116 protein-coding genes, 3 tRNA genes, 2 rRNA genes and 2 other annotated features (1 of these 123 running past the window's edge) are annotated in these 115,343 nt (G+C 30.6%); of the genes, 6 read left to right on the top strand and 115 right to left on the bottom strand.

Annotated features, from left to right (window positions below; translation table 11 throughout):
* Positions 1-26 precede the first annotated feature (26 nt).
* The 11 genes from ilvC to psyc5s11_RS01320 form a co-directional block, all read right to left on the bottom strand.
* Entirely contained in the window at positions 27-1,031 is a 1,005-nt protein-coding gene (gene ilvC, locus psyc5s11_RS01370; RefSeq protein ID WP_224035882.1) for a ketol-acid reductoisomerase, read from the bottom strand.
* A 13-nt stretch (positions 1,032-1,044) separates the two neighbouring features.
* Positions 1,045-2,718, bottom strand: a complete 1,674-nt coding sequence (gene ilvB, locus psyc5s11_RS01365; protein ID WP_224035881.1) for a biosynthetic-type acetolactate synthase large subunit — start codon at positions 2,716-2,718, stop codon at positions 1,045-1,047.
* Between the two features lie 173 nt (positions 2,719-2,891).
* Entirely contained in the window at positions 2,892-3,974 is a 1,083-nt protein-coding gene (gene leuB, locus psyc5s11_RS01360) for a 3-isopropylmalate dehydrogenase (RefSeq protein WP_224035880.1), read from the bottom strand.
* Positions 3,975-4,108: 134 nt separating this feature from the next.
* Positions 4,109-4,597 (bottom strand): 3-isopropylmalate dehydratase small subunit, encoded by a 489-nt coding sequence (gene leuD, locus psyc5s11_RS01355; RefSeq protein WP_224035879.1) that lies wholly within the window; start codon positions 4,595-4,597, stop codon positions 4,109-4,111.
* A 12-nt stretch (positions 4,598-4,609) separates the two neighbouring features.
* Positions 4,610-5,869, bottom strand: coding sequence for a 3-isopropylmalate dehydratase large subunit (leuC, locus tag psyc5s11_RS01350; RefSeq protein ID WP_224035878.1), 1,260 nt, complete (start codon positions 5,867-5,869; stop codon positions 4,610-4,612).
* Between the two features lie 15 nt (positions 5,870-5,884).
* Positions 5,885-7,480 (bottom strand): citramalate synthase, encoded by a 1,596-nt coding sequence (gene cimA / locus psyc5s11_RS01345; RefSeq protein ID WP_224035877.1) that lies wholly within the window; start codon positions 7,478-7,480, stop codon positions 5,885-5,887.
* A 58-nt stretch (positions 7,481-7,538) separates the two neighbouring features.
* A complete protein-coding gene (ilvN, locus tag psyc5s11_RS01340) occupies positions 7,539-8,048 on the bottom strand; it encodes an acetolactate synthase small subunit (protein WP_224035876.1) in 510 nt (169 codons plus the stop codon).
* A 560-nt stretch (positions 8,049-8,608) separates the two neighbouring features.
* Positions 8,609-9,022 (bottom strand): hypothetical protein, encoded by a 414-nt coding sequence (locus psyc5s11_RS01335; protein ID WP_224035875.1) that lies wholly within the window; start codon positions 9,020-9,022, stop codon positions 8,609-8,611.
* 167 nt (positions 9,023-9,189) lie between these two features.
* On the bottom strand, positions 9,190-10,512 hold the full coding sequence (locus psyc5s11_RS01330) for a hemolysin family protein (protein ID WP_224035874.1): 1,323 nt from the start codon (positions 10,510-10,512) through the stop codon (positions 9,190-9,192).
* 130 nt (positions 10,513-10,642) lie between these two features.
* Positions 10,643-12,160, bottom strand: coding sequence for a response regulator (locus psyc5s11_RS01325; RefSeq protein WP_224035873.1), 1,518 nt, complete (start codon positions 12,158-12,160; stop codon positions 10,643-10,645).
* A 19-nt stretch (positions 12,161-12,179) separates the two neighbouring features.
* The gene (locus psyc5s11_RS01320; protein WP_224035872.1) at positions 12,180-13,958 is read right to left on the bottom strand and encodes a cache domain-containing sensor histidine kinase; all 1,779 of its coding nucleotides are present in this window, start codon (positions 13,956-13,958) and stop codon (positions 12,180-12,182) included.
* 254 nt (positions 13,959-14,212) lie between these two features.
* Here psyc5s11_RS01320 and psyc5s11_RS01315 point away from each other — a divergent pair, with 254 nt between their 5' ends.
* Positions 14,213-16,258 carry a beta-galactosidase gene (locus psyc5s11_RS01315; protein WP_224035871.1) on the top strand — a complete coding sequence of 682 codons (2,046 nt, stop codon included), beginning with the start codon at positions 14,213-14,215 and terminating at the stop codon, positions 16,256-16,258.
* 126 nt (positions 16,259-16,384) lie between these two features.
* On the opposite strand, the gene psyc5s11_RS01310 is transcribed toward psyc5s11_RS01315, so the two are convergent.
* The 19 genes from psyc5s11_RS01310 to cdaA form a co-directional block, all read right to left on the bottom strand.
* Complete coding sequence (locus tag psyc5s11_RS01310; RefSeq protein WP_224035870.1) at positions 16,385-18,748, bottom strand: glycoside hydrolase family 95 protein; 2,364 nt, start codon at positions 18,746-18,748, stop codon at positions 16,385-16,387.
* A gap of 99 nt (positions 18,749-18,847) precedes the next feature.
* A complete protein-coding gene (locus tag psyc5s11_RS01305) occupies positions 18,848-20,992 on the bottom strand; it encodes a beta-glucosidase family protein (RefSeq protein WP_224035869.1) in 2,145 nt (714 codons plus the stop codon).
* Positions 20,993-21,006: 14 nt separating this feature from the next.
* A complete protein-coding gene (locus psyc5s11_RS01300; RefSeq protein WP_224035868.1) occupies positions 21,007-21,705 on the bottom strand; it encodes a GDSL-type esterase/lipase family protein in 699 nt (232 codons plus the stop codon).
* Between the two features lie 77 nt (positions 21,706-21,782).
* The gene (gene yicI, locus psyc5s11_RS01295; protein WP_224035867.1) at positions 21,783-24,131 is read right to left on the bottom strand and encodes an alpha-xylosidase; all 2,349 of its coding nucleotides are present in this window, start codon (positions 24,129-24,131) and stop codon (positions 21,783-21,785) included.
* A 314-nt stretch (positions 24,132-24,445) separates the two neighbouring features.
* A complete protein-coding gene (locus psyc5s11_RS01290; RefSeq protein ID WP_224035866.1) occupies positions 24,446-26,119 on the bottom strand; it encodes an ABC transporter substrate-binding protein in 1,674 nt (557 codons plus the stop codon).
* Positions 26,120-26,173: 54 nt separating this feature from the next.
* Positions 26,174-27,052 (bottom strand): carbohydrate ABC transporter permease, encoded by an 879-nt coding sequence (locus psyc5s11_RS01285; protein WP_224035865.1) that lies wholly within the window; start codon positions 27,050-27,052, stop codon positions 26,174-26,176.
* Positions 27,053-27,096: 44 nt separating this feature from the next.
* Entirely contained in the window at positions 27,097-28,062 is a 966-nt protein-coding gene (locus psyc5s11_RS01280) for an ABC transporter permease (RefSeq protein ID WP_375541980.1), read from the bottom strand.
* Positions 28,063-28,352: 290 nt separating this feature from the next.
* Positions 28,353-29,042, bottom strand: a complete 690-nt coding sequence (locus psyc5s11_RS01275) for a YesL family protein (protein ID WP_224035864.1) — start codon at positions 29,040-29,042, stop codon at positions 28,353-28,355.
* A 142-nt stretch (positions 29,043-29,184) separates the two neighbouring features.
* The gene (glmM, locus tag psyc5s11_RS01270; protein WP_224035863.1) at positions 29,185-30,531 is read right to left on the bottom strand and encodes a phosphoglucosamine mutase; all 1,347 of its coding nucleotides are present in this window, start codon (positions 30,529-30,531) and stop codon (positions 29,185-29,187) included.
* Positions 30,532-30,753: 222 nt separating this feature from the next.
* Complete coding sequence (locus psyc5s11_RS01265; protein ID WP_224035862.1) at positions 30,754-31,056, bottom strand: YerC/YecD family TrpR-related protein; 303 nt, start codon at positions 31,054-31,056, stop codon at positions 30,754-30,756.
* Between the two features lie 162 nt (positions 31,057-31,218).
* Entirely contained in the window at positions 31,219-32,046 is an 828-nt protein-coding gene (locus tag psyc5s11_RS01260) for an AIM24 family protein (RefSeq protein WP_224035861.1), read from the bottom strand.
* Between the two features lie 117 nt (positions 32,047-32,163).
* Positions 32,164-32,985 (bottom strand): 2-amino-4-hydroxy-6-hydroxymethyldihydropteridine diphosphokinase, encoded by an 822-nt coding sequence (gene folK / locus psyc5s11_RS01255; protein WP_224035860.1) that lies wholly within the window; start codon positions 32,983-32,985, stop codon positions 32,164-32,166.
* A gap of 12 nt (positions 32,986-32,997) precedes the next feature.
* The gene (gene folP, locus psyc5s11_RS01250) at positions 32,998-33,807 is read right to left on the bottom strand and encodes a dihydropteroate synthase (RefSeq protein ID WP_224035859.1); all 810 of its coding nucleotides are present in this window, start codon (positions 33,805-33,807) and stop codon (positions 32,998-33,000) included.
* Between the two features lie 15 nt (positions 33,808-33,822).
* The gene (locus psyc5s11_RS01245) at positions 33,823-34,296 is read right to left on the bottom strand and encodes an HD domain-containing protein (protein WP_224035858.1); all 474 of its coding nucleotides are present in this window, start codon (positions 34,294-34,296) and stop codon (positions 33,823-33,825) included.
* A 206-nt stretch (positions 34,297-34,502) separates the two neighbouring features.
* A complete protein-coding gene (gene buk / locus psyc5s11_RS01240) occupies positions 34,503-35,570 on the bottom strand; it encodes a butyrate kinase (protein ID WP_224035857.1) in 1,068 nt (355 codons plus the stop codon).
* 108 nt (positions 35,571-35,678) lie between these two features.
* On the bottom strand, positions 35,679-36,584 hold the full coding sequence (ptb, locus tag psyc5s11_RS01235; RefSeq protein ID WP_224035856.1) for a phosphate butyryltransferase: 906 nt from the start codon (positions 36,582-36,584) through the stop codon (positions 35,679-35,681).
* Positions 36,585-36,859: 275 nt separating this feature from the next.
* Positions 36,860-38,455: an NAD(P)/FAD-dependent oxidoreductase gene (locus psyc5s11_RS01230; RefSeq protein WP_224035855.1), complete on the bottom strand. Its 1,596-nt coding sequence runs from the start codon at positions 38,453-38,455 to the stop codon at positions 36,860-36,862.
* Between the two features lie 149 nt (positions 38,456-38,604).
* Positions 38,605-39,825: a CdaR family protein gene (locus psyc5s11_RS01225; RefSeq protein WP_224035854.1), complete on the bottom strand. Its 1,221-nt coding sequence runs from the start codon at positions 39,823-39,825 to the stop codon at positions 38,605-38,607.
* Positions 39,798-40,649, bottom strand: coding sequence for a diadenylate cyclase CdaA (gene cdaA, locus psyc5s11_RS01220; RefSeq protein WP_224038106.1), 852 nt, complete (start codon positions 40,647-40,649; stop codon positions 39,798-39,800). Before cdaA ends, psyc5s11_RS01225 begins: the two co-directional genes overlap by 28 nt.
* 251 nt (positions 40,650-40,900) lie before the next feature.
* Between cdaA and psyc5s11_RS01215 the strand changes: the two genes are divergently transcribed.
* Positions 40,901-41,509, top strand: a complete 609-nt coding sequence (locus psyc5s11_RS01215; protein WP_224035853.1) for a cell wall hydrolase — start codon at positions 40,901-40,903, stop codon at positions 41,507-41,509.
* A 166-nt stretch (positions 41,510-41,675) separates the two neighbouring features.
* On the opposite strand, the gene psyc5s11_RS01210 is transcribed toward psyc5s11_RS01215, so the two are convergent.
* The 5 genes from psyc5s11_RS01210 to psyc5s11_RS01190 form a co-directional block, all read right to left on the bottom strand.
* Positions 41,676-42,968: a tetratricopeptide repeat protein gene (locus psyc5s11_RS01210; protein ID WP_224035852.1), complete on the bottom strand. Its 1,293-nt coding sequence runs from the start codon at positions 42,966-42,968 to the stop codon at positions 41,676-41,678.
* A 207-nt stretch (positions 42,969-43,175) separates the two neighbouring features.
* Positions 43,176-44,795, bottom strand: a complete 1,620-nt coding sequence (gene ptsP / locus psyc5s11_RS01205; protein WP_224035851.1) for a phosphoenolpyruvate--protein phosphotransferase — start codon at positions 44,793-44,795, stop codon at positions 43,176-43,178.
* A gap of 295 nt (positions 44,796-45,090) precedes the next feature.
* On the bottom strand, positions 45,091-46,446 hold the full coding sequence (locus psyc5s11_RS01200; RefSeq protein WP_224035850.1) for a sensor histidine kinase: 1,356 nt from the start codon (positions 46,444-46,446) through the stop codon (positions 45,091-45,093).
* Entirely contained in the window at positions 46,418-47,110 is a 693-nt protein-coding gene (locus tag psyc5s11_RS01195; protein WP_224035849.1) for a response regulator transcription factor, read from the bottom strand. Before psyc5s11_RS01195 ends, psyc5s11_RS01200 begins: the two co-directional genes overlap by 29 nt.
* A 35-nt stretch (positions 47,111-47,145) precedes the next feature.
* Positions 47,146-47,922, bottom strand: a complete 777-nt coding sequence (locus tag psyc5s11_RS01190) for a tetratricopeptide repeat protein (protein ID WP_224035848.1) — start codon at positions 47,920-47,922, stop codon at positions 47,146-47,148.
* Between the two features lie 257 nt (positions 47,923-48,179).
* Here psyc5s11_RS01190 and psyc5s11_RS01185 point away from each other — a divergent pair, with 257 nt between their 5' ends.
* Positions 48,180-49,043, top strand: a complete 864-nt coding sequence (locus psyc5s11_RS01185; RefSeq protein WP_224035847.1) for a YitT family protein — start codon at positions 48,180-48,182, stop codon at positions 49,041-49,043.
* Positions 49,044-49,276: 233 nt separating this feature from the next.
* Here psyc5s11_RS01185 and psyc5s11_RS01180 read toward each other — a convergent pair whose 3' ends face one another.
* The 70 genes from psyc5s11_RS01180 to psyc5s11_RS00835 form a co-directional block, all read right to left on the bottom strand.
* The gene (locus psyc5s11_RS01180) at positions 49,277-49,834 is read right to left on the bottom strand and encodes a Fe-S-containing hydro-lyase (protein ID WP_224035846.1); all 558 of its coding nucleotides are present in this window, start codon (positions 49,832-49,834) and stop codon (positions 49,277-49,279) included.
* 196 nt (positions 49,835-50,030) lie between these two features.
* The gene (locus psyc5s11_RS01175) at positions 50,031-50,873 is read right to left on the bottom strand and encodes a fumarate hydratase (RefSeq protein ID WP_224035845.1); all 843 of its coding nucleotides are present in this window, start codon (positions 50,871-50,873) and stop codon (positions 50,031-50,033) included.
* A 415-nt stretch (positions 50,874-51,288) separates the two neighbouring features.
* Positions 51,289-51,951: an N-acetylmuramoyl-L-alanine amidase gene (locus psyc5s11_RS01170; protein WP_224035844.1), complete on the bottom strand. Its 663-nt coding sequence runs from the start codon at positions 51,949-51,951 to the stop codon at positions 51,289-51,291.
* Positions 51,952-52,247: 296 nt separating this feature from the next.
* Positions 52,248-52,640 (bottom strand): 30S ribosomal protein S9, encoded by a 393-nt coding sequence (rpsI, locus tag psyc5s11_RS01165; protein ID WP_224035843.1) that lies wholly within the window; start codon positions 52,638-52,640, stop codon positions 52,248-52,250.
* 26 nt (positions 52,641-52,666) lie between these two features.
* Positions 52,667-53,101, bottom strand: a complete 435-nt coding sequence (gene rplM, locus psyc5s11_RS01160; protein ID WP_224035842.1) for a 50S ribosomal protein L13 — start codon at positions 53,099-53,101, stop codon at positions 52,667-52,669.
* 159 nt (positions 53,102-53,260) lie between these two features.
* The gene (truA, locus tag psyc5s11_RS01155) at positions 53,261-53,995 is read right to left on the bottom strand and encodes a tRNA pseudouridine(38-40) synthase TruA (protein WP_224035841.1); all 735 of its coding nucleotides are present in this window, start codon (positions 53,993-53,995) and stop codon (positions 53,261-53,263) included.
* A 16-nt stretch (positions 53,996-54,011) separates the two neighbouring features.
* On the bottom strand, positions 54,012-54,818 hold the full coding sequence (locus tag psyc5s11_RS01150) for an energy-coupling factor transporter transmembrane component T family protein (RefSeq protein ID WP_224035840.1): 807 nt from the start codon (positions 54,816-54,818) through the stop codon (positions 54,012-54,014).
* A gap of 8 nt (positions 54,819-54,826) precedes the next feature.
* Positions 54,827-55,696: an energy-coupling factor transporter ATPase gene (locus psyc5s11_RS01145; RefSeq protein WP_224035839.1), complete on the bottom strand. Its 870-nt coding sequence runs from the start codon at positions 55,694-55,696 to the stop codon at positions 54,827-54,829.
* Positions 55,681-56,532, bottom strand: coding sequence for an energy-coupling factor transporter ATPase (locus psyc5s11_RS01140; RefSeq protein ID WP_224035838.1), 852 nt, complete (start codon positions 56,530-56,532; stop codon positions 55,681-55,683). The genes psyc5s11_RS01145 and psyc5s11_RS01140 overlap by 16 nt, the downstream gene beginning before the upstream one ends.
* Positions 56,533-56,758: 226 nt before the next feature.
* Positions 56,759-57,100 (bottom strand): 50S ribosomal protein L17, encoded by a 342-nt coding sequence (rplQ, locus tag psyc5s11_RS01135; RefSeq protein ID WP_224035837.1) that lies wholly within the window; start codon positions 57,098-57,100, stop codon positions 56,759-56,761.
* A 12-nt stretch (positions 57,101-57,112) separates the two neighbouring features.
* Positions 57,113-58,060 (bottom strand): DNA-directed RNA polymerase subunit alpha, encoded by a 948-nt coding sequence (locus psyc5s11_RS01130; protein ID WP_224035836.1) that lies wholly within the window; start codon positions 58,058-58,060, stop codon positions 57,113-57,115.
* A gap of 102 nt (positions 58,061-58,162) precedes the next feature.
* Positions 58,163-58,783 carry a 30S ribosomal protein S4 gene (gene rpsD, locus psyc5s11_RS01125; RefSeq protein ID WP_224035835.1) on the bottom strand — a complete coding sequence of 207 codons (621 nt, stop codon included), beginning with the start codon at positions 58,781-58,783 and terminating at the stop codon, positions 58,163-58,165.
* A gap of 28 nt (positions 58,784-58,811) precedes the next feature.
* The gene (rpsK, locus tag psyc5s11_RS01120; RefSeq protein ID WP_224035834.1) at positions 58,812-59,207 is read right to left on the bottom strand and encodes a 30S ribosomal protein S11; all 396 of its coding nucleotides are present in this window, start codon (positions 59,205-59,207) and stop codon (positions 58,812-58,814) included.
* A gap of 15 nt (positions 59,208-59,222) precedes the next feature.
* Positions 59,223-59,591, bottom strand: coding sequence for a 30S ribosomal protein S13 (gene rpsM, locus psyc5s11_RS01115; RefSeq protein ID WP_224035833.1), 369 nt, complete (start codon positions 59,589-59,591; stop codon positions 59,223-59,225).
* A gap of 213 nt (positions 59,592-59,804) precedes the next feature.
* Positions 59,805-59,918: a 50S ribosomal protein L36 gene (rpmJ, locus tag psyc5s11_RS01110; protein ID WP_003156543.1), complete on the bottom strand. Its 114-nt coding sequence runs from the start codon at positions 59,916-59,918 to the stop codon at positions 59,805-59,807.
* A 56-nt stretch (positions 59,919-59,974) separates the two neighbouring features.
* On the bottom strand, positions 59,975-60,193 hold the full coding sequence (gene infA, locus psyc5s11_RS01105) for a translation initiation factor IF-1 (RefSeq protein WP_158338686.1): 219 nt from the start codon (positions 60,191-60,193) through the stop codon (positions 59,975-59,977).
* Between the two features lie 7 nt (positions 60,194-60,200).
* On the bottom strand, positions 60,201-60,482 hold the full coding sequence (locus psyc5s11_RS01100; RefSeq protein WP_224035832.1) for a KOW domain-containing RNA-binding protein: 282 nt from the start codon (positions 60,480-60,482) through the stop codon (positions 60,201-60,203).
* 88 nt (positions 60,483-60,570) lie between these two features.
* Positions 60,571-61,320, bottom strand: a complete 750-nt coding sequence (gene map, locus psyc5s11_RS01095; RefSeq protein ID WP_224035831.1) for a type I methionyl aminopeptidase — start codon at positions 61,318-61,320, stop codon at positions 60,571-60,573.
* Entirely contained in the window at positions 61,320-61,970 is a 651-nt protein-coding gene (locus psyc5s11_RS01090) for an adenylate kinase (protein WP_224038105.1), read from the bottom strand. Before psyc5s11_RS01090 ends, map begins: the two co-directional genes overlap by 1 nt.
* 20 nt (positions 61,971-61,990) lie before the next feature.
* Positions 61,991-63,289, bottom strand: a complete 1,299-nt coding sequence (gene secY, locus psyc5s11_RS01085) for a preprotein translocase subunit SecY (protein ID WP_224035830.1) — start codon at positions 63,287-63,289, stop codon at positions 61,991-61,993.
* A gap of 1 nt (position 63,290) precedes the next feature.
* On the bottom strand, positions 63,291-63,731 hold the full coding sequence (rplO, locus tag psyc5s11_RS01080) for a 50S ribosomal protein L15 (RefSeq protein ID WP_224035829.1): 441 nt from the start codon (positions 63,729-63,731) through the stop codon (positions 63,291-63,293).
* A gap of 20 nt (positions 63,732-63,751) precedes the next feature.
* Positions 63,752-63,931, bottom strand: coding sequence for a 50S ribosomal protein L30 (rpmD, locus tag psyc5s11_RS01075; RefSeq protein WP_224035828.1), 180 nt, complete (start codon positions 63,929-63,931; stop codon positions 63,752-63,754).
* An 11-nt stretch (positions 63,932-63,942) separates the two neighbouring features.
* On the bottom strand, positions 63,943-64,440 hold the full coding sequence (gene rpsE, locus psyc5s11_RS01070) for a 30S ribosomal protein S5 (RefSeq protein ID WP_224035827.1): 498 nt from the start codon (positions 64,438-64,440) through the stop codon (positions 63,943-63,945).
* 19 nt (positions 64,441-64,459) lie between these two features.
* Positions 64,460-64,819, bottom strand: coding sequence for a 50S ribosomal protein L18 (gene rplR / locus psyc5s11_RS01065; RefSeq protein ID WP_158338672.1), 360 nt, complete (start codon positions 64,817-64,819; stop codon positions 64,460-64,462).
* An 18-nt stretch (positions 64,820-64,837) separates the two neighbouring features.
* Positions 64,838-65,380 (bottom strand): 50S ribosomal protein L6, encoded by a 543-nt coding sequence (gene rplF / locus psyc5s11_RS01060; protein ID WP_224035826.1) that lies wholly within the window; start codon positions 65,378-65,380, stop codon positions 64,838-64,840.
* 72 nt (positions 65,381-65,452) lie between these two features.
* Positions 65,453-65,851, bottom strand: coding sequence for a 30S ribosomal protein S8 (gene rpsH / locus psyc5s11_RS01055; RefSeq protein WP_158338668.1), 399 nt, complete (start codon positions 65,849-65,851; stop codon positions 65,453-65,455).
* Between the two features lie 32 nt (positions 65,852-65,883).
* A complete protein-coding gene (locus psyc5s11_RS01050; RefSeq protein WP_158338666.1) occupies positions 65,884-66,069 on the bottom strand; it encodes a type Z 30S ribosomal protein S14 in 186 nt (61 codons plus the stop codon).
* A 13-nt stretch (positions 66,070-66,082) separates the two neighbouring features.
* On the bottom strand, positions 66,083-66,625 hold the full coding sequence (rplE, locus tag psyc5s11_RS01045) for a 50S ribosomal protein L5 (protein ID WP_224035825.1): 543 nt from the start codon (positions 66,623-66,625) through the stop codon (positions 66,083-66,085).
* A 22-nt stretch (positions 66,626-66,647) separates the two neighbouring features.
* Positions 66,648-66,962, bottom strand: coding sequence for a 50S ribosomal protein L24 (gene rplX, locus psyc5s11_RS01040; protein WP_158338662.1), 315 nt, complete (start codon positions 66,960-66,962; stop codon positions 66,648-66,650).
* Between the two features lie 15 nt (positions 66,963-66,977).
* Complete coding sequence (gene rplN / locus psyc5s11_RS01035) at positions 66,978-67,346, bottom strand: 50S ribosomal protein L14 (RefSeq protein ID WP_158338660.1); 369 nt, start codon at positions 67,344-67,346, stop codon at positions 66,978-66,980.
* A gap of 28 nt (positions 67,347-67,374) precedes the next feature.
* Positions 67,375-67,629, bottom strand: coding sequence for a 30S ribosomal protein S17 (rpsQ, locus tag psyc5s11_RS01030; protein ID WP_224035824.1), 255 nt, complete (start codon positions 67,627-67,629; stop codon positions 67,375-67,377).
* A 23-nt stretch (positions 67,630-67,652) separates the two neighbouring features.
* Positions 67,653-67,865, bottom strand: a complete 213-nt coding sequence (gene rpmC / locus psyc5s11_RS01025; protein ID WP_224035823.1) for a 50S ribosomal protein L29 — start codon at positions 67,863-67,865, stop codon at positions 67,653-67,655.
* On the bottom strand, positions 67,865-68,299 hold the full coding sequence (rplP, locus tag psyc5s11_RS01020; RefSeq protein ID WP_224035822.1) for a 50S ribosomal protein L16: 435 nt from the start codon (positions 68,297-68,299) through the stop codon (positions 67,865-67,867). Before rplP ends, rpmC begins: the two co-directional genes overlap by 1 nt.
* A 17-nt stretch (positions 68,300-68,316) precedes the next feature.
* Positions 68,317-68,982: a 30S ribosomal protein S3 gene (rpsC, locus tag psyc5s11_RS01015; protein ID WP_224035821.1), complete on the bottom strand. Its 666-nt coding sequence runs from the start codon at positions 68,980-68,982 to the stop codon at positions 68,317-68,319.
* Between the two features lie 23 nt (positions 68,983-69,005).
* Positions 69,006-69,341 carry a 50S ribosomal protein L22 gene (rplV, locus tag psyc5s11_RS01010; RefSeq protein WP_224035820.1) on the bottom strand — a complete coding sequence of 112 codons (336 nt, stop codon included), beginning with the start codon at positions 69,339-69,341 and terminating at the stop codon, positions 69,006-69,008.
* Positions 69,342-69,361: 20 nt separating this feature from the next.
* Entirely contained in the window at positions 69,362-69,637 is a 276-nt protein-coding gene (rpsS, locus tag psyc5s11_RS01005) for a 30S ribosomal protein S19 (protein ID WP_224035819.1), read from the bottom strand.
* Positions 69,638-69,702: 65 nt separating this feature from the next.
* Positions 69,703-70,536 (bottom strand): 50S ribosomal protein L2, encoded by an 834-nt coding sequence (rplB, locus tag psyc5s11_RS01000; protein ID WP_224035818.1) that lies wholly within the window; start codon positions 70,534-70,536, stop codon positions 69,703-69,705.
* A gap of 61 nt (positions 70,537-70,597) precedes the next feature.
* A complete protein-coding gene (rplW, locus tag psyc5s11_RS00995) occupies positions 70,598-70,894 on the bottom strand; it encodes a 50S ribosomal protein L23 (RefSeq protein WP_224035817.1) in 297 nt (98 codons plus the stop codon).
* Positions 70,894-71,514, bottom strand: a complete 621-nt coding sequence (gene rplD / locus psyc5s11_RS00990) for a 50S ribosomal protein L4 (RefSeq protein ID WP_224035816.1) — start codon at positions 71,512-71,514, stop codon at positions 70,894-70,896. Before rplD ends, rplW begins: the two co-directional genes overlap by 1 nt.
* Positions 71,515-71,539: 25 nt before the next feature.
* Positions 71,540-72,169, bottom strand: coding sequence for a 50S ribosomal protein L3 (gene rplC, locus psyc5s11_RS00985; RefSeq protein WP_224035815.1), 630 nt, complete (start codon positions 72,167-72,169; stop codon positions 71,540-71,542).
* Positions 72,170-72,244: 75 nt separating this feature from the next.
* A complete protein-coding gene (gene rpsJ / locus psyc5s11_RS00980; protein ID WP_224035814.1) occupies positions 72,245-72,553 on the bottom strand; it encodes a 30S ribosomal protein S10 in 309 nt (102 codons plus the stop codon).
* A gap of 466 nt (positions 72,554-73,019) precedes the next feature.
* Positions 73,020-74,213 (bottom strand): elongation factor Tu, encoded by a 1,194-nt coding sequence (gene tuf / locus psyc5s11_RS00975; protein WP_224035801.1) that lies wholly within the window; start codon positions 74,211-74,213, stop codon positions 73,020-73,022.
* 140 nt (positions 74,214-74,353) lie between these two features.
* Entirely contained in the window at positions 74,354-76,420 is a 2,067-nt protein-coding gene (gene fusA / locus psyc5s11_RS00970) for an elongation factor G (protein ID WP_224035813.1), read from the bottom strand.
* 83 nt (positions 76,421-76,503) lie between these two features.
* Positions 76,504-76,974, bottom strand: coding sequence for a 30S ribosomal protein S7 (gene rpsG / locus psyc5s11_RS00965; RefSeq protein WP_224035812.1), 471 nt, complete (start codon positions 76,972-76,974; stop codon positions 76,504-76,506).
* Positions 76,975-77,127: 153 nt separating this feature from the next.
* Complete coding sequence (gene rpsL / locus psyc5s11_RS00960) at positions 77,128-77,505, bottom strand: 30S ribosomal protein S12 (protein ID WP_224035811.1); 378 nt, start codon at positions 77,503-77,505, stop codon at positions 77,128-77,130.
* 268 nt (positions 77,506-77,773) lie between these two features.
* Positions 77,774-81,310: a DNA-directed RNA polymerase subunit beta' gene (rpoC, locus tag psyc5s11_RS00955; RefSeq protein ID WP_224035810.1), complete on the bottom strand. Its 3,537-nt coding sequence runs from the start codon at positions 81,308-81,310 to the stop codon at positions 77,774-77,776.
* A gap of 21 nt (positions 81,311-81,331) precedes the next feature.
* Positions 81,332-85,039, bottom strand: coding sequence for a DNA-directed RNA polymerase subunit beta (rpoB, locus tag psyc5s11_RS00950; RefSeq protein WP_224035809.1), 3,708 nt, complete (start codon positions 85,037-85,039; stop codon positions 81,332-81,334).
* Between the two features lie 331 nt (positions 85,040-85,370).
* A complete protein-coding gene (gene rplL / locus psyc5s11_RS00945; RefSeq protein ID WP_224035808.1) occupies positions 85,371-85,733 on the bottom strand; it encodes a 50S ribosomal protein L7/L12 in 363 nt (120 codons plus the stop codon).
* A 45-nt stretch (positions 85,734-85,778) separates the two neighbouring features.
* Positions 85,779-86,282: a 50S ribosomal protein L10 gene (gene rplJ / locus psyc5s11_RS00940; RefSeq protein ID WP_224035807.1), complete on the bottom strand. Its 504-nt coding sequence runs from the start codon at positions 86,280-86,282 to the stop codon at positions 85,779-85,781.
* A 35-nt stretch (positions 86,283-86,317) separates the two neighbouring features.
* Positions 86,318-86,444 (bottom strand) — a sequence feature (ribosomal protein L10 leader region).
* A 42-nt stretch (positions 86,445-86,486) separates the two neighbouring features.
* The gene (gene rplA, locus psyc5s11_RS00935; protein WP_224035806.1) at positions 86,487-87,176 is read right to left on the bottom strand and encodes a 50S ribosomal protein L1; all 690 of its coding nucleotides are present in this window, start codon (positions 87,174-87,176) and stop codon (positions 86,487-86,489) included.
* Between the two features lie 54 nt (positions 87,177-87,230).
* Positions 87,231-87,656, bottom strand: a complete 426-nt coding sequence (gene rplK / locus psyc5s11_RS00930) for a 50S ribosomal protein L11 (RefSeq protein ID WP_224035805.1) — start codon at positions 87,654-87,656, stop codon at positions 87,231-87,233.
* Between the two features lie 77 nt (positions 87,657-87,733).
* Positions 87,734-88,255, bottom strand: coding sequence for a transcription termination/antitermination protein NusG (gene nusG / locus psyc5s11_RS00925; protein ID WP_224035804.1), 522 nt, complete (start codon positions 88,253-88,255; stop codon positions 87,734-87,736).
* A 37-nt stretch (positions 88,256-88,292) separates the two neighbouring features.
* Positions 88,293-88,523 carry a preprotein translocase subunit SecE gene (gene secE, locus psyc5s11_RS00920; protein WP_224035803.1) on the bottom strand — a complete coding sequence of 77 codons (231 nt, stop codon included), beginning with the start codon at positions 88,521-88,523 and terminating at the stop codon, positions 88,293-88,295.
* Between the two features lie 48 nt (positions 88,524-88,571).
* Positions 88,572-88,721 carry a 50S ribosomal protein L33 gene (rpmG, locus tag psyc5s11_RS00915; protein ID WP_224035802.1) on the bottom strand — a complete coding sequence of 50 codons (150 nt, stop codon included), beginning with the start codon at positions 88,719-88,721 and terminating at the stop codon, positions 88,572-88,574.
* Between the two features lie 175 nt (positions 88,722-88,896).
* Positions 88,897-90,090: an elongation factor Tu gene (tuf, locus tag psyc5s11_RS00910; protein ID WP_224035801.1), complete on the bottom strand. Its 1,194-nt coding sequence runs from the start codon at positions 90,088-90,090 to the stop codon at positions 88,897-88,899.
* Between the two features lie 64 nt (positions 90,091-90,154).
* A tRNA-Thr gene (locus psyc5s11_RS00905) sits at positions 90,155-90,230 on the bottom strand.
* Between the two features lie 77 nt (positions 90,231-90,307).
* A complete protein-coding gene (gene sigH, locus psyc5s11_RS00900) occupies positions 90,308-90,928 on the bottom strand; it encodes an RNA polymerase sporulation sigma factor SigH (protein WP_224035800.1) in 621 nt (206 codons plus the stop codon).
* An 86-nt stretch (positions 90,929-91,014) separates the two neighbouring features.
* Positions 91,015-91,527, bottom strand: coding sequence for an NYN domain-containing protein (locus psyc5s11_RS00895; protein ID WP_224035799.1), 513 nt, complete (start codon positions 91,525-91,527; stop codon positions 91,015-91,017).
* 13 nt (positions 91,528-91,540) lie between these two features.
* Complete coding sequence (gene rlmB / locus psyc5s11_RS00890; protein ID WP_224035798.1) at positions 91,541-92,452, bottom strand: 23S rRNA (guanosine(2251)-2'-O)-methyltransferase RlmB; 912 nt, start codon at positions 92,450-92,452, stop codon at positions 91,541-91,543.
* 21 nt (positions 92,453-92,473) lie between these two features.
* Positions 92,474-92,887, bottom strand: a complete 414-nt coding sequence (locus tag psyc5s11_RS00885) for a Mini-ribonuclease 3 (protein WP_224035797.1) — start codon at positions 92,885-92,887, stop codon at positions 92,474-92,476.
* Positions 92,888-93,005: 118 nt separating this feature from the next.
* Positions 93,006-94,406: a cysteine--tRNA ligase gene (gene cysS / locus psyc5s11_RS00880; protein WP_224035796.1), complete on the bottom strand. Its 1,401-nt coding sequence runs from the start codon at positions 94,404-94,406 to the stop codon at positions 93,006-93,008.
* A 17-nt stretch (positions 94,407-94,423) separates the two neighbouring features.
* On the bottom strand, positions 94,424-96,136 hold the full coding sequence (locus psyc5s11_RS00875) for a proline--tRNA ligase (protein WP_224035795.1): 1,713 nt from the start codon (positions 96,134-96,136) through the stop codon (positions 94,424-94,426).
* Between the two features lie 240 nt (positions 96,137-96,376).
* Positions 96,377-96,558: a binding site (T-box leader), on the bottom strand.
* 207 nt (positions 96,559-96,765) lie between these two features.
* Entirely contained in the window at positions 96,766-97,440 is a 675-nt protein-coding gene (gene ispD, locus psyc5s11_RS00870; RefSeq protein WP_224035794.1) for a 2-C-methyl-D-erythritol 4-phosphate cytidylyltransferase, read from the bottom strand.
* Positions 97,441-97,460: 20 nt separating this feature from the next.
* Positions 97,461-98,564, bottom strand: a complete 1,104-nt coding sequence (locus tag psyc5s11_RS00865; RefSeq protein WP_224035793.1) for a PIN/TRAM domain-containing protein — start codon at positions 98,562-98,564, stop codon at positions 97,461-97,463.
* 239 nt (positions 98,565-98,803) lie between these two features.
* Positions 98,804-99,871, bottom strand: a complete 1,068-nt coding sequence (gene disA, locus psyc5s11_RS00860) for a DNA integrity scanning diadenylate cyclase DisA (RefSeq protein ID WP_224035792.1) — start codon at positions 99,869-99,871, stop codon at positions 98,804-98,806.
* Between the two features lie 214 nt (positions 99,872-100,085).
* A complete protein-coding gene (gene radA / locus psyc5s11_RS00855) occupies positions 100,086-101,462 on the bottom strand; it encodes a DNA repair protein RadA (RefSeq protein WP_224035791.1) in 1,377 nt (458 codons plus the stop codon).
* A gap of 207 nt (positions 101,463-101,669) precedes the next feature.
* Positions 101,670-104,120, bottom strand: coding sequence for an ATP-dependent Clp protease ATP-binding subunit (locus psyc5s11_RS00850; RefSeq protein WP_224035790.1), 2,451 nt, complete (start codon positions 104,118-104,120; stop codon positions 101,670-101,672).
* A 25-nt stretch (positions 104,121-104,145) separates the two neighbouring features.
* Positions 104,146-105,159, bottom strand: a complete 1,014-nt coding sequence (locus tag psyc5s11_RS00845; protein WP_224035789.1) for a protein arginine kinase — start codon at positions 105,157-105,159, stop codon at positions 104,146-104,148.
* Positions 105,140-105,730, bottom strand: a complete 591-nt coding sequence (locus tag psyc5s11_RS00840) for a UvrB/UvrC motif-containing protein (RefSeq protein WP_224035788.1) — start codon at positions 105,728-105,730, stop codon at positions 105,140-105,142. Before psyc5s11_RS00840 ends, psyc5s11_RS00845 begins: the two co-directional genes overlap by 20 nt.
* Positions 105,731-105,746: 16 nt before the next feature.
* Positions 105,747-106,202, bottom strand: a complete 456-nt coding sequence (locus tag psyc5s11_RS00835) for a CtsR family transcriptional regulator (protein ID WP_224035787.1) — start codon at positions 106,200-106,202, stop codon at positions 105,747-105,749.
* A gap of 175 nt (positions 106,203-106,377) precedes the next feature.
* Here psyc5s11_RS00835 and psyc5s11_RS00830 point away from each other — a divergent pair, with 175 nt between their 5' ends.
* Positions 106,378-107,022 carry an MBL fold metallo-hydrolase gene (locus psyc5s11_RS00830; protein WP_224035786.1) on the top strand — a complete coding sequence of 215 codons (645 nt, stop codon included), beginning with the start codon at positions 106,378-106,380 and terminating at the stop codon, positions 107,020-107,022.
* 95 nt (positions 107,023-107,117) lie between these two features.
* On the opposite strand, the gene psyc5s11_RS00825 is transcribed toward psyc5s11_RS00830, so the two are convergent.
* The 6 genes from psyc5s11_RS00825 to psyc5s11_RS00800 all read right to left on the bottom strand — a co-directional run bounded on the left by psyc5s11_RS00825 (position 107,118) and on the right by psyc5s11_RS00800 (position 110,833).
* Positions 107,118-107,288 (bottom strand): DUF362 domain-containing protein, encoded by a 171-nt coding sequence (locus psyc5s11_RS00825; RefSeq protein WP_224035785.1) that lies wholly within the window; start codon positions 107,286-107,288, stop codon positions 107,118-107,120.
* Between the two features lie 340 nt (positions 107,289-107,628).
* On the bottom strand, positions 107,629-108,534 hold the full coding sequence (locus tag psyc5s11_RS00820; RefSeq protein WP_224035784.1) for a PSP1 domain-containing protein: 906 nt from the start codon (positions 108,532-108,534) through the stop codon (positions 107,629-107,631).
* Positions 108,535-108,537: 3 nt separating this feature from the next.
* Complete coding sequence (locus psyc5s11_RS00815; protein ID WP_224035783.1) at positions 108,538-109,470, bottom strand: DNA polymerase III subunit delta'; 933 nt, start codon at positions 109,468-109,470, stop codon at positions 108,538-108,540.
* A 19-nt stretch (positions 109,471-109,489) separates the two neighbouring features.
* Positions 109,490-109,822: a cyclic-di-AMP receptor gene (locus psyc5s11_RS00810; protein ID WP_224035782.1), complete on the bottom strand. Its 333-nt coding sequence runs from the start codon at positions 109,820-109,822 to the stop codon at positions 109,490-109,492.
* Positions 109,823-109,894: 72 nt separating this feature from the next.
* Positions 109,895-110,536, bottom strand: coding sequence for a dTMP kinase (tmk, locus tag psyc5s11_RS00805; RefSeq protein WP_224035781.1), 642 nt, complete (start codon positions 110,534-110,536; stop codon positions 109,895-109,897).
* Between the two features lie 114 nt (positions 110,537-110,650).
* Positions 110,651-110,833, bottom strand: a complete 183-nt coding sequence (locus tag psyc5s11_RS00800; protein ID WP_224035780.1) for a sigma factor G inhibitor Gin — start codon at positions 110,831-110,833, stop codon at positions 110,651-110,653.
* A 280-nt stretch (positions 110,834-111,113) separates the two neighbouring features.
* Here psyc5s11_RS00800 and psyc5s11_RS00795 point away from each other — a divergent pair, with 280 nt between their 5' ends.
* Entirely contained in the window at positions 111,114-112,274 is a 1,161-nt protein-coding gene (locus psyc5s11_RS00795) for a zinc-binding metallopeptidase family protein (protein ID WP_224035779.1), read from the top strand.
* 243 nt (positions 112,275-112,517) lie between these two features.
* On the top strand, positions 112,518-113,465 hold the full coding sequence (locus tag psyc5s11_RS00790) for a magnesium transporter CorA family protein (RefSeq protein ID WP_224035778.1): 948 nt from the start codon (positions 112,518-112,520) through the stop codon (positions 113,463-113,465).
* 142 nt (positions 113,466-113,607) lie between these two features.
* Here the strand turns inward: psyc5s11_RS00790 and psyc5s11_RS00785 are convergent.
* From psyc5s11_RS00785 to psyc5s11_RS00770, 4 genes are all read right to left on the bottom strand, one after another.
* Positions 113,608-113,681 (bottom strand) — tRNA-Cys (locus tag psyc5s11_RS00785).
* A 5-nt stretch (positions 113,682-113,686) separates the two neighbouring features.
* A tRNA-Phe gene (locus psyc5s11_RS00780) sits at positions 113,687-113,762 on the bottom strand.
* Positions 113,763-113,767: 5 nt separating this feature from the next.
* Positions 113,768-113,884: ribosomal RNA gene (gene rrf, locus psyc5s11_RS00775) — 5S ribosomal RNA — on the bottom strand.
* Positions 113,885-114,020: 136 nt separating this feature from the next.
* Positions 114,021-115,343 (bottom strand): 23S ribosomal RNA (locus tag psyc5s11_RS00770) (it continues 1,589 nt past the right edge of the window).

Raw genomic sequence — 115,343 nt, 5'->3', positions numbered from 1 at the left:
TAAATTGTAGCTATTATTCCTAAATACTAGTCTACTTTAGCTGTATCGATCCAGCTCATCATTCCTCTTAATTCCTTACCAACTTTTTCAATTGGATGCTCTGCTTCCATTCTTCTAGTTGCATTGAAGTTTGGTCTTCCAACTTGGTTTTCTAATAACCAGTTCTTTGCAAAAGTACCATCTTGAATTTCAGCAAGAACTTTTTTCATTTCTTTCTTAGTTTCATCTGTGATAATTCTCTTACCAACTTGGTAATCTCCATATTCAGCAGTATCTGATACTGAATATCTCATTAAGCCTAATCCACCTTGATAGAATAAATCAACGATTAATTTCATTTCATGCATACATTCAAAATAAGCATTTTCTGGAGCATATCCAGCTTCTACTAAAGTTTCAAAACCAGCTTTGATAAGTTCTGCACATCCACCACAAAGTACTGCTTGTTCTCCGAATAAATCTGTTTCTGTTTCATCTTTAAAAGTAGTTTCAAGAACACCAGCTCTTGCTCCACCAATTCCATTTGCATATGCTAAAGCATAGTCTTTTGCTTTTCCTGATGCATCTTGATGTACAGCTATTAAGCAAGGTACTCCAGCGCCTTCAGTATATGTTCTTCTTACTAAATGTCCTGGTCCCTTTGGTGCAACCATAAATACATCAACGAATGCAGGTGGTACTATTTGTACATAATGAATATTAAATCCATGAGCAAATACTAATGAATTTCCTTCTTCTAAGTTTGGAGCAATTTCTTCATTATAGATTTTCCCTTGTTTTTCATCTGGTAATAAAATCATGATAAAATCAGCTGCTTTTGATGCTTCTGCAACAGTTGCAACTTTTAATCCAGCTGCTTCAGCTTTAGCCCATGATTTACTTCCATTGTATAAACCAACAGTAACATCTATTCCACTTTCATGAAGATTTAATGCATGTGCATGACCTTGGCTACCATAACCTATTATAGCAACCTTCTTTCCTTTTAATAAATTTAAATCTGTGTCCTTTTCATAATACATTTTTGGCATTTTCAATGACCTCCTAATTATTATTGATATCTTCTTCACTTATTATTTGATTAATGGGTGCACCAGGTGCAACCATAGGAAAAACTTTTTTATCACTATTTACTAAATAATCTATAAGAACTGGACCGTCTGAATCCAGAGCTTTTCGTAAAACATCATCAATTTCATCTTCTTTAGTTATTCTAAATGCTTTAGCTCCAAAAGCCTCCGCAAGTTTAACATAATCTGTTGGTCTGTCTAAAGTTGTTTCAGAATACCTTTCTTCATAGAAGAAAGTTTGCCATTGTCTAACCATTCCTAAACAATTGTTGTTCATAACTACTTGTATTAATGGAAGTTTATTTTTAACTGCAGTAACTAATTCATTGCAATTCATTCCAAAACTACCATCTCCAGCAATGTTAAATACTCTCTTACCTGGCATACCAATTTGAGCTCCAATTGCAGCTCCAAGTCCATATCCCATTGTTCCAAGACCACCTGAAGTTATGAAAGTTCTTGGATCTTTAAATTTAAAATATTGAGCTGCCCACATTTGATGTTGACCAACTTCAGTTGATATTATAAAACTTCCATCATTTAATTCATTTAGTTTATCAAAGAGTAATTCTGGAGTTATTTCACAATTTGATGGTATCTTTTTGTCTTCTTTTAATTTGTTTATTGCGCTCAGCCATTCTTGATTTTTCTTTTCTTCAATTAATGGTAGTAGTTTATCTAATGCTACCTTTAAATCTCCTACAATGCAAGTATCAACTTTAACATTTTTATTTATTTCTGCTGGATCAACATCTATTTGTAATATCTTTGCATTCTTAATATGATTTTGATTACTTATAACTCTATCACTAAATCTAGCTCCAAGTGTTATTAATAAATCACATTTAGTTGCAGCTATATTAGATGCCTTTGTTCCATGCATTCCTATCATACCAGTATATAATTCATGGTCATTAGGAAATTCTGCCATACACATAAGTGATGTTGATACAGGTGCACTTATCTTTTCTGCAAAACTTATTAATTCTGATGTTGCTTCAGATATACCCACACCACCACCTGCAAAGATAAATGGTTTTTTACTTTGATTTATTAGGTCTACTGCTTCTTGTAATGCTATATCTGTAATATATTCTGACTTCCTAACTACTTCTTTAGGAATTAACTTTGTATACTTAGTTTTATTTGCAGTAATATCTTTAGGAATATCTATCAATACTGGACCTGGTCTACCTTCCTCTGCTATGTAAAAGGCTTCTCTAATTATATTTTGAAGATCCTTAACATCTCTTACAATATAATTATGTTTTGTTATAGGCATTGTAATTCCAGTTATGTCAACTTCTTGGAAACTATCTTTTCCAAGCAATGGTTGAGCCACGTTTCCTGTAATGGCTACCATAGGAATTGAATCCATGTACGCAGTAGCAATTCCCGTTACTAGATTAGTTGCTCCTGGCCCTGAAGTTGCAAGACAAACCCCAACTTTACCAGTTGCTCTTGCATATCCATCAGCTGCATGAGCTGCACCTTGTTCATGACAAGTTAATACATGGTGAATTTGATCCTTATATTTATATAATTCATCATATATATTTAAAACTGCCCCACCTGGATATCCAAATATAGTCTCTACCCCTTCATCAAGTAATGACTTTATTAAGATTTCAGCCCCCGTTAATAACATTTTATTCACTCCTTTGCTTATAAAATGATTTTCACAATTAACAATTTACATATGACAATTGACAATTAGGGATAAAAAGTTCTCTGAACTTTTTATAAAAATATACTAATTTAAAATCATACAGTGATTTATTCCTTAATTGTCCATTGTTAATTGTAAACTGTCAATTGAAACTATTTTGCTGCTTTTAATTTTTCACGAACTAAACTTCCCATTTCAACTGTTCCAACTTTTTTCTTACCTTCAGCCATTATATCCCCAGTTCTATATCCATCTTCAAGTACTGCAAGAACTGCATTTTCAATTAATTTAGCTTCTTCTTCTAGATTAAAACTATATCTAAGCATCATTGCAGATGAAAGAATAGTTGCCAAAGGATTAGCAATTCCTTGTCCTGCTATATCAGGAGCACTTCCATGGATTGGTTCATACATTCCTAGAGTTCCATCTCCAAGTGATGCTGATGGTAACATTCCAATTGACCCTGTAACCATACTAGCTTCATCTGATAAGATATCACCAAATATATTTGAAGTTACAATTACATCAAATTGGTTTGGATCTTTAACTAATTGCATTGCAGTGTTATCAACATATAAATGATTTACTTCAACTTCTGGATAATCCTTAGCCATTTCATTAACTATACTTCTCCAAAGTCTTGAGCTTTCTAATATGTTAGCTTTATCAACACTTGTAAGCTTCTTGTTTCTCTTCATTGCTGTTTCAAATCCGATTTTAACAATTCTAGTTATTTCAGTTTCGTTATATCTTTCAGTATCATAAGCACTCTTTACCCCATCAATAACTTCTATTCCTCTTTCACCAAAATAAATACCACCAGTTAATTCTCTTACTATACAAATATCTATTCCATCTTTAACAATACTGTCTTTAAGTGGTGATTCATTTTTTAATGGTGCATATAAAATTGCTGGTCTTAAATTGCAATAAAGATTTAATGCTCCTCTGAGTCCTAATAATGCTTGTTCTGGTCTTATTTTTGCAGTAGGATCATCCCATTTAGGACCACCGACAGCTCCAAGTAAAACTGCATCATTTTTTCTACATGCTTCTAATGTTGCTTCTGGAAGTGGTGTTCCTTCTTTATCTATAGCACATCCACCTGCTAATACATATTCATATTCAAATCTATGTCCAAACTTCTCCCCAATAACTTTTAAAACCTTTATTGTTTCTTCTACAACTTCTGGTCCTATTCCGTCTCCTGGTATTACAGCTATATTACATTTCATTATAAAAATCCCCCTGTTTATCTTTATTTAACTCTTATTGCTTATTTATCTAACGTGCCTTTACTTATTATTATCTCTTTCTTGATTAATTATATCAAGAAAAAATCTAATGTAATTTGCTTATTTGTTGTTTTCTACTTTTTATTTCCTATATATCCAATTAACCCATCACTATCTATGATTTTTTGCATAAATTCTGGGAATGCTTCTCCTTGATACTCTTGATTCTTAGTTAAATTCTTTATAAGACCTGTTGAAAAATTAACTTCCAATTCATCTCCTGCATCAATATTCTTTATAGCTTCATCACATTCTAAAATTGGCAATCCAATATTAATTGAATTTCTGTAGAATATTCTTGCAAAAGTTGATGCTATAACACAACTAATTCCAGCTGTCTTAATTGCAAGTGGTGCATGTTCTCTTGAAGAACCACACCCAAAGTTTTTATTTGCAACAATTATATCTCCATCTTTTACATTCTTTACAAAATCTAAATCTATATCCTCCATACAATGTGCAGCAAGTTCTTTAGCATCTGATGTGTTTAAATATCTTGCTGGGATTATTACGTCTGTATCTACATTATCGCCATATTTGAATACTTTACCTTTTACGCTCATTACTAATACCTCCTAGACTAATTCTGGGTCAGTTATTTTTCCAGTTAACGCAGATGCCGCTGCAACAGCTGGACTTGCAAGATATACTTCTGATTCCACATGTCCCATTCTTCCTACAAAATTTCTGTTTGTTGTTGATAATGCTTTTTCATCTTTTGCTAAAATCCCCATATGTCCACCTAAACATGGTCCACAAGTTGGTGTTGAGAATACTGCTCCAGCTTCAACTAAATCCTTAATTATTCCTTCTTCTAAGGCTTGTAAATATATCTTTTGAGTTCCCGGAATGACTATGCATCTAAGACCTTTCTTAACTTTCTTTCCTTTAATAATATCTCTAGCTATTCTTAAATCTGTAATTCTACCATTTGTGCATGATCCAATTACTACTTGATCAAGCACTACGTCACCTACATTGTCAATTGTCCTTGTATTGTCTGGTAAATGTGGGAATGAAACTGTTGGTCTTAGTGTACTTAAGTCAATTTCAAATACTTCGTCATATTCTGCATCTTCATCAGCTTCATATACAGTCCATTCTCTAGTTGCATGATCTTTTAAATATTCAACAGTTTTATCATCAACCGGGAAAATTCCATTCTTTCCACCAGCTTCTATTGCCATATTTGCCATTGTAAATCTATCATCAATTGAAAGATAATCAAGTCCATCACCTACAAATTCCATTGATTTGTATAATGCTCCATCAACACCAATCATTCCAATTATGTGTAATATTATATCTTTTCCACTTACCCATTTAGCAGGTTTATTCTTAAGCACAAACTTCAAGGCTGATGGCACTTTAAACCAGCATTGTCCTGTAGCCATACCAGCTGCCATATCAGTTGATCCAATTCCTGTTGAAAAGGCTCCAAGAGCTCCGTATGTACAGGTATGTGAGTCAGCTCCTATAACAACATCACCAGCAACAACTAATCCTTTTTCAGGAAGTAAGCAATGTTCTATTCCCATTTCTCCAACTTCAAAAAAGTTTTCTATTTCCATCTTTTGAGCAAATTCTCTAATATACTTAACTTGTTCTGCTGAATTTATATCCTTATTAGGAGTAAAGTGATCTGGAACTATTGCAATTTGGCTTTTGCTAAATACCTTATCTGTTCCAAATTTCTTAAATTCATTTACAGCTACTGGAGTTGTAATATCATTTCCTAAAACTAAGTCAAGATTTGCCTCGATTAATTGTCCAGCCTTTACAGTTTCTAATCCTGCATGTGCTGCTAATATTTTTTGTGTCATTGTCATTCCCATGTCTTAATCATCTCCTTAAAAATATGCTTTTACTTTTTTTTCAATATCTTTTATTAATTTATATTCTATTGAATCTACAAGTGCTATCCAACTGGCTTGGATTACGTCTCGAGATACCCCAACAGTACTCCAATTCTCAATCCCGTCTGTTGATTCAATTAAAACTCTTACTTTTGCCTCTGTAGCATTTTCCGAATCTAACACTCTAACCTTATAATCTACAAGTCGCGCTTGTTTGAGCTCTGGATAAAATACTTCAAGTGCTTTTCTGATAGCCTTATCTAGAGCATTTACTGGACCTTCACCTTCTGCTGCTGTCATTTCATTTTGTCCGTCAACAGTAATATTTATTACTGCTGTTGAACTAAAATCTTCAGAACCATAAGGTTGTTCTCCAATAATCTTAAAATGATTTAATTTAAAGAAGGGTTTATATTTGCCAATAATTTTTCTTATAACTAATTCAACAGTTCCTTCTGCCCCTTCAAATTGATAGCCTTCATATTCTAATTCTTTTAATCTATCAGTAATCTTTTGAACTGAAATATCATCTTTAGATATATTAGGGAATATCTTTTTTATTTCTTGCAATATTGTGCTTTTTCCACTAACTTCAGAAACTAAAAATCTTCTCTTATTACCAACAAGTTCGGGTTCTATGTGCTCATATGATTTTGGTGCTTTAGTTACTGCATCTATATGCATTCCACCCTTATGAGCAAATGATGAACTTCCCACAAAAGGAATTTGATCTGTCAATGTAATATTACATATTTCTGCAATATACCTAGCTGATTTTGTCAAATTGACTAGTTCATTATTGTTTAATATTTCATATCCAAGTTTTAATTTCAATATTGGTATTATTGCACTTAAATTAGCATTACCACATCGTTCTCCTATACCAATAAATGTTCCTTGGACTTGTCTTGATCCAGCTTCTACTGCCATAATCGAATTTGCAACTGCCATTCCCATATCATCATGACCATGAATACCTAATTCTATGGTTATTTGACCTTTTACAACCTTAGTTATATCATATATTTCTTGAGGTAAAGTGCCTCCATTAGTATCACATAAAACAACTACTTGTGCTCCAGCTTCTTCTGCTGCTTTTAATGTTGCTATTGCATAATCTTTATTTTCCTTATATCCATCATAAAAATGCTCTGCATCAAAAATTACTTCTTTTTTCTTTTTGCATAAATATTTAATTGTGTCCTTTATCATTTCAATATTTTCATCTAATGATGTTTTTATAATATCTGTGACTTGGAAATCCCATGCTTTTCCGAAGATAACAATTGTATCTGCTCCTGATGACAATAAATCTTTTAAGTTTTTATCATCTTCTGCATTAATATTAGGTTTCCTAGTTGATCCAAATGCCACTACCTTCGCCGTCTTAAGTTCTACATCCTTAAGCCTTTTAAAGAATTCCATATCTTTGGGATTTGATCCAGGGTTGCCAGCTTCAATATAATCAATCTGCATATCATCTAAAGCTTTCACTATTTTAATCTTATCTTCTAATGAAAATGAAATTCCTTGACCTTGAGCCCCATCTCTTAGAGTAGAATCAAATATTTTTACCTGATTCTGAGCCATATATTATTCTCCCCCTTTTTATTGCCTTATTGCCATTGTTTCATGAATTTATCTTACACTAATAACTTTCAATGGAATTCTTTATAGTCTTTTCTCCCCTTTGAAGTGCTGTAACCCCAGTTCTAACTAATTCCTCTATTCCGTATTCTTCCATCAAATTTATTAGTGCTGATATCTTCTCTTCATCCCCAGTTAATTCTATTGTTAAAGTGTCAGTAGATAAATCGATTATCTTACTTCTAAAAATCTTTACTGTTTCATTTATTGCTGCTCTATTTTCAGCATTTGCTTTTACTTTAATCAGTACTAGCTCTCTATAAACTGATTCATTAGCTTTAAAATCTATAACTCTTACTACATCTTCCAATTTGTTCAATTGTTTTTTTACTTGTTCTAATACATTTTCATCTCCCATGAGAGTAATCGTCATTCTTGAAATTGAAGGATTTTCAGTTCTACCAACAGTTAAACTGTCAATGTTATATCCTCTTCTTGAAAACAATCCACTAACTCTGCTTAAAACACCAGATGAATTCTTTACCAAAGCCGATAATACATGCTTTTCCATTGCCTCTCCCCCTTAAAAATAGTTAAAAAAATCCACCCTTAATGATATGAATCATAAGAAGTGGGATAATATTCCGCCTTATACAATATCACTAGGTTCTAACAAACCCTTGCATATAACGGATGCACACCGGATATCTTTTACTCAAGAAATTTTTTTCTCTTTCTGGATTCTGCTCAGGAGCGATAATTCTAAAGCTAAAGTATCGATTCTCACCAACCATCGACTCTCTGCAACTTTTCTACTAAATAATTTTCTCCATCTTAGCATTTAATAACTAAAGGACCTATTAAATTTTCTTTTCTCGTTAATGTAAATTTTACGCCCTGTTTTTACTATTGTCAACATTTTAATGTTATATTTTACATTATTGTTTTTTTGCTTATTTAATTCATGTACAAATTATCTATTTATCATTTATTCATTATTTATTTTATTCATTTATCAATAGTTTTATGACTTGTTTAATTGTTTTTAATATTTATATACTATTAATTAATAATTTAAATATGCTATTTTTTTATAAATTCTTCTAATAATTTAAATTTTAAATGCATTTTCTAATCATGCTCTCCATAGTTCTCCATAACATTAATTTCTTCAATCTGTGCTAAAATTGCATCTAAGCTATACTCATATATATTTAAATCTATTTTTGCTTCACATAATTTTGAAACAACTTCCTCTTTCTCTTCATCAAAAATCAATTCTTCTTTGAGCTTTTCAACTAACTCTTCTGTCTTATATACTTCACATTTTCCTTCTTGAACTCCTAATTGTGTAAATACATTAGCCCGAGGGTCTTCTCCACCAATTTCTGTAGCATCATTATATCCATCTTGATGAAGGGTTTGATCAAATTTCCTTTCATAATACATATTTATATATGCTTTGGTTGATTCTAAATCATTGAATCCCTTACAGTTCCCACTTGGCATCACTAATAAGTAATCATTATAAATTTCCTTATCCATATAATTGTCTCCTTTTATAAATACATTATTTTTATATTAATTTATTTATCCCCTTATTAATGACTTATTATTCACACAAAAAAGATGACATTACACTTAAATCAAATGCAATGCCATCTTTTTATATTAGGCACAATCAAAAAAATAACAAGTCCATGTGCCTTAATTTAATCTCTATTTTTTAACTTTATAAGAATCTTTTCGATTCTCTTCTCACCTAATTTATCTATTTCAAAAATTATATCGTTATATTCTATTATCTTATTATCATTTTCTGATGGAATATTACCAATTAAATTAATAAGAAATCCACTTATGGTATCAATATCCTCTAATTCAATATCTATATTAAGTTCATCATTTAATTCCTCTAAAGTAGTTAACCCATCTACTAAGAAAGTATTTTCGTCCACTTTCTTAATTCGTTCTTCACTACTATCATCTTCATCATTAATTTCTCCCATTATCTCTTCTATGAGGTCTTCTATGGTTATAATACCAGAAAACCCTCCATACTCATCGATTATGACAGCTATATGACGTTGTGATATTTGTAGTGATTTAAATAAATCTTGCACGTTCTTTCCTTCATGAACAAAGTATGGTTCTTTTAATATATCTTTAATATTTACATTATCAAAGCCTTTATTCTTAGCTTCAATTATAAAATCCTTCATATATAAAATACCTATTACATTATCTATATCATCTTCATATACTGGAATTCTTGAATATCTCATTTCCAATAATTCATCTAAATAAGAGCTTAATAACTCCTTAATGTTTATGCAATATACTTCTGTTCTAGGTGTCATAACTTTCTCAACTTTTTTATTATCAAATTCAAATATTCCCTCTATCATTTCTTTTTCTCTTTCATTTATAGCACCATGTTCTTCTCCTGATTCTATATATGATTTAAGTTCTTCTTTTGTTACTATGTCATCTAGATTTTCAGTATCCAATCCAATAAGCTTTACTATTAAAGATGTTGATATTGATAATATCTTTATAAATGGGGCTGCAATTTTAGAAATAATCATTATTGGTCTAAGAGATGCCATCGCTATATATTCAGTTTTTCTCAAAGCTATTCTCTTCGGAACCAATTCTCCAAATACTAATGTAAAATAGGATAATACAACTGTAACTCCTATAAATGCAATTTGCTGTCCATATGGTACATTCCTATTAATTAAAAAATCCCCCAATTGTTGTGATATTCCTGTAGCTGCGGAAGCACTCGCAAAAAATCCTGCAAGTGTTATTCCTACTTGAACTGTCGATAGAAATTTTGTTGGTTCTTCAATCAGTTTACAAAGCATTTTTGCTTTTTTATCTCCATCATTTGCTAACATCTTCATTTTGTTTTTGTTTACTGAAACAATTGACATCTCTGCTGATGAAAAAAATGCATTTACTAACGTTAATACAACTAAAAATAAAATTTGAGTAATCATATTAGTTGTCTGGGCTGATTCACCTTCCATTTTTTTCTCCTCCATAACATAAACATTTTATTTATATATTAACATAAATATTTTATTTATAATATATTTAATTATATTCTTTGTATAGATCACCATGAATGACATTCGATTTACTGAATACTTTTTTAATCTATACCTCTTTATCATATTGCTTCTTATAATTTAAAGGACTTGTGCCTACATATTTCTTAAATTTACTATGAAAATAATCTATATTTTTATACCCAACTTTTTCACAAACTTGATAAACCTTAAGCTTTTCTTCTACTAAAAGAGTTTTTGCTTTTTCTATTCTTACCTTATCCAAATAAGTGTTGAAATTTTCTCCAACAATACTTTTGAAAAGTTTACCCAAATATGCACTATTATAGTTAAATATTTCAGCCAAAGTCTCTAATTTTAAATCTTTGTAATAATTTTTATTCATATAATTAATTACCCTTTTAATAATGTTATCTGAGGATGTTGTTCCAATTTGTTCAGAAATGTAAGTGAATTTTTCCATTAAATAATCTATTGTACTTTTTAAACTTATTTTACTATAGATATTCTCTATTATTTCTTCATTACTTATAATGCTAATTTCACTTGAATCATAGTCATTAATTAATTTTTGCTTTAAATCTAAAAATATTTTTATAATCATAACCTTTATTTGTTCTTCTAAATAATTTCTTTGTATAAATAATTCCTCAATATTTCTAAATTCTAAATTTAGCTTTTCTATATCGTTAATATCAAAGTAACTATATATTTTAGATATAATTACATTAAAATCAGTTGAATTATCATTGGAATTTTCTTGAATATTTTCACATGAAATTATTCCTCTTTCTAAAAACAAAAATCTCTTTTCCATAAGCTGCTTGGCTTCTCTATAAGAAAATTTTATTTTATTTATATTATCAACTTCGTTTCCTAATGTTATAAATACTTGTTCTTTTAATTTTTCCTCTAATTTAGATTTTAATTCAATTATTATTCTATTTGTGCGATTACTGTTAAAATCCTTAAATAATATTAAAATAACTCTCTCTAATTTAATAATATCTATATCATTATAATTATATAATTGCTTCTTCACTAAGGTTTCTAATTTAATTCTGTTTCCTTCAATATCTACATCAGCTATTAGTGCAATTTGAAAATTCTCATGCTTATAATACCCTTCTTTTATGGGGTTATTTTCTTCTATGTCATCATTTTCGTCTAAAATTATATTTTTTATTTCATTGTATTTTAATAATTCTTTATTTATTTTCCATACTTTTTCATTATCTATTTCAGTTTTTAGCTCTAATACTATATCCAGCAATTCATCTTCATCAATAGGTTTTAAAATGTATGATTTAACACCATATTTAATTCCTGTTTTTGCATATTCAAAATTAGAATAACCACTAACGATTATAAATTTACCTGTAAATCCCGCTTCTCTTGCTTCTTTAATTACGTCGGTTCCAAGCTTACCTGGAAGTTTTATATCTATTAATACTATATCCGGATTTAGATTCATTATCTTATCAAATCCATCCTCAGCATCTTGCCCTTCTCCACATACTTGAAACCCATTTTCTTCCCATGGAACTATTTTCCTAAGCCCTCGTCTTACATTTGGCTCATCATCTACAATCAAAACATTTAACATTTAAAATACCTCCATTTTTTCATATAGGCAAATACAAAGTTGCACAAGTTCCTTTTCCGAATTCACTTTCTATGCTTAGTCCATATTCTTTTCCATAGTATATTTTTATTCTTTGATTTACATTAATCATTCCAATGCTTTTCCCATTACTATCCATATATAAAATTAACTTTTCATGTATTTCTTGTAACTTTTCTTGTTTCATGCCTACTCCATTATCCTTAACCTTTATTATCAAACATTGTTCTTCTTTTGATATATTAATCATAATAATACCTTTGTCCCTTTTCTCTTCAAGCCCATGAATAAAGGCATTTTCCACAACTGGTTGAAGTAATAATGGTAATATTTCATAGATATCCTTATTTATTGTATTATCTACATTTAATTCATATTTAACCATTCCCTCAAATCTCATTGCTTGTATCTGTAAATAACTCTCTATGAGATCCAATTCCGATTGAAGCGTCACCATTCTTCCACTAACTTCTAAGTTTCTCCTCATTATTTTCCCTAACTTCTTTACTATATCCGCTATTTCCTTGTCACCATTACAATAAGCCTTCATTCTGATTGTTTCTAAAGTATTATATAAGAAATGTGGATTTATCTGATTTGCAAGCATCTTAAATTCAGCTTCCTTTTGGCTTGCTCTTAATTTTTCTTTTTGTATTTTCTCTACATATACTTCCTCAATTAATTTTTTTATACTTTCTATCATAATATTTAAATCTTCATAAAGTTGTCCTATTTCATCAGTGCCATCAATGCTTTTCATCATGTAAAAATCCCCATTAACTACTCTGTGCATTTCTCTTCTTAAGATATCTATCCTATTTGATATGTTTTTAGAAAAATACATAATTACTATTAGTGCTAAAATAACTGTTGCTATTATAGCCGCTATACTGTTAACAATAACCTTATTAGTCTGGCTTGTAATTTGAGTTATTGGTAGTACAATAACTACCTTGAAATTATTTTCCAATGTTTTTTCTATTTTAAATGAATTCAATACCATATAACTTTCTTGATTATTGAAGTCGGCCCTTAAAACACGAATAGATTCGTCTTTTGATACTCGTATAATATTCTTTGTTAATTCTTTCTCATCAATTTTATAATCATCTTTTTGTAAAATTTTTTGCCCATCTAACAATATAATATTCTTTAATGGATCTGTATCTATTATTGCTTTTAATATACTAGGATTAATATTTATAACTAGAACTCCTATTTGCTTTCCATTACTATCTTTAATGCATCTAACTAAAGATAGATATTCAAGTCCAGTAAATTCATCTACAGTATGTCTCCATGCTATTTTCCCACTATTACTTATAGCCTTTTTATACCAATCTTCTTCTCTTGTCTTATCTGAAACCTTTAAAATTTCAGAAGTCCCAAGTATTGTTGGATTCTCTACATATACTGTTATACTTGAAAATTCCCTGTAATATTTTAAATAATTACGAAGTGTAGGGTAATTATAATATGCCTCTACAACTTCACCATCAGTTTGATACCTTTTACTCAAAATTGAATTTAACTTTTCATCTACATAAATAAGATCTGATACTTTAGTTGTTAAATTAAGTATTTCTTCTAGTCTATGTTGCATTATATTTGAATTATTTTCTGCTTCATCTATTGCCCTATTAACAACTATGTTTGTCATTTGTGTAGTTAAATAAGTTCCAACTATAGATACTGTTGCAATAGTAACTATAAGGTATGTTAATATTAATTTATTTTTTATTTTTATATTATTAATCACATTCTTTATTTTATACTTCATAATTTTTTAATCCCCTAAATTCATAAATACAAGTCTTAGAAAACCTTTACCGTGACTATTATAAACTATTTTTACTAAAAATAAAAATTGTTTTATAATTTGGAATTACCTCTAATATTATTTATTTAAATTTTTATTACCCAAAGCTGTATTCTCTAATTTTTCAAGCATTACTTGTATAATTTATATAGTATTTCAATTTACGAATTTATAGTAAACTATATTTGAATTATTATTGACAAGGAGGAGATATTTTGATTAATTCTAAATTGCCTTTTATTCTTTATGGTGGTGATTACAATCCTGATCAATGGCCACAAGAAATTATTGAAAAAGATATGCACTTATTAAAGCTTGCAAATATTAATATAGTAACACTTCCTGTTTTTAGTTGGGCTTTATTGCAACCTGATGAAGATACTTATAACTTTGAATGGCTTGATAAAATTTTTGATTTATTAAAACAGAATAATATATATGTGTGCCTTGCTACATCTACAGCTGCTCAACCTGCATGGATGTCTCGTAAATATCCTGAAATGCTTCCTGTAGACTTTCATGGAAGTAAACGTAAACATGGAGGAAGAGTTAAATTTTGTCCAAACAGTACCAAATATCGTGAATTATCCGTTAAGTTAGCAACAAAATTAGCAGAAAGATATAAGGATTATAGCAACTTAGCAATCTGGCATGTTGCAAATGAATATGATAACTACTGTTACTGCGGTCATTGCCAAGAAGAATTTAGACAATGGTTGAAAAACAGATATAAAACTATAGATAATTTAAACAATGCTTGGAATATGAATTTTTGGGGACATACTGTTTATTCTTGGGATGAAATAGTTGCACCTTCTGCCTTAAATGAAATGTGGGATGGTCCTAGTAAAACTTGTACTACCTTTCAAGGAATGGCATTAGATTATAACAGGTTTATGTCTGATTCTATACTTGCTTGTTATATTGGAGAATATAATGCAATAAAAAAAACCACTCCCGATATTAAAATAACAACTAATTTTATGGGTGCCTTTAAACCCTTGGATTACTTTAAATGGGCTGAATATATGGATGTAATATCTTGGGATAATTATCCTTCATATGGTGATTCACCTAGCAATGTTGCTATGAGTCATGATTTAATGAGAGGATTAAAATCTGGTGATTCATTTATGTTAATTGAACAAAGTCCAAGCCAAGCCAATTGGCAACCATATAATTCTGTTAAACGTCCTGGCGAAATGAAATTACAAAGCTATCAAGCATTAGCACACGGCGCTGATTCTGTCATGTTTTTTCAAATGAGGCAATCAATTGGAGCATGTGAAAAATATCATGCTGCTGTAATATCACATGCTGATAGTGAAAATACAAGAATATTCAAGGAATGCGCAGCTCTTGGTAAAGAATTAAACGCTCTAGGAGATAGTATCATAGATTCAAAATATAATTCTAAAGTTGGAATTATATTTGATTGGGATAATTGGTGGGCAGTAGAATTTTCTAGTGGACCTTCAATTGAATTAAAATACTTACCTCAAATACAAAAATATTATGCTGGTTTCCATAATAAAAATATTCCCGTTGATTTTGTTAAACCTAATGATGATTTTTCTAAATATGATATTATAATTGCTCCAGTGTTATATATGTTAAAAGATAATGTTGCTGATAATATTAAAAACTTTGTTTCAAAGGGTGGAACTTTCATAACAACTTTCTTTAGTGGATATGTTGATGAAAATGATAGAGTTAAAATTGGTGGCTATCCTTCTGAACTTAGAGATTTATTAGGGCTTTGGGTTGAAGAATTAGATGCATTACCTCCTGAAATAAATAATAGTATTCAAATGAATGGTTCCTTAGACAATTTTGATTATGAATATAAATGCAATATGCTATTTGATATTATAAACTTAGAAGGTGCAACTACACTTGGAACATATGGTTCAGATTTTTATAGAGGACGTCCCGTATTCACTTGCAATAAATACGGCAATGGTGATGCTTATTATATTGCTTCAAATCCTGAAACTAAGTTTGTAGATGATCTTGTAACTTATTTGGATTCTAAACATTCTTTATCTTTATCTTTAGGTTGTGATATTCAGTTTGGCACTGAAATAACTAAAAGAGTTAAGAATGATAAAAATATATTTTTTATATTAAATCATAATGATAAAAGTATTACCTTAAATCTTAAGAATAAATCATTTATAAATCTTATAACTAATGAAAATATTACTGATGATTTGTTATTAAATAGCAGAGATGTTTTTATATTAGAAGAAATAATTTAGTATCTCTACAAATTAACTTCATAATATATAGTAAAATAAGTAGAGAATAAGCATTATGTTCGTCAAAATGTTTATTCTCTACTATTATTATCAACATTATCAATTCTGAATATTTAATTTTATTTATTAAATAACTTTATATTCACGCCCTGAAATTGTTGTGAATTCTAATATGTTTTCAGTAATATCTTTAGCTTCTACCTGTAATTCACCACTTTTAACTTTAACTTTTCTGCTAAATTTAATCCTACATACATTGTCTATATTTGATTTTATTTTAGCTTCAGTCAATCTTCCTTTTTCCCATTTCATATCAACTTCAAAACCACCTCTAGCTTTTAATCCTTTTATATCACCCTTTTCCCATTCCTTAGGTAATGCTGGTAAAAAGTTTATATATCCTTCATGACTTTGTAATAACATTTCTGCAATTGCAGCTGTGCCGCCAAAGTTCCCATCAATTTGAAATGGAGAACATACGTTAAATAAATTTGAAAAAGTTAATTCCCTAAATAAAATCAGTAAATATTTATATGCTGATTCTGAATCCTTAAGTCTTGCAAATAGATTTATTACCCATGAACAGCTCCAGCCTGTATGTCCACCTCCGTTACTTAATCTTCTTTCTAAAGAAACTTTGCATGCTTCAAACAATTCCATTGTCTTTTCTTCACCTATATCGCTTCCTGGGTACACTCCAAATAAGTGAGATAAATGTCTATGTCCTACTTCAAACTCTTCAAAATCTTCGAACCACTCTTGAAGTTGTCCATGCTTGCCTATCTTATATGGATATAATTTCCCCTTTGCAACTTCTAATTCTTTACTAAATTCAATATCATTTTTCAAAACATCTATAGCTTTTATGCAATTAGTAAATAACTCTCTTGAAATAGCCATATCCATTGTAGATGCGATACTTGGTGAACATTTTTCTCCCTCATCTGTTAAAAAATTATTTTCTGGCGAAGTAGATGGACAAGTTACCAAGTATCCATTTTTATCAGTTACTAACCAATCTAGTAAAAATACTGCTGCACCTTTCATTGTTGGATATGCTTCCTCTAGAAAACTTTTATCTTGAGTAAACTCATAATGTTCCCAAAGATGACTACATAACCATGCTCCAGCCATAGGCCAATATGCCCATTCAACACTTCCTCCTGCTGGTGCTGCTTGTCTCCATAAATCTATGTTGTGATTTGCAGTCCATCCTCTACATCCATATCTCTGTTTAGCTGTTTTTTCTCCAGTTTCTGATACTTCCTTTATCATTCTAAATAATGGTTCATGACATTCTGATAAATTGCATATTTCTGCTGGCCAATAATTCATTTCTACATTTATATTAGTTGTATAATTACTACTCCAAGCTGGTCTTAAATCCTCATTCCAAATTCCTTGAAGATTAGCTGGCTGGCTTCCGAATCTTGAACTTGCTATTAAAAGATATCTACCATATTGAAAATACAATGATATTAATGATAAATCCTCATCTCCATTAACAACTCTTTCTAATCTTATATTAGTTGGAATTTTATAATTTTCATCACTTCCTAATTTTAAATTCACTCTATTAAATAATTCCGTATATTCTTTTAAATGAGATGAATATAAATTTTCAAAAGATTTTTCATCTATATTTTCTAAAGTTTCATTACATCGTTTTTCTACATCTTTTCCTTTTGTCCCAGCTTCACATTTAAATCCATTAAAGCTTGTATGTGCTATGACTTTGATTACTACACTATCTGCTTCTTGTATTTTAAGGACTCCATTTTCAGAATTAAAACTTCCACCACAAATTTTTACATTTACTAGAATTTCAAAGTCTATTCCCTTTTTATCATCATAAACAATTGGATTTTCTTCCTCTTCATAAGATGGCAAAGCATGTATTGGTGCTTTTCCTTTTAAAATTATCGAATCTTCATTTAGACTATCTGTATTAAATCGTAATAAACTATCTAAGGATGCATTAAACGTTAACTTGCCCTTTTCACTTGCAGTAATATTTATTATAATTGCATTATCTGGTGCAGAAATAAATACTGTTCTTCTAAATTCTACTTTATTTATCTTATATTTAACTCTGACAACACCCTGTTCTAAATCTAACTCTCTCTTATATTCTTCATAAGAATCGGCATTTTCAAAGTCTAAATATAAATTACCCATGGGCGCATAAGATTCATTCCAAGGTCCAAGTAACTTTTCATTTATTATGTCTTGGCCCTTAATATACTCACCTTTGAACATTAGCTTTCTTACTTCATCTAAATCTTCTAAAAATAATCCACAGCTTTCTTCTTTTATTGGCACACCTGCCCACAATGTGTCCTCATTAAGTTGAATTCTTTCTTTTGAGACATTTCCAAAAACCATACTCCCTAATCTTCCATTACCTAAAGGAAGTGCTTCTATCCATTCTTTTGCCGGTTGTTCATACCATATTTTTAGTTTACTATCTTCTATTTCATTATTATTCATATAAAAAATCTCCTCTATACACTCTCATTTCTTCTAATAAAAATATACTCAGAATAATCTAGATACATTCTTCTGAGCTTTAAATTATTCAATATTAAACTAAAATTTATAGCTTGATCCTACATTTATTTCACTTTGTAATCTAATATCATTTGAAGAGCTGCCTATAAGAATTTCAAATTTTCCTTCTTCAACTGTCCATTTTTTATCATCTACACAATAAAATGCAAAAGCCTTTTTATCTAACTTAATTTCAACTTCTTTAGTTTCACCAGCTTCTAAATAAACTTTATCAAATCCTTTTAGTTCTATTTTAGGTCTTTCTACTGATGCTTCTAAATCACTTACATAAAGTTGAGTAACTTCTAATCCTGTCTTATCTCCTACATTTGTCACTTCAAACTTTACTGATATATCAATATTTTCTAATTCTTCATTAATTGATATATTTAAATCATCATATTTAAATTCTGTATATGAAAGTCCATGACCAAAACAGAACAGTGGCTCTACATCATAACTTGAAAAATATCTATATCCAACGTAAATTCCCTCAGTATATTTAACTGTTTCACTTCCTGGAAATTCTCCTATCTTATGTGCTGGAGAATCTTCTAATGCTTTTGGGAATGTAATTGGCAATTTTCCCGAAGGATTAACAGCTCCAAAAAGCACTTCTGCTAGTGCTCTTCCGCCTTCCATACCATTGTACCAAGTTTGAATTATAGCATTTGCTTCATCTACCCATTCTGTCATCTCAATAGCTGATCCAGTAAGCATTACTACAACTGCATTATTATTAACTTCTAATACACGTTTAATTAATTCATCTTGTTCATAAGGAAGTTTCAAATCGCTCTTATCATATCCTTCACTATCAATTCTATGTTTTACTTCTTCCTCCTTATTTACTGAAAGTGCATTATTTTCTAATTGAAGATCATCTGCAACATGCTTTAATCCACCTACAATTATTACTGCATCAGATACTTTAGCAAGTTCAACAGCTTCTTTAATTAATTTTTCTTTACTTGATAAATCCGAACTATATCCTTTTGCATATTTTATATCCGTTTGTCCACCAAGTATCATCTTTAATCCAAGAAGTGGTGTTATTTCATATAAAGCTTTAATTTCTGCACTACCACCGCCATTTGAGTGAATTATATTTGCATTTTCACCAATTACAGCTAATGTCTTTACCTTCTTAGAATTTAATGGAAGAATATTATTTTTATTCTTTAATAATGCTATAGACTCTCTAGCAACATCTAAAGTTACTTGTCTATGTTCTGGTGCATTATAGTTTCCTCTTTTTCTATCTTCTGAGAATACATTTACTTTATACATTAACCTTAGTATTCTTCTTACCTTTTCATTTATAACCTCTTCTTTTACTCTTCCTTCTTTTACTGCTTTTATTAAAGGATTTGCAAAAAAATAATCATCAAAGTTAAAGGTAACACTCATTTCTATATCCATACCTGCATTTGCTGCAAGTTCAGTATTATTTACTGCACTCCAGTCTGATACAACAACTCCATCAAACTCCCATTCTTCTTTTAAAATACCTTGTAATAATTCTTTATTATTTGAACAGTGATATCCAAACAGTTTGTTGTATGCGCACATTATTGAATATGCATCGCCTTCTTTTACTGCCATTTCAAAAGCTGGCAAATATATTTCTCTAAAAGTTCTTTCATCTACTATAGCTTCAACATTTAATCTTTCTGTTTCTTGATTATTAACAGCAAAATGCTTTACACATACTGATACATCGTTGTTTTCTTGAACTCCTCTTATGAAAGGCACTGCCATTCTTCCTGTTAGATAAGGATCTTCTGACATATATTCAAAGTTTCTTCCACAAAGAGGACTTCTAATTATATTGATTCCAGGTCCAAGTATTATGTCCTTACCTCTTCCTCTCGCTTCACTTCCAAGTACTTCTCCACTCCTATGAGCTAACTCCGTATTCCAAGTTGATGCTAATGCCAGACTGCATGGAAGATAAGTAACATAATCATCCGAATTTCCTATTGGAGTCCAACTGTCATCTGGGAATTCATTTCTAACTCCTATTGGACCATCAGACATTTTTATAGGTGGTATATTTAATCTCTTAATTCCCTCAGTTCTAAAGAGTCCATTTCCATGACACATACCAACTTTTTCTTCAAGAGTTAATTCTGCTATTAGTTCTTCTATTTTTTCTTCATTATTCAGTGTAGCTTTAATCATAATTAGTTGCCTCCTTAAAATTCGATATCATTACTTGACAATGTTTCCTTTAAAATTTTCATCATTAGATTATAACCTTCTGTATTGGGATGCAATCCTTCAAATGTCAATCCATCTTTAACACGAATATCTCCTTCTTCTACGAATTCTGAATAATAATCTACATAAATCAAATTTTCTTCTTCACATAATCTCCTTAATTTACTATTAACTTCTTCAACATAAATATTTCTCTCTTTATTTCTATTTGTAAAAGTCATATTTGTTGGTAGTATTGAACACATTATAAGATTTATATTACTTGACTTTGCCTTATCAGACATTTCTTTAATATTCTCATAAGCTCTTTTTACTGCAGCTTCTACAGACATTCCTTCTGTTTGACTCCATGGCTCATATTCTAAATCCCAAGCATCATTAACACCAATCAAAAGTATGCAGTGTTTGGGCTTAAGTTGTATTACATCTGCATCAAATCTTTTTAATACATACTCTGTACTGTCTCCTGAAATACCTCTATTTAAAATCATTTTATTGCTTCTACCTAAATAAGCATTAATCTCACAATTATCAGTTATAGAATCACCCATAAATACAAAGTCAACATCAACATTGTCCTCTACTATAATTGTATTTTTTGTGTTAAATTCGCCTCTTTTATTGTCTGCTGATACTTGTTTTGAAAAAAATCCTGGATCTATTATTTTACTCATTGTTAATATCCCTCCAAAATATTTCTATTATTGCTAACTATTAATTTTCAGTATTTTATTAATACTTCCATCAATAATTAACCTAAGTGACATACAACCTTACTGTTTACTGATTTTATCATTATATTTGTGTCATTTCCTTCTATCTTAAATTCCGCTCCATCAACCTTAGTTATATTTACTAGATTTTTTAGAACAAGAGTCCAAGCTGAATCTGTTCCTGTTGCTTCTATATTGATTGTATTTCCATGTCTTAATGCTTGAACTTCAAGCATTTCATTTCTGTTCATATCTAAAACTTTTGTAGTAGCTTTAGTATCATTTTGCAACTGATAAGCTAATACTTTTACATCTTGTCTATAATCATAATCTGGCACTATATCTTTATGTCCTATTGCTACTAGACTATTTTCTTTTACCATCATAGGTATACTTAGGTAGTCATGTTTTTCTTTAATCCATGTTCCACCATCATATTTTTTACCAGTAATATAATTAGTCCATTTTCCTTTTGGTAAATAGTAACTAGCTTCTCCGTCTTCATTAAATATAGGAGCTACTAAAATTGAATCTCCAAGCATATATTGTTTATCTAAATAAGTACATGCTGGATCATCTTGAAATTCTAATATCATAGATCTCATTACCGGAATTCCTTTTGTATGAGCTGTATTAGCGGTTTTATATAAATATGGCATTATACTGCATTTTAATTTACTAAAGAATTTCACTATGTCTGAAGCTTCTTCATCGTATGCCCATGGCACTCTATATGATGTACTACCGTGTAATCTACTGTGAGATGATAATAATCCAAAGGCAACCCATCTCTTATAAACATCAGCAGTAGATGTGCTTTCAAAACCACCTATATCATGACTCCAGAATCCAAAACCTGACATGCATAATGATAATCCACCTCTTAAACTTTCAGCCATTGATTCATAATCAGATTCACAGTCTCCACCCCAATGCACTGGGAATTGTTGTCCTCCTGTTGTAGCAGATCTTGCAAATACAACTGCTTCATTTTCACCTTTAACTTCTTTAATCGTTTCAAAGACAACCTTGTTGTACATTTGAGTGTAGTAATTATGCATCTTATATGGATCTGAACCATCAAAGTAAACTGCATCTGTTGGTATACGTTCACCAAAATCAGTCTTGAAGCAGTCAACGCCCATTGCCATTAATTCTTTTAATTTTCCTGAATACCAGGCGCTAGCTGCTGGATTTGTGAAATCTACAATCGCCATTGCTGGTTGCCACATATCCCATTGCCATACATCTCCGTTTGCCTTCTTTATGAAATATCCGTTTGCTTTTCCTTCTTCAAATAGTTTTGATTCTTGTGCTATATATGGGTTAATCCAAACACAAATATTCAAATCTTTCTCTTTTAATCTCTTAAGCATTCCTTTTGGATCTGGGAACACTCTGCTATCCCATTCAAAATCGCACCAGTTAAATTCTTTCATCCAGAAACAGTCAAAATGGAATACTCTAAGTGGAATATCTCTATCTTTCATTCCATTTACAAATTCATTTACAGTTGCTTCATCATAATTTGTAGTAAATGATGTGGATAGCCATAATCCAAATGACCATGCTGGTGGCATTGCTGGTTTTCCTGTTAAGCTTGTATAGTTTTCAATTACTTCTTTCATTGATTCTCCACCAATAATAAAGTAATCTAAACATTCTCCAGTCACACTAAATTGAACCTTAGTAACCTTTTCTGAACCTACTTCAAAAGAAACTTTTTCTGGATGATTTACAAACACACCATATCCTTTATTAGTAAGGTAGAATGGAATATTCTTATAAGATTGTTCAGTACTTGTCCCACCATCTTCGTTCCATGCCTCTATTGTTTGTCCATTCTTTACAAATGGAGTAAATCTTTCTCCCAAACCATATACTAATTCACCTACAGATAATTGTAGCTGTTCTCTCATATAGATGCCTTTATCTGAAGCTTCTAAGAAGTCAGTTTCTGGTTCAGTTTTTACATAAGCTAATCCTCTACTTTTACTTGAAGTCAATTTTTGATTTCCTCTGTAAAAACTCATTTCTACAGTATTTTTATCATATTCTAATTTAAGATTTCCTGATTTGAATATAACCATATTTTCATTTTCTTCTATTAGAACTTTAGTATTTTCATTTTTATAAAGCTCAAAGCTTGGGCTTTTCTTTTCCTCTCCCATATAATGATAAGCTCTTACTCTAATAACATTTTCCATTGGTGATGAAATTTTATATGTTATAACTGGACCTCCAAGAGTGCAACCTCTGTTATATATTTTATTGCAAGGTGTATATATTGTTAAAAGATTTTCTTCGATTTTTGTACTATAAATTTCTTGTGGACTAAATGTCTCAACACCTGATTTATTTAACCAACAACCATTACTAAATTTCATATTAACACTCCTTTATATATTGTCACTTTTTAATTTATACTAATTTTAATTACTCTAATATAATTATGCATTCATTATACAGCGCCATTTTGTAACCGTATACTGAAGAAATTTCATATGTTTTATCTTAACTATTAGTGAATTAAGCCCTACTTTTTACTTTAGTAAAACAAATGTTACTATTCTATACTTTATAATTCATAAAGAAATAGAGGATAATCTTTTTATAGATTGTCCTCTATCTCAATTTTTCATAACTTCACATTATTATTTTGAAACAACCTTGAATTTTCGTACTATTTTAAATTTGATTACTAACTCCAAAGCTTAATTTTTTCTTCTGTTAATTTACTCATTCCATCATTAACTTTGTCAATACCCATAGCATTAAGATCTTGTTGAATCTTATCCCATGCTCCATCAAAATCTGCTTCTTTTCCAAGTACTGCTTGTGTTGCAGATTTTTGAATATAATCATCAGCCTTCTTTTGAATTATAGCCATATCACTATCACTTGGAACATTAAATTGCCATGCTTGACCATGTTTAGATTGTTGACCTAAATCTTTTGATGATGGGAAGAAATCTACAAATGATTTTTTACCATATCCAGCTAATGTGTCTTTTTCACCCTTATTGTAATTTGAAACATATATATCTAGAGTATTCATTGAATATGAATTTCCTGTTGCGTCCACAGCTCCATCACCTCTTTGAGGGAATGGATATATATATTGACCAATACCTGTTTTCTTTTTGAAATCTTTATCGCTGTTTCTTTGTTTTTGAACTTCTGGTAACATAACTCTCTTACCATTTTCAACTTTATAATGCTTTCCTTCGATTCCCCAGTTTACTAATACTTGAGCCTCATCTGATGCCATCCAATTTAAGAACTCAAATGCTCTATCTTTATTCTTACTTGTTGAAGAAACTCCAATTCCATGACCACCACTATAACCATAATCCTTAAATGATTGATCTTTACACTTATCATTTACTGTAACTGAAAGTGGTGCAAATGTCCTTTCATCCATTCCAGCGCCAACTAATGTTTTAGTTGATTGATCATAATCCCATTTAGCATCTGAAATACCTAATACATTTCCTTGTGCTAATTTTGCACGATATGCATCTTCTTTTTGAGTAAATGATTCTGAATCTAATAATCCTTCTGCATTCATATGATTTAACCATTTAAAGTATTCTTTTACTTCTGGTAATTGGAACTTATAAGTAGCTTTTTTAGTTTCATCATCTATTTTAAACTGTCCATCATCAGGAATTCCTGCAACTGCACCTGATATATTTCCACAAGTTATTAACCATCTCCAGTCACTTGCCATTAATGTCATTCCTATAGTTTTCTTGCCATTGATTTCTGGGTATTTTGCTTTATAATCTTTTACAGCCTTTTCATAATCTTGTAATGTCTTTATTTCTGGATATCCTAATTCTTTTAGAACTGCATGTTGTAATTGCATTACTCCACTTGGATCAAATATTTCTGTATGAACACCATATGCTCCAACAGTATATATTGATGGATCCTCTGTGCTATATTTTAATCTCTTTAATTGGTCTCCATATAATGCCTTTAGTTTATCACCTTTCTTTTCAATATAATCATCTAGCTTAATAATAGCTCCTGCATCTACTAATTTTCCTGTATCACCTTTACCGTAAATTAAATCTGGATAATCTCCACTTGCTATCATTAATGGAATAGCTTGTTCATCTCCTGCTACTGGATGGGTTATTTTTAATGTTACGCCTGTAAGTTCTGTTATCTTTTTAGCAACTTCATCATCAAAAGGCATATCCTCTGTTGCATCTTTAGTAAAGAATGTTAATGTTACTGGAGCTTTATCCGTTTTTGAACTTGTTTCAACAGTATCTCCGCTTTTATTACTACTTCCACAACCTGTAAGCAAAGCTGCTACTAAAGTAAATGAAAGCATTACTGATAAAATTCTACATTTTTTCATAAATTACCCCTCTTTTCTTATTATATATAATCTATATTATTTTATATAATATTGTTAACTTTTAACTGCTCCTAAGGTCATTCCTGTAACAAAATACTTTTGTACAAATGGATACACAAGTAATATTGGACCTGTTGCAACCATTGTTATTGCCATCTTTATTGATTCGGGATTAACAGCAGCTGCTTGCAATACTGGATTATTGGGATCTACCTTTGAGCTTCCATTTGCAGTACTCATAACCTTCATAAGTTCATATTGAAGTGTTGTTAACCCATCACTTTGTCTTGCATAAAGATAAGTATCGAACCAGCTGTTCCATTGACCAACTGCTATAAAAAGTGCTACTGTTGCAATTACTGGAAGACATAATGGTAGTACTATTTTTGTAAATATTACAAACTCATTTGCGCCATCTATCATAGCAGACTCATTTAGTGCTGGTGGTAATCCATCTATAAATGATCTAAGAACAATTACATTAAATGCACTAATTAAACCTGGTATTATATATACAGCAAAGTTATTAATTAATCCCAAATTTTTTATTAACATATACTCAGGAATTAATCCTCCACTTATATACATTGTCAAAATAAATAATATGGTAACAAACTTATTAAATACATATTCTCTTCTACTTAATACAAAAGCTACCATTGCGCTAGCTAAAACTCCTGTAGCAGTCCCTATTACTGTTCTAAGTACTGATATTAAAAGTCCTTGTGGCAGCTTACTGCTTCCTTCAAATATTTCTTTATAATTTTGTAATGTAAATTCTCTTGGCCATATATGAATTCCACCTTTTACAGTATCTGATGCATCATTTAATGAAATGGTTAGTACATTTAGAAATGGATATATTGTTACTATTGCAATAATTATCATAACAATAGCTAATACTATATCAAACGTTTTAAGCTTTTTCCTCATTAGACATCCTCCTCAAATGAAATTTAGTCAGTTATAACTACATTTTACATTAAACTGCCTTCACCTGCTTTTTTAGCTAATTTATTTGCAGCAAACAGTAAAATAATACTAACAACAGATCTAAATATACCTATAGCAGTACCAAATGAATATCTAAACATTCCTATACCATAATCTAATGCATATTTATCTATTACTAAAGACTTATCAGCAACTATTGGATTTCCAAGCAACATTTGCTTTTCAAAACCTATATTTAATAAATTTCCTATACTCATTATTAATAGAACTATTATTGTTGGTTTTATTGAAGGTAATGTTATACTGATTATTTGTGTTATTCTTCCTGCGCCATCAACTTTTGCAGCATCATATAATTCTGGATCTATAGCTGTTATTGCTGCTAAATATATTATAGCATTCCATCCCATTTCTTTCCAAATATCTCCTGTCGTAACTATTCCCCAAAAGAGGCTTGGATTTGACATAAAGCTTATTGGATTACTTATTAAATGAAACTTAATAAGTAATTCATTAACAATTCCACTTGGTGCAAGCATACTTGTTATTATACTTGCTGCTACTACCCATGATATAAAATGTGGTAAATATGATATAGTTTGTACGCTCTTTTTGAATCTTATATTTTTTAATTCATTTAATAATAAAGCAAAGCCAATTGCACACATTGTTCCAAACACTAAACTTAACAATCCCATAGCAAGAGTATTTTGTAATGATTGATAAAATTGTGGCTCTGTAAATAATACCTTAAAATGTTTTAACCCTACCCATGTTTGATTTAAAAATGTCTTTCCTGGTTTATAATCCTGAAATGCCATTGTCCATCCGACTAATGGTATATATTTGAATACAATTATCCAAATAGCAAAAGGCAATGACATAAATATTAAGAACCTTTGTTTCTTCATTAATTTCCACGAAATCTTCTTTTCTTTTTTCTTATTACTTTTAATTGCCTTTCCTGTATCAATTGCTGGAACTTGCATCTATGTACCTCCTTATTTATTTCCTTTCAATATAATAATCTTAATATTTATTTTGAGTTTCAACTACCTATAAAAATGTATATGTTTTCATATAAAAATTAGAGTTATTTTTATAAATCATGATAAAACATAACAATTATAAAAAATAATTACACTATTTTTTATACAAGTCTGAAATACGTAATTACCAATGTACTCGAAAAAATAGAGGATAACCACATACGTGTAATTTTTGAAATCACAACACGTGGTTATCCTCTATCCCTAATGCAAAAAATTACTTATTGCCCTTAGATATTTTTATACTTTTCTTTTATTTCTTCTTCTAATTCGTCAATAATATTTTTTTCCATTCTCATTATTAAGTAACCTATTATACTTACGCCAAACAAAACTCCTACTAATGATAATCTTGTAATTCGCACAAGTCCTAATACTATAATAATTATTGATATACAACTTAAGCTTATGTATATTTTTTTAATTAGTAATTTTATTGAAATCTTAAATAAATGTACTATCTTTATGTTATATCTAGATATAATTGGATAAATATAAATACTTAACATAATTATCAAAGCTAATAAAGCCAAAAATATATATGAAAAATATTTATTCCCCTTGGAACTAAAATAATTCATATCAAAATATGTTATACTAATCAAAATATTTAATATTATTCCTACTAACAAACTCTGCAAGAAATTCATTTTATAAAAATGAAAAAAATCTTTTGTTGGTGCTATGTCACCTTCTCTAACAAGCTTGCCCATTATTGAGAAAAGTGCAGTTAAAGCTGGTCCTACTAGTATTGAAAGTAATAGCAATATTGACATTGAAATATTACCTTCAAATATATAAATATAAATAATAATTGGTGATATCATTACCAAAAACCATAAATTAGTTATAAAGAAGTTCGTTATATAGTTTGTAATAGCATATACCTTATTGTTAAGTATATCATTCTTATCTTTCATCTAATGCTGTCTCCTATCTTTTAAGGTATAGTTTAGAGGAACCCTATTTTTCAATAGAATTCCTCTTTTATCTTCTATAAGGCATGATTTAAACATTATTTTTTTCATATGCCTAATATATATTAACCAATAAACTAGCCTATTAGTTATATTTTTTTTCAATTAAATCTGCTAAATTATGAGCCATCTTATCTATTTCTGCTTGATCTTCACCTTCAAGCATAACTCTAACTAATGGTTCCGTTCCAGAAGGTCTTATAAGAACTCTTCCAACACCATTTAAGGCTTCTTCTATTTTCTTTATTTCACCTTGTATTTCATCATCTGTTAAATATAAATCTTTTTTGTCATTTGGAATTGTTGCATTAGCTAATACTTGTGGAAGATCTTTCATTATTGAACATAATTCAGATAGTGGAGTTTCCTTCTTTTTAACTATACCTGTAATTTGAAGTGCTGTAACCAATCCATCTCCAGTTGAATTATAATCTAAGAATATAACATGACCTGATTGTTCTCCACCTAAAACATATTTTTCTTTAACCATTTCTTCTAGAACATATCTATCTCCAACATTAGTTTTTACAAGATTAATTCCTTCCTTTTTACATGCAATATCTAATCCAAGATTACTCATTACAGTTACAACTAAAGTATTATCTTTTAGTTTTCCAATGTCTTTTAAATACTTTGCACATAACATTAATATAAAGTCACCATTTATTAAATTACCTTTTTCATCAATAGCTAAACATCTATCTGCATCTCCATCAAATGCAAACCCTAAATCGCAGCCTTTTCTAACTACATATTCCATTAATTCTTCTGGATGTGTTGATCCACAGTTTTCATTTATATTTGTTCCATCTGGATTATCATTAATTACAAATACATCTGCACCTAATTCTCTAAATGCTTTTACTGATGACTTATACGAAGCTCCATTTGCACAATCTAATGCTACTTTTAATCCCTTTAAACTATAAGGTATTGTACTTTCAGCAAATTCTATATAATCATCTAATGCTGATACTTCAATTGTTTCTCTTCCTAGTTCTGTACCAATTGGACTTGGTACTCCTTGAAAATCATTTTCAATAACATTTTGAATGTCATCTTCTAATTCGTCTGAAAGCTTGTATCCTTTATCATTAAAAAACTTAATCCCATTATATTCCACCGGATTATGTGATGCAGAGATCATAACACCTGCATCAGCTCCATATTTTCTTGTTAAATATGCAACAGCTGGTGTTGGTACTACTCCAAGTACTACTGCCTCGGCTCCAACTGATAATATTCCCGCTATTAATGCTGATTCCAACATATCTCCTGATATTCTTGTGTCTTTTGCAACTAATATCTTAGGCTTATGCGCTCCTTCTGTTAATACATATGCTCCTGATCTCCCAAGATCATATGCAGTTCTTGCCGTTAATTCTGTATTTGCAATGCCTCTAACTCCATCAGTTCCAAACATTCTATCCATAATTTTACCTCACTTTTTTATTCTGTTATAGTTACTTAATTACTATAGTATTTTTAATCACCTATAAAAGCCACTGTTATTTGTAGCTTTTACATACGTTTCATCTTAAATAGTATAATATTTTTTATAACTATTTACAATCTTCTGTTTTTATTAAAAAACCACTATTTCTAAAATTATCATATTTGAATTCAGTATTTTAAAATCAGTGTTTACATTGATCTATTTTTTATTTTCTAACCTTTCTAATATCAAACTGTATCCATCACTTCCATAATTCAAACATCTATTAATTCTGCTTATAGTTGCTGTACTCGCACCTGTTATTTCAGCTATTTCTGAGTAAGTCTTTTTATGTTTAAGTAGATTTGCCACATGTAATCTTTGAGCTAATGATTTAACTTCATTTATAGTTGCTACATCTTCAAAAAATTTATAGCATTCATCTATATCATTAAGCTCTAAAATTGCTTTAAAGAACAAATCTAATTCTTTGCTTTTAATTTTTGATTCTAAAGAACTCACTTTATCACCTCATTGCCTAATTATTTAAGTACCTAAAAGAAACTAACAATCCAAGGATATTCCGTATCTTTAATTATATCCATCTGTAGCTTACTTTACAAATTTAATATAACAAAGTGTTAAATATATTTATTCTCTTATATATCCTCAAGTAGAAATCAATTATCTATCCTGTTCAAACTGTAACTTATTTATTTCACTTGCTCCACTCATTTTCAACTCTTTATATACATTTTTTGTTGGTATAAGCCACACTTCACCTGTACCTCTATATACATTAACCAGTCCTTCTCCATTAATTGCTGTACCTATAATGGATTTAGATGATTTTTCTACGGAAAATTCAATATTTCCTGTTCTTAAAATTGCAAAATTTCCATCTACCTTCAATGTATCATTAATTAATATGCACTTGAATATTTCACTTTCTGGAACCGGAACCTTAAGTGCAACAATTCCATTTCCTTCTATTCTAGTTTGATACAAACCTTCATTCCCTAAAAACGTAGATGAAATATTCTTTTGCATTGCTGCATTAACATCTATGTCTTCTTCACATGCATAAAACATATTATCACTTACTATAATTTCATCATCTTCTAATTCAATCAATGCAAAGTGTCCAAAAGAGGGTTCTAAAAATATTTCTCCAGTCCCACTATACGTAGGTTTAAATGCTGTTTCTCCAGTCAATTTGCTTGATATGATTTTTTTTCCAAAACCTATTAATCCACCTGACTTATTCTTTACTTCGATATTACCCTTCATATAACTTAAAGAGCCCGGTTCAAGTTTCACTGAACTATCCTCTAACATTATTCTGATTTGTTTTAGCTTTATTCCACTTTGCCTAATTATATTAAGCCCAAAAGCCGTTTCAACATCAGTAGCTCCATCTAAATTCTCATACTCTAATATTTGAAACTTAGATTCACACTCCATTTCAGATAACATATTTAATTTATTCGTAAATTTTAGTGAACTTCTCATAAATACTCCTACCTTAACAACTTATTTTATCATGTTTAAAATTATAATCTTTTCTTCTACACTCTATGCTATTTATCATTTGTAAGGCTTAATATGTTATATTTTTCTAAATGCAATTTAATTATTTGAGTTAATTTCATCTAACAAAGTAAATACTCTCTTATGTATTACAGGATGCATAAGATACGGTGCTATTTCATTTAATGATTTTAATACAAATTCTCTTTCATGCATTCTTGGATGTGGGAGAATGACTTTTTCATTAGAAGAAATTAAATCATCATACATGATTATATCTAAATCAATAGTTCTAGAACCCCATTTTATTGTTCTTTCCCTATCTAATTCTGCCTCAATTTTAAGCAACAAATCCATTAGTTCCTCTGGTTCTAATATTGTTTCTATTTCTACCACTGCATTTAAGAAGTCTTCTTGCTCTAAATACCCCCATGGCTTTGTTGTAATAAATGAAGACTGTTTCCCTATTTCGATATCTTTTTCTATTGATATTTTATTTATTGCCTCTTTTAAATACTTTTCCTTGTCTCCAATATTAGAGCCTAGACCTATATATGCTTTATGTCGTCTTCTCTCAACCATTATTTCTACAGTATCTAAATGCTTTTTCACTGGTGCCCAAGGTTTTTTCAAGAATACTTTAACCCCATTTATCATCTTATATTCATTAATAATAAATTCTGCTAAATTTAAAGCTACAGTTTCTATAAGTTCATAGCTTTCTCTTACAAATTCTTTATCTACCTTTTCACACAGTTCACCATAATGTACTGACTTTGTTAAATCTCCAGTTTTTCCAGCTGCCTTTAAATCCAAATCTAATTCTAAAGACAATATGAATTTTTGTCCTAGCCTTTTTTCTTCTTCAAAAACCCCATGGAAACCAAATAACTCCAACTCTTTTATATACATCTTATCCAAAATTCATCCACCCTATCTTCTTACAATTGCATCAGTCATCTTTGCAGCTCTTGCATTTTCTAATACATCATGAACTCTTACAAAATCACAAGCATCTTTCATTATTCCAACAACTGTTGTAGCAACAGTTCCTTCTACTCGTTCTTCTACTGGCAAATCCAAAGTAAATCCTATCATACGCTTTCTTGATGTACCTAATAGTACTGGATAACCAAGTTCCTTAAGTCGTTCTAACTTATTCATAGTTTCTAAATTTTGCTCATGACTTTTAGCAAAGCCTATACCTGGATCTAATATTATATTTTCATCTTTTACTCCAGCTTCTTTGGCTATCTTTATGCTTTCACTTAGATCATCTAATATATCTTCTATTAAATTCTTATAATCTTCATTATCTCTATTATGCATTAAACAACAAGGTACATTATATTTTGCTGCAACCTTTGCCATATCTCTTTCTTTTTTAAATCCCCATATATCATTAATAAGATCAGCTCCAGCTTCTAATGCTTTTTCAGCAACCTTTGCTTTATATGTATCTATCGATATAGGAATATCAAAATTTTCTTTTATAGCTTTTATTATAGGAACAACTCTACCTATTTCTTCTTCATCACTTATTAATGTATAACCTGGTCTTGTAGACTCTCCCCCTACATCTATTATGTCAACGCCATCATCAATCATCTTTTTCACATGTTCTATAGCCACATCTATATCATTAAATATTCCACCATCAGAAAAAGAATCTGGAGTGAAATTCAAAATCCCCATAATATATGTTCTTTCTCCAATTTTAAATTCTTTATTTCCTATTTTCATTATAGCCAAAACCTCCTAATAATATATTTTAAAATTTTTCTTTTCATCGCTCCAGTTACATTCATTTTTAGCATTACAAGTAATGCATAGCCTAGAGAGTTTGTCAGCCCTATATATTAGCGCTGAAAATCCTTCACTTGATTTCTCTCTGTGTCCTAATATTCCTTGCTTTATAACTTCAATTTCTTCTTCATTAAATTTATATTTCTCTAAAAAGTCTTTTCCAATCTCAAAGGAAGCTATTTCATGTGGTGTCCCATTTTCATATTGAAAGGATTTACCTATATCATGTAAAATTGCAGTTGTATATATAATTTCTTTTTCAAATGATAAATTTTCTTCTAAATTTATCATTTGAGCAATTCTTGCAACATCTAAGAAGTGTTTTAAATTATGTTTGCAAAACTTTCTGCCCTTTTCAAAGTTCTTATTTCTTTTCAAATAATCTATATATTTTTCATCATTTAAAATACAATTAAATCTATCCATAACTTACCCCAATTACTTTTTCTATTCACTAAATTATCTCTAGTTATACTTTTAATAAAATATTAATACGATTATTATATCATTTGCTTGTAGTTTACGGATATAATAAGCATCACTTTTTTATTTTATTTAATTAATAATCTTAAGAAAAAAAATAACATCTTGAAATTATTTAAAATAATTCCAAGATGTTATGTTATTTTTTATTAATATACTTTAGCTTCTTCTTCACCATCAAGTACCCTTATAGCACCTTGAGCTAAAGCTAATAATTCATCTTCTCCTGGATAAACTGTAACTGGAGCTATCCATTGAACTTTTTCTTTAAGATCTGGAACAAGTGTTGGAGAATATGCAATTCCTCCAGTAAATATAATTTGATCAATCTTTCCTTCTAATACTACTGACATTTCTCCAATTGATTTTGCAATTTGATAAACAAATGCTTTATATACTGCTTCACATTCTTTATCTCCTGCTTCCATCTTGTCTATAACACCTTTTACATCATTTGTATCTAGGTATCCAACAAATCCACCTTTTCCAACTGTCTTAACATATACTTCTGATTCACTATATTTTCCACTGAAACACATTTTAATTAAATCACCAATTGGAACTGATCCAGCTCTTTCTGGTGAAAATGGACCATCTCCATCTAATGCATTGTTTACATCAACAACTTTTCCATGATTATGAGCTCCAACAGAAACTCCTCCACCCATATGTACCACTACAAGATTTAAATTTTCATATCCTTTTCCACTTTCTTTTCCATATCTCTTAGCTACTGCTTTTTGGTTTAAAGCATGGAATTTACTCTTTCTTGGAAGTTCTGGTACTCCTGATAATCTAGCAACATCAGCTAATTCATCTGTAACAACTGGATCTACTATAAACGAAGGTACATTTAATTCGTCTCCAATTGATTTTGCAATTATTCCACCAAGATTTGAAGCATGAGGTCCTTGAACTCCAATTTTCAAATCTTCTACCATTGCATCATTAACTGCATATGTTCCACCTTCTACTGGCTTAAGCATTCCACCTCTACCAACAACAGCACTTAAAGTCTTTATATCAAAATTCTTCTCTTTAAGAATGTTTAATATAAGTTCTTTTCTAAATCCAAATTGATCATATATTGTATCATATCTTTTTATCTCTTCATTTGTATGTCTTAATGTTTCTTCAAATAATTCTTTTTCATTTTCATAAACACCAATCTTTGTTGATGTTGAACCTGGATTAATAATTAATAACTTGTATGACATTTTCAATCCCCCTTAATTTATATAAACATTTAACAATGCGAAATATGAAAGAACCTATATACAGAAAATATTCATTCATTATTCATTGTTAATTATAATTGATTCTATTTATTTTTTTGCTGCAACTAATGCTGCAAGAGCAATTGAATTAACTTTTGTTTCAAAAGAATCTGCTCTTGAAGTTAAGATCACTGGCGCTGATGTACCCACTAAAAGTCCACCATTTTTTGATTTTGAGAAATATGTTAATGTTTTATACATTACATTTGCTGTTTCTATATTTGGTAATAACAATACATCTGCTTTACCTGCTACTGGTCCTGTAACTCCTTTATGATGAGCTGCTTCTTCTGATATTGCATTATCTAAAGCAAAAGGTCCATCAACTATACATCCCTTAAATTGTCCTCTATCACTCATTTTAGCTAATAATGCTGCATCAACTGTTGATGGCATACTTGTATTTACAACTTCAACTGGACATACAGATGCTACCTTAGGAACATCTATTCCACATGCGTGTGCAACTACAACTGCATTATTTATCATTCCAACTTTATCTTTAAGTTCTGGATATGTATTAAATGCTGCATCAGTTAAAAATAATAGTCTGTCTAAGTTTTCTATTTCAAAAACAGAAACATGTGACATTAATTTTCCTGTTCTAAGTCCAACTTCCTTGTTTAATACGCATCTTAAGAATGTAGCAGTATCTACTAATCCTTTCATTAGCATATCAGCATGACCACTTGAAACTAATTTTACTGCTTCTAAAGTAGCCTTCTTTGGATCTTTAATATCCATTATTTCATAACCTGATAAGTCTAAGTCTATTTTTTTTGCAATTTCTTGTATTAGTTGTTTATCTCCAACTAATATTGCTTCAGCAATATTATTTTCTGTAGCTTCCTTTATTGCTTCTAATACTGGTTCATCTTGCGCTACTGCTACTGCTACTTTCTTTGTTGGAACTCCCTTTAATATTGATACTAAATCTTCGAAGTTTTTACTCATTTTTTTTGCACCTCTTACTTTAATAATAAATTTTTTACTTTTACTTATAATTAATTTGATTATTTTGTTAAATTTATATCAATCCAAATTAAACTAATTTTATTTACATTTCTATTGTAACAAAAAATAATGCAAAATGTTAAATTTTCTGAAAACTTTTTTAATATTTAACTTATTTTTAATTTAATAGGCTAAAATAGCAGTTACTTCAACGAAATAACTGCTATCTTCTAACAAATTTAAATTTTAACATATTCTAAATTCTAAATAAGTTTCTACAAATGAAATTTTTCAATTATATGTTCTGCAACCTTTATTCCATCGACTGCTGCTGAAATTATTCCTCCTGCAAAGCCAGCGCCTTCTCCTGTTGGATAAAGTCCACATACATTTATACTTTCAAGAGTTTTGTCTCTATGAATTCTAACTGGTGCTGATGTTCTGCTTTCTATACCTGTTAAAACTGCATCTTCCCTTGCATATCCTTTTATTTTCTTATCAAAATTTTCAATTCCTTCTTTAAGTGCTTCTATAACATATTTAGGTAAACAATTCTTTAATTCTTTAAATTCATATCCTGCAGTATAGCTTGGAGTAACCTTTCCTAATTTAGTTGATGGTCTATCTTTCATAAAATCTCCAACTAATTGTACTGGTGCTTTATAATTGCCTCCACCTAGCTTGAATGCTAAATTTTCATAATACCTTTGAAATTCCATTCCTCGAAGTGGTGAATCTCCTTCAAAATCTTCTGGTGAAACAGTTACTACTAATGCTGAATTTGCATTTTCCAAATCCCGTGCATGATAACTCATTCCATTAGATACAAGTCTTCCCTTTTCTGAAGCAGCAGCAACTACTACGCCACCAGGGCACATACAAAATGAATACACACCTCTTTTTAATCTATCACTTTGATAAGTTAATCTATAGTCAGCAGCATGTAATTTAGGATGTTTATGATTATCTCCATATTGACTAATATTTATTAATTCTTGAGGATGCTCAATTCTTACTCCTATAGCAAATGCCTTAGCTTCCATAGAAACTTTTTCTTTATGTAACATCTCATATGTATCTCTTGAACTATGGCCTATAGCAAGCACTAATGCCATACATTGAATTTCTTCTTTATTAACAATTATACTTTTTAATTTACCCTCTTCATATACTATCTTCTCTAATTTAGACTTAAAATTGACTTCTCCACCAAGACTTTTAATCTCTTCTCTTATATTCTTAACTACACCCTTTAAAAGATCTGTTCCCACATGAGCCTTACTTTCATATTTAATTTCTTTTGGTGCTCCAGCTTTTATAAATTCATCTAATACAAATGTGCATCTGTGGTCTTTAATTCTTGTAGCTAACTTTCCATCAGAAAAGGTACCTGCTCCCCCTTCGCCAAATTGAACATTTGATTCAAGATTTAATTGTCCATCATTCCAAAACTTTTCCACAGTTTGTGTTCTATCATCCACATTTTCTCCGCGTTCATACACAATAGGTTTATACCCTTGCCTTGCTAAAATTAACGCAGCAAAAATTCCAGCAGGACCAAACCCCACTACTACAGGCCTAAATTTAAGTTCTTGTGTTCCATTTTTTATTAATTCAACTTCCTTAATTTCTTCAACTTTCACGTCTTTATCATGTATTTTAGAAAGTATTTTTTCTTCTTCATCACAAATTATATCAACACAATAATTGAATTTTATATCATTCTTTTTTCTTGCATCTATACTTTTCTTTATTATATTTAACTTATTAATATGTTCTTTAGATATATTTAATTTCTTGCATATTTTATTTTCTAAAATATTTAAATCCTCTTCTATACTTAAATTTATATTATTTATTCTTATAGCCAAAGCTTTTCACCTTATCCCTTCAAAATAACATTAGTTTATAATTTTATTTATATGATACTTATTATAACCAACATAAAATTAATTCAAACTAAGTCAGAAAAATTATATCACAAAATAGCCACAGCATTGACAATACTGTGACTATTTTATTAACTTTTCTTTTTAACTACTATATTAACACTATCAACATTTGATATTGTTACTTTGTCTGTATTAATAAGTGTCGCCTGTGGAGTGTAATTAGAAGTTCCTTCTTCTTTTACGTTAGCTAAATCTAATATAACATTTATATTTTGGGAGCTTATCTTATCTAATTCTGTTTGAGTTCCCGTTAATGTAACATTTATTGTTGAATTTGAAGAATCTAATGAAAATGCTTCATTCAAATTCTTATACTGTACATTGCATACTATTTTTTTTGTTGTGGTTTCCTCTTTTACTACTTTAAACTTAGCCTTAATAGTATTTTCTCCATTTTCAACTGAAATGCCTTTTGGCAAATTAAGTTTAACATCCATTTCACTCTCTGCTTGCAGAGATGACATATCCACAACTTCAGTATCTATTGCTTCTATTTTATCCAAATTTTGATTGTCTCCTAATATATTTATACTATTATTACTTAATTCATAACCTTCTAAGATAAATCCTTGTGGAACAGCTCCTTTAGTTTTTAAATTTATAGGTACAAACTTCCCATTTGTTATTGCAATTGATAATTTTGCTGTTTTACTATCTGACTTAATATTATCAACTTCATTCCCCAATGAATCCACAAATTTTATACCATATTCGCTTTCATTATTTTTATCTATATTTTTTTCTTCTCCAGTTAAAATAGCTTCACTAATTTTTTCAACAGAACTCTTTCCACCTGTTACTGTTATTGTTTTGGGACTTATTGTTTGTTCCTTTTCATAGATATGCTCTTTATAAGTAACTTTTACTTTTGATTTTATTGTAAAGTTCTTTTCAACTAATTCTTCCAAATTAACCTTTATTCCTAAAAAGCCATTATTTTTAACATCAATATTTTCAGGACAAGTTATTATTTGAACAGGTATGTTATTTTCTCCATTTTTCAATGCATAAGCCGACATGTCAGCAATAATCCTAAAATCTTCTTTTTTAACTTTTACCACTTCATTTGATGAACCTTCTAGTTTTAAATCCACTGTAAATTGTGGTTTATTTACAACTGCAAATTTCGAATTAGTTACGGAATCCTCATTTGTTAATTCTACTGGAATATTCTTTAATTCATATGTTCTAAGTGGATTTTCAACAGTTGATACATATAGCCATAAACCCAAAGACAACAGTACACAAATAACCTTAACAATTAACGTTCTGTTTTCACTTTTATCCATGACTTCACCTTCTCTCCTGCTGTTTTTACCTTTTTCTCATTTCTATTTTCTATTATTTTCATTAATATATTTCGTAATTTTTCTTTATCATAACCCCTTGTTATTCTTCCATTAACAGCTAATGATACAACACCTGTTTCCTCTGATACAATTATAATTAATGCATCCGATACTTCTGATAATCCTATTGCCGCTCTATGTCTAGTTCCTAACTTTTTATTAATTGTGTTATTATCAGTTAGCGGTAACACACAACCAGATGCTAAAATTCTATTATTTCGTATTATTGTTCCACCATCATGAAGTGGAGTATTCACCACAAATATATTTTCTAAAAGATTTGAGGTTACAGTTGCATCTAACACTGTACCAGCACCAATCAATTCGTTTAGCCCTGTACTTTGCTCTATTACAATTAATGCTCCAGTTTTACTGTCAGCTAAATTTTGAACTGCAATTGAAATTTCATTAATAGTTATATATAATTCCTCTTTATTTGCAGGATAGTGCTTATCATCAAAAGCACTTCTTCCTAAATGTTCTAAAGCCCTTCTAATTTCAGGTTGAAAAATTATAATTACTGTTAATACTCCAATAGTTAATGTTTTGTTTAATATAAAATATAACATATCTAATCTTAATAGATAACTAATTGGAATCAGTACTATAATAAATGCTATCCCTTTTAATAGCTGTTCAGCTCTTGTTTCTCTTATTAAAATATACCCTTTATAAAATATGTATGATACTACGAGTATATCCAATATAGACCATAATGACATATTAGAAAAACTGTTTACTAACATTGATAAAAGTTCACGCAAATTTCTCACCTCTTTTCTTCTCTTAATTAAAATTATACAACAAATACTATACTCTTAGATACAAAGACAATTATTATTTTCTTACTTTTTTATTATTTTTATTATAATTTTTTATTAATCTTAATTAATTCTGTTCATTATAGTTTAAATAGTTGGAAATCTTTATAAATAATTATAGAAATAAATAGTGTATATAATTACTTTCTTTGGTAATAATATTATTTGTTGCGCTATACCAAAGGAGGTTTTTTATGAAAAAGACATGTAGTATTTTTGTAACTGCTTTAATACTATATCTTTCCGTTATTAATATTAATCCAGCTTTTGCCGTAGCTTTAGATGAAGCTTGTAGTGAAACTAAAAATGTTTTATTAAATGTAACAATTAATGAAAATCATTTAAATACTAATATAGAATATGCTTCAAAATCCAATGAACAAAGTAATGAGGTCCTAGAAGTTTTTAATCATGCTACTCAGCAATTGTATATAACGGGTGAAGATATAGATTTAATGGCAAAACTTGTTTCTGCGGAAAGCATTGGTGAACCATATACCGGAAAGGTAGCTGTAGCTTCTGTTGTATTGAATCGTACTATTGATCCACATTTTCCAAATACTATACAGCAAGTTATATTCCAAAAAAATGCTTTTTCTTGTGTTAAAAATAGCCAAATAAATGCTACCCCAAATCAAGATTGTTATAATGCAGTATACGATGCAATTAAAGGTGCTGATCCAACAAACGATGCTTTGTTTTTCTATAATCCAACTATAGCAACATGTAATTGGATGAAAGAAACACACAAAATCAATCAAACGATTATAGGGCATCATACTTTCTTTAAAATAGACGATTAGTTTTAAATATTAATATAAAAAAACAGGGGTTATATCAAAATTTTGAATTAACTCCTGCTTTTATTTTTATAATTCAAAGACTCTAGTCACAATAGGTCTTCCACATTATGCATCTATCTTTTCCTAATATATAAATTAATATAACAATATTTTGTTTTTAATATGCCTAACTCCTTGCTATACTTGCAAGATTATCATTTATATAAATTGATTTCGGAAAATTATTTATTAATGCATTTGCATAATTCTTGCTCTTTTCCTTATCCACAGAATTGTTTAGTAATGCTAACTCATATAATGCTTCTTCAGCATATACTCCCTTAGGATATTTACTATAATACTCTTCATATTGTACTAATGCAGTTTGCCTTTCTGATTTTTTTAGCGAATTACTTGCTCTATAAAACAAAATATGTTCTTTATAACTATTTCCTTCACAATATATATATGCTTTACCAAGTGAAATTCCAGCATCTACATAATTACCTTGATTAAAATATCCTAATCCATAATCATAGAATTTTGATGCTCCTTCATTTTTCATTAATTTAACAGCTTGATTATATACTTCAGTATCCCCATTACTTATTGATTCTGCTTTAACATTTTTTAATTGTTCGTATATTACATCAAAATCGTTACTTGCCATTAATGCTTTTAACTTTTCTTTATCAAAACTTGTACTCTTAGAAGCTTCTTTTACTATTTCTTCTGAAGTAGTCCCTGGCTTTACTTCTGATGTTTCTTGCATTTTAGGTTCTTTGTTCTCATCTGTTATATTATCTTTTTCTTCTATATCTTCAGTATTCTTTTTGTCTTCTATATTATTGAATAAGTCTTTATTTTTAAACTTTGACATAACTAAATATCCACCAACAATAATTGCAAGAATCACAAATAAACTTGTTATAATTATGAGAAAACCTTTTGAAGAATTTTTAGATTCTAAATATATCCCATCTTCTTTTAATTCTTTTTCAATAATTTTAGCTGTGATTGCATTTTGGTCTATGCTTAAAGCCTTGTCTACATATTCTTTAGCTCTATATAAGTCACCTTTTTTTTGATAACACATCGCAATCCCTGTACTTACCTTAATTGCATTAAAATCACTCTCTGAGCATTTCTTAAATAATTCTAATGCCTTATCTATTTTCAATTGTTTTAAAGCTTGTTCTCCTTGTTTATATAAATCTAATCGCCTTTCATCAGCTATAGCATCTTTTATGTAATTTTCTGCAATATCATCATTATTTATATCTTTATTCATTTCCCATGCTGTAATAGCCTCTCTTAAGTTTCCTTTTTGATATAATAGTAACCCTTTAAAATTTAATACAACTGGGTTGTCCAATCCTTCTAATAATATATCTTCACATAATTCTAGTGCCTTATTAATTTTCCCTTTTTCATAATAATCCATAGCTTTACCATAAGCTTTGTTAACCTTTTTATTCATAAATATCCCCTTACTACTATTAAGATGAATTAACTCTTACTTAATAGTATATTATATCTTATACCGTGCTTACAATTATATATTAATTTATAGAATATCTATAATAAATTTAATATTTGTTTATGTAATAATCTATTATTCCATATAAAAATCAAAGGCTATCTCATGCATTGTGAGATAGCCTCTAATTCTATAACAATTTATATATTATTCTTGTTCTAACATTATTTTCTTAGCATTTAAGATTGATGAAGAACTCATTGAGAATTCATCTAATCCATATTCAATTAGTGTAGGGATAGCAGCTTCATCTCCAGCCATTTCTCCACACATTCCAACCCATTTACCATGCTTATGAGCTCCATCTATAGTCATCTTTATTAGTCTAAGCACAGCTGGGTGCATTGGATTATAAAGATATGAAACTTTTTCACTCATTCTATCAGCAGCTAAAGTATATTGAATTAAGTCATTTGTTCCAATTGAGAAGAAATCAACATGTTTAGCTAATTCATCAGCATAAACTGCTGCTGCTGGAATTTCAACCATGATTCCCCATTGAATTTTTTCTGAATATTCTTTTCCTTCAGCTTTTAATTCAGCTTTACATTCATCAACAACTTCTTTTGCTTGCTCGAATTCTTCTAATCCTGAAATCATTGGGAACATAACTGCAAGATTTCCATAAATAGAAGCTCTAAGTAATGCTCTTAATTGAACCTTAAATATATCTTTTCTATCTAAGCAAAGTCTGATTGCTCTATATCCTAAGAATGGATTCATTTCTTTTGGTAATGGTAAATATGGAAGAGTCTTATCTCCACCGATATCTAAAGTTCTTATAACAACTTGCTTACCTTCCATTTTTTCAAGAGCAAATTTATAACTTTCAAATTGTTCATCTTCTGTTGGAGCACTATCTCTATCCATGTATAAGAATTCTGTTCTAAATAATCCTACACCGTCTCCACCATTTGCTAAAACTCCAAGAACATCTTCTGGTTGACCAATATTTCCACAAACTTCAATTCTTCTACCTGATTTAGTAGTTGTTTTAACATCTATCAATTTCTTTAATTCTTCTTGCTCAGCTTGGAACTTTTCTTTTTTTGCTTTATATTCTACTATTACTTCTTCTGAAGGGTTTATAAGTACATCTCCAGTTAGTCCATCAACTATAAGCATATCTCCAGTTTTAACACATGTAGTTATGTCACCTAATCCAAGTACAGCTGGAATTTCTAGAGTTCTAGCCATTATAGCTGCATGTGAAGTTCTTCCACCGATATCTGTAATAAATCCTACAACTTTAGTTCTATCTAATCCTGCAGTATCAGATGGAGTTAAGTCATGAGCTACAACTATTGTATTATTTTCAGTTATACTAAAAGAATCTCCGCCTTTACCTGCAAAATTTAATAATATTCTCTTAGATACATCTTTAATATCTGCAGCTCTTTCTCTCATGTATTCATTATCCATAGATTCAAATATAGCAACAAAAGTATTGGTAACACTTTCGATTGCTTTTAAGCCATTTAGGCTATTATTTTCAATTTCACTTATCATTGCTCCAGTAAATTCTGGATCATCTAATAATGTAATATGTGCTTCAAATACATCTGCTTTTTCTGCACCCATTTCTTTTTCTGCTTTAATTTTAATAATCTCTAATTGTGCTTTAGAATCATCTAATGCTTTTTGCATTTTCTCTTTCTCTGCACCTATATCTGTAATTTTAGTGTCACTTACAACGATTTCTTCATGTTCTTGTAAAAATACTCTTCCTATTGCATATCCTTTAGAAGCAGCAATACCTTTTTTCATAATATGGAACTCCTCCTTGATTGTAAATTTATTATTATAATTATTTTTTTGTCTTAATATATACTCAATTGCTATTAAAAAAACTAGCTCTTTCTATTATATCATAACTCTTTTTAAATTTTAACCAAGTTTTGTGACTTTTTTAACAAATTCCGTTTAAATTAAGTATATACGAGCTTTTATAATCATATTTTAATTTACTTTATATTGATTTTTACTAGAATTTTATAATAATATACATTTTTCATAGATATTACCGCTACTTTTTATTATTTAGTCAATTTAATTAATATTTTTATTCTTTATTTATAGGAATTATCAAATAAATTTTAAACATATCGCCTTCTTTTTTTATCCTAACCTCTCCACTATGAAGTTCAACTATACTCTTGGTTATAGCAAGACCTAGTCCTGAACCTTCAACCTTTGAATTTCTAGATTTATCACCTCTTGCAAATCTTTCAAACATTTCCTCTTCATTAAAATCCATCTCATAATTTGCAATATTCTTTACTCCAATTTTTAAAAAATCGTCTTCTAATTTGATATTAATATAAACTCTAGTATTATTTAATGAATATTTTAGCGCATTAATTATTACATTTTCCAAGGCTCTAGACATAAGTTTTCCATCAAGTTCCATATATATTGCATCTTCTTCAGTTGTAACTTTAAAAGAAATATTTTTTTCTTCATATAACGTACTATATTCACCTATCCCTTGATGTATTAATGATAATATATCAATTAAATCTCTATTTAATTTGATCTTTCCACTATTAATCTTTGACATTTCAAATAAATCCTCAATTAAAATCTTTAATTTCAGAGATTTTTTTTCTAATATTAATAGATATTCTTCCCTTTCTGCTTCTGTTATATCACCATTTTTTAATATTGTTACATAATTTATTATTGATGTTAATGGTGTTTTTAAATCATGAGATACATTGGATATTAATTCAGTTTTTAATTTTTCATTATGCATGCCATTTTCTAAAATTTCTTTATATCCAGCTTTTATCAAATTAATATTCTTCACTAATTCCTTTATTGCTAAAGAGCCATCAAGTTTAATATCTTCTTGCAAATTCCCCTCATTAACTTTTCTAAGACCATCATTTACAACAATTATATCCAAAGTCTTTTTTAATGCATACATCATAGCAAGAAATAAAATGATAATAACAAATATACTGCCCTTAAACGGATATGTCTGAAAAAATCTAACAAATATATTATTTTCATATCCACCAGTTGCAAGAAAATACAGATATATAATTAAGAGTATAATCACTAATGCTATTGAAATTATTAATGTATTTCTTGTTTCTTTATAATGAAATCCATTTCTAATTACAAAAATCACATTATTAATACTATTTGATTGAATTTGAGGTGATTTAGGGTTTCTTTTTATTACAAGAATAATTTTTATAATAAAACCAATATTTATAATACATAATGAAAACAGTTCTAATGCATTATTTTTAATATTCTCCGCTGCTAAATCATGTTGCACTTTATTTATCTGTATATAATCTCCTAAATTTGAAAACAAAATCAATGTAATTAAAGCTATAACTAATATATCAATTAAGTAGATGCTACTAAAGTATATTTTAATCTTCCTTTTCAATCTTGTATCCAATCCCCCACACCACCTTAATATATTCAGGCTCTTTTGTGTTTATTTCTATCTTTTCTCTTATTCGTCTAATATGTACAGTTACAGTATTTTCGCTCTTATAAAATATCTCTTCCCATACATTCTCATATATCTCTTTTATAGAAAATACTTTTCCTGAATTTGAAGCTAATAAATACAATATTTTGTATTCTGTAGCTGTTACTTTAATCTCTTCTCCTCGTAAAGTGATTTTTTTAGCAATAGTATCTATAACTAAATCCTTAACCTTAACTATCTCCTTGCCTTCTTCAACACTTAATGGTTTTTCATATCTTCTTAATTGCGATTTAACTCTTGCAACTAATTCTAAATGATTAAATGGCTTGGTTATATAATCATCTGCACCAACATTTAAGCCTAATATCTTATCTGAATCTTCACCTTTTGCAGATAACATTATTATAGGCAAATTTTGATTTTCTCTAATTTTTAAGCAAGTCCTTATTCCATCAAGTTTAGGCATCATTATATCTAATATAACTAAATGTATCTTTTCCTTCTCAAGAATGTCTAAAGCTTCTAATCCATCTTCTGCTTTAAATACTTTTAAATTTTCCCCTCTTAAATATATTTCAATTGCATCTCTTATTTCCTTTTCATCATCAGCTACTAATACATTGAACATAATACTCCTCCTTATTTCGTTTTTTGCCATATTAATTAATTATATACTGCCTTTTTAAATTCTTCTGAATTCTTAACTGGATCAAAATCATGTTCTCTCTTCGCCACTTCTTTAACCCCTGAATTTATTTGTATTGCTTTGTTTAGATATGTCATAGTATTAGCCACATCACCTCTTCTTCCATAAATAGATGATACCCCATAGTAACTCCATGCATAGTCTTCAACTTCCAATGCTTTATTATACCACTTTAATGCTTCATCCATATTTTCATATAATTCATATGTAAGTGCTTTGTTAAACCTTCCATAGCCATAATTTTCATTAATACTTAATGATTTATCTATATCCTTCATCCCTCCATCATAATCTCCATTATAAGCCTTTGCAATACCTCTTATATTATATCCCTTAGCATTATTGGGGAATTCACTTATAAGTACATTAGCTTTGTTAATTGCATTAACATATTCATTTGAAAAAAATAATGTATATGCCTCATTATACAACTGATTTTCTCTAGTTGAATAATTCTTTTCTTTTTCATTTATTTTAATATCCTCATCATTATCTATTTTTGAATTAGCCCCATCTGTGTCTTCTACATCTACATTAGTTGCACTGTTAATATATGATTCTTCTATATCCGCAGGTTTTACTATTTCTTTTGGTACATTATCTTGATTTTTTATGTTTCTACTACTTATATTTGTCCAACCTTCATAAGACAATATTCCCATCACTAATATAACTAGAGCTATTAATAGTATTTTCTTATTTTTTTCACTTCCTGGTAGCTTAATTCTACTCATATATTTCTCCTCTTCTTATACTTCTATTAATTTAAATTTATTTAATTTTAGCTTAAATATAAAAAAGCATTTTTCTATTTACATATTAGATTAAATTGTTAATTATTTAATCATAAAATTATCAATTCGTCTAAATATATTATCTCTTATTAAAAGTATTTTTTCAATAAACACTCACTTATTTGTATTATCTCTTGATTTTTTATTTATAAAGTGTCTTAATATTAAGAGAATTATAACTTTAAAGGAGCATTCTTATGAACACATATTACAAATTCAAAGCCAATATCCTTGATACCTTGATTATTTTTTTAGGTTGTATTATTTCCTCTTTAGGGGTAAATATTTTTCTGTCCCATGCAAAGCTTTTAAGCGGTGGAGCTACTGGTATCGGATTACTTTTAGAATATACAATGGGAATACCTGTTGGTATAGTGGTCCTTTTAATTAACATTCCATTACTTATAATAAGCTACAAAAAACTTAATAAATCATTTATCATTTATACAACCATAGGAATGCTTTGTCTTTCTCTGTCACTAATCATAACTAGACCCTTATCTAACTTAGTTGCTTTAGATAATTTAGATTTATTACTTTACTGCATATATGGTGGAGTTTTATGTGGTGTTGGTTATGGTTTAGTATTTTTACGGAATGGCTCTACTGGTGGAACTGACATTATAACCATGCTTATTAGAAGAAAATATTCAAACTTCAATATCGGTGGTTTAGGATTTTCACTTAATTTAATAATAATAATAATTGGAGCATTCACATCAGGTATTACTGAAGCATTATATACTCTTATTTCTTTATTTATTCAAAGTATAGTATTAGATAAAATGTTAAAGGGTTTTAGTAGCAAGAAGCTCCTTCTTATATTAACCGTAAAAGAAGAAGAAATTATTAATTATGTAATTAAAGATCTAAATAGGGGAATTACCTCTTTATTTGCTGAAGGAGAATACACTCATGATCGTAAAAAAATGCTATATTGCATTGTAACTTCTCGTCAAATGATTGAATTGAATACTGCTATCCACGACATAGATCCTACAGCCTTTATAACCATAGTTGATATATCTGAAGTTAGAGGAAAAGGTTTTATAAATATATAGATTTTACATATTTTGTATTAATAATTTTTATTAAATAAAGAATATTTTAATAAAATAATCCACAGAAAATGAAAGAATGAGCTTATTTATACACAACTCATTCTTTTTATGTTAATAACTATTTATTATATATATTGAAATTTTAATTATTCACTGAAACAGGTGATAGTTACCAAATCAGATGTAGATTATTTTCACAACATATATATTATGAATTTTTTATATAAGAATCTCTATTTAATTGAGTTCAAATACTCTTGCTGTCCAATTTCATAAAGATTATTTCCTTCAGTATCTATAATAACAACTAATGGCATATCCTTGACTTCCATTTTTCTTATAGCCTCAGCACCTAAATCCTCATATGCAATTATTTCAGATTTAACAATGCTCTTCCCTATTAAAGCTGCTGCACCTCCAATCGCTCCAAAATAAACTGCTTTATTTCTCTTAATTGCATCAATTACCTCTTCATTTCTTGCACCCTTACCTATCATTCCTTTTAAGCCAAGATCCATTAACGTTGGTGCATAAGCATCCATTCTATAACTAGTTGTAGGACCAGCTGATCCTATTACCTTTCCTGGCTTTGCTGGAGATGGTCCAACATAATATATAGTTTCATTTTTTATATTTAAAGGCAATTCTTTTCCCTCTTCTAGCAAATCTATCAATCTTTTATGTGCAGCATCTCTAGCAGAATAAATAACTCCGCTTAATAAAACACTATCTCCAGCCTTCAGATTTAATATTTTATCTTCTGTAAGAGGTGTATGTAACTTAATTTCCATTCGACTTTTCCTCCAATACTTTAGTTTTGTATGTTATCTGTCATTTAAATTGTTCTAAAACTCAATAATTTTTAAATTTGAGCTAAGAACTTCACATCCTCAAATGCAATATTCAATCTTTAGCGATTACGGGTGCGCTGACCCCTTATTATATAATTTCAATTAAAGTAGAAAGCTTCACTTGAAAAGTTTTACTTTATATTATGGCTTCTTTATGTCTAGTTGCATGACAGTTTATATTTACTGCTACAGGCAATCCTGCAATATGTGTTGGATATGTTTCTATGTTCAATCCTAAAGCAGTAGTCTTTCCACCAAATCCTTGTGGCCCAATACCCAATTCATTTATCTTTTCTAACAATTCTACTTCTAAATCCTTATAGAACTCATCTTTATTTCTTATATTAACAGGTCTAAGTAATGCTTTCTTAGCTAAATAAGCAGCCTTATCAAAAGTTCCACCAATTCCAACACCTATAACCATTGGTGGACATGGATTAGGACCAGCAGTTTTAACAGTATCTATAATAAACTTCTTAACACCTTCTAAACCATCTGAAGGTTTAAGCATACCTATTTTACTCATATTTTCCGATCCAAATCCCTTTGGTGCTAAAGTTATTTTAACCTTATCACCATCTACTATGTCATAATAAATTACAGCTGGAGTATTATCCTTCGTATTTATTCTTCTAATAGGATCCTCTACAACTGATTTTCTTAAAAAACCTTCTTCATAGCCTCTACGTACGCCTTCATTAACCGCATCCTCAAGTCTACCCCCAACTAAATGTACATCTTGTCCTATTTCAATAAATACGCATGCCATACCTGTATCTTGACACATAGGCATTTCTTCATTATTCGCAATTTCAGAATTAATAATTATCTTATCTAAAACCTCTGCTGCTAACTTCCATGTTTCTTTTTCTCTAGATTTTTGTAAGGCCTCTTTAATATCTGAGCCTAAAAAATAATTTGCCTCAATAGATAAATTCCTTACTGCATCTATAATAAGGTCAACATTCACTTCCCTCATCCTAACAACTCCTCTATTTATTACTTAAATATAAAGAATAAAAATGATTATTATAAATCAATTTCTATACTTATATATTTTAAACTTATTACCACATATAAGTTTAAAATTATTTTTTATTATTTACAACCCTAAATAAATCAATTTATTTTCTTTACTTTTTAACTTTGGACTTTCATAATTTCAATTTTTTATTACTATACTTAAATATAAGTACTTTAGATATTGAGAGGTATAGCCATATGACTAATAAAAATTCAAATGAACTTATTACTATAATAATTTATTTTTTAGTTATTTTACTAATGTGTTTAATATTATATAATTTATTTTTAATAATAAATCAAAATTACTCTTCACCACAATCACATGGAAATAGCATTAAAGTTGGCCCTATTTTTCTTGAATAGAAATATTAAGTATTTTTATTCTCAAAATACTTATTAACGCCATTTATTATTCCTTTAACTATTTTATCTTGGTGTTCATCACTTTTTAATTTTTCTTCTTCCTCATGATTGGATAAAAAACCACATTCTACAAGAACACATGCGCCCTCATATCCATCTCTCAATATTCTATATTGTTCCTTAGCAGCTTTAGGAATTCTCTTATTTTTATCAGCTACTGTTTCTTTTAAAGAATTTTGAATCTCCTCTGCTAAAATCTTACTGTTGTCATTAGATGCATACCACACTTGAGCTCCAAAACAACTTGCTTGTGGAAATATATTTTGATGTATAGAAATAAAAACATCACATTTAGTATCTTTTTTCATCTGACATCTTGCATTTAAATCTTTAACTTTTCTAGAATCTAATTGTGAATCTTCTTCTCTTGTCATATAAACAAGGTATCCTGAATTTTCTAATTCTATTTTTAATTTTGTAGCTATTAATAAATTTATGTTTTTTTCTATTGTTCCATTTTTTGTTTTTGCTCCTCCATCAATGCCGCCATGTCCTGGATCTATTAGTATAATGCTTTTAGTATTATTTTCATCTGAATTTGCTCTTATTGGCATTCCAAGTATTAAACAGAATATGCAAAATAGTACTAAGACTTTTTTAATTTTCATTAAATTAATCCCTCCAATTATTTTAGATTATATAAAATATTATTTGCTATATAATCTTAATTATTCAGATTCATTACACTAATATTTACATTTTATCATTCTAAATTTAATTATTTCTCATAAATATAATCTTTTATATTTAATTAACGCTTCATAACCATATGTTAAAATAATTATACTCCAGTAATTAATATACATTTGTTAGTTACCGTTAAAAAGTAATGTATTTTCATAAGTTTTTATATATAAAAAAATCCCACAAACACTGAGTTTGTAGGATTTTTTGAACTCCAATATTATCTCTTTGAGAATTGAGGAGCTCTTCTTGCTTTTTTAAGACCGTATTTCTTTCTTTCTGTCATTCTTGGATCTCTAGTTAAGAAACCTGCCTTCTTTAATTCTGGCTTTAAAGCTTCATCTGATTTAACTAATGCTCTAGTTATACCATGTCTGATAGCTCCTGCTTGACCTGTAAATCCACCACCGTGAACATTTACTAATACGTCAAACTTATCCTTAGTTCCAGTTAAAACTAATGGTTGGTTTACGATAACTCTTAATGTTTCTAAACCAAAAAAGTTTTCTATTTCTCTTTTATTTATAACTACCTTACCATTACCTGGTACAAGTCTTACTCTTGCAACTGATTTTTTTCTTCTTCCAGTTCCCATATATTGAACTTTTGCCATTTTTTATTCCTCCTCCCGAGATGGTATTAGTACTTTAATTCAAGTACTTCTGGTTTTTGAGCTGCATGATTATGTTCAGCACCTCTGTATACATTTAATTTCTTTAACATTTGTCTTCCTAATACACCATTTGGAAGCATTCTTCTTACAGCTTCTTCAAAAGCGAATTCAGGTTTCTTATCTAATACTACTCTATAAGGAGTTTCTTTTAATCCACCTGGATAAAAACTATGTTTTCTCATTAATTTTTGATCTAACTTTTTACCAGTTAAAACAACTTTTTCTGCATTAATTACAATAACAAAGTCTCCGCAGTCAACATTAGGTGTAAATATTGGCTTATTTTTACCTCTTAAAATTGAAGCAATTTGGCTAGCAACTCTACCTAGTGTTTTACCATCTGCATCAACTACATACCATTTTCTTTCGATTTCATTTGGTTTAGCAATGTATGATTTCATCTGTTTCCCTCCCTGAACTTACATTATTTCTTTACCTTTTAAAAGTAAATTTCTTTTATGTCAAGATCCGAAGCTAATGGATCTTATGTACATAAATGTTTTAACAAACAAACTTATTATAATACACGCATACGGGCGTGTCAACATTTTTTTGCCATTTTAATAAAAAACTTTTTCTAATATTAGACCGTTTGGAGGCACACACATACCTGCTCTTATTCTATTTCCTTCTACTATTATACTTTCTATCTCTTCAGCTTTTAATTTCCCATTACCAACTTTTATTAATGTTCCTACTATTATTCTTACCATATTGTATAAAAAACCATTAGCAGTTATAAATATTTTTATTTTATCGTTCTCTTGTTCTATGTACAGCTCTTGAATATTTCGTGTAGTTGTTTTTATAGAACTTCCTGGAGACATAAATGCTTTAAAATCATGATTGCCTATAAAATACTTGCAGGCTTTCCGCATTTCAACAACATCCAATTTATATCTGCAATGATATAAATACTGATTACCTAATGACAGCCTTTCATATCTATTAACAATAGTATACGAATATGTTTTACCCTTTGAAGAATATCTAGCATGAAAATCTGCATCAACCTCTTCTGATTTAATAATAGATACATCATTAGGTAATCTTGTATTTATAGCTTCTCTAAACTTATCTCCTGGTATCGTACTATTAGTAAAAAAATTTGCAACCATTTCTCTTGCATGTACACCTGCATCAGTTCTAGAACTTCCATTAATCATAATATTTTCTCCAGTAGCCTTAAATATTGCAGTCTCTATTACTTTTTGGACCGTTCTATCTTTAGGTTGCCTTTGCCATCCACAAAAATTACTTCCATCAAATTCAATTATTAATTTTATGTTTTTCATTTATATCCTCTTACTCTTAACTTAATACAAATCTAACTGCTAGACACCATAAAAATAATAGACCAAATATAGCAAAAGCAATTATATCTTTAGATGAAAACATTAATACTTTCATTCTAGTTCGTCCAGAACCACCTCTATAGCCTCTTGCTTCCATTGCCATAGCTAGTTCATCAGCTCTTCTAAATGAACTGATGAATAACGGTACTAATAGTGGTACTAGGCTCTTGGCTTTCTTTATAATTCCACCCGATTCAAAATCAGCACCCCTAGCCTTTTGAGCTTTCATTATCTTATCAGTTTCATCTATTAATGTAGGAATAAATCTTAACGCTATTGTCATCATCATAGCTAACTCATGAGCTATTTCCTTTCCAATTGGCTTAAGTAACCGCTCAATTCCATCTGTTAATTCAATAGGAGATGTCGTTAATGTTAACAAGGATGTTCCTACTATCAATAAAACTAATCTAATAGCCATAAAAGCTGCAATACTTAATCCTTCTGGATACACTTTTAAAAATCCTATTTTAAAAACTTCAGTACCCTCGGCGCCTGCAACCATAAATATATTTAAAACAGCTGTTAATACTACTAATAAAAAAATTGGCTTTAGTCCATTAAAAATAAATCTAAATGGAACTTTTGATATAAATATTACTGCAAACAAAAATGCAACAATAATTGTATATCCTACAAATTTATTTATAATAAATAAACATGCAATAAAAAGTATAGATATTAAAATTTTGGTTCTAGGATCCAATTTATGAATAAAAGAATCTCCTGGTAAATACTGTCCTATTGTAATATTCTTCAACATAGTTTTGTCTATTCCCCCTTTTCCTTATTTATTTTTAGAATAGATAAAATTTCATTCTTCGCCTCTTCTATTGTAAATATACTGTCCGAAATATCAAAACCTTTTTTCCTTAACTCTCTAACTAAATATGTTACTTGTGGTACACCAAGACCTATTTTCTCTAACATATCTACTTCTTTAAAAACTTCTGCTGGAGTTCCTTGCAATGCGATTTTCCCATCATTCATTACAACAATTCTTTCTGCAATTTTTGCAACATCCTCCATGCTGTGACTAACTATAACTATAGTCATATTATAGTCCTTATGTAACTTACTTATTTGATATAATATGTCATCTCTACCTTTAGGATCTAATCCTGCTGTAGGCTCATCCAATATTAATGTTGTGGGTTTCATAGCTATAACACCTGCTATTGCAACTCTTCTCTTCTGTCCTCCACTTAAATCAAATGGTGATTTGTCCTTATCAGTTTCATAATCTAATCCAACCATCTCCATAGCTTCAATTACCCTATTATGAATTTCTTCTTCAGATAGACCTAAATTCCTAGGTCCAAATTCAATATCTTTAGCTATAGTCTCTTCAAAAATTTGATACTCCGGATACTGAAATACTAAACCAACCTTCTTACGTATGTTAGTTAATTTAGCCTTTTTATCAGTAATATCTACTCCATCAACAATTACTTTTCCACTAGTAGCCTCTAATAATCCATTAAAGTGTTGAATTAAAGTTGATTTTCCTGAACCAGTGTGTCCAATTAAAGCAATAAATTCTCCATCTCTTATATCTAAAGACACATCATCTAATGCAACTTTTTCAAATGGACTTCTAGGCATATATATATGCGTTAAATTTTCTATTTTAATTGACATAACTCATTCACCATCTCATCTACATTTAATATTTTTTCATTTATATCTATTCCTGCCTTTTTTAATTCATAAGCTAATTCAGTAACCTGGGGAACATCTAATCCTATCTTTTTCATACGCTCTACTTGTGGAAATATCTGCCGGGGTGTACCTTCCATTATAATGCTTCCCTCATCCATTACTATAATTCTATCCGCTTGAGCTGCCTCATCCATATAATGTGTTATTAATACAATAGTCATACCGAAATTTTTGTTAAGGTCTTTTATCGTATTTAAAACATCTCTTCTTCCAGATGGATCAAGCATTGCTGTTGGTTCATCAAAAATTATACATTGCGGTTGTATTGCAAGCATTCCTGCTATGGCAATTCTCTGTTTTTGTCCACCTGACAAAAGATGCGGTGCGTGCCTCTTATACTTACTCATTCCTACTTTATCTAAACTCTCATCAACTCTTCGACGTATTTCTGATGGCTCGACCCCTAAGTTTTCAGGCCCAAACGCCACATCTTCTTCAACTATAGTAGCAACTAATTGATTATCGGGATTTTGAAATACCATCCCAGCTTTAGATCTAATATTCCATACATTCTCTGAATCGCTAGTATTAAGTCCATCTACTATCACTGTACCCTTTGTTGGTAATACTAATGCATTCATATGTTTAGCTATTGTTGATTTACCTGAGCCATTATGACCTAGTATAACTAAAAATTCTCCCTTTTTTACATCTAAATTAACATCTTTAACTGCATATTTTTCTTGGATAATTCCTTCTGAGTTTCTTATATATTTAAAATATACATTTGTGCACTTTATCATTTCATCATTCATAGTATACCCCCATAATATTTTATTGTTAATATATTATACAAATGTTTTTTTGCTAATAATATAATTGTGTATACATTATATCATTATATCTGAAAATCTCATTTACTCAATAAACAGTATGCATTTTTATCATAGTTTCAAAAAACTGCTCTATAATATATTAAATTCATCTTTTAATTTTCTATGTTAAAATGGGGATTAAGTCTAAACTTAATCCCCATTAGTATTATACTAATTCAAGTATTACTATCTCAGCTCCGTCCCCTCTTCGAGGACCTTTTTTAATTATTCTTGTGTATCCGCCATTTCTTTCAGCGTACTTTGGAGCTACATTATCAAATAAATTCTTAACAACTAATTCTTCTTGAACATAAGATAATACTTGTCTTCTAGCATGAAGATCTCCTCTTTTTCCAAGAGTAATCATCTTTTCTGCTATTGATCTAGTTTCTTTAGCTCTTGTATCAGTCGTTTCGATCTTACCATGTTTTAATAGACTAGTAACAAGATTTCTTAGCATAGCTCTTCTTTGATCTGTAGGAAGACCTAGTTTACGATAACCTGCCATTGATTTACCTCCTTACTCCTCGTATAGAGTTAGACATAAGCCCAACTCTTTAAGCTTTCTTTCAACTTCTTCTAAAGATTTCTTTCCTAGATTTCTTACCTTCATCATATCATCCATAGATTTTGTGGCAAGTTCTTGAACTGTATTAATTCCGGCTCTTTTTAAACAGTTATATGATCTAACTGATAAATCAAGTTCTTCTACAGTCATTTCTAGGACTTTTTCTTTCTTGTCATCTTCTTTTTCTATCATTATTTCAACATCATTAGTATTATCTGTCAATGACATAAATAACTTAAAATGTTCAATAAGTATCTTTGCTGATAAACTAATAGCTTCATCTATTTTCACAGTACCATTAGTCCAAATTTCTAAAGTTAATTTATCATAATCAGTAATTTGACCAACTCTTGTGTTATCCACAGTAAAATTAACTCTTTTTACTGGTGTATAAATAGAATCAACTGCTATTGATGAAATTGGTAATTCATCACTCTTATTTTTATTTTGAGTAACATATCCTCTTCCCTTATTAACTGTTAATTCCATATAAAGTCTTCCATCGTTGTCTAAAGTTGCAATATGTAAATCCTTATTAACAACTTCAACATCTCCATCAGTCTTTATATCAGCTCCAGTAATTTCACCTGGTCCTTTAGCATCAATATAAATAACCTTTGGACCTTCACCATTCATTCTTAGAGCTAATGATTTTACGTTAAGAATTAATTCAGTAACATCTTCTTTAACTCCTTGAACAGTAGAAAACTCATGAAGCACTCCATCAATTTTGACAGAGGTTGTTGCAGTTCCTGGAAGAGATGATAATAATATTCTTCTTAAAGCATTGCCTAATGTAATACCATATCCTCTTTCAAGTGGTTCAACAACATACTTACCATACGTACCATCTTCATTAGCTTCTATGCATTCTATTATTGGCTTTTCGATTTCTAACATTGACAAACCCTCCTTATTTTATAAATGGCAACCTTATTATGAGGGCAACTGATTCTATATTTGCATATATTGTGATAAATTTCTCTAACAAATATAAATATATTATTTACTGTATAACTCAACAATAAGTGTTTCGTTAACAGGCACATCTATATCTTCTCTTGATGGCTCTGCAACTACTTTTCCTTCATAGTTATCAACATTAGCTTCTAACCACTTTGGTAAAGTTTTTGGATTTTCAATGAAAGTTTTAAACTTTTCACTTGATCTGCTCTTTTCACATACAGTAATAACATCATTAACTGAAACCTTATATGAACAAATGTCAACCTTTTTGCCATTTACTAAGAAATGTCCATGAGTTACTAATTGTCTAGCTTCATTTCTTGATGCACCATAGCCTAATCTATAAACTACGTTATCAAGTCTCATTTCTAATAATCTAAGTAAGTTTTCACCTGTTATTCCTTGAATATGGTCAGCTTTTTCATAATATGCGCTGAATTGGCTTTCTAATATGCCATAAATTCTTTTTGCTTTTTGCTTTTCTCTTAATTGGATACCATAGTTTGATACTTTCTTTTTGCTTGCTCCATGTTGTCCTGGTGCATAGCTTCTTCTAACAAAAGCACACTTATCTGTAAAACATCTATCGCCCTTAAGGAAAAGTTTCATACCTTCTCTTCTACATAATCTACATGTAGCGCCAGTATATCTAGCCATTAAATTACACCTCCTATTACAGTTATCATTAGACTCTTCTTCTCTTTGGTGGTCTACAACCATTATGTGGTATTGGAGTAACATCTTTAATTAAAGTAACTTCTAGTCCTGCTGCTTGTAAGGATCTTATAGCTGCTTCTCTTCCTGAACCAGGTCCTTTAACATAAACCTCTATACTTTTTAAGCCATGTTCCATTGCTACTTTAGCTGCAGCTTCTGCTGCCATTTGAGCTGCAAATGGTGTGCTCTTTCTTGATCCTCTAAAGCCTAGTGCTCCTGCACTTGACCATGATAAAGCATTTCCTACTGCGTCTGTTAAAGTAACTATTGAATTATTAAAAGTTGACTTAATGTGCGCAGCACCATGCTCAACATTTTTTCTTTCTTTTCTTCTTCTAGTCTTTTTAACTTTTTGAGCTGCCATTATCTTCCCTCCTTACTATTTCTTCTTATTTGCCATTGTCTTCTTAGGACCTTTTCTAGTTCTAGCATTAGTCTTAGTCTTTTGTCCTCTTACTGGAAGGCCTCTTCTGTGTCTAATTCCTCTGTATGTTCCTATATCTACTAATCTCTTGATATTCATAGCGACGTCTCTTCTTAAGTCACCTTCAACCATTAAGTTCTTGTTGATATAAGTTCTGATTTCATTAACTTCTTCTTCTGATAAATCTTTAATTCTTGTCTCTGCACTAATTCCAGTTACAGATAAGATTTTTTGTGAAGTTGTTAATCCTATTCCATATATATAAGTTAAACCTATTTCAACTCTTTTTTCTCTTGGTAGGTCAATACCTGATATTCTTGCCATTAAAATTTACACCTCCTGATAATTGAAATGTATAAAATTGATTTTATATTTATAATAAAATTCTGGGTCAATAGATAATCTCTATTGTCAGCCGCCCCAAAATTTATTGTTGATTAATTAAACGACTATATAATCATATTTGACTTTTGCTAAAATGTCAATATTATTTACATTTATTTTAATGTAAATAATATTGTAACCTTGTTCTGATGATTAGCCTTGCTTTTGCTTGTGCTTAGGATTCTCACAGATAACCATGACTTTTCCTTTTCTTCTTATTACTTTGCACTTTTCACAAATAGGCTTAACTGATGGTCTTACTTTCATAGCTAACCCTCCTCATATTACTTTTGTGGTAAATATAAACTTTAGTTATATCTACCTTATTTAGCTCTCCATGTAATTCTACCTCTTGTTAAATCATAAGGAGAAAGTTCTACTGTAACTTTGTCTCCTGGTAAAATTCTTATGAAGTTCATTCTTAATTTACCTGATATATGTGCTAGAATCTTATGTCCACTCTCAAGTTCAACTTGAAACATAGCATTTGGTAAAGACTCTAATACTCTGCCTTCCATTTCTATAACGTCATCTTTTGACATAAGGTAATCAACCCTCCTTAACAATGCCTCTTAACTTTAGGAATCTCTTAATTTTTAAATCCGTACTCTTATCGCATGATTGTATTGATGACAATAATTCATCATCTATATCTTCTAAAATACTTAAGTGTTTAACCTTTTTCTTCTTAGGCATCTTTATTAACTTTGTATTCCCATTAGCTAGTAATACATAATCCTTCTCTATCTGCCTAACAACAACATATAAGTGATTTATATCTCTTCCTGCTTTTGAAAGTACTACTTTTCCAATCAAGTCATTGTTTTGCAAATTTTTCACCTCTATGATTACCTTAGCATAAATCAACACTACCACAATGGTATTATGCAAATTTATAACTAAGCAACACTCTTTTTTTCTACTTAATCAGTGTTAATATTTCAGGTCCATCTGATAAAATTGCAACTGTATTCTCATAATGTGCTGACAAAGAAGAATCTGCTGTTACAACTGTCCATCCATCTTTTAAAGTTTTCACTTTATGAGCACCTATATTAACCATAGGTTCTATTGCTAATACCATGCCCTCAAGTAGTTTTGGACCTCTACCCGATTTACCGAAATTAGGTACATTAGGATCTTCATGAACTTTTCTTCCAATCCCATGACCTACAAAATCTCTTACAACTGAGAAACCTGCTGCTTCTACGTAGCTTTGTATTCCATATGATATATCAGTTAATTTATTTCCTTCTTTGGCAAACTTTATACCTTGAAAAAAACTTTCTTTTGTTATATCAATTAATTTTTGAGCATCTACTGAAATACTTCCAACGCGAAAGGTTCTTGCAGCATCTCCATGAAATCCATCAAAAAGTGCTCCACAGTCAATGCTAACTATATCGCCTTCTCTAAGAACATATGCTCCTGGAAATCCATGTATTACTTGCTCATTAACTGAAATACATAGTGACGAAGGAAAACCATATAAGCCTTTAAATGAAGGTTTTGCTCCATGCTTAGTTATAAATTCTTCTGCCATTCTATCCAACTCTGCAGTTGTCACACCAGGTTTTACCTCTTTTTCAAGCAATAGCAATGTTTCTCCTACTATTCTGCCTGCTTTTTTCATTAGGGTTATTTCATTATGATTCTTTATAATAATCATTAATTGCTTTTCCCCAATATTTCACATATCCCTCTGAAAACTTCAATAATAGCTTTTGTTCCATTTACTTCTGAAAGCAATTGTTTTTCACTATAAAATTCAATTAACGGCTGCGTTTCTCTTTGATATACATCCAATCTTTCCTTTACAGTTTCCACTGTATCGTCTTTTCTTTGTATAACTTCACTTCCACACAAATCACATTTTCCTTCATTACTTGGAGGATTAAATTTAACATGATAACTTGCTCCACATGATGGACATACTCTTCTACCAGTCATTCTCTCTAGGATAAATTCATTAGGTACCTTTATTAATAATGCAGTATCTAATTGTTCTCCTCTTTCTATAAGAAAGTTGTTAAGAGCGTCAGCTTGAATCACAGTTCTAGGAAAACCATCTAATAAATATCCATCATTGCAGTCATCCTTCTGCAGTCTATCTTTAACCATATTAATAGTAACTTCATCAGGAACTAACTGTCCATTATCCATATAACTTTTTGCTTCTATCCCTAAAAGAGTGTTTCCAGAAATATTCTTTCTAAAAATGTCTCCTGTAGAAATATGTGGTATTGAATATTTATTACTGATTGATTTAGCCTGTGTTCCCTTTCCAGCTCCAGGAGGACCTAGTAATACTATCTTCACTGGCTTCATCTCCATTTATTCTATTTAAGAAATCCCTTATAGTGCCTAACTACCATTTGTGATTCTACTTTTCTAGTAAAATCTAATGCAACATTTATAACAATCAATAGCCCGGTTCCTGAAAAAGATATATTTTGAAATTGTGTATAGTTTTGTATTATTGTTGGTGTAATAGCCAAAAATGCTGCTAATATTCCTCCAATAAATGATAGTCTATTAAGAACTCTTTCAAAGTATATTGTGGTTTCTTCTCCTGGTCTTACTCCTGGTACAAAACCAGCTGATTTGTGTAAGTTTTCAGACATTTCATCTGGCTTAAACGTAATCTGAGTATAAAACCAATTAAAAAATACTGTAAGTATTGCATATAACACTATATACATCCAACTTTTTTGATTAAATACACTTGTATTATTAGTCAATATCCATTTTGCCCACTCTTTTTGACTTTCACCAATTCCACCAAACAATGTTGCCATTGTTTTTGGAAATTCCATTACTGACATAGAAAATATGATTGCAAGAACAGCTGAACCAATTATACTTAATGGAATATGTGTTGATTGTGATTTTACCATATTACTATTTCCAGAAGCAAATTTACCCGCATATTGTACAGGTATTCTTCTTTCTGATAAAGAAAAATATAAAATCATTCCAAGCATTAACACAATAAATATTCCAAATAATACAATTTCTACAATACTTGCATTTCCTGCTTCTTTAAGTGTAATCATTGATCCAATGTTTACTGGAACCCTTGAAATTATATTAACAAATATCAAGATAGATGTTCCATTACCGATGCCTTTAACTGTAAGTTGATCACCTAACCACATACAGAATGTTGACCCAACTACTAATGCAAAAATTACAATTGCTTTTTGCATTATTTGCAAATCACGTGTTGCACCACTACTTGAAATTGTTGCAAATATCCCATAAGCTAATACGAAAGATATTGCAAAAGCTACATAACGCGTTGCATTTTGTATCTTCTTTCTTCCATTTTGACCCTCTTTAGAAAGTTGTTCTAACTGAGGAATTGCAACTGTCAATAATTGAACTATGATTGATGCATTAATATATGGCATAACGCCTAATGCTAATATACTAGATCTACTAAAAGCACCTCCAGAAATCATATCATAAAATCCTAATAAACCTCCAGATGAAGCTAGGCTTTTTAAATAATCAGAATTAATTCCAGGAAGAGGAATATGGCTTCCCATCCTGAAAACTGCAACTAGTAATATAGTCCATAAAATCTTTTTTCTAAGTTCAGGAACTTTAAATGCATTTTTTAGAGTCTGAAGCACTTTAAATCACCTCGACTTTTCCCCCAGCTGCTTCAATTTTTTCTATAGCAGACTTAGAGAACTTACATCCTTTAACTGTTAAACTTTTTTCTATTGTTCCATTTCCAAGAATCTTAACTCCGTCTAATACTTTACTTATAACTCTTTTTTCAAGTAAAACTTCTGGAGTAACTTCTGTACCATTCTCAAAAATATTTAATCTGTCAAGATTTATGCTAACAATTTTCTTTGCAAAAATGTTTGTAAAACCTCTCTTTGGAAGTCTTCTATATAAAGGCATTTGACCGCCTTCAAAACCAGGTCTTACGCCACCACCTGATCTTGCATTTTGACCCTTTTCACCTTTACCAGCATTTCTTCCTGTACCAGAACCAGTACCTCTACCAATTCTTTTAGGTGCTTTTTTGCTACCTTCTGCTGGTTTTAATTCGTGAAGTTTCATATTGAGTACACCTCCTTATTTTATACTTCTTCTACTTTTAATAGATACTCAATCTTTTTTATCATACCTTGTACTTGAGGTGTTGCCTCAGGTTCTACTATTTTACCTATTTTCTTAAGTCCAAGAGCATTTGCTGTAGCGATATGGTCTTTCTTTCTACCGATTAAGCTCTTTACTAATGTAATTCTTAATTTAGCCATTGCAATACCTCCTAACCTAATATTTCTTCTACAGATTTGCCTCTTAATTTAGCGATATCTTCTACTGTTCTTAAACTAGCTAATCCGTTTATTGTAGCATTTACCATGTTATTAGGATTGTTTGAGCCTAATGATTTAGCTCTAACATCCTTTAATCCTGCTAATTCAAGTACTGCTCTTGCTGGTCCTCCTGCAAGAACTCCTGTACCTTCTTTAGCTGGCATAATTAGAACATTTGCAGTTCCAAATTTACCGTTAACTCTGTGAGGAATTGTTGTTCCTACCATAGCAACGCTTACTAAGTTTTTCTTAGCATCTTCTATTCCTTTTTTAATTGCTTCTGGGATTTCGATTGACTTACCCATTCCAACACCAACGTGTCCGTTCTCGTCTCCGACAACAACTAGAGCGCTGAATCTGAAGTTTCTACCACCCTTAACAACCTTAGTAACTCTGTTTATAAAAACAACCTTTTCTTTAAGGTCTAGTGTACTAGGATCGATTCTCATTTATTTCCCTCCTCGTATATTAGAATTTCAAGCCTGCTTCTCTAGCTGCTTGTGCTAATTCTTGAACTCTTCCGTGATATATGTATCCACCTCTGTCAAATACCACTACATCAATTCCTTTATCTATAGCTCTTTTGGCAACTACTTCTCCTACAAGTTTAGCACCTTCTTTAGTTCCGCCTTTAGCAGCAAAATCCTTATCTAAACTTGAAGCGGCTACTAGTGTAACACCATTTATATCATCTATAACTTGTGCATATATATTCTTTTCACTCTTAAAAACTGAAAGTCTTGGTCTTTCCGCAGTTCCAAAAACTTTTTTACGAACTCTAAGGTGACGTTTTTCTCTGCTTGCTTTTTTGTCTACCTTTTTGAACATAAAACTCACTCCTTTCTATTATTTCTTACCAGTCTTACCTTCTTTACGTCTAATGACCTCATTATCATATTTAATACCTTTACCCTTATATGGTTCTGGTACTCTCCATTTTCTTATATCTGCTGCTGCAAATCCAACTTTTTCTTTGTCTATTCCACTAACTATTATTTTAGTTGCAGCTGGAGTTTCAAATGTGATTCCGTCAATAGGTTCAATTTCAACTGGATGTGAATATCCAAGGTTCATTACAAGTTTCTTTCCTTGTAATTGAGCTCTATAACCAACACCAACTAAATCTAAAGTCTTTTGATAACCTTCTTTTACTCCAATTACCATATTATTAATTAATGCTCTTGTTAAACCGTGAAGAGCTCTGTATTCTTTTTGTTCACTATGTCTAGTAACAATTACTTCATTGTTTTCAACAGCTATGCTAATATCTTTATGCATAGTTTTAACTAATTCACCTTTTGGTCCTTTAACTGTAACAAGGTTTTCTGGTGTTACAGTAACAGTCACATCAGCAGGAATAGCTATTGGTAATCTACCTACTCTTGACATAATTGCACCTCCTGTATTATTTAAAAATTGTATATCCATCACAATTTTATTTAGTTTAATTTATCTAAAATATTACCAAACGTAACAGATTACTTCTCCACCTAAACTGTTCTTTCTAGCTTCTCTATCTACCATTATTCCGTTTGAAGTTGAAACAACAGCAATACCTAATCCATTAAGAACCTTTGGTACTTCATCTTTCTTACAATAAACTCTTAATCCTGGCTTAGAAATTCTCTTAATACCAGTTATAACTCTTTCTTTGTTAGCTCCATATTTAAGAGATAATCTTAACATTGGAACAACTCCATCGTTATATTCATTTATTTCTTTTATATAACCCTCTTGTAATAATATATTCGCTATTTCCTTCTTTATAGTTGAAGAAGGTACCTCTACCACTTCATGTCTTACAGCATTAGCATTTCTTACACGAGTTAATAAATCTGCTATAGGATCTGTCATAACCATTTAATGTGCCTCCTTTCGTTACATTGTGTATGTTACCAACTTGCTTTTCTACAACCTGGAATTTCGCCCTTATAAGCAAGTTCTCTAAAACAAATACGGCATACTCCATATTTCTTTAATACAGAATGTGGTCTTCCGCATATTCTACATCTTGTATATGCTTGTGTTTTAAATTTAGGAGTTTTGCTCCACTTTTCGATAATAGCTTTACGTGCCAATGTGTTTCCCTCCTTATTTTTGAGCGAATGGCATTCCAAGGAATCTTAATAATTCCCTAGCTTCTTCATCAGTATTTGCTGATGTAACGAAGATTATATCCATTCCTCTTACTTTATCTATTTTATCATATTCGATTTCTGGGAATATTAATTGCTCTTTGATTCCTAATGAATAATTTCCTCTACCATCAAATGCTTTGCTTGAAACTCCTCTGAAATCTCTAACTCTTGGTAATGCAATACTCACTAGCTTATCTGCAAATTCAAACATTTGAGATTTTCTTAGAGTAACCTTACACCCTAATGGCATGTTTTCTCTAATTTTAAAGTTAGCTACAGATTTCTTTGCTCTTGTTAATACAGGCTTTTGACCTGCTATCAAAGTTAAATCATTAACTGCTGATTCTAAGACCTTTTGATTTTCTTTAGCTTCTCCAACTCCCATATTGATTACAATCTTCTCAAGTTTTGGAACTTCCATTATATTTTTATATCCAAACTTTTCAATCATAGCTGGAACTACTTCTTTTTGATATTTTTCTTGAAGTCTTGTCATATTAGTTACCTCCTTTCAAATTCTAGAATGTTTCTCCGCATTTTTTACATACTCTAACCTTAGTACCATCATCTAAGATTTTGTTACTAATTCTAGTTGCATTCTTACATTTGTTACAATATAACATAACTTTTGAGCTGTTGATTGCTGCTTCTTTTTCAATAATAGCGCTTTCAACTTGACTCTTATTTGCTTTTTGATGTTTCTTTACTATGTGAATTCCTTGAACAAGAATCTTTCCTGTCTTTGGATATGCTTTTAACACTTCACCAGTCTTGCCTTTATCTTTACCAGATATAACAATAACTGTATCATTCTTTTTTACATGTATCTTCAAGTTAGCCACCTCCTCTTATAGAACTTCTGGTGCTAATGATAAAATTTTGTTAAATTCTTTATCTCTTAGCTCCCTAGCAACAGGTCCAAAGATACGAGTTCCTTTTGGTTGTTTATCATCTTTGATTATAACTGCTGCATTTTCATCAAATTTAATATATGAACCATCGGCTCTTCTTACACCTTTTACTGATCTAACTACAACTGCCTTTACAACTTCACCTTTTTTAACAACTCCACCTGGTGTTGCACTTTTAACGCTCGCTACTATAACGTCACCGATATTACCAAATTTTCTTTTAGATCCGCCTAAGACTCTTATACACATAATTTCTTTTGCACCTGAATTATCTGCAACTTTTAATTTGGTTTGTTGTTGTATCATTAAAATACCCTCCTTTCAGTTTTAAAGCCTATTTAGCTTTTTCAACTATTTCAACAAGTCTCCATCTCTTATCTTTAGATAAAGGTCTAGTTTCCATTATTGATACTTTATCATTAATTTTAGCTTCATTATTTTCGTCATGTACTTTAAACTTCGTAGTCTTATTTACTGTTTTTCCGTATAGCGGATGTCTAACCTTAGTTTCAACTGCAACTACAATGGTCTTTTCCATTTTATCAGAAACAACCCTACCAATTCTTTTCTTTCTTAATGATCTTTCCATTAGGGCTTACCTCCTTCCAACTTTTATTGTTCCAATGCTTTCAATTCTTCTTCTCTTAAGATGGTTTTTATTTGGGCTATAGACTTCTTAACTTCTTTTATTCTCATTGGATTTTCTAATTGCCCTGTAGCTAATTGAAATCTTAAGTTAAATAATTCAGCTTTAAGATCGCCTAATTTAACTGTTAAATCTTGAGGATTGCTTAATTTCAATTCTTTTAATTCTCTAGCCTTCATTATTCTTCACCACCCATTTCCTCAAAATCTCTTTTTGAAACAAATTTTGTTTTTACAGGAAGTTTATGCGAAGCAAGTCTCATTGCTTCTCTTGCAGTTTCTTCTGGTACTCCTGATAGTTCAAATAACACTCTACCTGGCTTAACTACTGCAACCCAATATTCTGGTGATCCTTTACCTGAACCCATTCTTGTTTCAGCTGGTTTTTCTGTAACTGGTTTATCTGGGAAAATCTTTATCCAAAGTTTTCCACCTCTTTTAATGTATCTATTGATAGCAATTCTGGCAGCTTCAATTTGGTTACTTGTAATCCAACAACAACTTAATGCTTGAATTCCATAATCTCCATAAGCTAAGAAATTACCTCTTGTTGCTTTACCTTTCATTCTACCACGTTGCACCTTACGATGTTTTACCCTTTTAGGCATTAACATGATCTATTCCTCCTTTCCTATGCGTTAGCCTCTTCCTTTTCTACTTTCTTAGTTGGAAGAACTTCTCCATTATAAACCCAAACCTTAACTCCAATTTTCCCATATGTTGTATCTGCTTCTGCAAATCCATAATCAATATCAGCTCTTAATGTTTGTAGTGGAATTGTTCCTTCATGATAATGTTCAGTTCTTGCTATTTCAGCTCCACCTAATCTACCAGCGCATGCAGTTTTCACACCTTTTATTCCATGTTTCATAGCTCTTTGCATTGTTTGCTTCATAGCTCTTCTGAATGAAATTCTCTTTTCTAATTGCGCAGCAATGTTTTCTGCCATCAATTGAGCATCGGCTTCTGCACTTTTAACTTCAACTATGTTAATCAAAACATTTTTTCCGTTAACGAATTGAAGTAACTTATTTTTTAAACTTTCAATTCCTGATCCACCTTTACCAATAACTACACCTGGCTTTGCTGTGTATATGTTTAATTTAACTCTTTTAGCAGCTCTTTCAATTTCTATTTTAGAAATACCAGCTGAAAAAAGTTCTTTCTTAACAAATTTTCTAATTTGATTATCTTCTATAAGATTATCTGCAAAATTCTTTTTATTGGCATACCATTTTGCATTCCATCCCTTGATAATACCTACTCTAAGGCCATGAGGATTTACTTTTTGACCCACTTGCTTTTCCCTCCTTTTATAAACTAAGCTCTTTCTTTAACAATTACTGTTATATTGCTTGTTTTCTTTAAAATTTTAAATGCTCTACCTTGAGCATGAGGTTGAAATCTCTTTAATGTTGATCCTGAACCAACGAAACATTCTGAAACATATAAGTTATCAGCGTTTAATTCCAAATTATTTTCTGCATTGGCAACAGCTGATTTTAAAACTTTATTAATTACTACTGCTGCTTCTCTTGGAGTATATTGTAAAATAGCAAAAGCTTCCTTAACTTGTTTTCCTCTTATTAAACCAAGAATTACTCCTACTTTTGTTGGAGACATTCTAACATATTTTGCTATAGCTCTAGCTTCCATTTATGATCCTCCTTTCCAGGCTATCTTTTTGATGTTTTATCTGCGATATGGCCTTTAAAAGTTCTAGTCAATACAAATTCACCTAACTTATGACCAACCATGTCTTCTGATATAAATACTGGTACATGCTTTCTTCCATCATGTACAGCAATTGTATGACCTATAAATTGTGGGAAAATTGTTGAACTTCTTGACCAAGTTTTAACAACTTTTTTATCTTCATTACCATTCATTTCTTCTATCTTCTTGAAAAGTCCCTCATGAACAAAAGGTGCTTTCTTTGTTGATCTACTCACTAATATGCCTCCCTTCATAAATGCTAAGTTCTAAGTTGCGAAGAGAAATTACGGTTCTCCTCAAACTACTTAGATCTTCTATCTTTGATGATAAATTTATCTGAATATTTCTTGTTCTTTCTAGTTTTGTATCCAAGTGCTGGTTTACCCCATGGAGTAACTGGACTTGGTCTACCAACTGGAGATTTACCTTCACCACCACCATGAGGGTGATCATTAGGATTCATTACAGAACCTCTAACTGTTGGTCTCCATCCCATATGTCTTTTTCTACCTGCTTTACCGATATTAACAATACCATTAGTTGCATTAGAAAGTGTTCCAATTGTAGCTCTACATTCGATTCTTACATATCTCATTTCACCTGATGGTAATCTAAGAGTTGCATAATCTCCTTCTTTAGCCATTAATTGTGCTGAGTTACCAGCAGCTCTAACTAATTGGCCACCTTTTCCTCTTTGTAATTCGATGTTATGAATAACTGTACCAACTGGTATGTTCTTTAATGGAAGAGCATTACCTGGTTTAATATCAGCATTAACACCTGATTCTATAATATCTCCAACTTGTAATCCTGCTGGTGCAAGAATATATCTTTTTTCTCCATCTGTATATACAACAAGTGCGATATACGCTGTTCTGTTTGGATCATATTCTATAGTTGCAACCTTTGCTGGAACTTCATCTTTGTTTCTTTTAAAATCTATTATTCTGTATTTTCTCTTAACAGTACCACCACGATGTCTAACAGTGATTTTACCTTGATTATTTCTACCCGCTTTAACTTTTAACGGAGCAAGAAGTGACTTTTCTGGTTCTTGTGAAGTTATTTCTTCAAAAGTTGGCATAGTCATTTGTCTTCTTGATGGTGTAATCGGGTTAAACTTTTTAACTGCCATTTAAAATTTCCTCCTTTTTCAAGCTTCTCTGGTGCTTATCACCAATAATTGCTTTAATCTACTATTGCATTCCGTCAAAGAATTCAATTCCAGTGCTTTCTTCAGTTAATTTAACAATAGCCTTTTTGTAGTCTGGTCTTTTACCTACATGTACGCCTTGTCTTTTCATTTTTCCTAAACCGTTTATAGTATTAACATCTTCAACTTTAACATTGAAAACTTCTTCTACAGCTCTCTTTATTTGAGATTTATTAGCATCAACATGAACTATAAAAGTGTACTTTTTTTCGGCCATAGATGACATACTTTTTTCAGTTATAACTGGCTTTCTTATTATATCATGGCTTGTTAATTTCATTATGCGTACACCTCCTCAATTTTTGATACAGCCTCTTTAGTTATGATTAATTTTTCATACTTTAACAAATCATATACATTGATGTTGTTTGCTGGAATAATACTTATTCCTTGAATGTTTCTTGCTGATTTATAAACAACTTCATTTGATTCTGCAGTTATGATTAATGCTTTATTAGCTTCTAAAGCTTTTAACATTTCTACTATATTTTTGGTTTTTGGTGCTTCAAAATTTAATGTATCAAGAATAATCATTTGATTTTCTTGAACCTTGCTAGTTAAAGCAGATTTCATAGCAACTTTTCTCATACTCTTTGGAACTGAAGTTCTGTAATCTCTAGGCTTTGGTGCGAATACAATACCACCCTTGATCCATTGTGGCGCTCTGATAGATCCTTGTCTTGCTCTTCCAGTACCCTTTTGTCTCCAAGGCTTAGCTCCGCCTCCTCTAACTTCAGATCTAGTTTTAGTTGATTGAGTTCCTTGTCTCTTGTTAGCTAATAATGCTACTACTACTTGATGTAATGCATATTCATTAACTTCTACTGCAAATACGCTTTCGCTTAGTTCCATGTCTGAAACTTTATTTCCTTCTTTATTAAATACTCCTACTGTAGGCATTCTATTTCCTCCTTTCTTAAAGAAATTAAGATCTTGCTGAATCTTTAATTACTACTCTACCCTTATTAGGTCCTGGGATTCCACCCTTAATTAGTATTAAATTCTTTTCAGCTATTACTTTAACAATTTCTAAATTAATTACTGTTGTATTAACAGATCCCATATGTCCTGGCATTCTCTTATTCTTGAATACTTTAGATGGACTTGATGAAGCTCCCATTGAACCTGGTGCTCTTTTAAACTTAGAACCATGAGTCATATCTCCTGTGCGTTGATTCCATCTCTTTATACATCCTTGGAATCCCTTACCTTTAGAAACACCCGCTACATCAACCTTGTCTCCTACTTCAAATACATCAGCCTTTATTTCTTGACCAACTTCATATTGACTTATATCGTCAAGTCTAAATTCTTTAAGAGTTCTTCTCAAAGTAGTCCCTGCCTTAGCAAATTGACCTTTTCTTGGCTTATTAACTAACTTTTCTCTTATTTCTTCAAAACCAACTTGTATTGCTTCATAACCATCATTATCTGATGTTTTCTTTTGAACAACAACACATGGGCCAGCTTCTACTACTGTTACAGGAACTACTTTACCATTTTCATCGAAAATTTGTGTCATCCCTATTTTCTTTCCTATTATAGCTTTTTTCATGTATTTACACCTCCCAAACTAATTAGCGGATTGTTAACAATCATAACTAGCCGTTTTTCTATTTTATTTCCAGTATTATAGTTTGATTTCTATATCAACACCAGCTGGAAGATTTAATCTCATTAATGCATCAACAGTTTTAGGTGATGGATTAACAATATCGATTAACCTCTTATGAGTTCTTATCTCAAATTGTTCTCTTGAATCTTTGTACTTATGAACTGCTCTTAATACTGTAACAACATCTTTTTCAGTAGGTAGTGGCACTGGTCCTACAACCTTAGCTCCTGTTGTTTTTGCAGTTTCAACAATTTTTTCAGCTGATTGATCTAATATTTGATGATCAAAAGCCTTTAATCTAATTCTTATTTTTTGCTTTGACATTTCATTTCCCTCCTTCTTTATGTACGTTTTACTTCTAACGCACAACAGCGGTTATTCTGTAAACTGTTCCAGGTGTTTCGTATCTTTGCAACAGTCTACCTAATCCCTGTCGTCGGATTCTAGATCCAAACTTACTCATCAAGAATTACCCGGAAGTCCGGCAACCTCTTGATTCATCGCTGTATGCTATGCAACTTCTATATTATACTATTGTTGTATTGCCTTTTCAAGCTTTTTTTTACATTCTTTTAACTTTTTTTCATCTTTTATTTGTCTATATATTATTCTTTTATTATTTTAATTGTATTTTAACAAAAATTCAATACATTTTTTTGTTTTTAAAATTATTTTTAAGTAACTTACATCGTCTTCTTAATAAAATGTAATTTAATATTAAAAATTGATTTATTACAAAATAAGAGCAAGAAATTTAATTTCTTGCTCTTATATATTCAAATCTACTTTTTTATTTTTGTATGCTAGTAACAACTCCAGAACCTACTGTTCTTCCACCTTCTCTAATAGCGAATCTTAATCCTTCATCCATTGCGATTGGTGTGATTAATTCTACTTTCATATCAATGTGGTCTCCTGGCATTACCATTTCCATTCCATCTGGTAATTTTATTGATCCTGTAACATCTGTTGTTCTGAAATAAAATTGTGGTCTATATCCATCAAAGAATGGTGTATGTCTTCCGCCTTCTTCTTTCTTTAATACATATACTTGACCTACAAAGTTAGTATGTGGATGTACTGAATTTGCTTTTGCCAATACTTGACCTCTTTGGATATCAGCTCTTTGTACTCCTCTTAATAATGCTCCGATATTATCTCCTGCTTGCGCATCATCTAATAACTTTCTGAACATTTCAATTCCAGTTACTACAACTTTCTTCTTTTCTTCACTTAATCCTACGATTTCTACTTCGTCTCCTACGTGAAGTACTCCAGCTTCAACTCTTCCTGTTGCAACTGTTCCTCTACCAGTGATTGTAAATACATCTTCTATTGGCATTAAGAATGGCTTATCTGTAGCTCTTTCTGGTGTTGGTATATAACTATCTACAGCGTCCATCAATTCATTTATACACTTAATTGATTCTGGATCTTCTGGGTTTTCTAATGCTTTTAATGCTGATCCTGTTACTACTGGAATATCATCTCCTGGGAAGTCATATTCACTTAATAATTCTCTAACTTCCATTTCAACTAATTCTAATAATTCTGGATCATCTACCATATCAGCTTTGTTTAAGAATACTACCATATATTCTATTCCAACTCTTGATCCTAATAGTATATGTTCTCTTGTTTGTGGCATTGGACCATCTGCTGCTGATACAACTAATATAGCTCCATCCATTTGTGCTGCTCCTGTAATCATGTTCTTAACATAATCGGCATGTCCTGGACAGTCAACGTGAGCATAATGTCTGTTTTCTGTTTCATACTCAACATGTGATGTATTAATTGTAATTCCTCTTTCTTTTTCTTCTGGTGCTTTGTCTATTGCTGCATAATCAAAGGCTTGTGCAAAACCCTTCTTTGATAATACTGTTGTTATTGCTGCTGTTAATGTTGTCTTACCATGGTCTACGTGACCTATTGTTCCAATATTAACATGTGGCTTGGTTCTTTCATACTTTGCTTTTGCCATTATAATTTTCCTCCCTTATAGACATTAATTAAAAGAATGTTTTCGTAAATATTATAACTTATAGCTATTTTAATATCTACATTTATCATTCAAGTTTTTACTGTTTATATAATAATTACCTAAACATATATTACGAGTAATTATTTAGTTTTGTTGCCAGCAATTTCTTCTTGAATATTTCTAGGAACCTCTTCGTAGTGATCGGATACCATTGAGTAAACACCTCTACCTTGTGTTCTAGATCTTAATGAAGTGGAATATCCAAACATCTCTGATAATGGTACAAATGCTCTTATAACTTCTGCTCCATTAAGTGCTTCCATTCCTTCTATTCTACCTCTTCTTGAATTAATATCTCCAATAACATCTCCCATATATTCAGTTGGAACTGTTACTTCAACTTTCATTATTGGTTCTAGAAGTGCTGGATTTGCTTTAGCCATAGCATTCTTAAATGCCATAGATCCTGCAATTTTAAATGCCATTTCAGATGAGTCAACTTCATGGTATGAACCATGCACTAACTTAACTTTAAAATTAATAACATTATATCCTGCAATTATACCAGTTAACGCAGCCTCTTTGATACCTGCATCGATAGCTGGAATATATTCTTTAGGAATAGCTCCACCTACAACTCCATTTATAAATTCATACTCGCCTTCAGTTGGTTCCATTTCAATTATAGCATGACCGTATTGTCCTTTACCACCTGATTGTTTAGCATACTTAGCCTCTGCTTTAACAGCATTCCTAATTGTTTCTTTATATGCAACTTGTGGAGCTCCAACATTACATTCAACTTTAAATTCTCTTGTAAGTCTATCAACAATTATTTCTAAGTGAAGTTCTCCCATACCAGCTATGATTGTTTGCCCTGTTTCTGTATCAGTCCAAGTCTTAAAAGTAGGATCTTCTTCAGCCAATTTAGCTAATGCCATTCCCATCTTTTCTTGAGCATCTTTTGTTTTTGGCTCAATAGCTACATTTATAACTGGTTCCGGAAAGTCCATTGCTTCAAGAATTATTGGATCAGCTTCTGAACATAAAGTATCACCTGTTGTAGTATTCTTAAGTCCAATTATAGCTCCTAATTCACCAGCTTCTAAAGCTTCAACTTCTGTTCTTGAATTTGAGTGCATCTTAACAAGTCTACCGACTCTTTCTTTCTTACCTTTTGTTGAGTTAAGAACATATGAACCACTTTGCAATACACCTGAATATATTCTTGCGAATGCTAATTTACCAACAAATGGATCAGTAGCAATCTTAAATGCTAATGCTGCTAATGGTTCAGAATCTGATGATTCTCTATGAGCTTCTTCTCCATCTAATGTTGTTCCTTTTATTGCTGGAACATCTAATGGCGATGGTAAGTACGCTACAACACTATCAATCATTTGTTGAACGCCTTTATTTTTATATGAAGAACCACAAATACATGGATAAATTTCATTAGCTATTGTTGCTTTTCTTAAAGCACTATATAATTCAGCTTCAGTAATTTCTTCACCTTCTAAATATTTTTCCATCAATACTTCATCAGTTTCAGCAATAGCCTCTACCATTGCATTTCTGTATTCTGCAGCTTGTTCAGCATATTCTGCTGGTATAGCTTCTTCTCTCATATCTTTTCCAAGATCATCATAATACAAAATAGCAATATTTCTTATAAGGTCAATCATACCTTTAAAGTTTTCTTCTCCACCTATTGGAATTTGAATTGGAACTGCATTTGCTTTTAATCTTTCTTTAACCGTATCTACACATCTAAAGAAATCTGCACCTGTTGCATCCATCTTATTTACATAAATCATTCTTGGTACTCCATACTTATCTGCCTGTCTCCAAACAGTTTCAGTTTGTGGTTCAACACCACTTTTAGCATCAAGAACTGTAACAGCTCCATCAAGTACTCTTAATGACCTTTCAACTTCAACTGTGAAGTCTACGTGGCCTGGAGTATCAATAATATTTAATTCATGATCTTTCCACATGCAACATGTAGCAGCAGAAGTAATTGTTATACCTCTTTCTTGTTCTTGAACCATCCAGTCCATTGTAGCTGCACCATCATGAACTTCTCCTATTTTATGACTCATTCCTGTATAGAACAATATACGTTCAGTAGTTGTTGTCTTTCCTGCATCTATATGAGCCATTATACCGAAATTACGGAATTTATCTAAAGGATATTTTCTAGCCATTTATTTGTCCTCCTCTCAAGTGTAAATATAATTTAATTTGACAAAACTGCCTTAGCATAAGCCAAAACAGTTTTTTGTATATATTAGTATCTGTAATGAGCGAATGCTTTATTAGCTTCTGCCATTTTGTGAGTATCTTCTCTCTTTTTAACAGCCGCTCCTGTGTTATTAGATGCATCTAGTAATTCACCAGCTACTCTTTCACCCATTAGCTTTTCGCCTCTTTTTCTTGCTGCTATTAACATCCATCTTATTCCTAAAGTCTGTCTTCTTTCTGGTCTAACTTCTATAGGAACTTGATAAGTAGCACCACCTATTCTTCTAGCTTTAACTTCTAGCAGTGGCATTACATTGTTCATAGCGTCTTCAAATACTTCTAAAGAATCTTTTCCACTTCTTTTTGCCATTAACTCAAATGCGTCATAGCATATTTTTTGGGCTACGCCCCTCTTACCATCTTCCATTATACTATTTATAAACTTAGTAACAACTTTTGAATTGTATACTGGATCTGGTAATACATCTCTTTTTGAAATATGTCCTTTTCTTGGCACTTTTCTTCCCTCCTTAACATTTTAAATTTAAGTTCATCGGTACTCGGTACTCTTATAATACCGTAAAGTGCTACATCTTTTACATCTATATATAAACTAAATTTAAAATCTATAAATTCTGTTACAGATAAGCACTACACTTAGTTGAAAATCCTATTTTTTCTTAGGTCTTTTAGCACCGTACTTTGATCTTCCTTGTAATCTGTTAGCTACTCCAGCACAATCTAATGCACCTCTTACAATATGGTATCTAACACCAGGAAGGTCTTTAACTCTTCCACCTCTTATAAGAACAACACTATGTTCTTGTAAGTTGTGACCTACACCACCAATATATGCAGTTACTTCATATCCATTTGTTAATCTAACTCTTGCAATTTTTCTTAACGCTGAGTTAGGCTTCTTAGGAGTTGTTGTTTTAACAACTGTACATACCCCTCTTCTTTGTGGACACTCTTTAAGTGCTGGTGCAGTTGATTTAACTACTGCTGTTTTTCTGCCTTTTCTTACTAATTGGCTAATAGTTGGCATTTTTTCACCTCCTGAAATTTATTTATCTATTTTTAAATTAAGATAAAGCTAATTTATTGGATTATATAACATTTCTTTATGTAATTATGTTATATATTTTATCCAATTACATCTAATTTTTATACATTAAACTGATATCTAAATCATAAGTTATCAACTTAAATACATAAAAACAATGATGTTGACATTTATTTGTGTGATTTTACATTTCAAATCACACAAACTGTATTTTATCATTTAATTTTACACATGTCAACATAATTAAATTCTATTCTTCAACAGTTTCTGTAACAGTTTCTTCTATTACTTCTTCATCTGTCTCTATCTTTAAATCTCTGTATCTCATCATTCCAGTCCCAGCAGGAATTAACTTACCAATAATAACATTTTCTTTTAATCCAACTAAAGGATCAACTTTACCTTTAATTGCCGCTTCTGTTAAAACTCTTGTTGTTTCTTGGAATGAAGCTGCTGATAAGAAACTATCAGTTGCCAATGCTGCTTTAGTTATACCTAATAGAGTTTGTTCTCCCTTTGCTTCTTCTCCACCAAATTCTCTAACTCTTGCATTTTCAGCATGAAAATCAAACATATCAATCAATGTTCCTGGTAATAATTCTGTATCTCCTGACTCAAGAACTTTTATCTTTCTAGTCATTTGTCTAACAACTACCTCTAAATGTTTATCATTGATATCAACACCTTGTAATCTATAAACTTTTTGAACTTCTGAAAGTAAATATCTTCTTGCACCATCTATTCCCTTTATGCTCATTATATCATGTGGATTTACTGAACCTTCTGTGATTTCATCTCCAGCTTCAACATAATCATTTTCACTTACATTAATTCTAGAACCAAATGGGATTTCATAACTACGTTCTTCCCCATCTGAACCTATAACAACTACGGTTCTCTTCTTCTTTGTGTCTTCAATTTTAATATTTCCAGTAATTTCACTTACTATTGCAAGCCCTTTTGGTTTTCTAGCTTCAAATAATTCTTCAACTCTAGGTAAACCTTGAGTTATATCTGCACCTGCAACTCCACCTGTATGGAATGTTCTCATTGTAAGTTGTGTTCCTGGTTCTCCTATTGATTGGGCTGCTATAATTCCAACAGCTTCTCCAATGTCAATCTTTTTAGCAGTTGCCATATTCATACCATAACATCTTGCGCAAACCCCAACTTTACAAGTACATGTAAATACAGATCTTATTTTAACTTTCTTAATCCCTGTTGAAACTATAGTATCAGCTATATCTGGATTCATGTATTCATTTCTTTGAAGTACAACTTCACCCGTATTAGGATTAACAATATCTTCCGCAGTATATCTCCCAATTAATCTTTCTCTTAATTCTTCGATAACTTCGCTGCCTTCCTTTATTTCACTTACATAGATTCCATCTTCTGCACCACAGTCTTGTTCTCTTACAATAACATCTTGTGATACATCGACAAGTCTTCTTGTTAAATATCCTGAATCGGCAGTCTTTAAAGCTGTATCCGCATTACCTTTTCTAGCACCATGTGTAGACGAGAAATATTCTAATACATCTAAGCCTTCTTTAAATGATGCTCTGATAGGTAATTCAATAATCTTACCTGATGGACTTGCCATAAGTCCTCTCATTCCAGCTAATTGTTTGATCTGAGACTTGGATCCTCTGGCCCCAGAATCAGCCATCATATATATTGGGTTAAACCTATCAAGACTATCCATTAATGCATTGGCTACATCTTCAGTTGTTTTAGTCCACTTTTCTATAACTTTTTCATATCTTTCTTCATCAGATATAAATCCTCTTTTATACATCTTTTCGATCTTATCAATAGTTTCATCGGCTTCTTTAAGTAAAACATACTTAGCATCTGGCACTACTATATCTGATGTAGCAACAGTTACAGCACCTATAGATGAGTAATGATAACCTAACGATTTAATATTATCAAGCATTACAGATGTTTTTACTGGACCATGTTTAAGATAACATTGATCTATTATTGTTCCTAATGTTTTTTTAGTAGCTAAGACATCAAATTCTAAATTGAATTTTTCTTCTTCATTTTCTCTACTAACTAATCCTAAATCTTGTGGAATTGATTCATTAAATATTATCTTTCCAACAGTAGTCTTAATAACTTTAGATTGCATTAGTCCATTAAATTCTCTAAACATTCTAACATTTATTTTAGCATGTATGCCAATTTCTTTAACTTCATATGCCATTATTGCTTCATCTTTACTGCTGAATGTCATTCCTTCGCCCTTAGCTCCATCTTTATCAATTGTTAAATAATATGATCCAAGAATCATATCTTGTGTTGGAACACAAACTGGTTTACCATCTGATGGCTTTAAAATATTCGTTGCTGCCAACATTAAGAATCTAGCTTCCGCTTGTGCTTCTACTGATAACGGAAGATGGACAGCCATTTGGTCACCATCAAAATCAGCATTATAAGCTGTACATGCTAATGGATGAAGTTTAATCGCTCTACCTTCTACTAGTACTGGTTGGAATGCTTGAATACCCAACCTATGCAATGTAGGTGCACGATTAAGTAATACTGGATGATCTGCAATAACTTCTTCTAATACATCCCATACCTGTGGTTGCACTCTTTCAACCATTCTCTTAGCGCTCTTAATATTATGAGCTAATCCATCTTGTACTAGCTTCTTCATTACAAATGGCTTAAATAATTCTATAGCCATTTCTTTAGGAAGACCGCATTGATACATTTTTAATTCTGGTCCAACAACTATAACTGATCTACCAGAATAGTCAACTCTTTTTCCAAGTAAATTTTGTCTAAATCTACCTTGTTTACCCTTCAACATATCTGAAAGAGATTTTAAAGGTCTGTTTCCTGGACCAGTTACTGGTCTTCCTCTTCTACCATTATCTATAAGTGCATCTACTGCTTCTTGAAGCATTCTTTTTTCGTTTCTTACTATGATATCCGGAGCACCTAAATCCAATAATTTTTTCAATCTATTATTTCTATTTATTACTCTTCTATATAAATCATTTAAATCTGATGTTGCAAATCTACCACCATCTAATTGAACCATAGGTCTTAAATCTGGCGGAATTACTGGTATTACATTAATTACCATCCATTCAGGCTTATTTCCTGATTTTCTAAACGATTCTACAACTTCTAGTCTTCTTATAATTCTAACTTTCTTTTGTCCAGTACTTTGCTTAAGCTCTTCTTTTAATTCCTTTGACCCATTTTCCAAGTCAATTTGATTAAGCAAATCTTGAACTGCTTCTGCTCCCATACCTGCCACAAAACTTTCATCACCATATTTATCTATCGCTTCTCTATATTCTTTCTCATTGAGAAGTTGCTTCTTCAATAATGGTGTCTCTTTTGGATCTATTACTATATAAGATGCAAAATATAAAACTTTTTCTAAAGCTCTTGGTGACATATCTAAAATTAATCCCATTCTTGATGGAATACCTTTAAAATACCAAATATGAGATACTGGAGCAGCTAATTCTATATGCCCCATTCTTTCTCTTCTTACTTTAGCCTTTGTGACTTCAACTCCACATCTATCACAAACTATACCTTTATACCTTACTCTTTTATACTTTCCACAATGACATTCCCAATCTTTCATTGGTCCAAAGATTCTTTCGCAGAATAAGCCATCTCTTTCGGGCTTTAATGTTCTGTAGTTAATTGTTTCAGGTTTTTTAACTTCTCCTCTTGACCATTGTCTTATTTGTTCTGGAGATGCTAAACCAATTTGTATTGCATCAAAATTATTAAATTCAAACAAGGGTAAATCCTCCCTTCAAAATTAGTGTTCATCATTAAAATCGTCTAGTTCTAATTCACTTTCAATTTCGTCTATATCAACGTTCTCTTCATAATCAACTTCGTCTATATCTTCATCTTTAGTTTGATCATAACTATCATCTATAATTTCTGGTTCTGGTACAATTACTCCCTCAGAACTTTCTATATTAACTTCTAAATTTGCCATGTCGTCATCTACAAATTCTTTCAAAGTTACTTCTTCATGATCATTGTTTAAAACTTTAATGTCTAAGCATAAAGCTTGTAGTTCTTTAATAAGAACCTTAAATGATTCAGGAACTCCTGGTTCTGGTATATTCTCGCCCTTAACTATAGCTTCATACGTCTTAACTCTACCTACAACATCATCTGACTTAACAGTTAATATTTCTTGTAACGTATGTGCTGCTCCATATGCTTCTAATGCCCAAACTTCCATTTCACCAAATCTTTGACCACCAAATTGAGCTTTACCTCCTAATGGTTGTTGAGTAACTAGCGAGTAAGGACCTGTAGATCTAGCATGAATCTTATCATCTACCAAATGGTGAAGTTTTAAAATATACATTATACCAACAGTTACTGGATTATCAAATGGTTCTCCAGTTCTACCGTCATACAATATAGTTTTAGCATCTTCCCTAAAACCAGCCTTTAACATGCACTCCGTAATTTCAGGTTGAGTTGCACCATCAAATACTGGTGTGGATATATGCCAACCCAAATGGCTAGCTGCCCAACCCAAATGTACTTCAAGTACTTGCCCGATATTCATACGAGAAGGTACTCCAAGTGGATTTAAACATATTTGAAGTGGTCTGCCATCTGGTAAGAATGGCATATCCTCTTCTGGTAATATTCTAGAGATAACCCCTTTATTACCATGACGTCCTGCCATTTTATCTCCAACTGAAATCTTTCTTTTTTGTGCAATATAACATCTTACAAGTTCATTTACTCCTGGATTTAATTCATCTCCATTTTCTCTTGTAAACACTTTTATATCAACTATTATTCCAGCTTCTCCGTGAGGAACTCTTAATGAAGTATCTCTTACTTCTCTTGCCTTTTCTCCAAAAATTGCTCTTAATAGTCTTTCTTCTGCTGTAAGTTCAGTTTCACCCTTTGGTGTCACTTTACCAACTAATATATCTCCTGATCTTACTTCTGCACCTATTCTGATAATACCTCTATCATCAACATCTTTAAGTGAGTCATCACTTACATTTGGTATATCTCTTGTTATTTCTTCTGGTCCAAGTTTTGTATCTCTAGCTTCACATTCATATTCTTCTATATGCATAGATGTAAAGACATCTTCTCTAACCAATTCTTCAGAAATTAACATAGCATCTTCATAGTTATAACCTTCCCAAGTTATAAATCCCATTCTGATGTTTTTACCTAATGCAATTTCTCCTAAATCTGTAGACGGACCATCTGCAATTACTTGATTCTTAAATACTATTTCACCCGTATCTACTATAGGCTTTTGATTAATACAAGTTCCTGAATTACTTCTCTTGAATTTCAGCATTTTATATATATCTGTTTTTCCATCTGATTCTCTCTTAACTCGAATTTCACTACCTGATACATAAGTAACAACCCCTGCATTCTTTGCTTTCGGTAGTACTCCTGAATCTACAGCAGCTTTAAATTCTATACCAGTACCAACAATTGGTGCTTGTGAAATTAATAATGGAACTGCTTGACGTTGCATATTTGATCCCATAAGCGCTCTTGTTGCATCATCATTTTCAAGGAATGGAATCATAGCAGTAGCTACTGATACCATTTGTCTTGCAGATACGTCAATTAAATCAACTTCTGTAGCTGGTACATCTAATACGTCTTCTAAGTGTCTTATTGTTACTTTTTTGTTAACAAAATGTCCTTTTTCATCCATAGGCTCTTTAGCTTGAGCAATTAAGAATTGATCTTCTTCATCAGCTGTGAAGTATCTTATTTCTTCTGTTGCTCTTGCATTTTCTTTATCAACAATTCTGTATGGTGTTTCAATAAAACCATATTCATTAACTTTAGCAAATGTAGCTAACGAGTTAATAAGCCCGATATTTGGGCCTTCTGGTGTCTCGATTGGGCACATTCTTCCATAATGAGAATGATGAACGTCTCTAACTTCAAAACCAGCTCTTTCTCTTGAAAGACCTCCTGGTCCTAATGCTGATAATCTTCTTTTATGTGTCAATTCTGACAATGGATTTGTTTGATCCATGAATTGTGATAATTGAGAACTACCAAAAAATTCTTTAATAGCTGCTGCCACTGGTCTTATGTTAATTAACATCTGAGGAGTTATTGATTCTTGGTCTTGAATAGTCATTCTTTCTTTAACTACTCTTTCCATTCTAGATAAACCAATTCTAAATTGATTTTGTAATAACTCTCCTACAGATCTTAATCTTCTATTGCCCAAGTGATCTATATCATCAACATAACCTATTCCATAAGTTAATCCTAATTCATAACTAATAGTTGCAAATATATCATCTCTTATAATGTGTTTTGGAATAAGTCTACTAATATTTTTCTTTATCTCTTCTTTAATACTTTTTTCATCCGAGAAATTATCTAATATTTCCTTTAATGTAGGATAATGAACTAATTCTTTTATTCCCAAATCTGAAGTATCAAAAGAAACTTGCTTCTTTATATCTACAAAGTTATTGCTAATTACCTTAATGACTTTATCATCTATTAAGACATCAACTGATTTAATACCTATGTTTTGAATATCTTCAGCCATTAATCTACTTATTTTTTGCCCTTTTTCTGCTATAATCTCACCAGTTTGTGGATTAACAATATCATTTGCTGCTACTTGATTAGCAATTCTTAAACTTAATGCAAGTTTTTTATTAAACTTGTATCTACCAACTCTAGATAAATCATATCTTTTTGCATCAAAAAACAGCGTATCAATTAAAGAGATAGCACTATCTACTGTTGGTGGTTCTCCTGGTCTTAATCTCTTATATATTTCAAGCAATGCTTCTTCTTTAGTTTTAGTATTGTCTTTTTCTATTGAAGCTCTAAATCTTTCTTCTTCTCCAAAGAAATCTAATAATTCTTGATCACTACCTAATCCCATAGCTCTTGCTAAAATAGTAATTGATAATTTTCTTGTCTTATCAATTCTCACATAAATTATATCGTTAGAATCTGTTTCATACTCTAACCATGCACCTCTATTAGGGATTACAGTTGCTGAATATAATTTTTTACCACTCTTATCTCTAGAGTAGTTATAATATACTCCTGGAGATCTTACTAATTGACTAACTATAACTCTCTCAGCACCATTTATTACAAATGTACCTTGTTCTGTCATTAATGGGAAATCACCCATAAACACTTCTTGTTCTTTAATTTCACCAGTTTCATTGTTTTGTAGTCTGATTGAAACTTTTAATGGTGCCGCATAAGTTGAATCTCTTTCTTTGCATTCTTCGACAGAATACTTGATATTTTCCATATCAAGTTTATAATCTATGAACTCAAGTACTAAATTTCCTGTGAAGTTTGTGATAGGATTAATATCCTCAAATACTTCGTGCAACCCTTCTCTTAAAAACCATTCATAAGAATCTAATTGTACCTCAATTAAATTCGGCATTTCAGTAACGTCATCAACCTTACCAAAACTCATTCTTGTTCTTTTTCCAACTTGGACAGGATGTACCATGAATTTTCACCCCTTGTATAAAATAAACTAAAATAGCCAAAAGCATACTTTCCCTAAGGACTTTTTACTTTCGGACAACTTCTTTTTATAGTATAACCATTATTCACCAGGTTATACTCTTTTTTTCCACTACAAATATATACTATCCCATAGTGAATAATACATTACATTATAATATCATAGGATATTTTTCTTGTCAATAATATTAATAAAGATTAATTTAGCTATAAAGCTATATAAAATACTTATTCTTTAACAAGCATTTTATATAGCTTTATAAATAGAGTTTAAAAGAGGTGCTTTTATAAGCACCTCTTTTGCTTTAAGCAAACTACTTAACTTCTACAGCAGCTCCAACTTCTTCTAATTTAGCTTTCATATCGTTAGCTTCATCTTTAGAAACGCCTTCTTTTAATGTCTTAGGAGCTCCATCAACTATTTCTTTAGCTTCTTTTAATCCTAATCCAGTTATTTCTCTAACTGCTTTGATAACTTTAATTTTGTTATCTCCTGTACTTACTAATACTACGTCGAACTCAGTTTTTTCTTCAGCAGCAGCTCCAGCTACAGCACCTCCAGCTACAACAGCAGCAGCAGCACTTACTCCAAATTCTTCTTCACAAGCCTTTACTAATTCATTTAAATCTAAAACGCTCATTTCTTTTATTGCTTGAATTATATCTTCTCTTGTCATTTTAATAGCACCTCCGAAATTTTTTGTTAATTTTTTTACTTTTTATTATTCTGCAGATTCAGTTCCCTTGCTATCAGCAATAGCACTTAATACACGTGCAAAGCTTGATATTGGAGACTTGATACTTCCAAGAAGTTTTGCAATAAGGATTTCTTTTGATGGTATTGTTGCTAATTGTTTAATCTTAGCTTCATCAAAGATTTCTCCTTCTACAATACCTGCCCTTAATTCTAGACTTTTATGATCTTTAGCAAAATCATTTAGCACTTTAGCTGCTACTGTAACATCTTCATAACCGAATGCAACAGATATAGGTCCTTCTAAATATTCTACTATACCATCTAATCCTAATTCTTTAGCTGCTAAAATAACTAAAGTATTTTTATATACTTTGTATTCAACTCCAGCTTCTCTTAAATTTTTTCTAAGAGTAGTATCTTCTTCAACAGTTAAGCCTTGATACTTAGCAAGAACAACAGCTTTTGATTTTTCTAATTTTTCCTTAATCTCAGCAACTTTTGCTTCTTTAAGTTCTCTGTTTTTATTCATTATTGTAGTCCACCTCCTCACAGTTTCAAACTGCTTCTTTCATTAAAAAAGACCTTCCGTAGACAAGGAAGGTCTTATAATATCATCTATTATCATAACCTAAGTAGGTAGTCATCTTTACGCTTTCGCACCCACTGTCTACGGAAAAAATATTCTCTTTTACAACATTAGAAATTATATCACTTAAATCTGCTCAAGTCAATACTAATCTAAAGCTTTTGTAGGATTAATTCTTGCACTTGGTCCCATTGTACTTGAAACAGATACCGATTTTAAATATTGTCCCTTTGCCGCTGATGGTTTTGCTTTAACTAGCGCATCCATTAATGCTTTAAAGTTTTCCTTTAATTTTTCATTTCCAAATGATTTCTTTCCAATTGGGCAATGAACTATAGATGTTTTATCTACTCTATATTCAACTTTACCCGCTTTGATTTCTTCAATTGCTTTAGCAACATCAAAGGTTACTGTTCCTGACTTTGGATTTGGCATTAATCCCTTAGGTCCTAATACTCTACCAATTCTACCTACAACACCCATCATATCTGGAGTTGCAACAACTACATCATAATCAAACCAATTTTCACTTTGGATTTTTTGAACTAATTCATCAGCTCCAACGAAATCTGCTCCAGCTGCTTGAGCTTCTGCTGCCTTATCTCCCTTTGCAAACACAAGAACTCTAACTGTCTTGCCTGTTCCGTTTGGTAATACAACTGCTCCTCTAACTTGTTGGTCTGCATGTCTTGGATCTACTCCAAGTCTTACATGTAATTCAATAGTTTCATCAAAGTTTGCCTTTGCAGTCTTTAATGTAAGCTCTAATGCATCCATTGGATTATATAATGCACTTTTATCTATAAGCTTTGCACTTTCAATATATTTCTTTCCCATAATTTGCCTCCTCTGTGGTATTAACGGTTTTGACCTCCCACTTATTTTTACGAATTATTCTTCAATAGTTACGCCCATACTTCTAGCTGTTCCTGCAATCATTCTCATTGCTGATTCAACATTTGCAGCATTTAAATCTGGCATTTTAGTTTCAGCGATCTTTTTAAGTTGTTCTTGAGTCAACTTACCAACTTTTGTTTTATTAGGCACTCCAGAACCACTTTCTAATCCTATTTCTTTCTTGATTAGAACTGCTGCTGGAGGAGTCTTTAATATAAAGCTAAAAGATCTATCTTGGTAAACTGTAATAACTACTGGTATTATATACCCAGCTTGATTTGCAGTTTTTGCATTGAACTCCTTACAGAATCCCATTATGTTTACACCGTGTTGACCTAAAGCTGGACCTACAGGTGGAGCTGGTGTTGCCTTTCCTGCTTGAAGTTGAAGTTTAATCATTCCAGTTACTTTCTTAGCCATTTTGTTATTCCTCCTATTACTGTGGTATATACGAACTTTTAGTTCTCCCACTTAATTAAAATTAGTTTAGTTATATATTAAACTAATTTTTCAACTTGATTAAAGTCTAATTCAGCAAGAGTTTCCCTGCCGAACATATCTACTAAAGCTTTCACTTTACGCTTTTCTAAAATTATCTCTTGTATTATAGCTATTGATTCTCTCAACGGCCCTGAGATAATTCTAATGCTTTCCCCTATCTCTAAATCAATCTCAATAGGACTTTCTAAAACTCCCATTGATTCAACTTCTTCATCTGAAAGAGGAACTGGTTTTGATCCTGGACCAACGAATCCTGTTACGCCTCTTGTATTTCTTACAACATACCACGCTTCATCGCCCATTAACATTTTTATAAGCACATAACCCGGAAACTTTTTCTTCAATAAGACTTTTTGTTTTCCGTCTTTTTCTTCAATCACTTCTTCCATAGGTACTTGTATATCATGGATTAGTGCTTGAAGATTTCTATTTTCAATTGCTTTTTCTAAATTTGCTTTAACTTTATTTTCATATCCTGAGTATGTATGTACTACATACCATCTTGCTCTATCACTCATACTTGTCAGGTGATCTTACATCACCCAAACCTCCCTTTTACTTCAATTTTAAAATTATTTTAAAGAGGTTCTCGAAAATAAAGTCCAGTCCACCAACTAATATGGTATACATTAGCGTGAATACTATAACTGCAATAAATGCTTTCTTTGTCTCATCTTTTGAAGGCCAAATTATTCGCTTAACCTCTGATTTAACCTCTGTAAAAAAAACAAACAAGCCATTACCTTTTATAGTTTTTTCAGTTTTTGCATTGTTTTTTACTGACATATCTTCACATCCTTAAATTTAATAACTATATGTCATTACTGCGGCTAATTATTTTGTTTCTCTATGAAGAGTGTGCTTTTTACAGAATTTACAATACTTTTTCATTTCTAATCTATCCGGATTATTTTTTTTGTTTTTCATTGAATCATAATTTCTTTGTTTACACTCTGTGCATGCTAAAGTTACTTTTGTTCTCATGACTGCACCTCCAGTTTTCATATATTAAACAAGAAAATTAATTTCTTGCTCATCTCTAATTTGCATTATTTAAAATGTCACGTTTATACAATATCATAAAATATCCAAGTTGTCAATTTCCCTTTAAATAGGACTAAGTTCTACAACCTAGTCCTATTTAAATAGCAATTACTTTTTATTTTTGTATGCTAGTAACAACTCCAGAACCTACTGTTCTTCCACCTTCTCTAATAGCGAATCTTAATCCTTCATCCATTGCGATTGGTGTGATTAATTCTACTTTCATATCAATGTGGTCTCCTGGCATTACCATTTCCATTCCATCTGGTAATTTTATTGATCCTGTAACATCTGTTGTTCTGAAATAAAATTGTGGTCTATATCCATCAAAGAATGGTGTATGTCTTCCGCCTTCTTCTTTCTTTAATACATATACTTGACCTACAAAGTTAGTATGTGGATGTACTGAATTTGCTTTTGCCAATACTTGACCTCTTTGGATATCAGCTCTTTGTACTCCTCTTAATAATGCTCCGATATTATCTCCTGCTTGCGCATCATCTAATAACTTTCTGAACATTTCAATTCCAGTTACTACAACTTTCTTCTTTTCTTCACTTAATCCTACGATTTCTACTTCGTCTCCTACGTGAAGTACTCCAGCTTCAACTCTTCCTGTTGCAACTGTTCCTCTACCAGTGATTGTAAATACATCTTCTATTGGCATTAAGAATGGCTTATCTGTAGCTCTTTCTGGTGTTGGTATATAACTATCTACAGCGTCCATCAATTCATTTATACACTTAATTGATTCTGGATCTTCTGGGTTTTCTAATGCTTTTAATGCTGATCCTGTTACTACTGGAATATCATCTCCTGGGAAGTCATATTCACTTAATAATTCTCTAACTTCCATTTCAACTAATTCTAATAATTCTGGATCATCTACCATATCAGCTTTGTTTAAGAATACTACCATATATTCTATTCCAACTCTTGATCCTAATAGTATATGTTCTCTTGTTTGTGGCATTGGACCATCTGCTGCTGATACAACTAATATAGCTCCATCCATTTGTGCTGCTCCTGTAATCATGTTCTTAACATAATCGGCATGTCCTGGACAGTCAACGTGAGCATAATGTCTGTTTTCTGTTTCATACTCAACATGTGATGTATTAATTGTAATTCCTCTTTCTTTTTCTTCTGGTGCTTTGTCTATTGCTGCATAATCAAAGGCTTGTGCAAAACCCTTCTTTGATAATACTGTTGTTATTGCTGCTGTTAATGTTGTCTTACCATGGTCTACGTGACCTATTGTTCCAATATTAACATGTGGCTTGGTTCTTTCATACTTTGCTTTTGCCATTATAATTTTCCTCCCTTATTTTCTTCTAATAAACTTTGCCTAGTGTTTTCTTATTTTTATTATTTGGAGCTCACAATCGGGATTGAACCGACGACCTCCACCTTACCAAGGTGACGCTCTACCGACTGAGCTATGTGAGCGTTCAAAAATCTTTATGTTCTTTGATATACCAATTATAAAGTTTACTATCATTTTTTTTATTTGTCAATACAAATCCTTACTTTAAATCTAAGCACTTTTCTAATTTTCTTTTTACTCTTTGCAATGCATTATCAATAGACTTTGAATGTTTCTCCAAATCACATGCAATCTCTTGATATGATTTGCCGTCTAAGTATGATGTAAGAACTTCTAATTCTAACCCAGATAATACCTTAGAAATTTTTTCTTCAATATATTCTATTTGTTCTTTACTTATCATTAATTCTTCTGGATCTGTAATTTTTATTCCCGCTAATACATCTAAAAGAGTTCTCTCAGATTCTTCTTCATAGATTGGTTTATTTAAAGATATATAAGTATTTAATGGAATATGTTTTTGCCTAGTAGCCGTTTTTATTGCAGTTATAATTTGTCTAATTATACATATTTCTGCAAAAGCTTTAAATGATGTTGATTTTTCTGGATTGAAGTCTCTGATAGCTTTATATAACCCTATCATGCCCTCTTGATAAATATCTTCCTTGTCCGCTCCTATTAAAAAGTATGATTTAGCCTTCGCTTTTACAAAGTTTTCATATTTTGAAATTAAATATTCTTGGGCTCTATTATCTCCACTTTTAACTTGTGCAACAATTTCTTCGTCTGATTTATCTCTGAAATCTAAAAAAATTCTCAACTGCTCACTCTCAACTCTCTTCTACATTCAACTGACTAACTATTTAGACAATTATACTCCAGTAAAAATAAGTTAGTCAACTGAATTTACTTGCTTCTTCTAATTTCTTCTAATATTTTAGCTGTCTTGTCATCTATATTATCACTTATAATATTTTTTTGTGCACTTTTATTTTTATCACTTTTAAGTTTTATAGATTTTTCTACATTTAGTACTTCATTATAGAATTCTAGGGATGACATTCTAACTGCACCTCTTTGAAAAACAGTTTGTTGTTCTAAGTTATCTGAAGTAACCACAACTATTTCATGTTTTCGGCCTAATGCATTTACGTTTTTTTCAATATAACTATCTGCAGTTTCTCCATCTTTTGTAAAAACCACAGAAATATTTTTGTTTATTTCTTCTTTTTTTTCTAAACTCCCTATAACTTTATGTGCATCAAATACTAATACTATTTTGCAAGCTTTAAAAACTCCATAATTATGTAGCTTATCTATCAATGTTTGTCTTGCACCTTCGAAGCTAAAATCTTTTTTTTGCTTTAAATCCGGCCAGCTATTTACCACATTATACCCATCCACAAAAATAGTTTTCACCATATACCTCTTTCTATTTCAATCGTCCTTTTAAGACTTCATACATAATTATACCACCAGCTACCGAGGCATTTAAAGAGTTAATCTTTCCGACCATTGGTATCTTTATTAGTTTATCACATTTTTGTACTGTTAATTTAGAAATTCCTCTACCTTCATTTCCAATTATAATTGCACAAGGCCCACTAAAGTCTACTTGGTAACTATATTCTTCTGCTCTTATATCTGCTCCATAAACCCAAATACCTTTTTGTTTTAAATCTTCTATTGTTACATTTAAATTTGTTACTTTAGCTATTTTCACATGCTCTATTGCACCCACTGAAGATTTATATACGGTTGCACTTACAGATGCACTTCTTCTCTTTGGAATTATTATTCCGTGTACTCCAAACAATTCTGCAGTTCGTACTATTGATCCTAAGTTATGTGGATCTTCAACTTCATCTAATATAACAATGAATGGTGCTTCTCCTCTTTCTTCTGCTAACGCTAATATGTCTGATACCTCTGAATACTTATACGGAGTTACCTTTGCTATTACGCCTTGATGGGTTGCTCCATCACACATTGAATCAAGTTTTCTTTTATCTACTTCTTTAATCAAAACTCTTTTTTCTTTTGCTAAACCAACAATTATATTTATGGATCCTTCCAATTTAGTATTCGCTATGTATAATGTTTCAATTGTTCTATCGCCTTTCAGAGCCTCAATTACTGCATTTCTACCAATAACTATATCTTCCCGCTCTTCAACCTGACTATTTTCTTTGCTTATACTAACCTCTGCTGTGTTTTCCTTTTTTAGCTTACTTTTAGTCTCACTATAATTTTTGTCTTTATCTCTTATTCCAGTTTTCTCGTCATTCTTTTCACTTTTAATAAATTTACCTTTTGAATTAAAATTTTTCGCCTTGCCTTGCATTATAAATCCTCCTTTTGTAATTTACTTTATAATTTCAATACTTTTATTAAATATAAATTCTAATCTTTCTTTATTTCCTGTTAAATATAAATATCCTACTAACGCCTCGAAACCTGTTGCCATTCTATAATCTCTTACTTCTGCATTCTTAGGAACCGTTGGAGACTTAGCATTTCTCCCTCTCTTATACACAGCATCTTCTTCCTCAGTTAGAAATTCTTCAATTTCATGCATTATGCATGATTGACTTTTTGCTTTAACATACCCAATGGCCTTAACGTGAATTTTATTCGCTGATAATGCTGTATTCTGTGTCAAAATATTAGTCCTAATAAAAACTTCGAATATTCCATCTCCAATTATTGCTAATTGAAGTGGGTTTAACATTCTTGCTTCATCTTTTGAAAATTCTCTCATTCTTAAATCATCTAACATTATAATTCTCCTTTTAAATAAGGCATATTCAAAAAATAACAGGCCAATATGCTAATGTATTTACTCGTTATTTTCTTTCATATGCATAAGGGTTGCAAAATTGCAACCCTTTTTTCAATTAATTAATATGTTTCCACCTAACCCCTTGTGGTGTATCTTCTAAAACTATATTTCTATTCTTTAAATCATCTCTTATCTTATCTGATAAAGCAAAATCTTTATCTTTCCTTGCTTTTTGTCTTTTATCAATAAGTGCTTGAATTTCAGCTTCCAAATCCTTCTTTATATGATTTTGAAGAATCCCAAGTGGATTTCCAAGTTCTCTAATTAAAGCTTCTGATTCTTTACATAATTCAACTGATGAACCGATATTAACATTGTTATTAATATCTTTAGTCAAATCAAATAATACTGAAATTGCATCTGCTGTATTAAAATCATCGTCCATCTTTTCAACAAATCTTTCTCTATATTTATCTAAAGATTTTAAATAACTTCGTTCTTCATCATCCATTATTTTTTTATTAACTTCTTCTTTTAGGTTTTCAAGATTATTTATGCCATTATATAATCTTTCTATTGACGCTTTTGCTGAATCCAAAAGTTCCTTAGTGAAGTTTATTTGAATCCTGTAATGCCCGGATAACATTAAAAATCTTACTGTATCTGCATCATATTCTTCTAAAATTTCTCTAGCCGTAAAGAAATTATTTAATGATTTCGACATTTTTTTATTATCTACATTAACAAATGCTGAGTGTATCCAATAATGTGCAAAAGGCTTCCCAGTTATGGCTTCACTTTGAGCTATTTCATTTTCATGATGTGGAAACTTTAGATCCATTCCTCCAGCATGAATGTCGATTGTATCACCCAATAATTTTTTTGCCATGCATGAACATTCTATGTGCCAACCTGGTCTACCAAGCCCCCAAGGACTTTCCCATGAAGGTTCACCTGGTTTTTGAGACTTCCAAACTGCAAAGTCCATTGGATCTTTCTTTCTTTCATCTACAGATATTCTTGCACCTGCTTGTAAGTCGTCTAAATTTTGACCTGCCAATTTCCCATAATTACTAAACTTTTTGGTGCTATAATACACATCCCCATCTATATCATAAGCGAATCCAGCTTCAATTAATTCTTCAATAAATTTTATTATATCTTCAATATATTCTGTTGCTCTAGGATTAACAGTTGCTCTTTCAATTTGAAGTGCATCAGCATCTTCATAATATTCTTTAATATATTTATCTCCAAGTTCTTTTACAGTAACGCCTTCGTCATTAGCCTTATTAATCATCTTATCGTCTATATCAGTAAAGTTTTGAATAAATGTAACTTTATATCCCCTGTATTCTAAATATCTTCTGATACTATCAAAGACAATAAACGTTCTCCCATTACCTATATGAAAGAAATTATAAACAGTTGGTCCACAAACATACATTTTAACTTCACCTGGAATAATAGGGATAAACTCTTCTTTTTGTTTAGTTAAAGTATTATATATCCTCATTAAATTACCTCCTAGAGTTATCTTAATTTTAAATTGCTTTTTTCAAATTGATCTTTTACCATATTACTAACATCACCTATTTTGATTACTTCCATTTCACCATCTCTAAGCTTAAATTCAACTTCTCCGTCACCAATTTTTTTACCTACAGTTACTCTCATTGGTATTCCCATTAATTCTGAATCTTTAAACTTTACTCCTGCTCTTTCATTTCTATCATCTAGAAGTGCTTCTATTCCCATACTTATTAATTCTTCATATAGCTCATTTGCCACTTTTGTTTGTTCCTCATCTTTAACATTCACAGGAATTACTGAAACATGATATGGAGCAACTGACAATGGCCATACTATTCCATTTTCATCATGATGTTGTTCAATTATAGATGCCATTGTTCTTGTAACTCCAATACCGTAACAACCCATTATGAATGGCTTTTCTTTTCCATCTTCATCAATAAAATTGGCATTCATAGCTTCTGAATATTTAGTTCCAAGTTTAAATATATGACCAACTTCCGTTCCTCTAGCAATAGTAATTTTTCCACCACAAACTGGACACTTTTCGCCTTCAATTACTTTTCTAAAGTCACCAATTGTTCCTTCAAAATCTCTGCCATAGTTTACATTTTTTATATGATATCCAGTTTCATTTGCTCCAGCAACAAAATTATACATATTTTTCACTTCTTCATCCACCAATGTTAGGTCAGCCTTTATTCCTATTGGTCCAGCAAATCCGATATCACACCCTGCTGCATGTATATACTCTTCGTGAGAAGCCATTTCTATATCTCCAGAAGCATTTGAAGCGTTAGCAACCTTAACTTCATTAACTTCTCTATCGCCTCTTACAAATACAGCAACAATCTTTCCATCAATGTTATATAGTAAAGTTTTAACTGTCTTTTTAGGAGATATATTTAAAAATTCTGATATCTCATCTATTCCTCTACTATTTGGAGTAGCTATCTTTTCTATCTCCATTCGTTCTTCCTTTTCAACTTCTTCTAATTTAGAAGTTGCTTTTTCAATATTTGCTGCATAATCACATTGAATGCAGAATACTACATCATCTTCTCCAACTTCTGATTTCACCATAAATTCCGCTGAATTAGAGCCACCAATAGCACCAGAATCCGCTGCAACGCATTTAGCATCTAATCCACATCTATTGAATATTTCAACATATGCATCATGCATTTTATCATATGCTAAGTCTAGACCCTCTTGATTTTTGTCAAAACTATAGGCATCTTTCATTATAAATTCTCTAGATCTCATAACACCAAATCTTGGTCTGCGCTCATCTCTATATTTAGTTTGAATTTGATATAAATTAACTGGTAATTGCTTATATGATTTAATTTCATTTCTTGCTATATCAGTAAATACTTCTTCGTGAGTAGGTCCTAAACAAAAATCTCTTTCGCCTCTATCTTTTAATCTAAACATTTCTGCTCCATATGCATCCCATCTACCTGACTCTTGCCATAATTCTGCTGGGATAATAGCTGAAGCTAAAAATTCTTGTGCACTTGCTGCATTCATTTCTTCTCTTACTATATCTTCTACCTTTTTTAAAACTTTTAATCCAAGTGGCAAATAGTTATATACTCCTGCCGCCATTTTTCTTATCATTCCAGCTCTTAGCATAAGTTTATGACTGTCAATTTCTGCTTCTGCTGGTACTTCTCTTAATGTTGATATTAACATATTAGACATTTTCATTTTATATTTCCTCCTATAATTTTATTTATATTATATCTAAATAACTTAACTAAAAATGTATTTTTCAAATTCACAAAGAGCTTATTTCTCCATTTATAACTTAATATAGAATATTGTTAAATTTTGGGATATTATTCACATATTTTAGATATTATAATTAGATTATAATTTGATGAAAAATAAGAAAACTGATTTTATTGTAATTTTATAAAAAAATAAAAAAAGTTCGCCTAATATATGCATTAGGGCGAACTTTTTATCGCGGTACCACCTAAATTTGTTCTCTAATAATGATAACGGTATTAAACCGATAGTTTTTACCTACACTCAAAAGCTGGTTCAAAGTCTGTTTAAAAGTCTTACAGCCTAAGGACTTTTTCTCTTAATAATCGACTTCTACTATTCTTTATCATCGCTTTGTAAACTTCATTTTATCTACTAACTAGTATCCGTAACGCGCAACTTCTTTAAGTAGAGCTAACCCTGATACACGCTCCTGGACATTGTGACCCTTGAGGTTATAAGTTCAACTAAGACCCAGATGAGGATTACTCACCTGAATCAAGTTTAACTTTATTTTAATTAATTATAACTTCTTGAATTTTTCCTGTCAATATATTATCATTGTACTACTTTTTTACTAAATACTCTGCCAAAATCAAATCTTCTTGTGTTGTTATTTTTATATTCGTATAATCACCTTCATAAATGTAAACCTTATTCCCAAAAAGCTCTACCACCATAGTATCGTCTGTAACAATAATTCCTCTTCCTTTAACTTTCTTATGGCATTCATATATAATATTAAAATCGAAAGCTTGAGGTGTTTGAATTGCAACAAGATTATTTCTGATTAATGTATCTACCGAAAAATTTTTTTCATCTTTAACTTTTATAGTATCTTTAGGCATTACTCCTGGTGCTGCAGCTTTATAAATCTTAGCATATTTAATAGCATCATTTATTATTCTTTGTGATGCAAAGGGTCTTGCCCCATCATGAATTAATACTATATCTGAACCTTCCAATTGAACTAAAGCATTATATACAGAATCCTGTCTTTCTTTTCCACCAAATACTATGCTATCAATTATCAATCCATATTTATCCAGCACTTCATTCTTGCAATAATCCTTTTCATCTTCTGGAATTACTAACACAATTTTATCTATTAAATCATTTTCTATAAACTGTTTCAGAGTGTAATAAAGAATGGGTTTACCATTCAAATCAATATATTGTTTGCTTTGAACAGAGCCCATTCTTTTACCTCTCCCTCCAGCTAATACTATTGCACTAACCATATGGAAAAATCTCCTTAATTTTAATTATCTTTTGGCTTTGCAAAAATCATTCTTCCTGCTGCTGTTTGTAGCACTGATGTTACTATAACACTTGTTGTTTGTCCTATATACTTTCGCCCACCTTCTACAACAATCATAGTTCCGTCCTCTAAATAAGCCACACCTTGACTTGATTCCTTACCATCCTTTACTATATCAATAGTCATTTCTTCTCCAGGTAATACAACAGGCTTTATTGCATTTGATAATTCATTTATATTTAATACTGGCACTCCTTGAAACTCGGCTACTTTGTTTAAATTATAATCATTTGTTATAACTTTTCCATCTATCTTTTGAGCAAGCTTCAACAACTTTGCATCAACTTCTGCAATTTTAGGAAAGTCATCATCTACGATTTGAGTTTCTATTTCTAATTCTTTTTGTATTCTATTTAATATATCTAATCCTCTTCTACCTCTGTTTCTTTTTAAAGAATCTGACGAATCTGATATATGTCTTAATTCATCTAACACAAAATTAGGTATAACTAATGGACCTTCAATAAATCCAGTTTCACAAATATCAAATATTCTCCCATCAATTATAACTGATGTATCTAATATTTTTGGAATCCCTTTGACAGCCTCTTTAACTCCATCTTTAGCTTTCTTTTCTTTGATTGCAGGCTTTTTGATATTAACAAGAAGAGCTGTTATATCATCTTTCTTCTTAATCATTATTTCTGCACCTATTATAGCTGCTACTATGTTTAATAGAATTAATAAAATAGGTCCTATGGTATTGCTCATATCGCTTATTGGTTTTGCAATAAATGTCATAAGAATTAAAGCAATAACAGCACCTACAGTTCCATAAATTATTTCTGCTATGCTCATTTTTTGCATATTTTTTTCAGCATATTCAATTAAGTTAGAAATATTCTTATATATGGTTGGAGAAATAATATACAATATAAGTCCAAAAATAAAACATATAATAATAACAAATATAATTCTAGCAACAGTAGTTGAAATGTAATTTAAACTAGCAATTTGGGGTATTTCAAGTAATATTTCAGATATAAAATATCCTATTATTAATCCAATTATAGAAAAAATCCCCCTTATCAATTTCTTTAACACATGCTTCACCTCCTTCTAATTATTTACACTTTTATAGTATTTTAATCATATTTTTAATATTTTTCTACACCTTATCATTATAACATACAATAAGTTTATCTAAAACGAATAAATTATTAAGTTTAATTAATAATTTCATATACATAATAAAAAAACCGACTAAAAATGTAGCTATAATAAACAAAAATAGATGAGCTATCTTCTATTCTAAATAACTTTATTTTAAGGCAGTTTCTTTTTTAATATATTGCTTTTTTTAATGATATTTGTTCCTTTATGCGTTTCAATCCATCTTTAATAGCAGTAGCCCTAGCTTCTCCTATGCCTTCAACATTATCTAAATCAACTATATCAGCATCTATTATATTACTTAATTCTTTAAACTCTTTTATAAGATTATCAATAACATTGGATGGTATTCTTGGTACTTTACTTAATACTCTATATCCTTTTGGAGATATTAATGTATCCATAAGAGGGATACCACCATGACCTATCGCTCTTGAAATTGCATCTAAATCTGATAATTCTGATGAATTTAGCTTTTGTATATGTTCATAGACTTCATTATATTGCAATTCATCCCCACAATAATCCCTAATTAATAATATCCCATCTCTTTCTACATGCTTAATTAATTCATTAAGCTGCATAGATATTAATCTACCTTCATTTCCAAGCTCTAATATATACATATTAATTTCTTCTACTATTCTCATTACCATTTCAGTTCTTTGGATTGCAGTAACTACATCAAAATGTGTTGTTAAATCTTGAAATTCTAATATATTCAAATTATTAATAACACGTTCAAGTACTGCAACATATTTTTCTAATGTTTGAATTGCTTGATTAGCCTTACTTAGAATTATGCTACTTTCTCTTAATACATATTTTATATCACCTTTATACATAGTTATTATATTTCTTCTTTGAGAAATTGCAATGACTACCTTATTAGTTTGTTTAGCTACCCTGTGTGCTGTTCTATGCCTAGTTCCTGTTTCATAAGTTGGAATAGATGAATCTGGTATTAACTGCGCATTTGCACAAACAATTCTCTTTAAATCTCCAGTTATTACTATAGCACCATCCATCTTAGCTAATTCATATGCATATGATGGGGTATACTCTGAATTAATATAAAAACCACCATCAACTAGTTTCATAACTTCTTCGTCATCCCCAATTACTACTAGTCCACCGGTCTTAGCTCTTAGTATATTTTCAAGACCTTCCCTTAGTTGAGTGCCTGGGCACATTATTTTCAAGACATTTTTTATTCCTATTCCCTTTTCTATTCTCATACACTCACCCATTTTCCCTTAAAATATTATTTGTAATTTCTTTATATTTATTATTATGTACTACCATATAATTAATTACACCTATTAATTATATTGTCATTGAACTAGTTATTAAAATTTAGCCTCTAAAACTATAATACTATAATAACTATGATCTCTCAATAACATTTCTCAAATTAAAATGCAATATACATTTTGTATTTTAATTACCATTTTAGTGATTGTATACATGGCTTATTACATTCATTAATGTCTTTAATTCAATTACTTGAATTTTTTTAAAACTACTTTCCCTTATAAATGAATCTTTTGGAACATAAACCTTTTTAAATCCCATCCTCTCAAGCTCTTTAACCCTACTCTCTAATGATGGTACTTTCTTAAGCTCACCAGTCAATCCTACATCTGCTATGAATGCAATATTAGATTCTATACCTTGTTGCTTTACAGATGATACTATGCTCATTATTACAGCTAAGTTGATTCCTTGTTCTCTTATCTTTATACCACCAGTAGTTTTAATAATTACATTTTTATCATATAGATTAATACCACCACGTTGTTCTAATATAGATATTAATGTATTTAATTTGTCTTTCCCTAAGGTTTCTCCTATACGTGTCGGATATGGAGTAAAGCTTTTAGACACTAAACTCTCTATCTCCGTTATAATAGCTCGCGTTCCTTCTTTAATTACAGTCAATGCACTTCCAGAAACTATTTCACCTTCTTCACGCTTTGTCATAAAAAATTCTGATGGATTATCTATTGAGAGAACACCCTTTTCACACATTTGAAAAAATCCATTTTCAATGCTACCAAATCTATTTTTAGAACTTACAAGCACACGCAATTCTTCATCATTGTCATCTTCTATTATAAGAACTGTATCAACTAAATGTTCTAATGCCCGTAATCCCGCAAGTTCATCATTTTTAGTCATTTGTCCTACTACAATAACTGCCCTTGGCCTCTTTTCAGTTTTAGCTATTTGAAGTAGCGCATTTGCACATTCCATAGTTTGTGTTGGAGAACCTGCCCTTGCTGGTAATGAAGCTTCCATCGTAAATGTTTGAATACTATCTACAATTAGCATATCAGGATCTACTTCTTCTACCGCATCTAAAACATTATCAAGACTTGTTTCTTGTACTACCCATATGTTTTCATGAATTTTATCAAGAATCCTATCTGCCCTATTTTTTATTTGACTATCACTTTCTTCTCCAGATGCATAAATTACTTTATACCCTTTTTGTGCTATAGCATCTGATATTTGAAGAAGTAATGTTGATTTTCCGGCACCTGGCCTAGCAGTTATAATTGAAATTGAATCTTTTACAATTCCTCCGCCCATCACTCTGTCAAATTCATTTATTCCTGTAACTATTCTATCACTTTTATTAGAAACCACATCTAATAGTTTTTTTATTGGCTTTTTAGAAGCTTGCCTTACTCTTGTTTGCATACTTTTTAATTCTACAACCACTTCCTCCAATGTATTCCAACTATTGCATGTTGGACATTTTCCAAGCCACTTTATACTTTCAAAGCCACAGCCTGAGCACCTATATAATGTTTTCTTTTTCATAAATGTCTCCCTTTATTTTTTAATAACTATTTAAGATCTCTCTAATTAATCAAAATATATATATCCTATCTATTTATAGAATTCTATTGCAAAAAAATATTAATTTGATTATAACATATTAATTCTTTCAACATAATTATTTACTTAATGCTTTAAGCAAATAATTAAGAGGCGAAACTTCACCCCTTAATTTTTATGTTTTTAATATTATTCTTTAACTAACTTACTAAAAACAAGCTTATTTTCTAATTCATTAACTTTTACCTTGTCTCCAATTTTTATATTTCCTTGTAAAATTTCTTCACTTAATCTATCTTCTACTTCTTTTACAATAAGCCTTCTTAGCGGTCTTGCTCCATAATCACGATCAATTCCTTTATTTAACAAAAACCTTTTACTGTCATCTTCAAAACTCAGATAGATTTCTCTACCCTCAAGTCTTTTTCTTATAGATGCAAGCATCAAATCCATTATTTTATCTAAATCTTCATCATCCAGTTTATGGAATACTATTGTATCATCAATTCTATTTAAAAATTCTGGTTTGAACTTTTGTTTTAATTCTTCTAATATACTTTCCTTCATCTTTTCATATTCAGTTTCATCATTATTACTATTATTATTAAATCCTATGTTCTTTTGTTTTTTGATTTGATGAGCCCCAACATTTGAAGTCATTATAATTATTGTATTTTTAAAATTAACTAACTTTCCCTTGCCATCTGTAAGTCTTCCATCTTCCATAATCTGAAGCAGTACATTAAATATGTCCGTGTGAGCTTTCTCAATCTCATCTAAAAGAATTATTGAATATGGTTTTCTTCTAACAGCTTCTGTAAGTTGCCCACCATCATCATGTCCTACATATCCTGGTGGAGAACCTATCAATTTAGATACAGAATGACTTTCCATATACTCAGACATATCAACTCTTATAATACTATTCTCATCACCAAACATTGCTTCTGCAAGAGCCTTCGAAAGTTCAGTCTTTCCAACTCCAGTTGGTCCTAAAAATATAAAACTTCCAATTGGTCTATTAGGATCTTTAATTCCAACTCTTGCCCTTCTTACAGCTCTAGCTATAGATTTTACAGCCTCATTCTGTCCAACAACTCTTTTATGCAATATGCTTTCTAAATCTAATAATCTTTCACTTTCTGATTCAGTTAATTTTTCTATTGGAATCTTTGTCCATGATGATACTACACTAGCTATTTTTTCTGCATCCACAATCAACGGCTTAATTGAATTTTGAGTATTCCAATTTTCTTTCATATTTTTTAATTGATCCTTAAGTGATTTTTCTTTATCTCTTAGATTTGCAGCTCTTTCAAAATCTTGAACTCTTATAGATTCTTCCTTTTCTTTATCTATATTTTCAATTTTTCCTTCTAAATCTTTTAAATCTGGTGGTGTTGTTAAGTTCTGTATTCTTACTTTAGCAGCCCCTTCATCTATTAAATCAATGGCTTTATCTGGCATAAATCTATCTGTTATATATCTGTCTGATAAATTTACTGCTGCTTCTAATGCCTCATCTGTAATTTCAACTCTATGATGTGCTTCGTATCTATCTCTTAAACCTTTTAAAATTGCTAAAGTTTCATCTTTTGAAGGCTCTCCTACTGTTATAGGTTGAAATCTTCTCTCTAATGCAGAATCTTTCTCAATATATTTTCTATATTCATCAATAGTTGTTGCTCCAATACATTGAATTTCGCCTCTAGCTAAAGATGGCTTTAATATATTCGACGCATCAATAGCACCTTCTGCTCCACCAGCTCCAATTATCGTATGGATTTCATCAATAAATATAATAATATTTTTATCTTTAACAATTTCCTCCATGGTTTTTTTAAGTCTCTCTTCAAATTCCCCTCTATATTTCGCACCTGCAACCATAGATGTTAAATCTAAAGAAATAACCCTTTTGTTTTTAAGTATCTCTGGAATATTTCCTTCAACTATTCTTTGGGCTAATCCCTCAACTACTGCTGTTTTACCAACTCCAGGTTCACCAATTAAACATGGATTATTTTTAGTTCTTCTGCAAAGAATTTCTAGTAACCTTTGAGTCTCTGCATCTCTTCCTATTACAGGATCTAATCCTTGTTCCTTAGATAAGGCTGTTAAGTCTTTACCGTATTTATCAAGCATAGGAGTACTTTGTTTTTTACTATTTTCTATTGTTTTACCATCACTAACCTTATCTTCATAAATTCCTGATAAAAACAAAAGTAATTCTTCACTTACACTAGTAAAGTTAAGGTTTAAGCTCTTTAAAATAGTATATGCCATTCCTTCTTCTTGATTAAGTAACGCTAGCAGAATATGTTCTGGACTAACATATTTATGGTTTAACTTTTTAGCTGCTGCAAAACTTTCATCAACTAATCTCTTAGTTCTAGGTGTTAATAATATATTATCATCTGACTTCTTGGTATCACCATATCCTAGATACCGTTGTATCATTGTTATAATATTTTCACTGGCAACTCCATGTTTTTTTAATAATTCAGCTGAATATCCATCCTCTTTTAAAATACCCAATAACATATGCTCTGTTCCAACATATCCATGCTTAAACTTTTCAGATTCATTTTCAGCTTCTAAAATTACTACTTGTGCCCTTTCTGTTAATTTATTATATTCCATATTCTTCAAACCTCCTATCTTCTCTTCAATTCAATATTTTCTTTACAATTTTTGCTCTTTCATACTTAATTTCTTTCTCATCTAAATATCTCCCTAAATAGTTTTGAATTGATGAATTGCTTGTAAGTATAAGTAATTTATCCAACTTATTTTTATCAATGTCTATAAGTGAAAGTTCTGCCCCTAATCTAACATTTGACAACAATTCAATAGTTTCCTTAGAATCTAGAAGAATTGCACATTTTAATATGCCATAGGCTCTATATACCTTATCATCTAATTCATTTTTACACTTGCTAAGTAATATTTCTCTAAATTTGTTTTCTTCTACTATTATATTCAAAACTGCCTCTTTTAATTTGATTATAATATCCTCTTCTGTTAACCCCAATGATATCTTATTCGTTATTCTATATAAATTCCCATAAACATTCGTACCATCTAAATACACTCCTTTTATGCTCATCCCAATTTTACTAAGATTCTTTGAAATGCTTTTAATCTCTTCACTCATGGTTAGTGCTGGTAAATGTATTATTACTGATGCTTTCATACCAGTTCCAATATTTTCTGGTGATGCTGTTAGATACCCTAAATTTTCATCAAATGCATAATCAAAGTTTTTTTCTATTTTATCATCAATACTTGTTGCTTTCTGAAATGCTTCTTCTAAATTTAATCCTTCGCTCATATATTGAAGCCTTACATGATCCTTTTCATTTATCATAATGCTAAGAGTTTCTTCTTTATTTAAGATAAATGACCCTTTATCAGAATTTTTTATAAGTTCTTCAGTTATTAAATCTTTTTCTAAATATTGTTTACCAAATTCTTCATTTGTATTCCAAATCTCATATAATGTAAGTTGTTCATCAATTAATTCATTTTTAAGTACACTATATACTTTTTTACCATTATCTCTACCTTTTATATAATTTAATTTATTAGGAAACGGTACATTACTAAAATTTCTAGCTAATAATATCTTACTACTTAATACTATACCTTTTTCTCTATCTTTATGAATCAAGCTGTCCATCGTAATTTTCCTCCCCTATACTTGCCTTTTCTTTAACATTGCTCTTTAATATATAAAGTTCTAATTTTTTAATCTCATCTCTTGCAATTGCTGCTCTTTCATATTCTTCAGTTACTATTAACTTTTGCATTTCTTCTTTTAAGTCTTTGAGTCTTCGTCTTCGAATCAATTCTTTTCCTTTCATTTTGGGCATTTTACCTACATGTTTTACTCCTGCTTGTAAGCTTTTTATTCTAGGATCAAGTACAACTTTAAATTCTTCATAACAATCAGAACATCCTAATTTACCAGTTTTTTTAAATTCGTCATAAGTTAATCCACAATTTGAACAAACAATTTCTTTTATTTTATTATTATCTATATTAACTTTATTACTATCTGCATTAGATAATATTTCTGTAAGCATACCTTGAAATGGAAAGTTTGCACTTTGAGCAATTGAACTAAAAAATGGAATACTGGATATATCTTTTGCACAATTTTCACATAACCAAATTTCATGTTTTTCTCCATTTACTACTGTAATTAAATTTACTTTTGCCTCATTTTTTTTACATTTTTCACATAACATAATATATCCCCCACCTTTAAGATAAAATTATCATAATCATTGCCTTTAAAATATCAGCTCTTACTTTATTCTTATTATCTACTCTAACTAAACTTCTATCATTTATTGCTATTTTCATTATTTCACATTCTCTTAATTGAATAACTCCAGACTCTAATAAATCCTTTAGTAAAGCATTTGCATTATGATATGTCATTGAATCTCCTATACTTTGATTTATTAATTCTTCTCTTTTATTAGAACTATCATATTCTAATTGCTTAATGGCTATATGTCCTCCTCCACCTCTTTTGCTTTCAATTAAGTATCCTCTTTCGTACGTAAACCTAGTTGTTAATACATAATTTATTTGAGATGGTGCACATCTAAATTGATCTGCCAATTCATTTCTTTGTATAAATATTACATTGCCTTTATTTTCATTAAACATTTCTTTTATAAAAACTTCTATTATATCTGAAAGTCTTGCCATAATATCACCTACTTAAACTTTAATCAAAATAATAGTTTTTGACTTACTTTGACTTTACATTATTATACTATAATCTTTTTATTTTTTAAAGTATCAATACAAATTTATGATTATTTATAACTAAAAATGTTAATAATATATAATAGTATTTTAATTTAATTGTTGGAGGTTTTTTATGCAAATAACTTGGTATGGACATTCCTGTTTTCTTATAAAAACATCCATTGGTAAAAGGATTTTAATTGATCCCTTTGACAATAACCTCGGATATGATAACAATTTTCCTAAATGTGATTTAATAACTATCAGTCATAATCACTTTTATGATTCATATTTAAATAAATCTAATACTATAACTAGAGTTCTTAATAAAATTGGAACCTTTGATATCAACTTTTTAAAAATAGAAGGCTTTAATTCATTTCACGATAAATGTAATGGTCTTAAGAGAGGTCCTAACATTATTTATATATTTAAAGACGATATGCATTCTCTATGTCATTTAGGAGATTTAGGTCATATTCCTTGTTCCTTAGTCTTGGAAAAATTAAAAAATATTGATATTTTACTTATACCTATTGGTGGACACTTTACTTTAAATGGATTCGAAGCAGCAAATCTTTGTAAGTTGGTATCTCCTAAATATGTAATTCCTATGCAATATAAAACTAATAAAACATCTTTATATTTGGATGATCTAAAAAATTTCATTATATCTATGAAAAACATAAAGAAAATTAATTCTAATATATTAGATACTTCAGATTTAGATTTCACTTCTAAATCTAAATGTATATTATTAACACCACCTTGTAATTAATCTAATGCAATGAAACCTTTTAACATAAGCTGTTAAAAGGTTTCATACTTTTATATACGAAAAAAAGACCGTCTTTAAGACGATCTCTCTTTTTATTACTCTTGGTTTGGAGCTCCTACTGGGCAAACACTAGCACAGCTTCCGCAATCGATACAAGTATCTGCATCAATAACGAATAGAGTATCTCCTTGAGTTATAGCGTTAACTGGACATTCTCCAGCACACGCTCCACAACTAACACATGAATCATTAATAACAAATGCCATTTTTAGAACACCTCCTAATAAATTGTAGTAATTAACCTCTTACATTTTAACATGTATTCTGATGTTTTAAAAGTATTTTGTGACTTAGTTAACTTATTTTTTCATACTAAAGTTTTATGGGTTAGAATTATATTCTTATATATCTTAAATCTCCCATGGAATCAATAATCTTTTCAATATAAAAAAGGGTTCATTATATATTAATGTTATTTCTTTCCTAGTTAATAATATTTCACTAGCTATTATTCCAGAATAATTAGAAATAAAATCTCTAATTATTGTAGTATCCTTATGAAATTATATATTAGAAATCTTAATAGCAGATTTTATAGAAATTCTCCTATTTTTCCTTAATAAGATTTTTCATTAGTTTTTTATCTTCTTCTGATTCAGCTATTATCCTAATATTACTTTCGTCAATTGTATCTTCATATTTTCCTGAAACAAGTTCTATATCTGTTATCTTAAATGCTTCAACAACTTCTTCATCGCCTCTTCTAATCTTAACTTTGACAATTTCTTTAACTATTGAATTACCAATAACTTCTCCATTTCCTTCTTCAGTTTTAACAATAGACCCTACTTTAGGCAACCTCTTTCTTATATCTTCATATGTTGTTTGCTCATAATTTAAGCAACACATTAATCTTCCACATATTCCAGATATTTTAGTTGGATTTAATGAAAGATTTTGTTCCTTAGCCATCTTTATAGATACTGATGCAAAATCTCCTAAAAAAGTAGAACAACACATAGTTCTTCCACATGGTCCAAGTCCGCCAATCATCTTAGCTTCATCCCGTACCCCTATTTGTCTTAATTCTATTCTAGTCTTGAATATAGTAGCTAAATCCTTAACTAACTCTCTAAAATCAACTCTACCATCTGCTGTAAAATAAAATATGACTTTATGATTATCAAACGTATATTCTACATCTATTAATTTCATATCTATCTTGTGTTCTTTGATTTTCTCTAAACATATATCCAATGCATCTTTTTCTTTATTTTTATTTTCTTTATGCTTATTAATATCCTTTTCATCAGCAATTCGAATAACACTTTTTAGTGATGATACTATTTCTTCTTCCTTTATTTCTTTAATTCCTATAACACATTCGCCAAATTCTACACCTCTAGCAGTTTCCACTATTACATAGTTTCCTTTTTTAATTAGAAATTCTGCTGGGCTAAAATAATAGATTTTTCCGGCCTGTTTAAATCTTACTCCTATAACATTTATCATTAATTATACCTCCGCAAATCCCATAAGCAAAACACTTATGGTCATTGAATAGTTTGTATTGCTATTTAAATTTATTCTAGCTTCTGTTATGTATTCTAACATATTATTTAACTTTTTATAAGACACTCCTCTTGATATATTCTTTATTTTATCTACTTTATCAAAATTAACAATAATTTCGCTATTATTAAGCTCTTTAAATAGCATAATATCTCGTATATATGATAAAAGTATATTCAACAGCTCAATTTTATCATCTTTTAAATTCTTTAGCAGCTCTCCATATTTTAATACGATTCCTTGTTCCCTATTTAAAATATCTTCAAATAATTCTATACATATATCTCTTAAGTTTTTTAAATTTTTATCATCTATAAACCTATCGACTTTTCCTGGTATACCTGCACTATATGCTAGCGCAGCTTTTTCATCTTCTGAAGTTAAATTAATATATTTATCTTTAATATAAATTAAAATCTCTTCTTTTGTTAATGGCGTTAATTTATATATTTGGCAACGAGATTTTATAGTATCTAAAATTGCTTCTAAAGAGTCACTCAATAATATTAAATATACTCCTTTGGGAGGTTCTTCAATAGTTTTAAGTAATGCATTTTGAGCCTGCGTTGTTAATTTATCACATTTATATAATATCAAGACCTTTTTGTCACCCTCATAAGGTTTTTTACCAACCTCATTTATTATATTCCTAACATCATCAACGCCAAAAGAACTAGAAGACGGATAATATTTTACAATATCAACACTCTCTGCACTGTCTCTTACTTTTATAATTTGATTTGATAGATACTTACCTATTATGCTCTTTCCAATACCATCATTTCCAACGATTAAATTGGCATGAGAAAATGAGTCATTTAAATTCCTATTATTTATACTATCAATAATACTTTTATGCCCAATTATTTTTCTCAATGCCTATCTCTCCTTGATATTATATTTTCACAAATTGATCTACATCAATTACAAATATAGTAGCACCTCCTACACTAATCTGTACAGGATATTGTTGCATATATCCGCCTTCACTACCACCTAAAATAGTTGGTGTAACTAATGTTTCTTTTCTCTTTTTGCATATTTCCTTAACTACATCAATAACAGACTGCACCTTTTCTTCTTCAATACCCACCATTAGCGTAGTATTCCCTGACTTAAGAAATCCTCCTGTTGTTGCTAACTTTGTAACTCTATAATTTTGTTCTGTTAAAGCCTCTATAACCTCTGTTGAATCCTCATCTTGAACAATTGCAATTATCAACTTCATTATAATTCCCACCCTTAAATAAAATAATTTACTATCTATTATTTTACCACAAATAGAAGCTTTTTTTATCATTTACTTTATATTTGTCCATATTATAGGCTTTAATATATTTTTTATTTGATTAATTACATTTTCCTTTGATTTTTCTGCATCTATTTTTATGATTCTATCTTTATTTTTTTCATAAACAACATTGTATCCCGCCCTAACCCTTTCATGAAAATCTATTTTTTCTAAATCCAATCTATTTATTTCTCTGTGTTCATTGCTACTAATTCTTTCTAACCCAATTTTAGGATCAAGATCAAACAATATCGATAAATCAGGCATATATTCTCCAATTGCAAATCTATTTATACTCATAACTTCTTCAATGCCTAATTTCCTTGCGTAACCTTGATATGCAAGAGAAGAATCTATAAATCTATCACAAAGAATTATTGAACCTTCTTCTAATGCTGGTATTACTTTTTCTACAAGATGTTGTCTCCTTGCAGCTGCATAAAGCAAAGCTTCCGTTCTTCCATCCATAGTCTTATTTTCTTTATTCAAGATAACTTGTCTTATTTGTTCTGATATATTAATTCCTCCAGGTTCTCTGGTCTTTATACACTTAAAATTATTTTCTATAATCCAATTATATATTTCATCAATTGCCGTTGTTTTTCCGGTGCCTTCTCCGCCTTCAAAAACTATAAATAAACCTTTTTTCATAATAACTACCTCACTATTAAGAATGTTTAAATAATTCACCCTCAAGGCACATCAAATAACAAGTCAAATACTCAAAATAGACTAGCATACTGATTTGCTATTTTTTGAATGTGCCTACACATGTTGATTAAATAAAATTATTTTAATACGATCTTTATAAATATCATAATCTGGATTGATTATATTTGTATTCACAATTTTCTCTTCACATGCTTTGCAAATCTTTTCCCCATTCAATATTATACCATCACAATCCGTTGCTCCACATATGAAACATGATTTATTTAAATTTTTCATGTACTTTCCCCCTTATATTTGTAATTCTTATACAATTATTCCCATATAAGCTACTTTTAATACAAATAATAAGTGTGAATAATTTATTTGCTACATAGATATTTTTTAAATTCTTGGTAACAATAATAAATAATGAAACAAACGTCTCCATTAATAAACATTCTAACAATAAAAATAATAAGAAGAAAGGAGAACTTACTGTAAAACCAAACAAAACATGTACTATATATCTATAATTTAGTATTTTTCTTTTGTAAGTTTTGAGTAATAAATTAAATTTATGAAACAAAAAATTATTTCTTTTTTATCTACTTGTAGTGATGATATTAAAAATTTATGTACTTATTTATATGAGAATCCCGAAGCAAGTTATAATGAGTTTAATGCTTCTAAATATATTTGTGATTTATTATATAAATATAATTTTGAAATTGAAGAAAACTTTTTAAATATTAAAAATGCTTTTATAGCTAAGAAGGGAGTAGGTCATCCAAAAATTTGTTACCTTTGTGAATATGATGCTATAAAAGATGAAGGCCATATTACAGGGCATAACTTGGTTGCTACTATGTCTGTCGCAGCTGCATTAGCTTTAGGAAATGTTATAGATACCCTTGGAGGATCTGTAATATTAATAGGTTGTCCTGGTGAATATTTAGGTGGAACTAAAGGAACTATGGTTAAACAGGGCGTATTTGATGATATAGATGTAGTAATGCTAGCTCATCCTGATATTTCTACTTGTGAAAGTGGTTCATCATCAGCAATTATTCCATTAGGACTTAAATTTGAGAGTGAAAGTAAATTGAGTTTCTTAAATAAAAAAGATTACACCTCCCTAGATGCAGTTTTGCTAACTATTAATATTTTAAATTCTATAAAAAAAGGTTTCCCTAATAACTTAGAAATAAACTCAATTATCTCAAATGGAGGATATACTACATTATTATTGCCATCAAATTCTGAAATCAAACTTTGTATTCGTGCATCTGATACAAAAACTGCTAACTATGCTTATGATAAAATAAGAAACATTGCAAATTATGTAACCAAATTAATAGGCATCCCCAATACATTTTTCTTATATGAGTCTCCAAGTAGGGAGTTAGTTACAAACCGTACTTTAAATAGATTGTTTAGCCATAATTTAAAAGAAAATGGAATAATAAATATTAACTCTCCAAAAGATATATATGCAGGACTAAGCCTTGGTGATGTAAGTCATAAAGTTCCATGTATACATCCATATATATCTATAACAGAAAATGATAATATCAAATACGGAACTTTAGAATTTGCGAAAGCAACAATATCACCATTTTCTCTAAAGCAATGTACTATTGCAGCTACCTCATTAGCCTCAACAGCTATTGATTTAATAGAAAATAAATCTTTACTTAATGAAGTTAAATCTGAATTTTTCAGCACTATAAATAATTAAATTATAAACTTTATATTAAAGAACTATGAGCCTATGAACTAATTTATATCTTCATAGGCTTTTCTTTGGCCATTATCTTTCTAAAGAAAATTAGCAAAGAAAAGATCCTCTTTATTTTTTATATACTTAATATACTTAATAGTAAACTAATAATTATTAGTTCAAATAATGGCCATTACTTTATGTTTACAAACCCCTTATAATAGTATAATATTAGTTGAACTGTTTAGGAGGTGTTGTAAATTGATTCAAATTTATAAAAGTCAAAGTGAATTCAAGCCAACTTTAAAGGCACTAGATACAATAGAAAATGGATCTTGGATAAATATAGTTGCCCCATCTGATGAAGAATTAATATTAATGTCAAAAAAAACAGGAGTTGATCTTGAATTTCTGAAAGCAGCATTAGATGATGAAGAAACTTCACGTATTGATATTGAAGATGATGCAATATTAATAATAGTCGATATTCCTTTTACAGAAATGGAAGATAACTCGTTAACCTATGATACATATCCATTAGCAATAATACATACTGATAAACAATTAATAACTGTATGTCTAAAAAACAGTAAAATATTGACTGATTTTACTAATGATAAAATTAAATCTTTTTATACATTCAAAAAATCAAGATTTACATTACAAATCTTAAGTAGAATATCAACATATTACTTATTATACTTACGACAAATTGATAAAAAGAGTTTAATGATTGAAAAAAGACTTCATAAATCAATGAAAAATAGAGAACTTATTCAATTACATTCTTTAGAGAAATCTCTTGTTTACTTCTCTACATCATTAAAAGCTAATGAACTCACATTAGAAAAAATGTTAAAATTAGAGCTAATGCAAAAATATGAAGAAGATAAAGATGTTTTAGAAGATGTTATAATTGAAAATAAACAAGCCATTGAAATGACTGAAATCTATAGTAACATATTAGCTAGTACAATGGATTTTTTTGCTTCTGTAATATCTAATAATCTAAATATAGTGATGAAAGTTCTTGCATCAGTTACAATACTTATGGCAATACCTACTATTATCGGTGGAATATTCGGAATGAATATAAAATTGCCAATATCTATGGATAATGAAAGTGGATTTTTAATAGTTATGGGATTAACTTTTGGACTATGTGGCCTTGTGGCCTTTATATTATATAAAAAGGATATGTTTAAGTAAAATGTACCCCATAGAGTAGACTTATTTTAATTTTCTACTTTATAGGATACATTTTATATGTTTTTAAATTACAATAAAATATAATTTATTATATTCCAGGTATAATAAAAAAACCTTGAAATATACATTTCAAGGTTTCTTTTGGAGGCGCCACCCAGATTTGAACTGGGGGTAAAGGTTTTGCAGACCTCTGCCTTACCACTTGGCTATAGCGCCATTTATGGTGGCTCGAACTGGAATCGAACCAGTGACACGAGGATTTTCAGTCCTCTGCTCTACCGACTGAGCTATCGAGCCATCTTACCTCGCAACTTCCTACTCTCCCACACAGTCACCCATGCAGTACCATCAGCGTAATAGACCTTAACTGTCCTGTTCGGAATGGGAAGGAGTGTTACCTCTATGCCATCGTCACGAGATTAAGTGAATTCCCAAATCTATGATTTGGTTGTGAATGAACTTATGCAAATTCGTTAGAACTTGTTTTTCTTTGAAAGAATGTTCTTTCAAAATTGCATATAGAATTAATGTATATTTTACAACTTGATTAAATAATTGGTCAAGCCCTCGACCTATTAGTATCAGTCAGCTAAATATGTTACCATACTTACACCTCTGACCTATCAACCTTGTAGTCTTCAAGGGGTCTTACTAGCTTACGCTATGGGAAATCTCATCTTGAGGTTGGCTTCACACTTAGATGCTTTCAGCGTTTATCCATTCCCGACTTAGCTACCCAGCTATGCTTCTGGCGAAACAACTGGTACACCATAGGTCAGTCCATCCCGGTCCTCTCGTACTAAGGACAGCTCCTCTCAAATTTCCTACGCCCGCGACGGATAGGGACCGAACTGTCTCACGACGTTCTGAACCCAGCTCGCGTGCCGCTTTAATGGGCGAACAGCCCAACCCTTGGGACCTACTTCAGCCCCAGGATGCGACGAGCCGACATCGAGGTGCCAAACCTCCCCGTCGATGTGAACTCTTGGGGGAGATCAGCCTGTTATCCCCGAGGTAGCTTTTATCCGTTGAGCGATGGCCCTCCCACGAGGTACCACCGGATCACTAAGCCCGACTTTCGTCCCTGCTCGACTTGTAGGTCTCGCAGTCAGGCTCCCTTATGCCTTTGCACTCTACGAACGATTTCCGACCGTTCTGAGGGAACCTTTGGGCGCCTCCGTTACATTTTAGGAGGCGACCGCCCCAGTCAAACTGCCCACCTAACAATGTCCTGTCACCAGTTTCATGGCATCCAGTTAGAACTTCAATACTATCAGGGTGGTATCCCAACAACGACTCCACCAAAGCTAACGCTCTGATTTCCCAGTCTCCCACCTATCCTGTACAGACAATACCGAAATTCAATGCTAAGCTACAGTAAAGCTCTACGGGGTCTTTCCGTCCAATCGCGGGTAGCGAGCATCTTCACTCGCACTACAACTTCGCCGGATTTGCAGTTGAGACAGTGCACAAGTCATTACGCCATTCGTGCGGGTCAGAACTTACCTGACAAGGAATTTCGCTACCTTAGGACCGTTATAGTTACGGCCGCCGTTTACTGGGGCTTAAGTTCACACCTTCGCACTTACGTGCTAAGCATTCCCCTTAACCTTCCAGCACCGGGCAGGCGTCAGCCCCTATACATCAGCTTACGCTTTAGCAGAGACCTGTGTTTTTGTTAAACAGTTGCTTGTGCCTATTCTCTGCGGCCTGATTTCTCAGGCACCCCTTCTCCCGAAGTTACGGGGTCAATTTGCCTAGTTCCTTAACTGCAATTCTTCCGTCGGCCTTAGGATTCTCTCCTCATCTACCTGTGTCGGTTTGCGGTACGGGCACTACTTCTCTTTCTAGATGCTTTTCTTGGAAGCATGGAATCAG

Origin of the sequence: Clostridium gelidum (genome assembly GCF_019977655.1) — a bacterium.
In the GTDB taxonomy this organism is placed as follows: Bacteria; Bacillota; Clostridia; order Clostridiales; family Clostridiaceae; genus Clostridium; species Clostridium gelidum.
Note: the sequence above shows the minus strand (reverse complement) of the source record. Positions and strands in the feature narration are given on the sequence as shown.

Bases quoted from the DNA above. Each gene is read 5' to 3' on its own strand.
- psyc5s11_RS01145 (WP_224035839.1), bottom strand. From the start codon at position 55,696: ATGTCAATTAAAATAGAAAATTTAACGCATATATATATGCCTAGAAGT.
- rplA (WP_224035806.1), bottom strand. From the start codon at position 87,176: ATGGGAAAGAAATATATTGAAAGTGCAAAGCTTATAGATAAAAGTGCA.
- psyc5s11_RS00800 (WP_224035780.1), bottom strand. From the start codon at position 110,833: ATGAAAAATTTAAATAAATCATGTTTCATATGTGGAGCAACGGATTGT.
- psyc5s11_RS01215 (WP_224035853.1), top strand. From the start codon at position 40,901: ATGAAAAAGACATGTAGTATTTTTGTAACTGCTTTAATACTATATCTT.
- map (WP_224035831.1), bottom strand. From the start codon at position 61,320: ATGATTATTATAAAGAATCATAATGAAATAACCCTAATGAAAAAAGCA.
- rpsH (WP_158338668.1), bottom strand. From the start codon at position 65,851: ATGGTTATGACAGATCCTATAGCAGATTTATTAACTCGTGTAAGAAAT.
- rpsQ (WP_224035824.1), bottom strand. From the start codon at position 67,629: ATGGAAAGATCATTAAGAAAGAAAAGAATTGGTAGGGTTGTTTCTGAT.
- rpmC (WP_224035823.1), bottom strand. From the start codon at position 67,865: ATGAAGGCTAGAGAATTAAAAGAATTGAAATTAAGCAATCCTCAAGAT.
- psyc5s11_RS01325 (WP_224035873.1), bottom strand. From the start codon at position 12,160: ATGTTAAATGTTTTGATTGTAGATGATGAGCCAAATGTAAGACGAGGG.
- rpoB (WP_224035809.1), bottom strand. From the start codon at position 85,039: ATGGTACATCCTGTCCAAGTTGGAAAAAGAACAAGAATGAGTTTTGGT.
- psyc5s11_RS01170 (WP_224035844.1), bottom strand. From the start codon at position 51,951: ATGAAAATTAAAAAAGTCTTAGTACTATTTTGCATATTCTGTTTAATA.
- rplN (WP_158338660.1), bottom strand. From the start codon at position 67,346: ATGATACAACAACAAACCAAATTAAAAGTTGCAGATAATTCAGGTGCA.
- psyc5s11_RS00850 (WP_224035790.1), bottom strand. From the start codon at position 104,120: ATGGAATATAATAAATTAACAGAAAGGGCACAAGTAGTAATTTTAGAA.
- folP (WP_224035859.1), bottom strand. From the start codon at position 33,807: ATGAAAATAGGAAATAAAGAATTTAAAATTGGAGAAAGAACATATATT.
- psyc5s11_RS00885 (WP_224035797.1), bottom strand. From the start codon at position 92,887: ATGTTAGATGATTTAAGAATGAGAGAATTTTCAAAAGATGAAGCAAGA.
- psyc5s11_RS01275 (WP_224035864.1), bottom strand. From the start codon at position 29,042: ATGAAAGATAAGAATGATATACTTAACAATAAGGTATATGCTATTACA.
- rpsK (WP_224035834.1), bottom strand. From the start codon at position 59,207: ATGGCAGCTCAAAAAGTTAAAAAGACTAGAAGAAGAAAAGAAAGAAAA.
- psyc5s11_RS01310 (WP_224035870.1), bottom strand. From the start codon at position 18,748: ATGAATAATAATGAAATAGAAGATAGTAAACTAAAAATATGGTATGAA.
- buk (WP_224035857.1), bottom strand. From the start codon at position 35,570: ATGTCATACAAGTTATTAATTATTAATCCAGGTTCAACATCAACAAAG.
- ptb (WP_224035856.1), bottom strand. From the start codon at position 36,584: ATGAGTAAAAACTTCGAAGATTTAGTATCAATATTAAAGGGAGTTCCA.
- rpsJ (WP_224035814.1), bottom strand. From the start codon at position 72,553: ATGTCAAAGCAAAAAATAAGAATTAGATTAAAGGCTTTTGATCATCAA.
- psyc5s11_RS00810 (WP_224035782.1), bottom strand. From the start codon at position 109,822: ATGAAGTTGATAATTGCAATTGTTCAAGATGAGGATTCAACAGAGGTT.
- psyc5s11_RS01195 (WP_224035849.1), bottom strand. From the start codon at position 47,110: ATGTTCAATGTATTAGTAGCTGATGATGAAAAGGAAATAAGAGATGCA.
- rplO (WP_224035829.1), bottom strand. From the start codon at position 63,731: ATGAAACTTCACGAATTAAAACCAGCAGAAGGTAGCAAAAAAGCACCT.
- cimA (WP_224035877.1), bottom strand. From the start codon at position 7,480: ATGGCTCAGAATCAGGTAAAAATATTTGATTCTACTCTAAGAGATGGG.
- psyc5s11_RS00830 (WP_224035786.1), top strand. From the start codon at position 106,378: ATGCAAATAACTTGGTATGGACATTCCTGTTTTCTTATAAAAACATCC.
- psyc5s11_RS00875 (WP_224035795.1), bottom strand. From the start codon at position 96,136: ATGAAAATGTCTAATATGTTAATATCAACATTAAGAGAAGTACCAGCA.
- psyc5s11_RS01285 (WP_224035865.1), bottom strand. From the start codon at position 27,052: ATGAGGAAAAAGCTTAAAACGTTTGATATAGTATTAGCTATTGTTATG.
- rlmB (WP_224035798.1), bottom strand. From the start codon at position 92,452: ATGCAAGGCAAGGCGAAAAATTTTAATTCAAAAGGTAAATTTATTAAA.
- tuf (WP_224035801.1), bottom strand. From the start codon at position 74,213: ATGGCAAAAGCAAAGTATGAAAGAACCAAGCCACATGTTAATATTGGA.
- leuD (WP_224035879.1), bottom strand. From the start codon at position 4,597: ATGAGCGTAAAAGGTAAAGTATTCAAATATGGCGATAATGTAGATACA.
- psyc5s11_RS00845 (WP_224035789.1), bottom strand. From the start codon at position 105,159: ATGGACAGCTTGATTCATAAAGATAGAGAAAAAGGTATAGTATTAAGT.
- rplJ (WP_224035807.1), bottom strand. From the start codon at position 86,282: ATGAATAAAAACAGAGAACTTAAAGAAGCAAAAGTTGCTGAGATTAAG.
- psyc5s11_RS01280 (WP_375541980.1), bottom strand. From the start codon at position 28,062: ATGCAAGTTCCAGCAATTGATACAGGAAAGGCAATTAAAAGTAATAAG.
- psyc5s11_RS00795 (WP_224035779.1), top strand. From the start codon at position 111,114: ATGAAACAAAAAATTATTTCTTTTTTATCTACTTGTAGTGATGATATT.
- ilvN (WP_224035876.1), bottom strand. From the start codon at position 8,048: ATGGAAAAGCATGTATTATCGGCTTTGGTAAAGAATTCATCTGGTGTT.
- cysS (WP_224035796.1), bottom strand. From the start codon at position 94,406: ATGAGGATATATAATACTTTAACTAAACAAAAAGAAGAGTTTATCCCT.
- rplQ (WP_224035837.1), bottom strand. From the start codon at position 57,100: ATGGCAGGTTATCGTAAACTAGGTCTTCCTACAGATCAAAGAAGAGCT.
- secE (WP_224035803.1), bottom strand. From the start codon at position 88,523: ATGTCAGTAAAAAACAATGCAAAAACTGAAAAAACTATAAAAGGTAAT.
- rplV (WP_224035820.1), bottom strand. From the start codon at position 69,341: ATGGAAGCTAGAGCTATAGCAAAATATGTTAGAATGTCTCCAACAAAA.
- psyc5s11_RS01175 (WP_224035845.1), bottom strand. From the start codon at position 50,873: ATGAGGGAAGTGAATGTTGACCTTATTATAGATGCAGTAAGGAATTTA.
- psyc5s11_RS01260 (WP_224035861.1), bottom strand. From the start codon at position 32,046: ATGAGAAGTTCACTAAAATTTACGAATAAATTAAATATGTTATCTGAA.
- glmM (WP_224035863.1), bottom strand. From the start codon at position 30,531: ATGGATAGAATGTTTGGAACTGATGGAGTTAGAGGCATTGCAAATACA.
- psyc5s11_RS00825 (WP_224035785.1), bottom strand. From the start codon at position 107,288: ATGGCATTTGTTATTAATGATTCATGTGTTAGTTGTGGAGCGTGTGCT.
- rplK (WP_224035805.1), bottom strand. From the start codon at position 87,656: ATGGCTAAGAAAGTAACTGGAATGATTAAACTTCAACTTCAAGCAGGA.
- rpmG (WP_224035802.1), bottom strand. From the start codon at position 88,721: ATGAGAACAAAAGTAACTTTAGCATGCACAGAGTGTAAACAAAGAAAT.
- psyc5s11_RS01290 (WP_224035866.1), bottom strand. From the start codon at position 26,119: ATGAAAAAATGTAGAATTTTATCAGTAATGCTTTCATTTACTTTAGTA.
- rpsD (WP_224035835.1), bottom strand. From the start codon at position 58,783: ATGGCTAGATATACTGGCGCTACATGTAGATTATGTAGAAGAGAAGGT.
- psyc5s11_RS01245 (WP_224035858.1), bottom strand. From the start codon at position 34,296: ATGGATAGATTTAATTGTATTTTAAATGATGAAAAATATATAGATTAT.
- rplD (WP_224035816.1), bottom strand. From the start codon at position 71,514: ATGCCTACAGTAGGAGTATTTAATAAAGAAGGAAATAAAGTTTCAGAC.
- rpmD (WP_224035828.1), bottom strand. From the start codon at position 63,931: ATGGCTAAATTAAGAATTACATTAGTAAAGAGCTTAATCGGTAGAAAG.
- tmk (WP_224035781.1), bottom strand. From the start codon at position 110,536: ATGAAAAAAGGTTTATTTATAGTTTTTGAAGGCGGAGAAGGCACCGGA.
- radA (WP_224035791.1), bottom strand. From the start codon at position 101,462: ATGAAAAAGAAAACATTATATAGGTGCTCAGGCTGTGGCTTTGAAAGT.
- psyc5s11_RS01225 (WP_224035854.1), bottom strand. From the start codon at position 39,825: ATGGATAAAAGTGAAAACAGAACGTTAATTGTTAAGGTTATTTGTGTA.
- psyc5s11_RS00840 (WP_224035788.1), bottom strand. From the start codon at position 105,730: ATGTTATGTGAAAAATGTAAAAAAAATGAGGCAAAAGTAAATTTAATT.
- psyc5s11_RS01140 (WP_224035838.1), bottom strand. From the start codon at position 56,532: ATGAATGATGAAATGATAAAGTGCACAAATGTATATTTTAAATATATA.
- tuf (WP_224035801.1), bottom strand. From the start codon at position 90,090: ATGGCAAAAGCAAAGTATGAAAGAACCAAGCCACATGTTAATATTGGA.
- psyc5s11_RS01335 (WP_224035875.1), bottom strand. From the start codon at position 9,022: ATGGATAAGGAAATTTATAATGATTACTTATTAGTGATGCCAAGTGGG.
- ilvB (WP_224035881.1), bottom strand. From the start codon at position 2,718: ATGTTATTAACGGGGGCTGAAATCTTAATAAAGTCATTACTTGATGAA.
- infA (WP_158338686.1), bottom strand. From the start codon at position 60,193: ATGTCAAAAGATGACGTTATAGAAATGGAAGGCAGAGTATTAGAGTCT.
- psyc5s11_RS01180 (WP_224035846.1), bottom strand. From the start codon at position 49,834: ATGGAAATTAAGTTACATACACCTCTTACAGAAGATAAAATATTAAAT.
- rpsL (WP_224035811.1), bottom strand. From the start codon at position 77,505: ATGCCAACTATTAGCCAATTAGTAAGAAAAGGCAGAAAAACAGCAGTA.
- ptsP (WP_224035851.1), bottom strand. From the start codon at position 44,795: ATGAAAAAAGGTATTGCTGCTTCTAAAGGATATGCAATAGGAAGAGTA.
- rplM (WP_224035842.1), bottom strand. From the start codon at position 53,101: ATGAAATCATACATTGCTAAACCAAATGAAATCGAAAGAAAATGGTAT.
- psyc5s11_RS01150 (WP_224035840.1), bottom strand. From the start codon at position 54,818: ATGTTGAAGAATATTACAATAGGACAGTATTTACCAGGAGATTCTTTT.
- rpmJ (WP_003156543.1), bottom strand. From the start codon at position 59,918: ATGAAAGTAAGACCATCAGTTAAGCCTATTTGTGAAAAGTGCAAAGTA.
- psyc5s11_RS01300 (WP_224035868.1), bottom strand. From the start codon at position 21,705: ATGAGTAAAATAATAGATCCAGGATTTTTTTCAAAACAAGTATCAGCA.
- rplR (WP_158338672.1), bottom strand. From the start codon at position 64,819: ATGTTCAAAAAGGTAGACAAAAAAGCAAGCAGAGAAAAACGTCACCTT.
- rplF (WP_224035826.1), bottom strand. From the start codon at position 65,380: ATGTCAAGAGTAGGTAGATTACCAATAGCTATTCCTGCTGATGTGACT.
- psyc5s11_RS01130 (WP_224035836.1), bottom strand. From the start codon at position 58,060: ATGTTAGAAATCGAAAAGCCAATAATAGAATGCATAGAAGCTAATGAA.
- rplL (WP_224035808.1), bottom strand. From the start codon at position 85,733: ATGACAAGAGAAGATATAATTCAAGCAATAAAAGAAATGAGCGTTTTA.
- psyc5s11_RS01305 (WP_224035869.1), bottom strand. From the start codon at position 20,992: ATGATTAAAGCTACACTGAATAATGAAGAAAAAATAGAAGAACTAATA.
- psyc5s11_RS01190 (WP_224035848.1), bottom strand. From the start codon at position 47,922: ATGAGTAGAATTAAGCTACCAGGAAGTGAAAAAAATAAGAAAATACTA.
- leuC (WP_224035878.1), bottom strand. From the start codon at position 5,869: ATGGGAATGACAATGACACAAAAAATATTAGCAGCACATGCAGGATTA.
- rplE (WP_224035825.1), bottom strand. From the start codon at position 66,625: ATGACAAGACTTCAAGAAAAATATCAAAAAGAAGTAGTTCCAGCTATG.
- rplP (WP_224035822.1), bottom strand. From the start codon at position 68,299: ATGTTAATGCCTAAAAGGGTAAAACATCGTAAGGTGCAACGTGGTAGA.
- nusG (WP_224035804.1), bottom strand. From the start codon at position 88,255: ATGAGTGATAGAGCAAGATGGTATGTAGTACATACATACTCAGGATAT.
- rplB (WP_224035818.1), bottom strand. From the start codon at position 70,536: ATGGCAGTTAAAAAGTTTAACCCGATTACACCATCAAGAAGACAAATG.
- rplW (WP_224035817.1), bottom strand. From the start codon at position 70,894: ATGAAATTAACAAGCCATGATATAATAAGAAAGCCAGTTATAACTGAA.
- leuB (WP_224035880.1), bottom strand. From the start codon at position 3,974: ATGAAATGTAATATAGCTGTAATACCAGGAGACGGAATAGGACCAGAA.
- psyc5s11_RS00835 (WP_224035787.1), bottom strand. From the start codon at position 106,202: ATGGCAAGACTTTCAGATATAATAGAAGTTTTTATAAAAGAAATGTTT.
- psyc5s11_RS00820 (WP_224035784.1), bottom strand. From the start codon at position 108,534: ATGATAAATGTTATAGGAGTAAGATTTAAACAGGCCGGAAAAATCTAT.
- psyc5s11_RS01320 (WP_224035872.1), bottom strand. From the start codon at position 13,958: ATGAAGTATAAAATAAAGAATGTGATTAATAATATAAAAATAAAAAAT.
- ilvC (WP_224035882.1), bottom strand. From the start codon at position 1,031: ATGCCAAAAATGTATTATGAAAAGGACACAGATTTAAATTTATTAAAA.
- fusA (WP_224035813.1), bottom strand. From the start codon at position 76,420: ATGGCTAGAAAATATCCTTTAGATAAATTCCGTAATTTCGGTATAATG.
- rpsI (WP_224035843.1), bottom strand. From the start codon at position 52,640: ATGGCAAAAGTTCAATATATGGGAACTGGAAGAAGAAAAAAATCAGTT.
- psyc5s11_RS01185 (WP_224035847.1), top strand. From the start codon at position 48,180: ATGAACACATATTACAAATTCAAAGCCAATATCCTTGATACCTTGATT.
- ispD (WP_224035794.1), bottom strand. From the start codon at position 97,440: ATGGTTAGTGCAATAGTATTAGCTGGAGGGAGAGGTAAAAGAATGGGC.
- psyc5s11_RS01330 (WP_224035874.1), bottom strand. From the start codon at position 10,512: ATGGAAGGTGAATCAGCCCAGACAACTAATATGATTACTCAAATTTTA.
- rpsE (WP_224035827.1), bottom strand. From the start codon at position 64,440: ATGAGAATCGATCCTAGTACACTAGACCTTAAAGAAAAGGTTGTTTTT.
- disA (WP_224035792.1), bottom strand. From the start codon at position 99,871: ATGAGAATAGAAAAGGGAATAGGAATAAAAAATGTCTTGAAAATAATG.
- rpsM (WP_224035833.1), bottom strand. From the start codon at position 59,591: ATGGCAAGAATATCAGGTATTGACCTACCAAGAGAAAAAAGAGTTGAA.
- yicI (WP_224035867.1), bottom strand. From the start codon at position 24,131: ATGAAATTTAGTAATGGTTGTTGGTTAAATAAATCAGGTGTTGAGACA.
- rplC (WP_224035815.1), bottom strand. From the start codon at position 72,169: ATGAAAAAAGCTATAATAGGAAAGAAAATAGGGATGACACAAATTTTC.
- psyc5s11_RS01210 (WP_224035852.1), bottom strand. From the start codon at position 42,968: ATGAATAAAAAGGTTAACAAAGCTTATGGTAAAGCTATGGATTATTAT.
- truA (WP_224035841.1), bottom strand. From the start codon at position 53,995: ATGAAAAACATAAAATTAATAATTGAATTTGATGGAAGTAATTTTTGT.